The sequence below is a fragment of the Mycobacterium sp. URHB0021 genome (assembly GCF_054057895.1).
In genome coordinates this window covers 5,877,044-5,992,386 of the sequence record NZ_JBSRZT010000002.1, presented here as the reverse complement: position 1 = coordinate 5,992,386, position 115,343 = coordinate 5,877,044, and the positions used below count along the sequence as shown (strand labels likewise).

General features: G+C 64.9%; 99 protein-coding genes and 3 pseudogenes (1 of these 102 cut by a window edge). 58 read left to right on the top strand and 44 right to left on the bottom strand.

Features of this window, described 5'->3' with window-relative positions; genetic code table 11:
- On the bottom strand, nucleotides 1-759 hold the 5' portion of the coding sequence (locus ACVWWN_RS31940; protein ID WP_457147431.1) for an IclR family transcriptional regulator. It extends 48 nt beyond the left edge of the window; only the first 759 of its 807 coding nucleotides appear in the window; its start codon is at nucleotides 757-759; the stop codon falls past the left edge of the window.
- Between the two features lie 693 nt (nucleotides 760-1,452).
- On the opposite strand from ACVWWN_RS31940, the gene ACVWWN_RS31935 reads away from it, so the two are divergent.
- The 8 genes from ACVWWN_RS31935 (at nucleotide 1,453) to ACVWWN_RS31900 (ending at nucleotide 9,973) form a co-directional block, all read left to right on the top strand.
- A complete protein-coding gene (locus ACVWWN_RS31935) occupies nucleotides 1,453-1,941 on the top strand; it encodes a MaoC family dehydratase (protein WP_457147430.1) in 489 nt (162 codons plus the stop codon).
- Nucleotides 1,942-2,002: 61 nt separating this feature from the next.
- A complete protein-coding gene (locus ACVWWN_RS31930) occupies nucleotides 2,003-2,833 on the top strand; it encodes an alpha/beta fold hydrolase (RefSeq protein WP_457147429.1) in 831 nt (276 codons plus the stop codon).
- Between the two features lie 15 nt (nucleotides 2,834-2,848).
- Entirely contained in the window at nucleotides 2,849-3,859 is a 1,011-nt protein-coding gene (locus ACVWWN_RS31925) for a thiamine pyrophosphate-dependent dehydrogenase E1 component subunit alpha (protein ID WP_457147428.1), read from the top strand.
- Nucleotides 3,849-4,841: an alpha-ketoacid dehydrogenase subunit beta gene (locus ACVWWN_RS31920; protein WP_457147427.1), complete on the top strand. Its 993-nt coding sequence runs from the start codon at nucleotides 3,849-3,851 to the stop codon at nucleotides 4,839-4,841. Before ACVWWN_RS31925 ends, ACVWWN_RS31920 begins: the two co-directional genes overlap by 11 nt.
- Nucleotides 4,838-6,238: a dihydrolipoyl dehydrogenase gene (lpdA, locus tag ACVWWN_RS31915; RefSeq protein WP_457147426.1), complete on the top strand. Its 1,401-nt coding sequence runs from the start codon at nucleotides 4,838-4,840 to the stop codon at nucleotides 6,236-6,238. The genes ACVWWN_RS31920 and lpdA overlap by 4 nt, the downstream gene beginning before the upstream one ends.
- 22 nt (nucleotides 6,239-6,260) lie before the next feature.
- Nucleotides 6,261-7,922, top strand: a complete 1,662-nt coding sequence (sucB, locus tag ACVWWN_RS31910; RefSeq protein ID WP_457147425.1) for a 2-oxoglutarate dehydrogenase, E2 component, dihydrolipoamide succinyltransferase — start codon at nucleotides 6,261-6,263, stop codon at nucleotides 7,920-7,922.
- 82 nt (nucleotides 7,923-8,004) lie between these two features.
- A complete protein-coding gene (locus ACVWWN_RS31905; protein WP_457147424.1) occupies nucleotides 8,005-8,514 on the top strand; it encodes a hypothetical protein in 510 nt (169 codons plus the stop codon).
- Between the two features lie 181 nt (nucleotides 8,515-8,695).
- A complete protein-coding gene (locus ACVWWN_RS31900) occupies nucleotides 8,696-9,973 on the top strand; it encodes an amidohydrolase family protein (protein ID WP_457147423.1) in 1,278 nt (425 codons plus the stop codon).
- Nucleotides 9,974-10,253: 280 nt separating this feature from the next.
- On the opposite strand, the gene ACVWWN_RS31895 is transcribed toward ACVWWN_RS31900, so the two are convergent.
- From ACVWWN_RS31895 to ACVWWN_RS31870, 6 genes are all read right to left on the bottom strand, one after another.
- On the bottom strand, nucleotides 10,254-10,970 hold the full coding sequence (locus ACVWWN_RS31895) for a maleylpyruvate isomerase family mycothiol-dependent enzyme (protein ID WP_457147422.1): 717 nt from the start codon (nucleotides 10,968-10,970) through the stop codon (nucleotides 10,254-10,256).
- 805 nt (nucleotides 10,971-11,775) lie between these two features.
- Nucleotides 11,776-14,448 carry a benzoate 1,2-dioxygenase electron transfer component BenC gene (benC, locus tag ACVWWN_RS31890; protein ID WP_457147421.1) on the bottom strand — a complete coding sequence of 891 codons (2,673 nt, stop codon included), beginning with the start codon at nucleotides 14,446-14,448 and terminating at the stop codon, nucleotides 11,776-11,778.
- 21 nt (nucleotides 14,449-14,469) lie between these two features.
- Nucleotides 14,470-14,988, bottom strand: a complete 519-nt coding sequence (gene benB, locus ACVWWN_RS31885) for a benzoate 1,2-dioxygenase small subunit (protein WP_457147420.1) — start codon at nucleotides 14,986-14,988, stop codon at nucleotides 14,470-14,472.
- Between the two features lie 9 nt (nucleotides 14,989-14,997).
- Nucleotides 14,998-16,353, bottom strand: a complete 1,356-nt coding sequence (gene benA / locus ACVWWN_RS31880) for a benzoate 1,2-dioxygenase large subunit (protein WP_457147419.1) — start codon at nucleotides 16,351-16,353, stop codon at nucleotides 14,998-15,000.
- Nucleotides 16,354-16,816: 463 nt separating this feature from the next.
- Nucleotides 16,817-17,242 (bottom strand): GlcG/HbpS family heme-binding protein, encoded by a 426-nt coding sequence (locus ACVWWN_RS31875; protein ID WP_457147418.1) that lies wholly within the window; start codon nucleotides 17,240-17,242, stop codon nucleotides 16,817-16,819.
- 224 nt (nucleotides 17,243-17,466) lie between these two features.
- Nucleotides 17,467-17,958, bottom strand: coding sequence for a hypothetical protein (locus tag ACVWWN_RS31870; protein WP_457147417.1), 492 nt, complete (start codon nucleotides 17,956-17,958; stop codon nucleotides 17,467-17,469).
- A gap of 631 nt (nucleotides 17,959-18,589) precedes the next feature.
- On the opposite strand from ACVWWN_RS31870, the gene ACVWWN_RS31865 reads away from it, so the two are divergent.
- The 4 genes from ACVWWN_RS31865 to ACVWWN_RS31850 all read left to right on the top strand — a co-directional run bounded on the left by ACVWWN_RS31865 (nucleotide 18,590) and on the right by ACVWWN_RS31850 (nucleotide 21,571).
- On the top strand, nucleotides 18,590-19,399 hold the full coding sequence (locus ACVWWN_RS31865; protein ID WP_457147416.1) for a 2-keto-4-pentenoate hydratase: 810 nt from the start codon (nucleotides 18,590-18,592) through the stop codon (nucleotides 19,397-19,399).
- Entirely contained in the window at nucleotides 19,396-20,166 is a 771-nt protein-coding gene (locus ACVWWN_RS31860; protein ID WP_457147415.1) for a 2-keto-4-pentenoate hydratase, read from the top strand. Before ACVWWN_RS31865 ends, ACVWWN_RS31860 begins: the two co-directional genes overlap by 4 nt.
- Nucleotides 20,167-20,270: 104 nt before the next feature.
- Nucleotides 20,271-20,660 carry a 2Fe-2S iron-sulfur cluster-binding protein gene (locus tag ACVWWN_RS31855; RefSeq protein ID WP_457147414.1) on the top strand — a complete coding sequence of 130 codons (390 nt, stop codon included), beginning with the start codon at nucleotides 20,271-20,273 and terminating at the stop codon, nucleotides 20,658-20,660.
- Nucleotides 20,657-21,571, top strand: a complete 915-nt coding sequence (locus ACVWWN_RS31850; protein WP_457147413.1) for a catechol 2,3-dioxygenase — start codon at nucleotides 20,657-20,659, stop codon at nucleotides 21,569-21,571. The genes ACVWWN_RS31855 and ACVWWN_RS31850 overlap by 4 nt, the downstream gene beginning before the upstream one ends.
- A gap of 163 nt (nucleotides 21,572-21,734) precedes the next feature.
- Here ACVWWN_RS31850 and ACVWWN_RS31845 read toward each other — a convergent pair whose 3' ends face one another.
- The 5 genes from ACVWWN_RS31845 to ACVWWN_RS31825 form a co-directional block, all read right to left on the bottom strand.
- Entirely contained in the window at nucleotides 21,735-22,556 is an 822-nt protein-coding gene (locus ACVWWN_RS31845; protein ID WP_457147412.1) for an alpha/beta fold hydrolase, read from the bottom strand.
- Between the two features lie 186 nt (nucleotides 22,557-22,742).
- Entirely contained in the window at nucleotides 22,743-24,638 is a 1,896-nt protein-coding gene (locus tag ACVWWN_RS31840; protein WP_457147411.1) for a bifunctional sugar phosphate isomerase/epimerase/4-hydroxyphenylpyruvate dioxygenase family protein, read from the bottom strand.
- Between the two features lie 366 nt (nucleotides 24,639-25,004).
- Nucleotides 25,005-25,838 (bottom strand): shikimate dehydrogenase family protein, encoded by an 834-nt coding sequence (locus ACVWWN_RS31835; RefSeq protein ID WP_457147410.1) that lies wholly within the window; start codon nucleotides 25,836-25,838, stop codon nucleotides 25,005-25,007.
- A complete protein-coding gene (locus ACVWWN_RS31830; RefSeq protein ID WP_457147409.1) occupies nucleotides 25,835-26,677 on the bottom strand; it encodes a DODA-type extradiol aromatic ring-opening family dioxygenase in 843 nt (280 codons plus the stop codon). Before ACVWWN_RS31830 ends, ACVWWN_RS31835 begins: the two co-directional genes overlap by 4 nt.
- Entirely contained in the window at nucleotides 26,662-26,952 is a 291-nt protein-coding gene (locus tag ACVWWN_RS31825) for a hypothetical protein (protein ID WP_457147408.1), read from the bottom strand. Before ACVWWN_RS31825 ends, ACVWWN_RS31830 begins: the two co-directional genes overlap by 16 nt.
- Before the next feature lie 191 nt (nucleotides 26,953-27,143).
- On the opposite strand from ACVWWN_RS31825, the gene ACVWWN_RS31820 reads away from it, so the two are divergent.
- From ACVWWN_RS31820 to aroQ, 3 genes are all read left to right on the top strand, one after another.
- Nucleotides 27,144-27,557 carry a RidA family protein gene (locus tag ACVWWN_RS31820; protein WP_457147407.1) on the top strand — a complete coding sequence of 138 codons (414 nt, stop codon included), beginning with the start codon at nucleotides 27,144-27,146 and terminating at the stop codon, nucleotides 27,555-27,557.
- A gap of 155 nt (nucleotides 27,558-27,712) precedes the next feature.
- Complete coding sequence (locus ACVWWN_RS31815) at nucleotides 27,713-29,212, top strand: MFS transporter (RefSeq protein WP_457147406.1); 1,500 nt, start codon at nucleotides 27,713-27,715, stop codon at nucleotides 29,210-29,212.
- Between the two features lie 46 nt (nucleotides 29,213-29,258).
- Nucleotides 29,259-29,717 (top strand): type II 3-dehydroquinate dehydratase, encoded by a 459-nt coding sequence (aroQ, locus tag ACVWWN_RS31810; protein WP_457147405.1) that lies wholly within the window; start codon nucleotides 29,259-29,261, stop codon nucleotides 29,715-29,717.
- A 9-nt stretch (nucleotides 29,718-29,726) separates the two neighbouring features.
- Here the strand turns inward: aroQ and ACVWWN_RS31805 are convergent, their stop codons facing one another.
- Together ACVWWN_RS31805 and ACVWWN_RS31800 are read right to left on the bottom strand one after the other, a co-directional pair.
- Nucleotides 29,727-30,503, bottom strand: a complete 777-nt coding sequence (locus ACVWWN_RS31805) for a 2-keto-4-pentenoate hydratase (RefSeq protein WP_457147404.1) — start codon at nucleotides 30,501-30,503, stop codon at nucleotides 29,727-29,729.
- On the bottom strand, nucleotides 30,500-31,306 hold the full coding sequence (locus tag ACVWWN_RS31800) for a 2-keto-4-pentenoate hydratase (RefSeq protein ID WP_457147403.1): 807 nt from the start codon (nucleotides 31,304-31,306) through the stop codon (nucleotides 30,500-30,502). The genes ACVWWN_RS31805 and ACVWWN_RS31800 overlap by 4 nt, the downstream gene beginning before the upstream one ends.
- Nucleotides 31,307-31,466: 160 nt before the next feature.
- Here ACVWWN_RS31800 and ACVWWN_RS31795 point away from each other — a divergent pair, with 160 nt between their 5' ends.
- Nucleotides 31,467-33,170 carry a PHA/PHB synthase family protein gene (locus tag ACVWWN_RS31795; protein ID WP_457147402.1) on the top strand — a complete coding sequence of 568 codons (1,704 nt, stop codon included), beginning with the start codon at nucleotides 31,467-31,469 and terminating at the stop codon, nucleotides 33,168-33,170.
- A 31-nt stretch (nucleotides 33,171-33,201) separates the two neighbouring features.
- Here the strand turns inward: ACVWWN_RS31795 and ACVWWN_RS31790 are convergent, their stop codons facing one another.
- Nucleotides 33,202-34,290, bottom strand: coding sequence for an MFS transporter (locus ACVWWN_RS31790; RefSeq protein ID WP_457147401.1), 1,089 nt, complete (start codon nucleotides 34,288-34,290; stop codon nucleotides 33,202-33,204).
- Between the two features lie 20 nt (nucleotides 34,291-34,310).
- A complete protein-coding gene (locus ACVWWN_RS31785) occupies nucleotides 34,311-34,514 on the bottom strand; it encodes a hypothetical protein (protein ID WP_457147400.1) in 204 nt (67 codons plus the stop codon).
- A gap of 141 nt (nucleotides 34,515-34,655) precedes the next feature.
- Between ACVWWN_RS31785 and ACVWWN_RS31780 the strand changes: the two genes are divergently transcribed.
- From ACVWWN_RS31780 to ACVWWN_RS31770, 3 genes are read left to right on the top strand one after another with little or no spacing between them, the layout of a single operon-like run.
- Nucleotides 34,656-35,645: a LacI family DNA-binding transcriptional regulator gene (locus tag ACVWWN_RS31780; protein WP_457147399.1), complete on the top strand. Its 990-nt coding sequence runs from the start codon at nucleotides 34,656-34,658 to the stop codon at nucleotides 35,643-35,645.
- 28 nt (nucleotides 35,646-35,673) lie between these two features.
- On the top strand, nucleotides 35,674-35,922 hold the full coding sequence (locus ACVWWN_RS31775) for a hypothetical protein (RefSeq protein WP_457147398.1): 249 nt from the start codon (nucleotides 35,674-35,676) through the stop codon (nucleotides 35,920-35,922).
- A gap of 8 nt (nucleotides 35,923-35,930) precedes the next feature.
- Nucleotides 35,931-36,095, top strand: a complete 165-nt coding sequence (locus tag ACVWWN_RS31770; protein ID WP_457147397.1) for a Gfo/Idh/MocA family protein — start codon at nucleotides 35,931-35,933, stop codon at nucleotides 36,093-36,095.
- On the opposite strand, the gene ACVWWN_RS31765 is transcribed toward ACVWWN_RS31770, so the two are convergent.
- Complete coding sequence (locus tag ACVWWN_RS31765) at nucleotides 36,083-36,931, bottom strand: amidohydrolase family protein (protein WP_457147396.1); 849 nt, start codon at nucleotides 36,929-36,931, stop codon at nucleotides 36,083-36,085. The two genes, ACVWWN_RS31770 and ACVWWN_RS31765, sit on opposite strands and share 13 nt — an antisense overlap.
- Nucleotides 36,932-37,163: 232 nt before the next feature.
- Between ACVWWN_RS31765 and ACVWWN_RS31760 the strand changes: the two genes are divergently transcribed.
- Nucleotides 37,164-37,484, top strand: coding sequence for a DUF2218 domain-containing protein (locus tag ACVWWN_RS31760; protein WP_457147395.1), 321 nt, complete (start codon nucleotides 37,164-37,166; stop codon nucleotides 37,482-37,484).
- A 29-nt stretch (nucleotides 37,485-37,513) separates the two neighbouring features.
- Here the strand turns inward: ACVWWN_RS31760 and ACVWWN_RS31755 are convergent, their stop codons facing one another.
- Together ACVWWN_RS31755 and ACVWWN_RS31750 are read right to left on the bottom strand one after the other, a co-directional pair.
- The gene (locus tag ACVWWN_RS31755) at nucleotides 37,514-38,635 is read right to left on the bottom strand and encodes an extracellular catalytic domain type 1 short-chain-length polyhydroxyalkanoate depolymerase (RefSeq protein ID WP_457147394.1); all 1,122 of its coding nucleotides are present in this window, start codon (nucleotides 38,633-38,635) and stop codon (nucleotides 37,514-37,516) included.
- Nucleotides 38,636-38,689: 54 nt separating this feature from the next.
- Nucleotides 38,690-39,088 carry a hypothetical protein gene (locus ACVWWN_RS31750; RefSeq protein ID WP_457147393.1) on the bottom strand — a complete coding sequence of 133 codons (399 nt, stop codon included), beginning with the start codon at nucleotides 39,086-39,088 and terminating at the stop codon, nucleotides 38,690-38,692.
- A 360-nt stretch (nucleotides 39,089-39,448) separates the two neighbouring features.
- On the opposite strand from ACVWWN_RS31750, the gene asnB reads away from it, so the two are divergent.
- Complete coding sequence (gene asnB, locus ACVWWN_RS31745) at nucleotides 39,449-41,281, top strand: asparagine synthase (glutamine-hydrolyzing) (protein ID WP_457147392.1); 1,833 nt, start codon at nucleotides 39,449-39,451, stop codon at nucleotides 41,279-41,281.
- A gap of 42 nt (nucleotides 41,282-41,323) precedes the next feature.
- On the opposite strand, the gene ACVWWN_RS31740 is transcribed toward asnB, so the two are convergent.
- Both ACVWWN_RS31740 and ACVWWN_RS31735 read right to left on the bottom strand, forming a co-directional pair.
- Entirely contained in the window at nucleotides 41,324-42,142 is an 819-nt protein-coding gene (locus tag ACVWWN_RS31740) for a lytic murein transglycosylase (protein ID WP_457149355.1), read from the bottom strand.
- A gap of 244 nt (nucleotides 42,143-42,386) precedes the next feature.
- A complete protein-coding gene (locus ACVWWN_RS31735; RefSeq protein ID WP_457147391.1) occupies nucleotides 42,387-43,232 on the bottom strand; it encodes a cutinase family protein in 846 nt (281 codons plus the stop codon).
- Nucleotides 43,233-43,743: 511 nt separating this feature from the next.
- On the opposite strand from ACVWWN_RS31735, the gene ACVWWN_RS31730 reads away from it, so the two are divergent.
- The 3 genes from ACVWWN_RS31730 (at nucleotide 43,744) to ACVWWN_RS31720 (ending at nucleotide 45,603) form a co-directional block, all read left to right on the top strand.
- Entirely contained in the window at nucleotides 43,744-44,067 is a 324-nt protein-coding gene (locus ACVWWN_RS31730) for an ANTAR domain-containing protein (protein WP_457147390.1), read from the top strand.
- Between the two features lie 238 nt (nucleotides 44,068-44,305).
- The gene (locus ACVWWN_RS31725; RefSeq protein WP_457147389.1) at nucleotides 44,306-45,145 is read left to right on the top strand and encodes a GntR family transcriptional regulator; all 840 of its coding nucleotides are present in this window, start codon (nucleotides 44,306-44,308) and stop codon (nucleotides 45,143-45,145) included.
- A complete protein-coding gene (locus ACVWWN_RS31720; RefSeq protein ID WP_457147388.1) occupies nucleotides 45,142-45,603 on the top strand; it encodes a RidA family protein in 462 nt (153 codons plus the stop codon). The genes ACVWWN_RS31725 and ACVWWN_RS31720 overlap by 4 nt, the downstream gene beginning before the upstream one ends.
- Nucleotide 45,604: 1 nt before the next feature.
- On the opposite strand, the gene ACVWWN_RS31715 is transcribed toward ACVWWN_RS31720, so the two are convergent.
- Nucleotides 45,605-46,204, bottom strand: a complete 600-nt coding sequence (locus ACVWWN_RS31715; protein WP_457147387.1) for an SRPBCC family protein — start codon at nucleotides 46,202-46,204, stop codon at nucleotides 45,605-45,607.
- A gap of 100 nt (nucleotides 46,205-46,304) precedes the next feature.
- Between ACVWWN_RS31715 and ACVWWN_RS31710 the strand changes: the two genes are divergently transcribed.
- The 12 genes and pseudogenes from ACVWWN_RS31710 (at nucleotide 46,305) to ACVWWN_RS31655 (ending at nucleotide 59,561) form a co-directional block, all read left to right on the top strand.
- Nucleotides 46,305-47,303 (top strand): LLM class flavin-dependent oxidoreductase, encoded by a 999-nt coding sequence (locus ACVWWN_RS31710; protein WP_457147386.1) that lies wholly within the window; start codon nucleotides 46,305-46,307, stop codon nucleotides 47,301-47,303.
- The gene (locus ACVWWN_RS31705) at nucleotides 47,300-47,614 is read left to right on the top strand and encodes a hypothetical protein (RefSeq protein ID WP_457147385.1); all 315 of its coding nucleotides are present in this window, start codon (nucleotides 47,300-47,302) and stop codon (nucleotides 47,612-47,614) included. The genes ACVWWN_RS31710 and ACVWWN_RS31705 overlap by 4 nt, the downstream gene beginning before the upstream one ends.
- 65 nt (nucleotides 47,615-47,679) lie before the next feature.
- The gene (locus ACVWWN_RS31700) at nucleotides 47,680-48,690 is read left to right on the top strand and encodes an ABC transporter substrate-binding protein (protein ID WP_457147384.1); all 1,011 of its coding nucleotides are present in this window, start codon (nucleotides 47,680-47,682) and stop codon (nucleotides 48,688-48,690) included.
- Between the two features lie 46 nt (nucleotides 48,691-48,736).
- Nucleotides 48,737-49,546 carry an ABC transporter ATP-binding protein gene (locus tag ACVWWN_RS31695; protein ID WP_457147383.1) on the top strand — a complete coding sequence of 270 codons (810 nt, stop codon included), beginning with the start codon at nucleotides 48,737-48,739 and terminating at the stop codon, nucleotides 49,544-49,546.
- Entirely contained in the window at nucleotides 49,543-50,388 is an 846-nt protein-coding gene (locus ACVWWN_RS31690) for an ABC transporter permease (RefSeq protein ID WP_457147382.1), read from the top strand. The genes ACVWWN_RS31695 and ACVWWN_RS31690 overlap by 4 nt, the downstream gene beginning before the upstream one ends.
- Nucleotides 50,385-51,167 (top strand): ABC transporter permease, encoded by a 783-nt coding sequence (locus ACVWWN_RS31685; protein WP_457147381.1) that lies wholly within the window; start codon nucleotides 50,385-50,387, stop codon nucleotides 51,165-51,167. The genes ACVWWN_RS31690 and ACVWWN_RS31685 overlap by 4 nt, the downstream gene beginning before the upstream one ends.
- Before the next feature lie 38 nt (nucleotides 51,168-51,205).
- Nucleotides 51,206-53,482 carry a xanthine dehydrogenase family protein molybdopterin-binding subunit gene (locus tag ACVWWN_RS31680; protein WP_457147380.1) on the top strand — a complete coding sequence of 759 codons (2,277 nt, stop codon included), beginning with the start codon at nucleotides 51,206-51,208 and terminating at the stop codon, nucleotides 53,480-53,482.
- Entirely contained in the window at nucleotides 53,479-54,348 is an 870-nt protein-coding gene (locus ACVWWN_RS31675; protein ID WP_457147379.1) for an FAD binding domain-containing protein, read from the top strand. The genes ACVWWN_RS31680 and ACVWWN_RS31675 overlap by 4 nt, the downstream gene beginning before the upstream one ends.
- Entirely contained in the window at nucleotides 54,345-54,842 is a 498-nt protein-coding gene (locus ACVWWN_RS31670; protein ID WP_457147378.1) for a (2Fe-2S)-binding protein, read from the top strand. Before ACVWWN_RS31675 ends, ACVWWN_RS31670 begins: the two co-directional genes overlap by 4 nt.
- A 56-nt stretch (nucleotides 54,843-54,898) precedes the next feature.
- A complete protein-coding gene (locus ACVWWN_RS31665) occupies nucleotides 54,899-56,137 on the top strand; it encodes an amidohydrolase family protein (protein WP_457147377.1) in 1,239 nt (412 codons plus the stop codon).
- 95 nt (nucleotides 56,138-56,232) lie between these two features.
- Nucleotides 56,233-57,360: an acyl-CoA dehydrogenase family protein gene (locus tag ACVWWN_RS31660; protein ID WP_457149354.1), complete on the top strand. Its 1,128-nt coding sequence runs from the start codon at nucleotides 56,233-56,235 to the stop codon at nucleotides 57,358-57,360.
- A gap of 24 nt (nucleotides 57,361-57,384) precedes the next feature.
- Nucleotides 57,385-59,561 (top strand): annotated as a pseudogene (locus ACVWWN_RS31655) (thiamine pyrophosphate-dependent enzyme).
- A gap of 284 nt (nucleotides 59,562-59,845) precedes the next feature.
- Here the strand turns inward: ACVWWN_RS31655 and ACVWWN_RS31650 are convergent.
- From ACVWWN_RS31650 to ACVWWN_RS31635, 4 genes are all read right to left on the bottom strand, one after another.
- Nucleotides 59,846-62,734, bottom strand: coding sequence for an MMPL/RND family transporter (locus tag ACVWWN_RS31650; protein ID WP_457147376.1), 2,889 nt, complete (start codon nucleotides 62,732-62,734; stop codon nucleotides 59,846-59,848).
- 105 nt (nucleotides 62,735-62,839) lie between these two features.
- Complete coding sequence (locus tag ACVWWN_RS31645; RefSeq protein WP_457147375.1) at nucleotides 62,840-64,192, bottom strand: hypothetical protein; 1,353 nt, start codon at nucleotides 64,190-64,192, stop codon at nucleotides 62,840-62,842.
- A gap of 23 nt (nucleotides 64,193-64,215) precedes the next feature.
- Nucleotides 64,216-65,670 carry a condensation domain-containing protein gene (locus ACVWWN_RS31640; RefSeq protein WP_457147374.1) on the bottom strand — a complete coding sequence of 485 codons (1,455 nt, stop codon included), beginning with the start codon at nucleotides 65,668-65,670 and terminating at the stop codon, nucleotides 64,216-64,218.
- A gap of 266 nt (nucleotides 65,671-65,936) precedes the next feature.
- On the bottom strand, nucleotides 65,937-67,205 hold the full coding sequence (locus tag ACVWWN_RS31635; RefSeq protein ID WP_457149353.1) for an MFS transporter: 1,269 nt from the start codon (nucleotides 67,203-67,205) through the stop codon (nucleotides 65,937-65,939).
- A 218-nt stretch (nucleotides 67,206-67,423) separates the two neighbouring features.
- On the opposite strand from ACVWWN_RS31635, the gene ACVWWN_RS31630 reads away from it, so the two are divergent.
- The 4 genes from ACVWWN_RS31630 (at nucleotide 67,424) to ACVWWN_RS31615 (ending at nucleotide 72,001) form a co-directional block, all read left to right on the top strand.
- Complete coding sequence (locus tag ACVWWN_RS31630) at nucleotides 67,424-69,112, top strand: ATP-binding protein (RefSeq protein WP_457147373.1); 1,689 nt, start codon at nucleotides 67,424-67,426, stop codon at nucleotides 69,110-69,112.
- Nucleotides 69,094-69,774, top strand: a complete 681-nt coding sequence (locus tag ACVWWN_RS31625; RefSeq protein ID WP_457147372.1) for a response regulator — start codon at nucleotides 69,094-69,096, stop codon at nucleotides 69,772-69,774. Before ACVWWN_RS31630 ends, ACVWWN_RS31625 begins: the two co-directional genes overlap by 19 nt.
- 1 nt (nucleotide 69,775) lies before the next feature.
- Entirely contained in the window at nucleotides 69,776-70,528 is a 753-nt protein-coding gene (locus ACVWWN_RS31620; RefSeq protein ID WP_457147371.1) for an alpha/beta hydrolase family protein, read from the top strand.
- A gap of 102 nt (nucleotides 70,529-70,630) precedes the next feature.
- The gene (locus ACVWWN_RS31615) at nucleotides 70,631-72,001 is read left to right on the top strand and encodes a sulfatase family protein (protein WP_457147370.1); all 1,371 of its coding nucleotides are present in this window, start codon (nucleotides 70,631-70,633) and stop codon (nucleotides 71,999-72,001) included.
- A gap of 42 nt (nucleotides 72,002-72,043) precedes the next feature.
- Here ACVWWN_RS31615 and ACVWWN_RS31610 read toward each other — a convergent pair whose 3' ends face one another.
- The 4 genes from ACVWWN_RS31610 to ACVWWN_RS31595 all read right to left on the bottom strand — a co-directional run bounded on the left by ACVWWN_RS31610 (nucleotide 72,044) and on the right by ACVWWN_RS31595 (nucleotide 77,477).
- Complete coding sequence (locus ACVWWN_RS31610) at nucleotides 72,044-74,386, bottom strand: FdhF/YdeP family oxidoreductase (protein ID WP_457147369.1); 2,343 nt, start codon at nucleotides 74,384-74,386, stop codon at nucleotides 72,044-72,046.
- A 212-nt stretch (nucleotides 74,387-74,598) separates the two neighbouring features.
- Nucleotides 74,599-76,023: an NAD(P)(+) transhydrogenase (Re/Si-specific) subunit beta gene (locus ACVWWN_RS31605; protein ID WP_457147368.1), complete on the bottom strand. Its 1,425-nt coding sequence runs from the start codon at nucleotides 76,021-76,023 to the stop codon at nucleotides 74,599-74,601.
- Complete coding sequence (locus ACVWWN_RS31600) at nucleotides 76,020-76,382, bottom strand: NAD(P) transhydrogenase subunit alpha (RefSeq protein ID WP_457147367.1); 363 nt, start codon at nucleotides 76,380-76,382, stop codon at nucleotides 76,020-76,022. Before ACVWWN_RS31600 ends, ACVWWN_RS31605 begins: the two co-directional genes overlap by 4 nt.
- Nucleotides 76,383-77,477 carry a Re/Si-specific NAD(P)(+) transhydrogenase subunit alpha gene (locus tag ACVWWN_RS31595; RefSeq protein ID WP_457147366.1) on the bottom strand — a complete coding sequence of 365 codons (1,095 nt, stop codon included), beginning with the start codon at nucleotides 77,475-77,477 and terminating at the stop codon, nucleotides 76,383-76,385.
- Between the two features lie 226 nt (nucleotides 77,478-77,703).
- On the opposite strand from ACVWWN_RS31595, the gene ACVWWN_RS31590 reads away from it, so the two are divergent.
- Nucleotides 77,704-78,729: a 2-dehydropantoate 2-reductase gene (locus tag ACVWWN_RS31590; protein WP_457147365.1), complete on the top strand. Its 1,026-nt coding sequence runs from the start codon at nucleotides 77,704-77,706 to the stop codon at nucleotides 78,727-78,729.
- Between the two features lie 12 nt (nucleotides 78,730-78,741).
- Complete coding sequence (gene pyk, locus ACVWWN_RS31585; RefSeq protein ID WP_457147364.1) at nucleotides 78,742-80,169, top strand: pyruvate kinase; 1,428 nt, start codon at nucleotides 78,742-78,744, stop codon at nucleotides 80,167-80,169.
- 22 nt (nucleotides 80,170-80,191) lie between these two features.
- Here the strand turns inward: pyk and ACVWWN_RS31580 are convergent, their stop codons facing one another.
- Nucleotides 80,192-80,677 carry a PAS domain-containing protein gene (locus ACVWWN_RS31580; RefSeq protein WP_457147363.1) on the bottom strand — a complete coding sequence of 162 codons (486 nt, stop codon included), beginning with the start codon at nucleotides 80,675-80,677 and terminating at the stop codon, nucleotides 80,192-80,194.
- 104 nt (nucleotides 80,678-80,781) lie between these two features.
- Between ACVWWN_RS31580 and ACVWWN_RS31575 the strand changes: the two genes are divergently transcribed.
- The 7 genes and pseudogenes from ACVWWN_RS31575 (at nucleotide 80,782) to ACVWWN_RS31545 (ending at nucleotide 90,129) form a co-directional block, all read left to right on the top strand.
- Complete coding sequence (locus ACVWWN_RS31575) at nucleotides 80,782-81,714, top strand: LysR family transcriptional regulator (protein ID WP_457147362.1); 933 nt, start codon at nucleotides 80,782-80,784, stop codon at nucleotides 81,712-81,714.
- Between the two features lie 181 nt (nucleotides 81,715-81,895).
- A pseudogene (gene oxc, locus ACVWWN_RS31570) lies at nucleotides 81,896-83,630 on the top strand (oxalyl-CoA decarboxylase).
- Nucleotides 83,631-83,675: 45 nt separating this feature from the next.
- Nucleotides 83,676-84,932, top strand: a complete 1,257-nt coding sequence (frc, locus tag ACVWWN_RS31565) for a formyl-CoA transferase (RefSeq protein WP_457147361.1) — start codon at nucleotides 83,676-83,678, stop codon at nucleotides 84,930-84,932.
- Between the two features lie 98 nt (nucleotides 84,933-85,030).
- A complete protein-coding gene (locus tag ACVWWN_RS31560) occupies nucleotides 85,031-85,489 on the top strand; it encodes a formate dehydrogenase subunit gamma (RefSeq protein WP_457147360.1) in 459 nt (152 codons plus the stop codon).
- Nucleotides 85,486-87,096, top strand: coding sequence for a formate dehydrogenase beta subunit (locus tag ACVWWN_RS31555; protein WP_457147359.1), 1,611 nt, complete (start codon nucleotides 85,486-85,488; stop codon nucleotides 87,094-87,096). The genes ACVWWN_RS31560 and ACVWWN_RS31555 overlap by 4 nt, the downstream gene beginning before the upstream one ends.
- Complete coding sequence (gene fdhF, locus ACVWWN_RS31550; RefSeq protein ID WP_457147358.1) at nucleotides 87,093-89,915, top strand: formate dehydrogenase subunit alpha; 2,823 nt, start codon at nucleotides 87,093-87,095, stop codon at nucleotides 89,913-89,915. Before ACVWWN_RS31555 ends, fdhF begins: the two co-directional genes overlap by 4 nt.
- Nucleotide 89,916: 1 nt before the next feature.
- Nucleotides 89,917-90,129, top strand: coding sequence for a formate dehydrogenase subunit delta (locus tag ACVWWN_RS31545; protein WP_457147357.1), 213 nt, complete (start codon nucleotides 89,917-89,919; stop codon nucleotides 90,127-90,129).
- A gap of 30 nt (nucleotides 90,130-90,159) precedes the next feature.
- Here ACVWWN_RS31545 and ACVWWN_RS31540 read toward each other — a convergent pair whose 3' ends face one another.
- Both ACVWWN_RS31540 and ACVWWN_RS31535 read right to left on the bottom strand, forming a co-directional pair.
- Nucleotides 90,160-91,359, bottom strand: a complete 1,200-nt coding sequence (locus ACVWWN_RS31540) for an acyl-CoA dehydrogenase family protein (protein ID WP_457147356.1) — start codon at nucleotides 91,357-91,359, stop codon at nucleotides 90,160-90,162.
- A 146-nt stretch (nucleotides 91,360-91,505) separates the two neighbouring features.
- A complete protein-coding gene (locus ACVWWN_RS31535) occupies nucleotides 91,506-92,855 on the bottom strand; it encodes an OFA family MFS transporter (RefSeq protein WP_457147355.1) in 1,350 nt (449 codons plus the stop codon).
- Nucleotides 92,856-92,959: 104 nt separating this feature from the next.
- Between ACVWWN_RS31535 and fdhD the strand changes: the two genes are divergently transcribed.
- Nucleotides 92,960-93,802: a formate dehydrogenase accessory sulfurtransferase FdhD gene (fdhD, locus tag ACVWWN_RS31530; RefSeq protein WP_457147354.1), complete on the top strand. Its 843-nt coding sequence runs from the start codon at nucleotides 92,960-92,962 to the stop codon at nucleotides 93,800-93,802.
- A gap of 23 nt (nucleotides 93,803-93,825) precedes the next feature.
- Here the strand turns inward: fdhD and ACVWWN_RS31525 are convergent, their stop codons facing one another.
- From ACVWWN_RS31525 to frc (ACVWWN_RS31515), 3 genes are all read right to left on the bottom strand, one after another.
- The gene (locus ACVWWN_RS31525; protein ID WP_457147353.1) at nucleotides 93,826-94,560 is read right to left on the bottom strand and encodes a GntR family transcriptional regulator; all 735 of its coding nucleotides are present in this window, start codon (nucleotides 94,558-94,560) and stop codon (nucleotides 93,826-93,828) included.
- A 205-nt stretch (nucleotides 94,561-94,765) separates the two neighbouring features.
- Nucleotides 94,766-96,166, bottom strand: coding sequence for an OFA family MFS transporter (locus tag ACVWWN_RS31520; protein ID WP_457147352.1), 1,401 nt, complete (start codon nucleotides 96,164-96,166; stop codon nucleotides 94,766-94,768).
- 64 nt (nucleotides 96,167-96,230) lie between these two features.
- The gene (gene frc, locus ACVWWN_RS31515) at nucleotides 96,231-97,457 is read right to left on the bottom strand and encodes a formyl-CoA transferase (protein ID WP_457147351.1); all 1,227 of its coding nucleotides are present in this window, start codon (nucleotides 97,455-97,457) and stop codon (nucleotides 96,231-96,233) included.
- A gap of 986 nt (nucleotides 97,458-98,443) precedes the next feature.
- Between frc (ACVWWN_RS31515) and frc (ACVWWN_RS31510) the strand changes: the two genes are divergently transcribed.
- Together frc (ACVWWN_RS31510) and ACVWWN_RS31505 are read left to right on the top strand one after the other, a co-directional pair.
- Nucleotides 98,444-99,637, top strand: a complete 1,194-nt coding sequence (gene frc, locus ACVWWN_RS31510) for a formyl-CoA transferase (RefSeq protein ID WP_457147350.1) — start codon at nucleotides 98,444-98,446, stop codon at nucleotides 99,635-99,637.
- A 296-nt stretch (nucleotides 99,638-99,933) separates the two neighbouring features.
- Nucleotides 99,934-101,322 carry an OFA family MFS transporter gene (locus ACVWWN_RS31505; protein ID WP_457147349.1) on the top strand — a complete coding sequence of 463 codons (1,389 nt, stop codon included), beginning with the start codon at nucleotides 99,934-99,936 and terminating at the stop codon, nucleotides 101,320-101,322.
- A 31-nt stretch (nucleotides 101,323-101,353) separates the two neighbouring features.
- On the opposite strand, the gene ACVWWN_RS31500 is transcribed toward ACVWWN_RS31505, so the two are convergent.
- A complete protein-coding gene (locus tag ACVWWN_RS31500; RefSeq protein ID WP_457147348.1) occupies nucleotides 101,354-102,085 on the bottom strand; it encodes a GntR family transcriptional regulator in 732 nt (243 codons plus the stop codon).
- Between the two features lie 220 nt (nucleotides 102,086-102,305).
- Here ACVWWN_RS31500 and ACVWWN_RS31495 point away from each other — a divergent pair, with 220 nt between their 5' ends.
- Nucleotides 102,306-103,076: an IclR family transcriptional regulator gene (locus tag ACVWWN_RS31495; RefSeq protein WP_457147347.1), complete on the top strand. Its 771-nt coding sequence runs from the start codon at nucleotides 102,306-102,308 to the stop codon at nucleotides 103,074-103,076.
- A gap of 18 nt (nucleotides 103,077-103,094) precedes the next feature.
- Here the strand turns inward: ACVWWN_RS31495 and gcl are convergent, their stop codons facing one another.
- From gcl to ACVWWN_RS31480, 3 genes are read right to left on the bottom strand one after another with little or no spacing between them, the layout of a single operon-like run.
- A complete protein-coding gene (gene gcl / locus ACVWWN_RS31490) occupies nucleotides 103,095-104,894 on the bottom strand; it encodes a glyoxylate carboligase (protein ID WP_457147346.1) in 1,800 nt (599 codons plus the stop codon).
- The gene (locus ACVWWN_RS31485; RefSeq protein ID WP_457147345.1) at nucleotides 104,891-105,784 is read right to left on the bottom strand and encodes a 2-hydroxy-3-oxopropionate reductase; all 894 of its coding nucleotides are present in this window, start codon (nucleotides 105,782-105,784) and stop codon (nucleotides 104,891-104,893) included. Before ACVWWN_RS31485 ends, gcl begins: the two co-directional genes overlap by 4 nt.
- The gene (locus tag ACVWWN_RS31480) at nucleotides 105,781-106,620 is read right to left on the bottom strand and encodes a hydroxypyruvate isomerase family protein (protein ID WP_457147344.1); all 840 of its coding nucleotides are present in this window, start codon (nucleotides 106,618-106,620) and stop codon (nucleotides 105,781-105,783) included. Before ACVWWN_RS31480 ends, ACVWWN_RS31485 begins: the two co-directional genes overlap by 4 nt.
- 345 nt (nucleotides 106,621-106,965) lie before the next feature.
- On the opposite strand from ACVWWN_RS31480, the gene ACVWWN_RS31475 reads away from it, so the two are divergent.
- A complete protein-coding gene (locus ACVWWN_RS31475) occupies nucleotides 106,966-108,108 on the top strand; it encodes a glycerate kinase (RefSeq protein WP_457147343.1) in 1,143 nt (380 codons plus the stop codon).
- 9 nt (nucleotides 108,109-108,117) lie between these two features.
- Here ACVWWN_RS31475 and ACVWWN_RS31470 read toward each other — a convergent pair whose 3' ends face one another.
- Complete coding sequence (locus ACVWWN_RS31470; protein WP_457147342.1) at nucleotides 108,118-109,089, bottom strand: NADPH:quinone oxidoreductase family protein; 972 nt, start codon at nucleotides 109,087-109,089, stop codon at nucleotides 108,118-108,120.
- Here ACVWWN_RS31470 and ACVWWN_RS31465 point away from each other — a divergent pair.
- Together ACVWWN_RS31465 and ACVWWN_RS31460 are read left to right on the top strand one after the other, a co-directional pair.
- Entirely contained in the window at nucleotides 108,988-109,464 is a 477-nt protein-coding gene (locus ACVWWN_RS31465; protein ID WP_457147341.1) for a methyltransferase, read from the top strand. The genes ACVWWN_RS31470 and ACVWWN_RS31465 overlap by 102 nt on opposite strands.
- A gap of 97 nt (nucleotides 109,465-109,561) precedes the next feature.
- On the top strand, nucleotides 109,562-110,530 hold the full coding sequence (locus ACVWWN_RS31460; RefSeq protein WP_457147340.1) for an alpha/beta fold hydrolase: 969 nt from the start codon (nucleotides 109,562-109,564) through the stop codon (nucleotides 110,528-110,530).
- A gap of 3 nt (nucleotides 110,531-110,533) precedes the next feature.
- On the opposite strand, the pseudogene ACVWWN_RS31455 reads toward ACVWWN_RS31460, so the two are convergent.
- Nucleotides 110,534-111,148, bottom strand: a pseudogene (locus ACVWWN_RS31455) (creatininase family protein); the annotation flags it as partial.
- 133 nt (nucleotides 111,149-111,281) lie between these two features.
- Between ACVWWN_RS31455 and ACVWWN_RS31450 the strand changes: the two are divergent.
- Nucleotides 111,282-111,452, top strand: coding sequence for a helix-turn-helix domain-containing protein (locus tag ACVWWN_RS31450; RefSeq protein ID WP_457147339.1), 171 nt, complete (start codon nucleotides 111,282-111,284; stop codon nucleotides 111,450-111,452).
- 73 nt (nucleotides 111,453-111,525) lie between these two features.
- Here the strand turns inward: ACVWWN_RS31450 and ACVWWN_RS31445 are convergent, their stop codons facing one another.
- Entirely contained in the window at nucleotides 111,526-112,878 is a 1,353-nt protein-coding gene (locus ACVWWN_RS31445; RefSeq protein WP_457147338.1) for a flavin monoamine oxidase family protein, read from the bottom strand.
- A gap of 177 nt (nucleotides 112,879-113,055) precedes the next feature.
- On the opposite strand from ACVWWN_RS31445, the gene ACVWWN_RS31440 reads away from it, so the two are divergent.
- A complete protein-coding gene (locus tag ACVWWN_RS31440; protein ID WP_457149352.1) occupies nucleotides 113,056-114,597 on the top strand; it encodes a flavin-containing monooxygenase in 1,542 nt (513 codons plus the stop codon).
- 341 nt (nucleotides 114,598-114,938) lie between these two features.
- Here the strand turns inward: ACVWWN_RS31440 and ACVWWN_RS31435 are convergent, their stop codons facing one another.
- Complete coding sequence (locus ACVWWN_RS31435; RefSeq protein ID WP_457147337.1) at nucleotides 114,939-115,073, bottom strand: hypothetical protein; 135 nt, start codon at nucleotides 115,071-115,073, stop codon at nucleotides 114,939-114,941.
- Nucleotides 115,074-115,343 lie beyond the last annotated feature (270 nt).

Sequence of the window (115,343 nt, the reverse complement as noted above, 5' to 3'; positions counted from 1 at the left end):
CGGGGGATGGACCGCAGCAAGCTGGTCGACCGCTGCGCGTCCCTTTGTGACTGTGCTGAGTTCACGTGACAGGCTGCCGCATGCCACCGCCAGGGCGGGGGAGACTCTGGCGAGATCGATCTGCGGATCGCCCACCTGAACTTCTATCGCTGCGAGCACTTTTCCGTCGGCGAACACCGGCATCGCGACACCGTGGTTTCCGATTTCGAGTTCACCCGACGACACCGCGATGTGCGCCTGCCGAATGGTGGCGAGGTTATGCCGGAACTTCTCGGGGGCCACGATCGTGTAACGGGTGAACTGCGTGAGCCCCTTCGCGAGCAGGCCGTCGGTGATGCGTGCCGGGGAGAATGCCAACAGCACCTTGCCGAGTGCTGTCGCGTGTGCGGGCAACGTCGCATTGACGTCGAAACTGGTGACTGGACAATTCGGTCTCTTCTCGACGTATTTGACCTCGCTGCCTGACAGCACGCCCAGACGCGCCGGACGGTGAATGGCCCGCGTCAGGTCCTCGAGGACGCACGATGCGCGTTCGACCAGGGTCGGCGCCCGCCATTCGGCCGTGCCGATTCGACGAAGCGGCGATCCGACATGGTAGTGACCGTCATCGTCCCGCTCGAGCAGGTCCCGGGTAGCCAACTCGATGGCGAGGCGGTGCGCGGTGGAGACGGGCAGCCCGGCGAGCCTGGCAATTTCGGTCAACGAACGCTCATCGCAGTCGGTGAAGGCGAGCAGAATTGCGGAGACTCTGCTGGTCACAGACTGACCGGGTTCGGTCGAGTTACCCGCCACACGCCCCCCTTGCAATCATGAAATGTGACCCATCTCACACGCCGTCGCCATTCATCATGATGTCACTTATTCCGTTCCCTCCGCCCAGAAATTAACGATCGAGTCACAACCGGCGGAGAAATGGCCTGCGGTCCGTCGGACGTCGACCGCGTGCGGCACCCAGATGTCGGGTCGCCCCGACACACCGAAGGGCGGTTGGCGGTGACCCCACCTACTGTCACGTTCGGAAAGGGGCGAGCCAGGAAGGCGCGGGCGCTGGGCGCTGTCGACGCGGGGCGGCGGTGGGACATGCAGGAGGCGGTCGCCTGTCGGCGACTCAGTTCAGCCTGGTGTTCGCGCGCAACGCCGATGGGATGATCCCCGCTTGGCTTGGTCAACGCGCGTTTCGTTCGCCGGTTCCCGGGCCACCGACTGCTGGTCCTCGGCTTGGCCGCGTGGACAATGGTCGCCGTCATCCTCGTCGTCGCCTAGTCTCGGCGCTTCGGAGTCGGGCGGCCGGAGATCGTGCCGCGAAGTCGGGCCCGAGCGCCATCCAGGCCGCCCTCTCGCTGGGTGGAAAGAGGCCCTTTGGCGCTGGCGACTCGACTACTGCGGGTGTTTGACTCGCGACAGCGCAGGCGGAGCGCGTTCACGCAGACGGGCTGACGAAGGATCAAATCAATGAGTGTTGATGCCGCACCAGGTGAGACGCGGCAGCCGCTCGTCCTCGAGGGACTTGCCGGGCTGCGTGAGCGCGTCGGCACGGTGCTCGGGGTCAGCGACTGGGTCGAGACCACACAGGAGAATGTCGACACCTTCGCCAAGCTGACGGGTGACGAGCAGTACATTCACATCGATCCCGAACGCGCCGCGAAGGGTCCATTCGGAACGACAGTTCAGCACGGTTTCCTGACCTTGGGGACCGCGACGGGGCTGCTCTGGTCGGTATGCGTCGTCAACGGATTCAACGTGATCCTGAACTACGGACTCAACAAAGTGAGATTCCCGGCGCCGCTGAAAGTGGGCTCACGGAGCCGGATGCATGTTGAGTTGACAGAGGTGAACGAGCTGGAGGGCGGGGCAGAAGCCATTTACCGCCTGAAGTATGAGATCGAAGATTCGCCGAAGCCGTGCTGTGTAGCCGAGCTCGTCTTTCGGTATTACGACTGACCCGCCTGTGCGGGCGGTCGAGAAACACTGCAGAACAACGCAACTGTAGACGGAGAGCAACATGACAGCTACGACGAAGCCGGAGATCGGCGCCACTGCAATCGCAAACGGAATCGAGACGAACTATCTCGAGGATGGTTCCGGCGATAAAACCGTGCTGCTGATCCACGGTTCAGGCCCGGGCGTGACGTCGTATGCGAACTGGCGCCTCGTAATGCCCGCCTTGGCAACCAAATTCCGCGTCATCGCACCCGACATGGTCGGGTTCGGTTACTCGGAGCGGCCCAAGGATATCGATTACTCACTGCAGACATGGGCGGATCAGGTCGTCGGTCTGATGGACACGCTCGGAATCGAGAAGGCCAGCCTGGTCGGGAACAGTTTCGGCGGGTCAATCGCGCTATGGATCGCCACCCAGCATCCCGACCGTGTCGACAAACTGGTGTTGATGGGCAGCATGGGGGTGCCCTTCCCGATCACCGAGGGCCTCGAGCGCGTGTGGGGATACGAAGCCTCCTTCGAAAACATGCGCAAGGTGCTCGACGTGTTCGCCTATTCGCGCGAGCTGGTGAACGACGAACTCGCCCAGGTGCGCTACGAAGGCAGCATCCAGCCGGGATTCCAGGAATCGTTCTCGTCGATGTTTCCGGCGCCGCGCCAGCGGTGGGTGGAGGCGATGTGCACCCCTGATGAAGACATTCGACGACTGCCGCACCGAACACTCATCGTTCATGGACGCGAGGACCAGGTCATACCGGTCCAGACGTCGCTCCGGTTGATGGAGCTCATCGACAACGCCGATCTGTCCGTCTATTCGCACTGCGGACACTGGTCGATGATCGAGCGAAACGCCGACTTCAACCGCAGCCTGCTTGAGTTCTTTTCGAGCTGAGAGCCGGACGGATCGATGGCCACCTCAACCGAATCCAAGCCGCAGTCAGCGGATGACGCGCTGGCCGCCCGCGACCCTAAGCTCCTGATCCATATCTACGAGATGATGGTTTTGACCAGGGCGGTCGAAGACCGAATGGTCGCGATGTACAAGAGCGGTGATCTGCTCGGTTCGTTGTATACGGGCCACTGGCACGAAGCGATCTCGGTCGGGTCCACGGCGGCCCTGAGCGACGGCGACTACATGGCACCCATCCATCGCGACCTCGGCGCACACCTGTGCCGTGGGATGGAACCGTGGCAGGTGATGGCCAGCTTCATGGGCAAGGCCACCTCGCCGACGGGTGGCCGGGACGGCACCTTGCATTACGGTCGTCTCGATCTGGGTATCTACAACCTGCCCAGCCACATTCCAGCCAACTTTCCGGTCGCGACCGGGATGGCATTTGCGGCCAAATACCGGGGCGACGGTCGGGTCTGCCTGGCGTTCTGCGGTGACGGCTCCACCTCCCGCGCCGACTTCCACGAGGCGCTGAACATGGCAGGGGCGCTGACGTTGCCTTGCATCTTCGTGATCGAGAACAATCAGTTCGCCTATTCCACCCCTGTCAGCATGCAGACTGCGTCGCAGGACTTCGCGGGTAAGGCCGCGGCTTACGGATTTCCCGGTGTGAAGGCGGACGGCACGGACGCGGTCGCGGTCTACGACGCGGTTGATCAAGCCGTGACGCGGGCCCGGCAGGGCGGGGGCCCCACGTTGATCGAGGCCGTGACGATGCGTATGCACGGCCACGCGGAGCACGATCCCGCAGACTACGTGCCGCGCGAGATGTTCGAGGAGTGGCGGAAGAAAGACCCCGTCGAGCTTTTCGAGCGACGGCTGCTGGACAGTGGTGTGCTCAGCGACGCCACCGCGGAGGAGACCCGGGAAAAGGCTCGCCAGCATGCGATCGACGCGCGTCGTAAGGCGCTTGCCGACCCGATGCCTGACGGAAGCACCGTCGAGGAGGGTGTCTATGCCGACTAAAACCGACGGAGGCGGAGTCACCTATCTCGAGGCCATCGGTGCGGCGATGATGTCGGAGATGGAGGCCGACCCTGACGTCTTTCTGATCGGTGAAGACGTCGGCCAGTTCGGCGGCGCGTTCAAGGTCACGAAGGGCTTCCTCGAGAAGTTCGGGCCGCGGCGGGTAGTCGACGCTCCGATCGCCGAAACCGGATTTACCGGTCTGGCGGCGGGCGCCGCGCTCGTCGGGTTGCGACCGATTGTCGAGTACCAGTTCGCCGACTTCATCTCGTGTGCGTTCGACCCCATCATCAACGTGCTGGCGAGACACCATTACCGCACGGGTGACGCGATGCCGGTGACAATGCGAGCGCCGTTCGGTGCGCGCCTGCGGGCCGGCCCCACGCACTCCCAGAGTGTTGAATCGTATTTTGCGCATGTGCCCGGACTGAAGATCGTCATGCCCGGTTCGGTCGAAGACGCGGCCGGTCTGCTGATCAGCTCGATCAGAGACAACAACCCAGTGCTGTATCTGGAGAACAAGTACCTCTACCGGCGGTTGCGCACTGACGGACCGATCAGCCTCGACCCGATCCCGTTAGGCGAGGCCAATGTGGTTCGCGAGGGCCGCGACGTCACACTGATCACGTATTCGGCCGGCGTGTCACAGGGCGTCGAGGTCGCGGACGAGTTGGACAAGGAAGGGATCTCCGTCGAGGTCATCGACATCCGGACGTTGGTACCTCTGGACATCGAAACGATCGTCGCTTCGGTCAAGAAGACCGCACGGGCGGTCGTCCTGCATGAAGCCGCCCGCAGGATGGGGTACGGCGCAGAGATCGCGGCCGAGGTGCAGGAGAGATGCTTCTGGCATTTGGATTGGCCAGTGACGCGCATCGCGGCGAAGAACACGCCCGTTCCGACCAGCCCTCCCCTGGAGGACGCCATGATCCCGCAGCCCGCGGAGATCGCGGAAACGCTGCGAGAGGTGGCGAGGGCGTGACCGATTTCGACATCGTCGTACTTGGCGGCGGCCCAGGCGGTTACGCGGCCGCGCTCTACGCCGCGTCCGCAGGCCAGAAAGTGGCGTTGGTCGAGAAGCAGACGGTCGGCGGCACCTGCCTGCATCGCGGCTGCATACCGGCCAAGGCGCTGCTGCAGGCCGCGGAGGTATTCCGAACCGTTCACCACGCGAACGACTTCGGAATCGGCCTCGGGGCGGGGGCCGACCCGGCGGCGGACTGGCGGGCGGTCAACAAGCGGAAGAGCGGCATCGTGTCCTCCCTTCACAAGGGCCTGTCGGGCCTGCTCAAACGGCGAAAGATCGCGGTTGTCAACGGGTTCGGTACGCTGACGCCGCAAGGTGCGGTCGCGGTAGACGGCCAGACGCTGAGCGGTGAAGCCGTGATCATCTGCTCCGGGTCGGAACCGCGGTCGTTGCCGGGGCTCAAGGTCGACGGCGAGCGCATCGTCACCTCCGATCAAGCGACGAACAGCGAGTCCAAAAAGCTTCCTGAACGGATTGCGGTGATCGGCGGTGGCGTCATCGGTGCCGAGTTCGCGTCGGTCTACACCGACTTCGGGGTTCAGACAACCCTGTTGGAGGCGCTTCCGCACGGCGTGCTCCCGATTGGTCCGGACCGCGAGACGGCGGACGTCCTGGCAAAAGCTCTTGCCAAGCGCGGCACAGACATTCACGCGGAAGCCCGTGTCGGTGCCGTTGAGACGACCAGTAACGGGGTCCTCGTCCCGTTCGAGACTCCGAAGGGCTCCGAGAAGATCGAGGTCGACCAGCTGCTCGTCGCCATCGGTCGCCGTCCGGTCAGCGAGGGGATGGGTTTCGAGGCGGCCGGCGTCGAAGTATCCGACAGTGGGTTCATCTCGGTCGACACCTCGACGATGCAGACCACGCGCCCCGGCGTCTACGCCATCGGCGACTGCGTACCCACACCGGGGCTCGCGCACGTCGCCTATGCCGAGGCCGTCGTCGCGGTCCAATCCGTGCTCGGTGAGGATCCCGCTCCGGTGGACTACAGCAAGGTTCCCTGGGTCGTCTACACGCATCCGGAAGTGGCCTGGGTGGGGATGACCGAGGCCGAGGCGCGAGATGCCGGGCACGACGTCGAAGTGCATAAGCACTCGTTCGCCGGGAACGGGCGCGCGATGATCGTCGGCGACACCGAAGGGCTGGTGAAGGTCGTTGCAGCGCGCGGCGGCCCGTTACTCGGCTTGCATTTGGTCGGGCCGTGGGCGAGTGAGCTGCTCCACGAAGGGTATCTGGCGGTCAACTGGGAGGCCTTGCCGTCTGACGTCGGCTCGCTCATCCACGCTCATCCAAGCCTCTCCGAGGCAATCGGCGAGACGATGATTACATTCTCCGGCCGATCGTTACACGGCTGATACAGCTCTGGAGGCGATTGAAATGTCCGACGAGACATGGGTTGTGACCCTGCCGAAGTTGGGTGAGTCGGTGACCGAGGGTGTGATCGGCACCTTCTTCAAGAACGTGGGCGACGAGGTCGAGTTCGACGACCCGCTGTTCGAAGTATCGACCGACAAGGTCGACACGGAGGTCCCGAGCTCGTACGACGGTGTTGTGCTTGAGGTTCTGGCCCAAGAGGGCGACACCGTCTCGGTCGGCGCCGCGATCATGCGGATCGGCGGGAAGGGCGCCACGGTGCCGAACCGCCTCCCATCGGCTGCACACGGGGTGGCTGCGGCCGGCGGACGATCACTCAACGATCCGTCCGCGCCGTCGGTCGGCGGATCGGAGGGTCCGACGACCGAGAACGCCGACTTTTCGCCGTCCGCCACGGGTGAAGTTTTCGAGATTACGATGCCGAAACTGGGTGAGTCGGTCACGGAGGGCACGATCGGCACCTGGTTCAAGGTCGTCGGAGACGACGTCGCATTCGACGATCCACTGTTCGACGTGTCCACTGACAAGGTGGATTCGGAGATCCCGAGCCCGTACGACGGGAAGATGCTGGACATCCTCGTCAGCGCCGGCGAGACGGTGCCCGTGGGTACCGTTCTGGCACGCATCGGGTCGGCAGGCGCACGGGTCGGCGGACCGGCCGGGAACGGCACTGGACCGGCCGCCGTCGAGAGTCCGAGTGCCGTCAATGCGCAGACCGGCGCGGCGCCGGTCAGCCGCGATGGCGCAGGCGGACGGCTGTTGTCGCCATTGGTGCGCAGGCTAGCCGCCGAGCACGGCATCGACGTCACAACGGTTGCCGGAACGGGTGTCGGTGGTCGTATCCGGCGGGAGGACATCACGAACGCGATCGCCGCCGGCCCGGCGGTAGCCGCCGCACCGGCAGCGGTCACTGCACCGACCGCGGCTGCGCCCCGTGCGTCGAGGGCCGGCACCGACGGCCGGGACGAAGTGGTGCCGCTCAGCAGAATGCGTCTGATTCTCGCGGACACGCTCAAGGCGTCGCAGACGCTCGCCGCATCGGTGTGGACATCTGTGGAGGTGGATTTCGACAATGTCGAACGGGTGCGTAACGAGTACAAGACTCGCTTCAAGAAGGAGACCGGCGCGTCTTTGAGCTACTTGCCGTTCATCTCCCGGGCGGTCTGTGACGCGCTGCGCGCGTTCCCGACGGTGAACTCCTCGATCGACCTCGAAGCCAAGACGATGACGCTGCACCCCTACGTCAACCTGGGCGTCGCCGTGGATCTGGATGAGCAAGGACTGGTGGTGCCGGTGGTGAAGGACGCCGACAGCCTCAACATCCGTGGAATCGCCAGCCAGATCGCCACGAAAGCAGCAGCGGCGCGAGCGAAGGAACTGCCCAACAAGGAGATGCAGGGCTCCACGTTCACCATCACGAACCCCGGACCCTTCGCCAGCTACGCGTCGTCGCCGATCATCAACCAACCGAACGTCGCGATCCTGTGCACCGACGGCGTGAAGCGCCGCCCCGTCGCGGTCGGTGACGCCATTGCGATTCACCCGGTCGGGATCATCGGGATGGTCTACGACCACCGTGCGTTCGATGGGAGCACTGCGTCGAAGTTCCTGTTGCACATCAGGGATTCGCTCGAAAAGCGGCACTGGTCAGCCGATCTCAGTTGATCGTCGGCGGCCGGGCATGAGCGGGGCCGGCGAGACCGATGGCGCCGGGGGGCCCGTCACTGTCCTCATTGACCGTCGCGTGGTGCCCGGCAGAGAGGTCGAGTTCGAGACGTGGGCCTCGGACTTGACCCGCGCGCATCGGGGGTTCGACGGATTTCTCGGGGCGGGACTGCTGCGGCCGGGGCACGTCGGTGAGTTGTGGCATGTTGTGTACGGGTTCGCCTCGGCCGACGAACTAGCCCGATGGGAACACTCACAGACGAGGTCCGACCTGCTGACGCGCGGCGAGCAGGTGATGTCGACCTCGCATGAGCGGCGGATGACGGGGCTCGAGACCTGGTTCGAAGTGCCCGGCCGCACGGCGCCCGCACCTCCGCGGTGGAAGATGTTCGTGGTCACCTCGGCCGTGATCCTCGTGATCCAGTTGATGCTGAACCTGGTTCTGTACCAGATGGTTTCGTCGTCCATCGCACTCGTTCCGCGGGTGGCGTTGATTACGTTCTCGGTGTCGGCGTTGATGACCTGGGTCGTCCAGCCGCAACTGGCGCGTCTGCTGGAAGGCTGGCTGTACGCGCCTCGGCGATCCCGCTGACCGACGGATTGTATTCGCGAGCTAGGAAGGCGCGCGACATGTTGTCATCCCGGGCGCAGCGGAGGACGGTAAACCCGTGGATCGAAGAGAGGAAGACGAGTCCGTGACGCAGGTAGCGAGTACGGCGGGGGACACCTCAGCGGACAATGAAGCGGGCGGTGCGGGACGAGGAGGTAGCACTGTGATCATCACGAATGCGGCTCTCAGAGGCCGAGAGGGAACTTGGGACATCCACATAGAAAACGAGAACTTCGGTTCCATCGTCGCAAGCCCGACAGACTCCGACAACCGCGATGGCGGCAGTTCGGATGCCGATCTGTTCGACGCCGGCGGCCGACTCGTCGTCGAACCCTTCGTCGATGCGCATGTGCACCTCGACTACGCGAACACGGTCGGCAGGCCCCGGCCCAATGCGTCCGGGACATTGTTCGAGGCCATCGAGATCTGGGCCGAACGAAAGCAACATGGCATCAATGAGTTTGGCGAGATCTACCAGAACGCCCTGGCTGCGGCCCGATCCGAGGCAGCCAATGGCACCGGCTTCATCCGGTCACACGTCGACGTCACCGATCCAGACCTGACGGCGCTGAAAGCTATCCTTCAGCTGCGCGAGGACGTCAAGGATTGGATCGAGATCCAGATTGTCGCCTTCCCGCAGAACACCGTCCTGTCGTTTCGCGACGGGCCTCAGCTTCTCGAGCAGGCGCTCAAGATGGGAGCCGACGTTATAGGCGGCATTCCGCACAATGAGGATACGCCCGAAAACGGTGTGGCCTCGCTGAGGTTGATCTTCGACCTCGCCCAAAAGTACGGTGTTCCTGTGGATGTGCACTGTGACGAGATCGACGACGAGCAGTCCAGGTTCGTCGAAGTGGTGGCCGCTTTCGCATCGAAACGCCAACTCGACGTTCCGGTGACGGCCAGTCATGCAGTCGCGATGGCGTACTACAACAACTCTTACATGGCGAAGCTCACCCCGAAACTCCTAGCCGGAGAACTCAAATTCGCGATTTGCCCCAACGAGAATCTTCAGCTGCAGGGCTGGGGAATGGTGCCGATGCCTCGTGGGGTCGCTCCGATCAAACGACTCATAGAATCCGGCCTCAATGTCGCATTCGGCCAGGACTCCATCGCCGATCCCTTCTATCCACTGGGTGACGGCAATATGTTGCGCATCCTCGACGTTGGTCTGCACATCGGTCACATGCTATCGGACAGGCATCTCAGTCAGGCGCTCGAATTCATCACCAGTAATGGGGCGAAGAATTTGGGCATCTCCGATCGTTACGGCATCGACGAGGGTAAACCCGCCAACTGCATCGTTCTCAATTGCTCAACTGACAAGGAAGCTGTTCAATGCCAGGCGGACGTGCTCTGCTCCGTGCATAACGGCAAGACCGTCTTCACCCGGAAACCAGCCGCCTACATGACGACGATGAACGGATTCGCCGCCAGCTGAGCGGTCATGCACGTCGATCAGGGTACGAGGACGAACCTGCAATTGGACGGCTCGGCACTACTCGGATTGGCCGGTCGTGTTGGTCTTGGCTAGGACTCCGTGAAGTCCGCAGAGGCTTGCCGGTGCCATCGACGCATCTTCCCGTAGCAAATCTGACAGTCGGTGAGTGAAATCCCCGCTGACGGCCCTCGTGTTGCACGCCGAACGGTGCGGCCGAGGTGGATTCCTGATCACCGGGTCACGGGACATTCCCCGGGGCGGACCGGGGCCGGTGTCGAGCTCAGCCGATGGAGCGGGCCGGGCGTTCGGGCAGCTCGCCGTCGTGCCGGAGACCGTCGGTCAGTCCCCGAGCCAGCCACCCGATGACCGCGTCGCGGCCACCCTTGATTGCGGTGGCGCCGTCGCCGATGACGTAGTGCTCGCCCTCGTCGGTGTCAATGGTGACGCCAGGGAAGTCATCGTTGGCCGAGACCCGCTCCACGATGATCTCCAGGGTGTCCTCCAGGGCGTCCATGTCGGCCTCGCCGAGCCCCCACACGGTGTCGAGGTCGGCGTGGTGGATGATGACCTCCGATATTCGCAAGGCGGGCACGGCGTACGGGGTGATACTGGCGCCGCCAGGGGTCTTGACGGTCTCCGCCTTGAGCCCGTCCTTCAAGGTCGCCGCCTTGTCGGCAAAGTTCTTGATGGCGGTGCGCAGAGCAGCCTTGATCTCTGGGGGCGACTTCTTGGCCAGGTTCACGATGTCAGCGTTGCGGGCATCCCGGGACACGTAGGGCGGGGTCTCGACGCCGGTCGTGCCCCACGTAATCATGTTTCCCATGGCGTCAGCGCCTAATGCCAGGTGGGCAACTACGTGGGCGCGGGACCACACTTCACACTTCGAAGGAGCGGCGAACTCCTCGTCGGTGAGGCTCTCGATAGTGGCCAGGAGCATGTCGGTCTCACGGGTCAGGCGGTTCAGGTCAGCGGGCAAAAGGGCAGCAGTCTTGATCACGCCTCCATCTTGGTAGTTGCCCGGCTGCCGCACTAGACCGAGTCTGCGTGGCCGGCCGTGTTGCTGGAGAGAAAGTACGTTCTTGCGATTTCAGCGGCTCCCGACGAGTTCGCCCATTTGTCGTAATACCGTGAGAACCAAAGACTTCGCGCACTAAGCCGGTTTGCTGTCGGCCAACCGAACCGCCTGGGCGGAGCGGAAGCGCATCCCGAAGGGAAGCCCTCCGCGGGGTGCTGGCGCATCGCGTCGGCAGTGGTCATCGGCGGCTCGTACTTGGTCGCGGCGCCCACGGTGAAGCGGCGTTACGTGATGAAGTACTGCTGGAACCCTCCGGGTCGACGCCATGTCCTCCATCGCCATGGGACTCCGTCGGGAGGGCGCTGAGCAAATGGCGAACTCGCGGTCGAAATCGATGAGTTGTTTGGCGACCTTTTGGCGTTCCGCGGACTAAGTGTGCAGGAGTTCGACCGGCGCCTGCACACCCGCTGGGTGAGTTTCGATGCGCGCCAGAGACGATCGGTGATCGCCAACGTGGCGATCGCCCGAGAACCCGATTCGGCTATGAGCAATCAGACTGTGACACAACCGATTACTCTCTACTCGAGACCCGCTGGCCAACTCCGACTCGAAGGTCCCGTCCTGCGGTAATCAACCCGCGCATTTTAGACAGACTGACGCGCGTCGACACGACACGCTCGTCCCACAGCGAAGCTCCTCTGGTCAACGAAGCGGCGGCCACGACGACGGTCGCGGCCGCCGCTGCACCCTGCTCCTTGACAAACTGACCTACATATCAGCCGACGACTTACCCGAGGTCACCCCCAGCTACAGGGAGCACAGTCCCGGTGATGTAGGAGGCCTCGTCGGAGGCGAGGAAGGTGATCGCCGCGGACTGCTCGTCCAGTGTCCCGTACCGCTTGAGCAGCGATGAGTCGATGACCTGGTCCACAATCTGCTGGTACCACTCCCGGTCTCGAGCCTGCTGCCGTTCGGGCCCGCGCGCAATCCGGCGTTCCGGAGCTTCGGTTCCGCCGGGCGCCGTCGCGACGACTCGGATGCCGTGCGGGGCTGCCTCCATCGCCAGCGCCGTCGTGATGGCGTTGACGCCGCCCTTCGCCGCCGCGTATGGCACCCGGTTGATGCCCCGAGTGGCATTGGACGAGACGTTGACGATGGTGCCCGCCCCTGCCTTGATCATGTACGGCAGCACGGCGCGGCAGCACCACAGCGTGGGGAACAACGAGCGGCGCACCTCGGCCTCGATCTCCTCGGGGCCGTACTCTTCGTAGGGGCGAAACCAGATGCTGCCGCCCACATTGTTGATCAGCACGTCGATGCCGCCCAGTTCATCTCGTGCCTGTGCGGCCGCCGTTGCGGCACCTTCCCAGCTCTCCAAATCCGCGGTGACCGCGATGGCGTAGCACCCCGCGGCTTCAAGCGCCGCGACTTCCCCAATCACCAGTTCGGACCGGTCGACGAGAGCTACATCTCCTCCCTCAGCCGCAATCCGCCTGGCCACCGCCTGCCCGATGCCCTGCGCCGCGCCGGTGACCACGACCCGCTTGCCTTCAAACCTGCCGCGGCTGAACCACTTCGGCAGCACGCGGGCGCGGCTCTCAGCCAAGGCTCGGCGCATCGTCAGCTTCGACCGATCGGCGTGCTCGGATATCAGCCGTCGTGCGGTGTCCCGGTCACCGGCCTCGAACGCCGACACAATATCGAGGTGGTCCGTCGCGACACGCGGATCGCACCACGTCGCGTGGCGCAGCACCTCCTGCATACGGCCCTTGACACCGAGGTTGTTGTAAGCCTGCAGCAGATGCACGTTGCCGGTCATGTTGAACAGGTAGTCGTGGAAAACCGCGTTGGCGTCGGTGAAGGCGGCGGCGTCGACGAACCGGTCACCCTCCACCCACGGCACCGTTGCCTCGGCCACCAGTCGGTACCCGATCAACTGGCGCGAGGTCATCCTGCCGATAGTCAGCTCCAAAGCGCCCAGCTCGAGGGCCTCCCTGGCGTCGAAGACGGCGTCCGAGCTGAGCACCGACGGATGCTCCTCGCCGATCACGTAGTGGGGCTCGACCAACGGCGCCATATCGGAGCGGCCCAGCACCTGTTGCCCCGCAACCGCTCTCGCCTCACACGATTCGATGAGCTTGCCATCGGGGTCCAGCGGCATCACCGGCACATCGCTTGCTGCGCGCGCAACCGGCTGACCCGCGATCGCGCGGGCCATTGCGGCCTCATCGCTGGGCGAAGCGGCCACGGCGACACCGACGAGGGGCGGAACTTCCTTGCTTGGCCATATCGTCTGTCCGGCCACCGACCGGCCTTCCGGACCGGTGAGGACGGCCGCGACTTCAACGGCTCCCGGTGCGCGCTCGCGGACCGGCGGGGCGGCGACGGTGGGCGCTTCGGCTTCGGCGATTACCTCCGGCTCGGGGGTCACTTCGGCGCGTGCAGCGGCGCCGGTGCCCGACAGCGCGAAGCGCTCGTAGTAGAAGCCGACCGGTTGTACACCCCCAGCGTCGATGTGCTTACGGACCGCCTCGACCATCGGCGGCGGACCGCACAGGTAGACGGATGCTTCTCCACCGCAAAGGTGTTCGGGCGTCATGAGGGCGGTGACGAAGCCCTTGTGCACCGCCGAGCTGGCCTGGTCGGCGACACAATAATCCCAAGTCAGGTTCCCAAGCTCACCAGCCAGCTGCTCAAGGGTGTCCAACTCGACCGCGTCCTCGTCGGTGTTGACGCCGTAGATGAGGTGCAGCTGCCGGCTGGTGCTGGAGCGCATCTTCCGCAGTATGGACAGGATCGGAGCCAGTCCGGTGCCGCCGGCGAGCAGCAATGCCGGCCCCTGGCCCTCTCGCAGGAAGAAACTCCCGTTGGGCCCGGTGAACGTCAGCTCGTCGCCCACAGTTGCCCGCTCATCGAGGTACGTCGACATCACCCCGCCCGGGGTCAGCTTCACCAGAAAACTCAGCGTCTTGTCGTCCGGCGCGCTGCTGAATGAATAGGACCGGGTCTCGTGGGTGCCAGGGACCGCGATGTTGACGTACTGCCCGGGCAAGAAGGTCAACTCGTCACGGTTCGGGATTTCGACGCTGAACGAGACTGTTGTGGGCGAAAGCCGGTTGAACTCGGCGATCTCACTGACATACGTCGCGGCCGTGGTCTTGGCCACCTCCGACGTACTGGCGATCTTCAACACCAGATCTGACTTCGGCTTCATCACGCAGGGCAGCGCATAGCCCTGTTCGAACTCGTTCTCCGACAGCGCGTCCTCGATATATGTGCCGGGGTTGAACTCGCCGGACTCGCAGAACGCCTTGCATGTTCCGCAGGCCCCGTCGCGGCAATCCAGCGGGATGTTGATCCTCGCCCGGTATGACGCGTCGGCGACGGTCTGGTCATCTTTGCAGCTGATGAATCGAGTGACGCCATCCTCGAAGCCGAGCGCGACTTGATACTCCGTCATGCGGGTTCCTCGCTGAGGTCTTTAGACGTGGTAAATGTCGACGACGTGATGGATGTAGTCGTTCTTCAGCACCACGGTCTTGCGGCGGATCAGCGGCGAATCCCCGGAGAAGTCGATGGTGTAGAACGACGTGCCGTAGTACGGATCGACGGTGTTGTACCGGAAATACATGGTGTGCCAGTTGAACCGGACATCGACCAGATCACCGCGCCGCTCGATGACCTCCACATTGGTGATGTTGTGGCTGGTGCGCGGCTCGGGAAGCGAGGTCGCACTGGAGCGTTCGGTTCTGATCCGGAACACCCGGTCTGTCAGGCCGCCCTTGTTGGGGTAATAGATGAGCGAGATCTCCGTCTGCGGGTCCTCCGAGAGCAGTTCGTCATCGCGCCAGCACGGCATCCAGTACTCGACGTCGTCGGCGTAACACTCCAGCCACTTCTCGAACTCGCGGTCATCGAGATATCGGGCCTCGCGGTACAGAAACTGTTCGATCGCCTGTTGGCTGATCGTGGTGCTGGTCGTGGGTAGCGTCGCAGTCATTGAATCCTCCTAGGCGGAATGGTTTCCGGCGGGCATACCGGCGCGCATGGTCTCTAGCCAGTAGTGGTGCTGGATCGGGAAGAGGCCCTCGTCTTCGTTCTTCACTCCTGACGAGATCACCCCGTCCATGCCGAGTGCCTTGGCGAGGTCGTTGGGTCCGTCGAGCCAGTGCTTAGCGCCGCGGCTCATGTCGTTCCACTTCGCCTTGGTTCCCCGGAAGGTCAGCTGACAAGACCGGAATTCCTCGAGGTCGTCAGGGGTGGCCATGCCCGAGGCGTTGAAGAAGTCCTCGTACTGGCGGATCCGGTTGGCGCGAGCTTCAGCGCTTTCGCCCTTGGGGGCAATGCAGTAGATGGTGACCTCGGTCTTGTCTGGTGCAATGGGTCGGAAATGCCGGATCTGCGTGCTGAACTGGTCCATCAGGTAGACGTTCGGATACAGGCACAGGTTGCGCGAGCCGGTCACCATGAACTCACCCTTGGCCTCACCGAACATCGCCTTGAGCTCGTCCACGCGGTCCCACAGCGGCCGGTCCTGCGGGTTGGCCGCATACGTCCACAGGCACAGATGCCCGTGGGGGAAGGACCAGTACCCTCCGCCTGACTTGCCCCACCCCCCGGCGTCCAGCACCTTCGTGACGTTGGCGGATTCGCCGATTCCGCGTCGGGAGGTGGTGGCGGCGTAGTTCCAGTGCACCGCGGAGACGTGGTAGCCGTCGGCACCGTTCTCCGCCTGCACCTTCCAGTTTCCGTCGTAGGTATAGGTCGACGACCCGCGCAGCACCTCCATACCATCCGGTGACTGGTCCACGAGCAGGTCGATCACCTTGGTGGCGTCGCCGAGGTGCTCGGTGAGCGGAAGGACATCGTCATTGATGCTGCCGAACAGGAACCCGCGGTAGCTGTCGAAACGGACCTTGGTGAGGTCGTGCGAGCCGTCGGTGTTGAAGGCGTGCGGGTAGCCGGCGTCGTCGGGATCCTTGACCTTGAGCAGGGAACCGTCGTTGCGGAATGTCCAGCCGTGGAACGGACACGTCAGCGTTGGGCGATTGTCGGTCTTACGTCGGCACAGCATGGCGCCACGGTGGGAGCAGGCGTTGATCAGGCAGTGCAACTCACCCTTGCGGTCGCGGGTGATTACCACCGGCTGCCGCCCGATGTAGGTGGTGAAGTAGTCGCCGGGGTTGGGAATCTGCGTCTCATGGGCGAGATAGACCCAGTTGCCCTCGAAGATGTGCTTCATCTCCAACTCGAAGATTTCCTCGTCGGTGAAGATCCGGCGGTTCGCGCGGTACACGCCCGCATCGCTGTTTTCGATCACGGCATCAGCTAGGACGGACGCAGCGTGGTCCAGGGTCTCGGTCATCGGTTCCTCCGCTTACGGCTGTGGGCTGTGCCACAACCTTGGCAGGCGTGCCTGCCCCCATCAATGGACCGACGCCGAAGTTCCGCTGGCCAAGAACCGGGGCGTACCGATCACCGGATTGCGGGACCGCGAGGGGGAGCCGATGGCAGCACGCAGTCCATCAATCTCATCGGCCCCCACCATCGACGCGACGGTTTACGAATGCATCGGGCCAGGTTTGAACTGTCCGAAGCACCATGAAGTTCGCGATGAGCCTCGGATGCCTACATACGTCTTGCTCAACAAGCGCACCGACAAGGGTTACGAGACTATGCATCACAACCCTGACCGGTAGGATGCGGTCGCCGCCGAAATCCGGAAGCCGGGGTGTGAGGTTGTCGGCAATATGCGCGGCCCGGTGAGTGGGATGTGTGCGGGCGGCGAGCCTATGCCGGGCCCCAGGGCGGGCGCCCCACCGTTTTGATCATCCGCCAACGGCGGCGGCGCCCACTTCGGCGATTTCGTGATCTTGCTCAGCGCTGCCTCCGGATACTCCGACCGCTCCCACCACCATCTCCCCCTCGGTGATCGCGACGCCACCGCCGAACACGGTCAGCCGGGCAGTTTTCACTATGCCGTGTACGAGCGCCGGCTCGTCTTTGATCGCATCCCACCACTCCCGGGTCGCCAGGCCGTTGAAGGCGATCACCGAGTAGCCCTTGTCCTGCGCAAGTTGCGCCGACAACAATGGCGCCCCGTCCATTCGTCCGAAGCTGACCAGATTGCTCCCGCAATCGACAACCGCGACGCAGACCGGGACATCAATCGAGGCCGCATGGTGCAGCGCCGCGGTCAGCGCGCGGGTTGCACCGGCCAGCGTGATGCAGCGTTGGTCCTGGATGTCGGCCATTGTCAAGGCACCATTCAGCCGCCGCGGCATCGCAGGTGTCGCCGTCGCTGGTCGGGGTGATCGGCGAGGCTCCCGGAAAGCGGCGGACACCTCGCTCGCGATCTATCAGACACGCCCTGCCAACTAGGCGACATGGCGCGAAGCTACCGGGAGTGCATCCAATCGGACCAGCGATCACCACTGGGCGGAACAACTCGTCGAATCCGTCGGTAGCTCGGCGACGATCAGGACGAACGGGGATCTTCTGTTCCGATGCCGCTGAAGCGGGCGAAGGCGTCGGTCCATGCCTGCATCATCTGCATGAACGGCTCGGTTGCCGTCGCGCCCGTCGGTGGCGTCAGCAGTGCCCTCGCCGCCTCCATCTGGCCCTCGCCGGCCGCCTTGAGGTCGTCGACGGCGGTCTGCACCAGCCGGGCGGTGCGCTCCTGCGTCGCCGCGTAGCTGTCGAGGAGTTGCCGATAGCCCTCCAGGCTCTGCCGCAAGGCGCGGTTCGTCTCCTCCTGGCTGGTCAGCGTCCGCTCCATCGCCTCCAGCGCAGCGCTCAGGGTAGTCAGGTTCGCCCGTGCATCCTCAGATTGCTCCTTGAGCGTCGTCAGCAGCGCGTTCGACCAGTTCCGAGCCATGGCCATGTTGCGCTCGGTGGCCGCCAACGCGAACTTGGCCAGTTCGCCGAACGGATTGACCCCCGCGGCGGGATCACGCATCGTCCCGGACATGTCTGCCTCCCTGAGCTCAGCGACGCCAGGTCGGCGTGGGAGTGGCGCCCTCTGAGTGGGCCCACCATAACTCGGTGCCTGGAAAACGACGCCCGTATGACCACGGACCGATCAGAAAGCCCAGTGCGAGGCGACAATCGCTGTCAGACCTGACACTGCGTCGAGCAACGCTGACATCCTTCCGGCGGGCCTGCGCGACCCGGTTGGGCGACGGTGAATACAGTGACTCTGATTTCCGGATCGGCGGTGACGTCGCCTATCCGCGACGTCGTCACTGAACGTGTGAACATGGTCGATCGGGTTCCGTTCAGCAGGAACGGCGGCCCTCATTCGGTGGATTCGGCGGATGCTAACGGTATGACCGGATCGAAAACGCTCGCGCCATCACCGGGGCATGCGCCGGCCGGCATTGCTGTCGCTGAGGTCCGCCTCCGCCCGTCTCGCGGCGCGAACGCAGTGCGGGCCGGCGGCGAAGATCCAGGGTCTTTCCCACTACCCACCGGTCCGCTAATCAGGTACCACGCTTGACTCGGCGGGGAAGTGGAGGTGCAGCCGTTAACGCCGCGGGAATTCCGGAACCGGTTGCGGTGCAACGTGTGCGCGCAATCGCCCGTCGACCGGATGGGCGCCGATGAGTGACCAGGACCGCGCCACCGTCGTCGAGCTTGCCGACTTACTGTGGCGGGCAGAGGTCGACCGCACGCCGATCGACCCCATTACGGCGACGCGAGCGGACCTCACCCTCGCCGACGCCTACGCGATCCAGGCATACAACGTTCGGCGGCGGGTCGAGGCTGGACGGGCGATCAGGGGCTTCAGACTCGGGCGGACCTCGCAGCCGCGGCAGGAGATTCTCGGCGTCAGCCAGCCTGACTTCGGCATGCTGATCGATGACATGTTCGTCGAGAACGGGGACGAAGTCCCCGCCGGGTCGCTCCTGCAGCCACGTGTCGTGGTCGAGATCGCCTTCGTGATGGGACACGACCTCGCGGGCCCGGGGGCCACCACCGCCGATGCGCTCACCGCAATCGCCGGAGTACTGCCCGTGATCGAGATCGTCGACAGCCGCATCGCGGACTGGCGGGTGCAACTCGCCGATACCGTCGCCGACAATGCCTCGGCGGGCAAAGTCGTCCTCGGTAGCCGCATGATGCCGGCCACCGCCGTCGACCTGCGCCTGGCCGGGATGTTGCTGCACCGCAACGGATCGCCGGTGGAGAGCGCGGCGGGTGCGGCAGCACTCGGCAATCCGGTCCGATGCCTCGCCTGGCTGGCCAACAGGCTGCTCCCGCCCCAGCGCGGGTTGCGGGGCGGCGACATCGTGCTGTCGGGACCCCTACACCGCCTGGTGCCGGTCCGCCCTAACGACGTTTACGAGGTGGAGTTCGCGCACCTCGGGACCGTGACCGTGGGGTTCGGCGCGGAAGGTGCGGCAGCGTGACCGACCCGAGGGCGATCGCCGACGCCTTGATCGCTGCGCAACGTGACCGCACGCCCATCGCCCCGTTCAGCAGCGTGAACCCTTTCATCGACGCGGACACCGCGTACAAGGCTCAGGCGCTCCTCGTCGAGCACCGACTGCAGGCCGGCGAGAACCTCATCGGCGCGAAGCTGGGCTTCACCAGCAGGGTCAAGCGCCTCGCCCTCGGCATCAACGAGCCGGTATACGGCCGGCTGACATCGAGCATGGTTGTGCCATACGGCGAACCGGTGTGCCTCGACGAGCTCATCCATCCTCGCGCGGAGCCCGAGATCGCCTTCCTGATCGGCAAGCGGATCGAGCCGTCGACGCCGCCCGCGGGCGTGCTGGCGGCTATCGATGCGGTGATCCCCGCCATCGAGGTAATGGACTCGCGGTACAAGCAGCCTTTCCGGTTACCCGACTCCGTCGCAGACAACGCGGGCGCTGCGCGGGTCGTGCTCGGTGCGCAAGGTCGACGGCCGGACGAACTCGTCGGCCTGCACGTCCTGGGCTGCCTGTTCAGATACCGCGGCGGGTTCGAGACTGCGGCCGGCGGCGCTGTGATGGGCCATCCCGCCGCCGCGGTGGCGTGGCTGGCGAACGCGCTGGCCGCCCACGGCGAGCGCCTCGAGGCCGGCTCGATCGTGCTGTCGGGGGGGTTGACCGCATCGACGGAGCTGCGTCCCGGTGCGGTCGTGTCCGCCGAGTTCGACGGTCTGGGAACGGTGCAAGTCAATTGCCGCTGAAATGGGAGACGAGTCAGAAGCGCGGTGTTCACGAACACCGGCCGGTGATGATCTCGCGCGCAATGGTGACAACTACCCGACGACCGGGGGAGGGCCGGGACCACATGCCCGAGGTAACGATCCTGCCCGACGGGCTGCAGGTCACTGCCGCAGAAGCGGAGACCGTGCTCGCCGCCCTGAGCCGGGCGGGACTCCGGTACCGGGTCGGCTGCAAGCGCGGCGGGTGCGGAGTCTGCAAGGTCCAACTCGTGCTCGGCGAGGTCCGCTACGAGCGTCCGGTCGCGGAGAGCGTGCTCAGCGATGACCAGCGCGTCGAGGGCATCTGTCTGAGCTGCCGTGCGGTGCCTATCACCGACATCGCCATCGAGCTGCAGGAGGGCGACCGGCTCCGCAAGGTACTGGGGTTCGCGCTCTCGAACTCGGCGCCGCCGCCACCCGGCGGGTCGGCGTCCAACCCGGCGACGAAAAACCACAGAAGGGAAACAATCACATGAGCGTCATGCGACTGGGGTACGTGCATATCCGGGTAACGGACCTCGAGGAAGCCCGCGACCACTACTCGAACACGCTGGGCATGTCGGTCGTGCACGAGGAGCCCGGCAGGCTGCACCTGAAGTGTTGGGACGAGTGGGACCACCACTCCCTGGTGCTCGAGGAGGGCGGGGTCGGGCTGGTCAAGCTCGGCTACAAGTGCTCGTCCGAGGACGACCTCGCCGAGTTCGAGAAGCGCTGTGCGCAGTTCGGCGCTTCGACGGGACGGTTCAGCCGTGGCGAGAACATGACCGTCGGCGACGGCGTGCGCATCACCCTGCCCTCCGACCATACCGTCGAGCTCTACTCCGACATGGAGTTCACCGGCACCGACACCGGGTCGATCAACCCCGAGGCGTGGCCGAGGGACATGCGGGGGGTTGGCGGCCACTGGATCGATCACGCCCTGATCGCCGCGGAGGATCCGGGCCTGGTCGAGCGCTTTTTCATGGAGTGCATGGACTTCCGGCCCGCGGAGCGGGTGGTCGAGAGCATGGAGCACCCGGACGTGATCGGCACGTGGATGACGTGCGGGGACTCCCCGCACGACCTGGCTGTGATCAAGGGCCCGAACGCGAAGCTGCACCACTTTGCCTTCCATTTGGAGGACTGGGGCGCGATCCTGCGTGCCGGCGACATCTTCTCCATGGACGACGTGCCCATCGACATCGGGCCGACCCGGCACGGCATTACGCGGGGTACGACGATCTATTTCTTCGATCCGTCCGGCAACCGCAACGAGGTGTTCGCCGGCCTGGGCTACCGGGTCCACAAGGACTTCCCGACGATCAACTGGACCGTGGACCAGCTCGCCAAGGGGATCTTCTACCACGCACGCGAGCTCAATGAAGGGTTCACCACGGTGTTCACATAGGGCACCGCTCGCATACCTTCGCCTCGATGTGGATCAGGTGGAACTGCATCGTTCATGCCCCTCTACATCCGCGCGGACTCGTGTTTCCGGGATAGGAGCGCCGCGGCAATATTGGAGGACCGTCGAGCGGGTGGCGCTTCGGCGAGCGTGACTGACCGTTGAGTTACGCAGAGGGCCAAGGCGAGTCGGGAGATTGCCACGGTCGGGCAGCGGTCACCGCCTGACATGCTTCCAGGATTTTCTCGGTGAACAGCCTCGGTGACGCGACGAACACGTCGTGATCGCCTTCGACGGTGACGACGGTGGCGTGCGGAATCGCCTCGGCCAGTTTCATCTGCCGACCTGGCGGCACAACGGAGTCCCTCGTCGTGACGAGGACCGACACTGGGACGTCGACATCGCCGATCCACGTGTGTGAGGTGAAGGCCGCGACTGCGACGAGTGCCGCGGTCACTGTCGACATACTGGTCAGACTCATTTCGGCGCGCACGTACCTCCGGCTCTCGTCATCGATGTCGTTGAGATAGCCGGTGCCGAAGGCATCGGCGTGGAGTAAGCGCAGAAGCGGGTTGGATTTGGCGGCGACGGCGAATGCCGGTGAGAGCGAGGAGATCAGGCGCTCAGTCGGAGATCCCATAAAGTTGCGGGACGTGGCCCCGAGAACGAGCGCGCTCACCCGGTCGGGGTGCCTCCGCCAAATCAGCTGTGCGACCAGGCTTCCCATCGAGTATCCACACGCAATGAACCTGTCGATCCCGAGCCAATCGGCCAGCACCACGATGTGGTCAGCGCACTTTTCGAGGCTGAACGTCGGCCATGGCCGGATGCCGCGACCGTGGCCCGGTAGATCTGGCGCGACGACGCGGAAGCGTTGGCACAGTTCGGCATAGGCTGGACTCCAATTGAGATCGGCCGTAATACCAACGCCGTGCAAGAGCATCAACGGCGCGCCCGCCGGGAGGCCGAGACTGTCTCGATACGCCATCGACGCACCCCGCGGCAAGGCCAGCGTTACTCGCGGCCCGAGGGTCGGCGGGACCAAACGTGCCACTCTTGCTCCAAATCATCTCGCGGGCCGCGGGCCTGGACCGCTGGGCGACATAGTCGAACTGGCGTCAACGACCGCGTAGGTGGAGGTTAGGTGGTCACCAGGCCGGCGTGCGTCTCTACGCTAGATGTCGGGCATTGGTGAGGTAAGCCGGTTCTCTCTTTCGCGACGCTGCGCCGCCATGCGCACGGCCGAATTCGCCGCTCCGTACGAGGCATACGAGCCGACCCTCTGGACCACCTCAAAGAACACGCGTGAACCGTAAACGGGCGTATAGAGGTGGTAGAACTCGCCGCCGTGCTCTCGATCGTAGAGAATGCCGTACTCCCGCATGGCCTCGATGAGCGCCGGATCGAGCGCGAAGCGGGCGTCGAGGTCTTCGTAGTAGTTGTTCGACACGGTTAGCAGTCGTGCACCACGTTCCCGCAAGGCGCGCGCGGTGGCGAAGAGGTCCGTCGTCGCGAAGGCAACGTGCTGGGGTTCCCGCACCGCCGGGGCCCACTCACCGCGACGGAGAAGCGTCCGCTGCAGCGCTATCCGGACGCGTCCCGACGGGTCACTGACCGCTCGCCCACGAACGAGCCCAAACGGGGCCGCGAACTCCGTGTCGCTTCCCGGAGCCAGGCCGAGCACAGCCCGATAGAACAGTGCTGCTTCGTCGAAGTAGTCGAACGGCTGGGTGAGGGCGACGTGATCGATGCGCGTCATCCCCGTCCCGGCGTCGATGCCCTCCCCGGTTGGGGCGTACTCGGACGTCCACGTTTGTTGGCCGCCCGGATCGCAGAACCACAAAGTGGTGCCATCCGGTGCGGTAACCGCCATCCCCGAGTCGTCGAGTGGCGATGCCGGAGCGAAAAAGGCCGTTGCGCGGGCGGCGAGTTGGTCCTTCGAATCGGAATCGAATCCCAGCGACGCGATTTCGGCGACGTCCGTTGCGATGTCGGTGGATTGGTTGAGCAGAATGCGCGCATCCCCTTGCTGCCATAGTTGGGTGTTGCTCGACCGGTCTGCGCCCGTCTTCGTGAAGCCGAAGCTGGTCAGTGCGCCCGCCAACCCGGTGACCGAACCGGCGTCTGCGGAGAGTCCGACGAAGGCGTGGCCGGACAGTTTCGGTACTGGTGGCGGGCAGGTGAGCCCGAAGGCCACGGCCTTTGGCGGCGATCGACGCGCGACAGCTTCCTCGAGCACGAGAAGGGAGCGCAACGCGTCGACGGCGGTGTGTACGGGCGCCGATTGGCGGAAGACGTCGTTGAAGACCTCGAGTGACAGCGGGCCTGCGTAGCCCGCCGTCAGAATGTGGTCGACGAAGCGGGGGAGATCGAATTCGCCCTGGCCGGGGAAGAGCCGATGGTGACGACTCCACTGCAGCACGTCCATGCTCATCAACGGTGCATCGGCCAACTGCAGGAAAAAGATCCTGTCACCGGGAATCTCCGAAATGGCCGAGATCGCTTCGGGTTCGGGAGTGCGCGACAGCACGTGGAAGCTGTCAAGGCACAACCCGAGTGCCGGGTGATCACCACGGCGCACGATGTTCCAGGACTGATTCCACCTGTTGACGTGCCTGCCCCACGCGAGTGCCTCGTACGCGATCTTCATCCCTCGCCGGCTGGCGCGCTCGGCCAGCTCGTGGAGCTGGTCGGAAATCCGCGCCGGATCGTCGACGGCGTCCCCGGATACCGAGGAGCAGACCAACATCATGTCGGTTCCGAGCTCCTCCATCACTGCGAACTTGTGGTCGGCCCTGCGCAGGTTTGCGGTGAGCCGGTCGGGCAGCACCGTGTCGAAATCCCGGAATGGTTGGTAGAGGTCGATCGAGAGCCCGAGGTCAGCACAACGCTTGCGCACTTCCGCCGGTGTCGACAACGATGCGATGAGATCGTTCTCGAAGATCTCTACTCCGTCGAAGCCGGCCCCTGCTACCGCGTCGAGTTTGGCTTCCAGCATCCCCGACAGACAAACGGTGGCAATTGCTCGTCGGATGCCGCGATCATCATCATGACCAAGTGGTGTCGACATGAACGGGTCCTCCATCGCACCTCATCGCGCCCCTGCGGTGATCACCACTATTTGCCCTCCGCAAGGGAAGGTAAAGCCGTTCGCTACTGAGTGGGAAGTGCCGCGCGTGACTTGGTGATACGTCAAGAACCCCCGCAGCGTCTTCCGACCGAGGTCTCGACCGCGGCCTCGTTCACCTCACGTAACACGACATCGCAGCCACTGCGGGCGATGACTTCCGCACCTGCCGGACCCCATGATTCCGCCATCGACGACACCGGCGGCGTTGATCATTTTCTCGCCTGCAATCGTATGAGCCCGTCCGGATCCGCGCGAGCTGCTGCAGGCGGTACCGAGTGCAACGGTGAGCCGGCCCGAGGTCAGCCGTCAGTACTGGATCTGCGCCAGGTCGCGTAGCTCGTCGGGGGTCGCGGTGCCGAATCCGAAGAATTCCAGGTACGCCGGGATCTGCTCGAAGAGCATGTCGGTGCCAACCTGAGTTTCACAGCCGCGTTCCTGCGCCGCCCGCAGAAACGGTGTGACGGCCGTTTTCATCACGACCTCGCCGACGAACGTGGTCGGGGCGACCAGGCTCACATCGATCGGTAGTGGATCGCCCTCGTTCATCCCGAGGGGCGTCGCGTTCACGACGAGGTCGTAGCCCGTGGGATCGGCTGATCCGGTCTTCACGTCAAGCTTTGGGTAGTGCGCGCACAGTCGACTGCCGAGCGATTCAGCCGCCTCAGCCATTGCATCGACCAGACCCATCCGCGTCACCCCCGCGGCGGCCAGCGACGCCGCGATCGCCGATCCCACTCCGCCGGAACCGATGACCAGTGCGCTGGCGTCGTTCAGCTTGCGTCCCTTGCGACTTACGCCCCTCACGAAACCCTCGCCGTCGAACATGTCGGCGAGCAGGCTTCCGTCCTCTCGTTTCAACAGGGCATTGGCCGCGCCCGCAATTCGCGCCGTCGAGCTCACCTCATCGGCCAGCTCGATCGTGGTCTTCTTGTGCGGCATCGTCACCAGCGCACCACGGAGGTTGGTCACCTTGAACAACTCAGGCAGGAAGTCCGGGTAGTCGCCGGCCTGCACCCCCATTGGCATGACCACCGCGTCAATGCCCGCCTTCTCGAAGAAGGGGTTGTAGATCATCGGTGCCTTGAACGCTTCGGTCGGATAACCGATGTGGGCAATGAGCGTCGTTCTGCCAGAGATCACGCGGGCGACCCGACCGGGTCCGGGTCATAGGTAACGACGCCCATACCGTTGATCCACTCGTAGATCGGTTCATATACCAGGGCTCTGGCCGCATGACCGCGCATTGCTCCCGCCAGTGCCACCCAGGACCGAACCTCGCCTGTGCCGTTGCCCGCCTGCATCAGTTCATCGTTCGGCATGTCGAGAAGGTCAGCCGGAGCGTCGCTTTCGAGCTGCTTCAGGAACCACCTGTCGAACTCCTCGTCAATGTCACCGACACGTGGCTCGCCGACGAAATGGGACAGGCCGCCGGCCGCGCACAGGGCGACCCGCTCCAAGCCGGAGTAGCTGCGAATCGCATCACCGACCGCGGCGCCGAAGTCGTATGCGTGGCGCAGTGTCATCAGGGGTGGCTGGGTGCAGTTCATCACGATCGGGACCATCGGGAGGCGCATCTGTGGATCGAGCTTGTAGTAGACCGTCATGAAGCCGTGATCGGCGATCATCTTGTGCGACAGCGCGGGCTGAAACCCCGCTGCGACCGTTTCAGCGAGCAGATGTGCGGCCAGGCCCGGCTCACCCGGCACCAGTACTTCGGGAACCTGCAGCCACTTCTCCCGCGGCCCCACGTGCGCTTCACCGAGGCCGATCACGATCTGAGGGAGGTTGTCGTAGAAGAAGTTCGAAAAGTGCTCGCCGCTCATCATCACGACTGCCTGTACGCCGGCGGCGGCCGCCTTCTCACGGACGGCGTCTAACGCGCCGAAGAAGTTCTCGGCTTGAGCACTCTGAGCCGAATCTGGGTCCGCTGTCATCATGGGGGCGTGCGACGCGCCATACGCCATCACGATGTCTGCCATCTCGTCTTCCTTTTCGGCTCGTTGTTCTGGGTCTGCAGCAGTTCCCGGTAGTCCGCCCGGCGATAGCCCATGGCACGGCAGTAACCGTTGATGATCACCGGGTGAATGCCCATCGAATACATCGCGCCCACGTCTCCCGCCTTGAGAGCGCGTTCTTCCTCGTCATTCAGGTCATAGCCACTCGTCGAGAGAGGAGGCACCGGGCTGCCCGGTTCGACAGCCTCCAGGGTGCGCAGGTAGTCGTAGACGCACTGTTGCAACTGATAAAGGCTCACTCGCGACCTCCGCGGGCATTGGACACACAATCCCCACGATCAGAGTCGCCCATCGGTCCCCGTAGAAGAAGCCGCCGGCCACTTTTTCCGCTCGGCGGAACAACAAGTCGCCGCCGGGAGGATGCATGCGAGCGTTGGACCCGTCAGCGGGCAGTCAGACGCTTTGAGATGCCGCCGGGAGGAGCCCTGACATGCGAACGATCGAGACCACCGAAGCTCCTGTGCATACGGGCCCTGTTCCACAGGCAGTCGAGGTGGATGGGTGGGTTTTCGTGTCCGCTCTTTTCGGGGTCGATCCGGCGACAGGGCAGCTCCCCGACACCGCTGAGGCGGAGGCCGAGCAGCTCTTCACCAACTTGACGGCCATCTTGCGGGCGGCCGGCGGCGAACTGGGTGACGTGGTCCGTGTCGGTATCTTCACCACGCATCTCCAGCGCGATCGCCCGGCACTGAACGAGGTGTGGAAGCGGTCCTTCGGTGCTCACCGCCCCGCTCGATCGGCAGTAGAGGCCACCGCATTCGGCAGGCCGGGCGAAAACGCGCGGTTCATGGTCGAAGTGACGGCGCGCATCCACAATGCGAGCGGCGGGACGGGCCCGGAGTAGGGTCACCGCGCTCGACGGGTCGAATCTGGACGTGGCGATGGCCGTATCCGCCCAGCGGAAATCGTCAGCTGGTCGTTGACCGCGGCGGCACGCGCGGGTCAACTACCAATACAGCCGCTGTCGGAGCGTTCCGTACCTTCACGAGGGGATCAGTAATGGCAGATCAAATCGTTGGGCCGGCGGGTTCGCACGAACCCACCGAGTACGCCAAGACGCCGAAGAAGGCCGCCGCAAGTGGCTGGATCGGCAGTGCCCTCGAGTACTACGACTTCTTCATCTACGCCCAGGCCGCAGCGCTCGTGTTTCCGACCCTCTTCTTCCCGGAGAGCAACCCGCAGATAGGTATTGTCATCGCTTTGGCCACGTTCGGCGTCGGCTATGTTGCGCGGCCACTCGGTGCGGTCATTCTCGGGCACTGGGGCGATAAGCACGGCAGAAAGAACGTCCTCGTTCTGTGCATGATGCTGATGGGGTTCTCCACGTTGTGCGTCGGGCTGCTCCCGTCGTATGCGGCGATCGGGATCTGGGCACCGATTATGCTTGTCGCTCTTCGATTGATCCAGGGCTTTGCGGTCGGTGGCGAACTCGCCGGGGCCGGTTCGATGATCATGGAGCACTCACCGTTCGGTAGGCGGGGTTATTTCAGCAGCTTCACTCTTCAAGGCGTGCAAGCGGGACAAATCCTCGCCGCCGCGGTCTTCCTGCCGTTGGCCGCGATACTGCCGGAAGACGCCTTCAATAGCTGGGGTTGGCGGATCCCCTTCCTGCTCAGCGCCTTGGTCGTCCTTGCCGGATACATCATCCGTCGACGCGTCGACGAGACGCCGGCGTTCCAGGAGGAGGAGGTCCACGGCGAGGTGCCCAAGGCGCCGATCGTGATGGCGGTCAAGGAGAATGGCGCCGACATGCTTCGGGTCGTCTGCATGGCGCTGATGAACGTCGTTCCGACCACGGTGACCGTCTTCGGGGCGACCTTTGCCACCAACGCGGCGTACGGAGTCGGGTTGAGGGCGTCCGACTACCTCTGGATCACAGTGGCCGGGAATATCGTCGCGGTGATCCTGATCCCGTTCGTGGGCAACCTCTCCGATCGGATCGGCCGACGCCCAGTCATCATCGCCGGCTGTCTTGGGGCGGGCGTTCTCGGTTACCCGTATCTGTACGCAGTGAGCCACGGGAACCTCCCGCTGGCATTCGTTCTGGCCGTCCTGATGTGGGGGATCGTTTACCAGGGGTACAACGCCGTCTTCCCGTCGTTCTATCCCGAACAATTCCCCACCAAGACGCGGGTCACGGGGTTCGCCGTGTCGCAGAACATCGGCACCTTGATCACCGCGTTCCTGCCGGCGATCTACGCGGTGCTCGCCGGCCCGACGCCGGGCGCGTGCGTGGAGGAGAAGAAGTTCATGCCGGACACGGTCCTGCCGTCGGGTGAAACCTGCCGGGCGGCCGCCGATGCTGCTGAAGGCCGGGTGATTCTGGTGGTCGGCACCTTCACGATCGCGTTGGCGGCAATCGCCGCAATCGCGGCGTTCTTCTCGCGCGAAACCTCGAGGATTCACATGAACGATCTCGGCAGGAAGAACGCGGTCCCCGTCCCCAAGGACGAGTACGAGCGCATGCGGACCGAGGCGAAGGCACTCGTGTCGAAATAGGTCCTCGCCAAGGTAGTGTCCCTCGCGAACGCGGACAGGAGTTGCGATGACGTCCGTCACTGTGATGAACGGCCCCAACCTGAATCTGCTCGGCACCCGTAAGCCGGAGGTGTACGGGTCCACCACACTCGCCGACGTCGAGGATAAGTGCCAGCAGGATGCCGAAAAGCTCGGCTTGGATCTGATCTTCTTGCAGTCGAACCATGAAGGCCAGCTGGTGGATTGGATCCACGAGACCGGCATGGTCGTCAAGGCGGGCGGCTCGATCGGCGCGGTGTACAACCCTGGTGCGCACACCCACTACTCCTATGCGATTCGCGACGCTATCGAGGCGGCCACGCTACCCGTGGTCGAACTGCACATATCGAACGTTCATGCGAGGGAGGAGTTCCGGCATCACTCGGTGATCTCACCGCTTGCGCGAGGGATCATCGTCGGGTTTGGCGTGCAGGGTTATTCGATGGCGATCAACGGCCTTTACGAGATGTCGCAGCGCGAGGGATAGCCGTACTCGCTACTCGCCGAACACCTCGATAGCGCCGAGACCGTCGAACTCGGCGCTGATCACGTTGTCCGCGGTGAGTGGTATCGGGGCGGTCAGGCCGCCAGAGAAGATGATCCATCCGGCCTTGAGGACTTCGCCGCGCTCGCCCAGCTGATTCGCAAGCCACGCTACCGACGCGGCGGGATGGCCCATCACCGCCGCTCCGGCTGCCGTCGCGGCAACCGCACCGTTCAGACGCAGAACGCATCCCAGCAGCCGAATGTCATCAATGGCGCTCGGCGCCAGTTGGTTTGGGCCCAGCAGGAATCGACCGGCACTCGTGTTGTCGGCGATCACGTCCGGCAGCGTGAAACGGTAGTCCTCGTAACGGGAGTCGAGGACGTCAACCGCCCCGCAGACCACCTCGGTCGCCGCCAGCACACTGGACACCGTCGCCGGCGCCGCGACGTCCCGGGCCAGCACGAACGCGATCTCCGGCTCTACTCGCGGATGAATCAACTCGTCCAGCGTTATCGGTTCGCCGAAGGGTGCAATCATGCGGTCGGTCACCGTGCCGAACAGCGGTGAGTCGACGCCCATGGTCTTCTGCTTGACCCGGCTTGTGAGGCCCAGTTTGGCTCCAATGATGCGCTCCCCGTTGTCCAAACGCGCTTGCACGACGATGCGCTGAGCGGCGTACGCCATCTCGGTATCCAGCTTCGGGTTCAGATGTGTGAACGGAGCAATCGCCCGACGTTCCTGCTCGGCCAGAATCAGTTGCTTGGCGATTTCTGCAGCGTCGATCATGCGACACTCCTCGATTGTTGCGAGAAACGCACCGTGACCGCGCCGAGGTGCGCGAACTCCGCGCGAAAGACGTCTGACGGCTGCACCGGCACCATCTTGTGAACCGCCCCCGGCAGGACCACGTCACCGGCGTTCAGCTTCGCGCCGAACTGCGCAAGTTTGTTCGCGAGCCACGCCACACAGCGTGCTGGATTGCCAAGAGCCGCGGCGCCCGCGCCGGTGTCGATGAGCTCACCGCCACGCGAAACGGCGACGCCGACGAGTCGCAGGTCGAGTTCGTCGACGCGGCGGAGTCGTCCACCCATCACGATGAGTCCAGATGAGGCGTTGTCGGCGACGGTGTCCACCAATTTGATCTTCCAGTCCGCCACCCGCGAGTCGACGATCTCCACTGCAGGTAGTGCTCCGGCGATCGCCCGCAACGCGGACGCCGTGTTCGCGCCGGGCCCTTCGAGGTCACGCTCCATGATGAAGGCCATCTCGGCCTCGACCCGAGGCTGGACGAGGCGACCCAAATCGATTTCGTCGCCGTCCTCGACGAACATTCCGTCCAGAAGCACACCGTAGTCAGGTTCATCGACACCCAGCAGTTCCTGCATCGGCTGCGACGTCAGTCCGATTTTGCGGCCACAGATCCGCTCGCCGTTTTGGACCCGTCGGTCGATGTTCACCGACTGGATCGCATAAGCGTCCTCGATGGACAGATCCGGGTGTTGATCGGTGAGCGGCGGTATCGGGACCGCCGTTTGATCGGCTTGCCATAGCTGATCTGCCAGCCTTCGGTGAACAACCGCTGTTTTCACAGGTTTGACGATGCTCCGGCGCCGGTGATCTGCAAATACCGTTCCCGGGCAGTGGGAAAAGCGTGGGCCCCAAGCGATGCGTGCTGTCCTCCGCGAGGTGTTCTTCCGGCCAGTGGGAGGACCCGCGCCGGGTGGCGACAATCTGACCATCATTGAGCGCGTGGCTCCACGTTCATCATTTGAAATCGGTCAGAACGCAGCGGAGATCGTCGCGCCCGAGTGGGATGTGATCGGTCCGGACACCGCAGGCATCGGGGATGCACTCAAGGCGGTCTTCGGTGGCGCCGCCAGGAATCCCGCCGACCTCATGAAGGCCTCGATCAGGTTGTCAACGGATCTTGCGCAGATACCGGCGACGGTGCTGACCTCGTGGGTCAAGAAGCCGATGGGTGGCGGCAAGCCGCCGAGCGATCGCCGGTTCACCGATCCCGCGTGGACGGACAATCCGTTTTTTCATGCGCTCCGCCTCGCGTACACGGCGCAATGCGACTTCGCGCGGTCGCTCGTCGGGTCCTCGGGCGTCGATGCCAAGCAGGCCGCGAAGGCGTCCCTCGGGCTCAGCCTGTTGCTCGACGCGGTCGCGCCCACGAACTTTCTGCTGTCGAACCCGACCGCGATGAAGCGTGCGTTCGACACCGCAGGTGTCAGTGTGCTCCGGGGCGCCCGCAACCTCGTGCTGGATGTCGTTCAGAACAAGGGGCGGCCGCGGCAGGTAGACCGCAGCGCGTTCACTGTCGGCGAGAATCTCGCGATAACGCCGGCGAAGGTGATCTTCCGCAACGAGCTGATGGAGTTGCTGCAGTACGAGCCCCAGACGGACATGGTGCATGGCACTCCACTGTTGTGCAGTCCGCCATGGATCAACAAGTACTACATCATGGACTTGGCACCGGAGCGCAGCTTCATCGAGTGGGCGATCCGGCACAACAGAACGGTCTTCGCTATCAGCTATCGAAATCCGACGAGCGAGATGGCGACCACCTCGATGGAGGACTACCTCGTTTCTGGGCCCCGGCAGGCGCTGGACGTCATCTCAGATGTGACTGGTTCACCCAAGATCGACATCGTCGGACTCTGCCTCGGCGGGGCGCTGACCGCGATCACGGCGGCCTACCTGACTCAGTCTGGCGACGATCGGGTCGGCAACTTGACCTTGCTGAACACGATGCTCGATTACTCCGAGCCGGGGATGCTGGGGGTCTTCACCGACGAAGCGGCGGTCAATCGTCTCGAGAAGGAGATGGCTAAGGCGGGCGGCACGCTCGCGGGCAAGTCGATGGCCGGAACGTTCGACGTCATGCGGGCCAACGACCTGATTTTCAACTATGTCGTGTCGAATTGGCTGCTCGGACAAGACCCGCCGGTGTTCGACATCCTCGCGTGGAATGACGACAGCACCGCAATGCCGGGTTCGATGCACGCGTTCTACCTCCGCAATTTCTACGTCCGGAATCTGCTTGCCCAAGGGCAACTAGAGATTGCGGGTCAGATCATCGACCTCTCGTCGATCAAATCGAACGCCTACGTGGTCAGCGCGAAGAACGATCACATCGTGCCGTGGCAGTCGGCGTACAAGACCACCCAACTCTTCTCAGGAACAACGCGATTCATTCTCAGCAATGGCGGGCATATCGCTGGAATCGTCAACCCGCCCGGCCCGAAGTCGTGGTATCTGGCCGCCGACAACAACCCCGCCGAGGCCGACGACTGGATGTCTTCCGCGCAGAAAACGCCTAAATCGTGGTGGGTCGACTGGGCGCAGTGGTCGACCGAACACGCGGGCGCGATGACAAACCCGCCGCCGATGGGATCCGCAACGTACCCCGTGCTCGGCCCCGGGCCGGGAACCTACGTCTTCACCTGAGAGCCTGGTGCGGTGCCGGGCCGCCGACCGGTCACCGGCCCGCCGCTTGGGCCAGCAGCTGCCGCAGCGGGCGAGGCACGATGCCGGCTTCGGCGTCGAGTCGGCGCGCCTTGCGCCGAGTGACGACGATGCCCACGATTGCCAACGCCCACACCGGATACATGACGAGCCAGGCCATCCTGAACGCTTCGGGGGTGAAGCCGCCCGCCGCTGTCATGACGGCGCCCATGGCCGCCAGCACGAATAGCGTGGCCGAGAACCCACCCAGGTTTGCGATGGACTGCGCGACACCGATATTCAGACGCGGATTCGCGGTCCGCGCGATGTCTAGACCCACCACCGAGCCAGGGCCACCCGCGGCCAAAATGACGACGAGTACCACCAGCAGCCACAGCGGAGCAGGCCCGGGGAGCGCCAGTATCAGTGTCCATATCGCGACGTCGGCCGCGACGACGCCGAGGATCAACCACGATCTGTGCAGGGTGTGGCGCGCGGTGAGCACACCGATCACGGGTCCGATGACTACCGAACTCAGCACGAACGCCATGATGAGCAAGCTGGCGGTTGATTCCGAAAGAAGCTGGGCGGAAACCAGATAGGGCAATCCCCACAACAGCGAGAACACCATCATCGGGAACTGTGTGGCCATGTGACCGAAGAAACCCAGACGTGTTCCTGGGCGTGCCCACACCTCTTTGAGTGCGACGCCGACGTCGCGGGCCGATGCGATAGGAGTCGGCACCCACGATCCGGGCGGACCGTTGCGCACGACAGCGAACGCCAATACGCCCATCAGCGCACTGGCGGCGGCGACGCTGGTGAATGCGGTCGACCATCCGCTGTGGTGGAGCAATGCGACGAACGGGACGGCCGACAGAAGCTGCCCCAGTTGACCGACGATCGTGGTCAGTTGGGTCATCAACGGCACCCGTCGTGCAGAAAACCATCGCGGGATGAGCGCCAAGGTTGCCGCGAAGACGACTGCATCGCCGGTTCCGACCAAGACTCGCGCCGCGGCGGTGACGGGCATGGTTGTCGCGTGCGCCAGAAGTATCTGCCCGCAGGCGAGCAGAGCCGCGTTGGCGACGAGCATCGCCCGTGGCCCGAAACGGTCGACCATCAATCCAGCCGGGATCTGCGCTAGCGAGAGAACACCGCCACCTGGATGAACACGAAAGCGGCCAGGGTGCCCGGGCTGAGCCCGAACCGGTCGGCGGCATCCAAGCCCGCAGCGGCGAGAGTGGTCCGCTGCATCACCGTCAGGACGTAGGCGGCCGCGCCTACCGTCCAGATCAGCCACGCGACGCGGGCCCGCTCTGGCACTGCAGCGGCGGTCGGATTCACGGCGATACTCGCTTTCTACGGACCGAGAGCATGTCCGCCCACTCGGCGGCGCGCCGGCGGCGGCAACTACGGCAAGACTTTGCCATAATTGCTGCAGTATGGCAAAATCTGGCAATTAGATCGGTGCGCTGAAGGGGGGCAATGAGCGGTCCTACTGAGGCAGGCAAAGGGCGGACGGTGACCCTTCAGGATGTGGCGAAGGAAGCCGACGTCGCCGTTTCCACGGTGTCGCGGGCGCTGTCAAATCCCGACCGCGTCAGCCGACCCATGCGGGAGCGCATCCAGGAAGTTGCCCGGCGCCTTGGATATACCGCGGCCCGGACACCGGTGCGCGACTCCTTGCTGGCCCTCATGGTCAGTGGCATCGGTAATCCGTATAACGCCGCGCTGATCCGGGGGGTGGAGTCCCAGGCCCGCGCGGCAGGTTCATCATTGGTCGTTGGCGACATCGCCGATGGACCGGAGGTTGAGCTTGCCCATTTCGAGCGGCTCAACGAACGAGTGGACGGCATCGTGCTCGCCTCCAGCCTTCTTCCGGACGATGAGCTTCGCGCGGTGGGGGACAGGGCCGATGTTGTGCTGTTCAACCGCGAGGTTTCGGGATTCTCCAGCGTGACAACGGATTCACGCGACGGTAGCCGGCAGATCGCTGAGCATCTGGCCGCTCTCGGCCATCGTTCGATCGCGTATTTGTCCGGGCCGCCGACCCTATGGACCAACACCGAACGTTGGCGCACGCTTTCCGAGAACGCCGCGCGCTTGGGTGTGGAGATCGTCCGCCTCGGCCCCTTCATGCCGACGCTCGACCAGGGTTACGCGGCGGCCGATGTTGGACTCGGCAGCGGCGCCACCGCGCTGGTGGCGTTCAACGACTTGCTTGCCATCGGGATTCTTCAGCGGTTACGGCGGCGAAAAGTGGACGTCCCGGGCACGATCAGCGTGGTTGGCCACGACGATATCTTCGGGGCCGATTTTTGCCAGCCGTCGCTGACCACCGTCCATAGCGATGTCGAGCACGCCGGCCGAACGCTGGTCGACTTGGTGCGGGGTCGGATCGTCAGCCGACCGGACTCCCCGATCGTGATCCCGACCCAACTGGTGGTTCGGGAGTCGACTGGTGCCAGCCCATGACCGGCGACGAGAGCTGGAGGGTGTCCGGATGAGCGAGGTTCCGATCTCGGTGGCCGGCGCCGGCCTGATCGGTAGGCGGCACATCGCGGAGCTCGACGCCGGTGAATCGGTTGGTCGCGTCGATCGTGGACCCTGGGCCGCCGGGACGGAACTGGCCCAGAAATACCGTGTAGCGCTGTACTCGTCGCGGGCTGAGATGTTCACCAAGGACAAGCCAGACGGCGTCTCGGCCGACGGTGACGCGAGCCCGGAGGCGGGCCCATCCTGCTCAACCTGACGCATGGGGTGAACGATCTGCTGTCGCTGATAGGCGACATCGACACCGTAACGGCGCTTACGTCCAACGCAACTCGAGGCTTTGCGGTCGAGGACGCGGCGGCGGTGAACTTCCGCTTCACCAACGGTGCGCTCGGCACATTCCTACTCTGTCGATTTGTTCAGCGATCCTGATGTGGGGGCGACCCGTCGAAGCCGAAAAGCCGCATCGGCGTGTGCCACAACACCTTCCGGCGGTCGGCGGGGGCGGGGATCAGTCGCTCGACAAGGGCGAGGACAAGTCCGTAGTCGATCCGCTCAGGGGCACGCAGGAACGGCCAGTCCGACCCCCATACGCACCGGTCGGGCGTGAACGCCTCGAGAAGTGCCTGCACGAACGGCCAAGAATCCTCCCACGGGTAGCGCTCCGCGGAGCATTTCACCAAGCCGGAGATCTTGACGAAGTACCGTCCGCTCGATGCAAGGTCGAGCAACCGGGAAAAACCCGGTTGGCGTAGTCCAGCTGCGGGAGCGGGTCGCCCGCAGTGATCGACCAGGATACGCACCCCGGACGGCGCCAGAATCGGGGCCATCTCGATCAGTTGGTCCCTGTCGACCTGCAGGTCGACGAACATGTCCAGAGCGGCGAGATTGCGCAGCAGTGATGCGGTGTCACGGAAGTGGTCGACGCCAAGCAGGGCCGCCTGCATTGTGGTGCCGACTATGCCGAGGGCGCGCAGCCGCTCCAGTTGGGAACGGCTGACGTCGTTGTCGACGACAGCGACGCCCTTGAACCGGCCGTTTCCCCGCGCGAGGAAATCCAGAAGGCAGCGGTTGTCGGTGTGGTAGCCCGAATTGGGTCCGACTACCAGTGCATGTCGGGAACCGTAGGCGTCGAACAGATCGGTCAGTTGAGGCGCCGTGCCCTGCTCGTTGGCGACTGGATGATACCAGGCGTCCGGCGCATATCCGAAATGTGCGGGGTCGAGAAGGTGGTTGTGACAATCGATCTTGGGTTCGTCGTAGATCATCAAGTCTCAGTGTCCAGCAGGGCATCGATGCAGACAAAAATCGACCGATGCCTTCCGGAGAGCGAGAAACCGTCGCAGCGTGTTGTCTTCCGGCCTGCACTTGAGCGCTTGACGTCCACGCGGTATCGGGATCCCGCTGAACGGAAGCGGAGGGTGAGTATCTTGCGCGAGCGACCACCGAGCGGACAGTCTTCGGATATGCACCCCGCGTTGGAAGGGTCCAGGAGGTTCTGTGCTCGAATCAACCGCAGTCGTCGTCACTGACGCGCCTGAACGCTACGCGAAGCAACTGCTCGCCCATCTCGGGCGAAAAAACACCGTCGAGACGCTTGGCGGTGAGCGGCAGGGGGGACGGCTGGTGTTCTCCTACGGCACCGCTACCGTCCGGCCGGAGGACAACCAGTTGGTACTCAAGGCTGCCGCCGAGGACCCCGACTCGCTGGCCCACGTCGAAGACGTACTGGCCCGCCACTTAGAGCGGTTCGGGGCAAAACGTGAGCTGGTGGTGACCTGGCAGCGCGGCGGACCCGAGGATGAAGCCACCGACGGCTGAGTTTCGGGCAACCCCCCGCTAGTGGGCCGCTAGGGTTTCAGGCGCTGTGCGAGCAGGAACCGCGCCATCTCGGCTGACGCGTCGGGGCCCATCGGGTCGGTGTAGGACCCAACCGGGTTCCCTCCCGACCACGCGTGCCCGCCGCCGTGGACGGTCCACGACTCGGCAAGGACCGTGCCGTCGACGTCGGCGTACACAGCGCGGGTGCAGGCGTGACCGGCGGCCCGCGCGTCGAGATTCGTCGTTTCAGATACCGGGGTGTCGGATGCCGCCACCCGGGCGGCAACGAGGTTCCTGGCGTTCACCGGTGCCACGATGTTGTCGCGGTCGCCGTGGAACACGATCAACGGCACGTGGCCGCCGGGGGCCGGTGAACCGCCTGACCGCATGGCGACGAACGCCGAGGCGACGTTACGCGCAGCGCAGTAGGCGATTCCGGAGTGCACTCCGACCCCCGCGTAGAGCTCCGGGTAGGTCGCGGCCATCACCGCCGCCATGGCGCCGCCGGCGGAGAGCCCGGCGACATAGACCCTGGCGGGGTCGATCGCGTGGTCGGCCATGATCTGACGGGTAATGCCGGCGATGATCGCCGGCTCACCGGCCCCCGCCTGTTGGTCGGCGGGCGAAAACCAGTTCCAGTAGCCGCCGTTGTTGGCCGCTGCGGACTGCTGCGGGTATGCGACCAGGAACATGTGCTGCTCGGCGAGGTCATTCATCCGGGTGCCTGCGGCGAAATCGGTGGCGTCCTGCTTGCCGCCGTGCAGCATGACGATCAGGGGTACCGGCGCACCGGTGTAGCCGGTCGGGATGTAGAGGTCGAAGTCTCTGGTTCCCGCCGGCTCGGTGTGGGTCAAGTGGCGGATCTCACCGCCGGCTGCCGCGGCCGCTTCGGCCGCGGCAGGGTTAGGGGCGAGCGGCAGCCGAAGTTTGTCGAGCATCAGTCCGGGCCGGCGCATGGTGCGCCATGCCGCTGGCGGCAGGTGTCGGCGCCCTGCGAGTCGCGCCGGGATTCCAGGGGCGGTGCCGACGGGACTGGTCGGACACGCGGCGTCGAGCGAACGCTGCAGAACCGCAAAGGCCTCTGTCAGCCGGCCTGCGCGGGTCAGTCTCAGCGCTTCGGCCATGCCGGTGCTGCGGAGTTCGTCGTTCATGGGAGCCCTTCGGGGTGATGTGGTCGTCGGCCGGTCGGTCGGCGTCTTTGATGCTCAGTTGGTGGTGCGGTTGGCGAGGGCGGCTTTCACAGTTTTCGGCGCCCGGAATGCGCCGAGCACCTCGACCGACGAGATCGTCGCGACCGCGAGGTCGGCACTTACGTCGTTGGCGATAGTGGCCAACCCGAGAACATGCAGGTCGACCGTTTGCCCGGCGGCGCGAAGTTCCTCGAGGTCACGGCGGCTCAGATGTTGTGTGCCGAGGGTCAGAGCTCGGCGCGCCACCGTGTTGTTCACCGCTTCCGCCCGGGTTTCGATCTGACGTCGGATCGCGGTACGGATGAAGTCGGTGCGGTTGGCGTAGAAGCCCTCACTGACGAGAAGATCGATGTGGCCGAGGTCGACCGGGCCCACGTTGATGGTGATTTTCTCGCTCTTGTCGATCTCCGCCATAGGCACTCCATCCCATCCGCTCACCATCCTAACGCCATCCTCGTGGATGGCGCGGATTGCCTTCCGGACCGCTCTGTGACCGGGCTCCCAATGCCGACATTGTGTACGGGCCGCCAACGGTTGGGCCCGAGAGTCCGCCCAATGGGGCGGCCTCTGCGGTCGCTGTGAATATGCGGTCATATCGTTTGATGGGGGCGAAACCTGGTAATTACCAGTGCAATTACCCAGTAATCGCTGTGGGTGTCGCCGAAATAGACAGTGCTGCTGGTCGTTCGATGTCTGTGACGATGCCCACAGCGCATTCGTTCGTTGTATAGACTAACAATGAAGTTACATCCTGGAAACACTGGAGGTAACGACATGTGCGGCATTACTGGGTGGGTGGATTTCGCGCGGGACCTGGCACGCGAACGCGACGTGATCGACGCGATGACGCTGACGATGGCGTGTCGAGGCCCCGACGCGTCGGGCGTGTGGGTGAAAGGGCATGCGGCGCTTGGCCATCGCCGGTTGGCGGTGATCGATCTGCCGGGTGGTGCCCAACCGATGTCGGTGTCGACGCCGCGCGGCGATGTGGTGATGGTGTACAGCGGCGAGGCCTACAACTTCACCGAATTGCGCGACGAGCTGATCGCCAAAGGGGAACGGTTCCAGACGTCCAGTGACACCGAGGTGGTGCTGCGGGGTTACCTGCAGTGGGGGGAGGCGCTCGCCGACCGCCTCAACGGGATGTTCGCGTTTGCGATCTGGGATTCACGCGAAGAGAAGCTGGTGATGATCCGCGACCGGATGGGCATCAAGCCGTTCTACTTCTATCCCACGCCGGATGGCGTGTTGTTCGGTTCGGAACCCAAGGCGATCTTGGCCAACGCGCTGGCCAAGCGAGTGGTCGATGTGGAGGGTCTGCGCGAGATCATTGTCCCGATCAAGACCCCTAGGCTCGCCGTCTGGAAGGGCATGCGCGAAGTGGAACCGGGCACGATCGTCACGGTTGACGAACGGGGCATCAGGGAACGGACGTATTGGCGGCTGGAGTCGCGGCTGCACACCGACGACCAGGACACCACCGTGGGGCGGGTGCGGGAATTGCTCGACGACATCGTGCGCCGGCAGCTGGTGTCCGATGTGCCCGAATGTGTGTTGCTGTCAGGCGGCCTGGACTCCAGCGCCATCACCGCCCTGTCCGCCCGTGAACTGAGCATTCCGGTGCGCAGCTTCTCCGTTGACTTCGCCGGCCAGGCCGACAACTTCACGCCCGACGAGCTCCGCCCGACCATGGACACCCCGTATGTCCACGACGTGGCCGAGCACGTCGGCTCCGACCACACCGATATCGTGCTCGACCACGACGAGCTGGCCGATCCGGACGTCCGGCGCAGGGTGATCACCGCGCGGGACCTCCCGCTGAGCTTCGGCGATCTGGATGTCTCGCTGTACCTGTTGTTCAAGGCAATTCGCGCGCAGTCCACCGTGGCGCTGTCGGGGGAGTCAGCCGACGAGATCTTCGGTGGGTACCGGCAGTTCCACGACCCCATAGTTCAACAGACTGACGATTTCCCGTGGATCGCCATCAGGGAAGAGTCGCTCTTCGACACCACCGCCCAGATGTACACGCAGCCGGTCCGTTCGGCGGTGGACGTGGAGACCTACAAGCGCGACAGGTACGCCGAGGCGGTCGGCGAGGTCGCCAGGGTCGACGGAGAGGACGACTTCACCCATCGGATGCGGGTGATGAGTTATCTGCACTTGACGCGGTTCGTGCGGATCCTGCTGGACCGCAAGGACCGGATGAGCATGGCGGTCGGGCTCGAGGTGCGGGTGCCGTTCTGCGATCACCGGTTGGTGGATTACGTGTACAACACACCGTGGTCACTGAAGACGTTCGACGGACGCGAGAAGAGCCTACTGCGTGGGGCCGCCCGCGATGTGCTGCCCGAGTCTGTGGTGCAACGGGTCAAGAGCCCCTACCCCTCCACCTCCGATCCGCAGTACGGAGCTGAAATCCAGCGGCAGGCCAAGGATCTGCTCGGTTCGGACAACGACGCATTGTTCGGCCTGATCGACCGGGCCGCCCTGGAGCAGCTGACGGAACTCGATTCGCACACGCTGCCTTCGGGCGCCAGGAACAAGATGGAGCGGGTCCTCGACCTGGCGATGTGGATCGACATCTACCAGCCGGAGATCGTTGTCTGACGCAGCCTTGCAGCGACGACACCATCGCGCGGCCCCGACGATTTATTGCGGGTGGGTTGCCAGGTAGTCGGCGACCGGGATCGGTGACGTCGCGTCGTAACCGATTGGGAGCAGCACGTCACCGGAGGTCGTCATGTAGTAGACCTCCCAGCGGTAGTAACCGGCGAATGCGGCGGGATCGGCGGCAATCACCGCCGCGTAGTCGTTGACCGCCTGGACGTATTCGTTTGCGTGGTTGTACCGGTAGATAGCGTGATCACGATCGTCGACAAAGCCGTTGGCTGCCAAGTAGCGACCGGCGGCCATGATGGCATCGCGGGGCGAGTGGACGTCGCCGCCTTCGCCGTAGGCGGCGAACGTCGACGGCAGGAACTGCATGGGCCCTTGCGCGCCGGCGGTGCTCAACCCGTCGATGCTGCCGAAGCCGGTCTCGATCAGGTTGATCGCGGCCAGGTAATTCCAATCGACGCCGGACGCCGACTCCGCCTCGTGGTAGTAGCCGAGCAACTTCTGCGCCGGAACGGGCGGCACGATGCGCCATGCCGGCAACATGTCCTTGGCCTGCGACATCGCGGTGAGCTGGCGTCGGGCGTCGACATTGCAGTCATAGACCTTGAGCAACGACGCCGGCACGCGGGGCCGCGTGACGGCATCCCATTCCGGGTGGTGCCCGATAGCGCGGTAGGCCGCCTGCTGCCGGCGCGCGGCCGCCACCAGCGCGTCCTCCGCCGTTGACGGGTCGCGCAAAGCCTGCTCGTCGGCGACGAGGTCGTCGACCAGCTGCACTGGGTCCGGCGCCAGTCGGGGCCGCGCGCCGGCGGGCATGTTTGCTTCGGCGGCCACCGTCGGCTTGTCCGACATGGCTGCGCCGGCCGGCCCGGTGGGCACCGTCCTCGGGGTCGAGGCCGCCACCGTCGTCGCGGTCGGCGATGGTGCCGACCCTGAACACGCGACAAGTGCGAACAAGATCGTGGTGAGCACGAGCAGGTTCCCTCGTCTCAGCCGAACGGCGACTACACGGTCAGGGCGCACTGGTTCACTTCCGTCGGCTGCTTCAGAGAATGACGCTATTCCGGAGCCGAAATCTCGCCGCATTACCCCGGGGTCAAGCCAGCGGCTCGACGGGCGATGCCGGTGCAACCGGAACTGCAGGGCCAGGAGGCGTCAGGGGTGCCGACGGCAGATGAGGTGCTGGGGCCGCACCTGGCGCAGGGAGCGCCCAGGGAGCCGGTGCCCTACCAGCCAGGAGTGGGGCCGCGGCATCCGCGTCCCAACTGGCCTGGAGTCGACTCGTGACGAAAGCCGCTCCCTGATCGACCATGCCGGTCTCGTCGTATTGGTCGTGTGCCGAAAAACTCGACCCGTGAGGATCGCAAACCAGGTCGTTGTCGACGCACAAGTCGATGGTCTTGTCCACATACTGCGGACCGACGACGACCGGCGGGTCGTTGATCGCGTTCATGAAGCGTGTCGACGGTTTCCCGAAGAGGGCGACCGCCGCAACGTGGTCGGCCACGTCGGGCGGCATCGGGGCCGGCACGTCCGACGCGGCAACCCCGTCGGGCACAACGCTGGCGGTGACGAAACCCATGACCGCCGCGCCTTGGGAGAATCCGCCGAGCACCACCTTGGTGTGAGGACAGGTTGCCGCCGTGGCAAGGATATGCGCGCGTGCGTCCGCAATGCCATCGACGGCCGTGGGGAAGTCGGTGGTGGCGGGGTAGTCGACCGCGTATACGCCGACCGTCTTCCCGCCGACTCGAGAGCGCAGGGAGTCGATGAACGCATCGCCGGTCGGGCCAGGGCCAGGTTCCTCGGTGGTGCCGCGGGCAAACACCACCTCGGCGTCGGGACACGCGTCGCCGTGCGCGGACGGCATCGGCGCACTCTGCATCGTGCACATCGCCAATGTCGCCGCGCCGATCAATCCAGCGATGCGGCGTGGACCCACCGACCAATGCTGACATACCGGGACGTCTGGTGCGCGTGGATTCGGTGGTCCGAGGACCTCAACGCCATCGCCCACATGATCGTCAATGACGGGACGGTCCTGGCGCCGCCCTCCTCGGGGTCGTCGAAGTCCAGCACCCCGACACGCGCATCTGAGTTCGCTGTGGTGCTTTGAGGCCCGCAGGTTCGCGCCCTGCAACTCGTATGGGTCGACGACCGCGGTTGCTGGCCTTGGGACGCGGCGCGGGGTCCGGCCGGTGAAGGCAACCGGTGCCTGGTATGCGAACACGACGAGGCGATTCGGATGACGATTGGATGCAAGGGCGCCGGATAGGCAGCGGATCACGCACAGTCCCACACTCATCGGCGTGCGACGAAGAACCCCGCTGCATCGGAATTGGCATCGACCGCTGTTTCTTGCGCGTGTATTTCCGGCTGCGTTGCTGGTTGCAGTAACCAATGGCGGGTATAACGGCGTCATGATCTGAAAGTGACGTGAAAGGGGCGACAATATGACCGAATCCAATGCAGGCGTTGACCTGCTGTCGCGCCGGGTCATCGATGTGGCGGTCGGGGTATTGGTCGGCTGGCGGGGCTGTTCGGAACGAGAAGCTTTCGACGAAATCGTCTGCGCTGTCAAGGACACTGGCGTGGGACTCGGCAGCATGGCGCGCGCCTTGGTGGCGTTGGCGAGCGGCGGGAAAGCGTCCGATCCGCATCAGGCCGAGGCGCTCCGGCGCTGGGGTGGCGAGATGCCGGTCGGACAGCGTGGGCGAGCTGACGGCGCGAGCATGTCCGCCGCCGTCACCGCGGAAACACGAGCAGGGCGCGGATAGGTCAACCGACATCGACAAGGGGTGGGTTGACAGCTGGCGTGTGGTAGCCGATTGTCAGCGCGCAGGCGCCAATTCCGCTGTCTGAGGTCTAATTTCGACGCCCGTGGTGGATGCCATCGATTTGTGGAAGCCGAGCTTCTCTTTTGCGAAGCTCATGACAACTAACACGCAACGAGCGCGAGGTTCTCTAACCGCCTGAATTGACGCATCCCCCGCTTTGATCGGCCGCTGCGCAATTGTGGAAGGGGACCTGAACAGCCCCTCGTCGGCTGACGGCGTCGCGGTGTCATCGGCTGCTGGTGCCGGCAAAGCAGGATCGCATAGAATATCCAATATCCTGCGAAAGCGAGAGTCGATGCCACCGCGCACCCAACGCGTCCGAGCTGCCGATCCGGCCAACGGGCAGCGGTCGGACTTCGTCCGTCCGAAGACAGCGAACCAAGCCGTTGCTGAGGCATTGCGTCGCGACATCACCAGCGGCAGATTCCCGCCGGGCAGCTGGATCGTGCAGGAGAACGTGGTTGAGCTGTACGGGGTCTCGCGGATTCCGATCCGGGAGGCGCTGAAAACACTCGAGGCCGAAGAGTACGTCACCTATGTGCCGCACAGCGGCTACCGAGTGGCGGAACTCGGTCTGGAAGAACTGCAAGAGGTCTTTCGCCTGCGGGCAATCTTGGAAGACGTGCTGATTCGCGATGCCATGCCCCATGTCACCGACGAAATCATCGAGCAGATGCGAGTGCAGATGGCGGAAATGGACACAGCCGCCGCAGCCGACGATCTTGTTGCCGTTGGGCTGGCCAACCGGCAGTTTCACTTCCTGACATTCCAGGAAAGTCGGATGGCGCGCACGAAACGCATCGTCACCCAGCTCTACAACACTGCCGACGCATACCGCCCCCTGTACGCGCACCTGATGGATTTGAGCAAGGTGAACAGCGAGCACGTCATGTTGACCGACGCGATGGCCCAGCGCGATGTGCAAAAGGTGCTGGCCTTGCACCAAGCGCATCGCTCGCACGCCATCGATCACCTGACCCAGGCTCTCACCGCGGAGCAGGCGGGGTCGGTCACGTGATCCCGAGCCGGCGGTTGGCCCGCCTCGGGCTCAGTGTGCCGGCGGCCGCCATTCCGAAAGGCGCCTACTTTCCGAGCCGTCTGTGCGGCAACCAGTTATGGGTTTCCGGCGCAACCGCGCGCCAGCCGGGCCGGCCGGGTTTGGCCGGCGTGGTCGGCACTGACATATCCGTCGAACAGGCGCAAGCCCAGGCTCACCTCGCGGCTCTCAACTTGATCGGAGCAATCGATGCATCGGTCGGCGTCGACAACGTGAGTGCGTTGGTGCACCTGCGTGGGTACGTGCGGGCGGCCGAAGAATTCGATGCGCATCCTGTGGTCATCGACGGTGCCTCGCGTCTGTTGCTCGAGGTCTTCGGCGACGAGTGTGGTGCCCACGCGCGCACCGCCGTCGGCGTGGCATCATTGCCCGGGGGAGCGTGCGTCGAGCTGGAGATGGTTGCGTCTGTTGCCAATTGACTCAGGCTAGACGCTCGGCCGTTCGTCCGAGGGCGAGCCCGAGCGCAATTCCGGCCAGCACGGTGAGTGCCAGTACCGCTCGCTCACCGATCACCGTCGGTGTCGCTGCGGGCGCCGCCGACGACAGGTGACTCACGTCGGTGTCGAGGCTGTCGTGCGGCGCGGTGATGAGCTGGTTCAGCCGGTTGGCGAACTGCGCAAGGATTCGGTTACTCACCTGAGAGATGACGCCGCTGCCGAACTGCGCGATCCGTCCGCCGAGCTCGAGATCGGTGGTCACGGTGACCGCCGAGCGGCCGCCGTTTTCCTCGGCCACCATGGTGATCGTCGCTGACGCGGAGCCGTTGCCCTTGCGGTCGCGGGCCAGGCCGCGCACCACCATCTGATGTCCGGCATCGTCGCGGCTGACGACGGTCGCTGTCCCGCTCAACGTCAAGCCGATCGGCCCCACCTTGACGGCCACGCTCGCGTGATGATCATCGCCGTCGCTGCGCTCGAGTTGAGCGCCCGGAATGCACTCGGCGACTTTGGGGATATCGGTGAGTATTTCCCAGGCGACGTTCAACGGCGCATCGACCACGAATTCGTTGACGAGCTGCACGGAACTGGATCCTTCGTCTCGACCGGTGCGGTTGTGCCACCCGGATCATCGGCTTACGATTGGATATTCTATCCAACCACGTGTATGGAGGTCCACGGGCATGCTGAGCAAGGGCGTTGGTCTGTTTCCCACCGAGCCGGTGGCCCAGATGCGCGGGTACGTCCACCTCTGTGAGGCGCTGGGTTACGACAATGTCTGGCTTGGTGACTCCCAGAACATCTGGCGCGAATCGACCACTGTGATGGGCGCGGCGGCCGTGGGGACCACGCGGATCATCTTCGGCACCGGCGTGACGAACGCCGTCACACGTCACCCGTCACTGCTCGCATCGACCTGGGCAACCTTGGCGGAGTTCACGAATGGGCGGGTCGCCCTCGGTATCGGAACCGGGGACTCGTCACTACGAACGATGGGCCTCAAGCCGCAGAAGCTCGCTGAGCTCGAGCGGTCGGTAACGGAGTTGCGCACTCTGTTCCGCGGAGAGAAGGTCGTCGAGGCCAGCAGCGGAGCCGAATACCACCTCAACTACCTGACCGATGCGCTGGACATCCCGATCTACATCGCCGCTTCTGCGCCGAAGATCCTGCGGATGTCGGGTCGCATCGCGGATGGCGTGATCGTTCTGGTCGGAACGGCGCCGAGATTCATCGAGGCGGCGCTGGAGACGATCGAAGCCGGTGCGCGCGAAAGCGGTCGGACGTTGCAAGACCTGCACATCGTGCTGTGGACGCCGACCGCCATCAGCGACAATCGCGTCGAGGCGCGTGACCTGGTCCGCGCCCACGTATCCCGTGTTGCGATCCGGCCCTTGCCGGCGAAGGTCGAGCCGGCCCTGGAGAAGGCCATCGATCGAATCCGGGACAGCTACAACTACTACGAGCACATGGACACCGAGGCCTCGCATGCCGACCTGGTGCCGGACGAGCTGGTCGACCTGTTCGCGCTCGCAGGCACCCCGGATGAATGTGCGCAGCGAGTCAAGGAAATCGAATCGCTTGGCATCGACCAGGTCTCGATCGTGCCGTTCGTCCGGCCCGGTCACAGCAGGGAAGACACCATCCGCACGTTCGCCGAGATCGTCGACGGACCACGGCAATGACCGACGGCGAGACGAGGACAGCCGAAACTCCCGGGTTCCCGGCTCCGGGCAGTGCGGTTCCTGGCGCTCCGCCAGTCCTGAAGAGGGCGCTCACGCCCGCTGACGGCGTGCCGGTCGGCCCGAAGCCACACCCGGACGCGCGGGACGGCGTCCAGCTCGCGGTCTCGCCGGGAAGTCCCGGCGCATCGGCGCCGGGACGAACCGGGTCGCCGCTGATCGCGGCGGCGGCGATGCTCGGCATCGCGGCCGGGCTCGAGCTTGCCGCGCTGATGACGGGTCGGTCGAGGCGTCGAAGCACACATTCCGGCTAAAAGTTGACGCATATCACACCACTTCGTATAGTTGGATCCAATATGCAGTTATCGTCGAGAGGTCTATGATGTCGCGTCTTGCGAAATACCTGATGACGGTGTTCACGGTTCTCGGGTTGGTAGCCGGTGCTACCGCCTGTGCCGACGAATCGGCCGCTCCGCAATCCGGCGGCGAGGGCGGTGGCAACGGCGGAACGAAAACCCTCAGCATCTCCGCGACCGGCGTCGACAGCCTGCCCTTCATGGCGATCCTGCAGGCCGGCATCAACAAGAAGTGGTTCGACGACGAGGGCATCAAGGTCGACCTGTACTCCGGTGGCGGTGGCGGTAACACGTTACGGGTGGTGACCAGCGGTGACGCTGACTTGGCGATTGCAGGCAACACCTCGGTGATTCTGGCTGCGCAGCAACCGAACTCGAACTTGAAAGTGATCGCGCCCTGGTTCCAGGTGAACGATTTCTCCTGGATCTGTCCGCCGGGGCGCAAGGTCGACGGCGCGACGTTGGGCTTCAGCTCCGCCGGCTCGTCGACCGAGTTGCTCGTCAAGGGGCTCGAAAAGAAACTGCCCGGAGTGAAAGCGCAGGCCGTCGGAGCGATGGGCGATAACTGGACAGCCGCCAAAGCCAACCAGATAACCGCGGGCTGGGCGATGCAGCCGTTCATCGCCGACAAGCAGGCGTCCGACAACGCCCAGATCCTGGTCAACTCACGCGATCTACTCGGCGATCTGCCTGCCGATCTGGTGGCGGTGAATGCCGATTACGCGAAGGCCAACCCGGACAATCTGCGGTCGTTCTTCAAGGTGGTTGGTCGGCTCAACCAGTGGGTGGTAGGGAACCCCGACCAGGCCGCGACGGAGTTGGCTCCGCTGGTCGGCGTGACCCCGGACGTGATGAAGGCGGCGTTCAAGAACAGCCCCGACCTCGCCAAGGGGTACTCCCTGAAGGTCGACCCGACCGGCCTGAAGAATCTCTCCGACCTGATGGTGGCTGCGGGCCAGATCACCGCGCCGGTCGACTGGGCGAAGGTGATGGACCAGCAGTACCTGCCAGACAACGCACGCGCGAGCTTCTGAGCCGACAGGCTGGCCGCGCCGAACCACAGATCGGAGAGGCATACCCGTGGACCCCCAAGGCATCCAGATCGAGAACGTGTCCGTCGTCTTCGATGCGCCGGCGGGGAAGGTGACCGCAGTCAAAGACATCACCCAGCGTGTTCCGCACACCAGCTTCGTCTCCATCGTCGGCCCGAGCGGCTGTGGTAAATCGACTCTGCTGGCTGTCATTTCGGGCCTGCAGAAGGCCACGAGCGGTTCGGTCAGCGTTGCAGGTGAGCCGGTCGCCGGACCGGATCCGAAGATCGGCGTGGTTTTCCAGGAGGATTCGACGCTGCCGTGGCGCACCGTCGAGGAGAACGTTGCCTTCGCGATGGAGATGCTCGGCACCGCCAAGGACACTCGGCGTAAGCGCGCCAAGGAGGCGATCGACCTGGTCGGGCTCACTGGATTCGGAAAGTCCTATCCGTCGCAGCTTTCCGGCGGTATGCGGCAGCGAGTTGCTTTGGCGCGGACGCTGGCCGTGCAGCCTGAGGTGGTCCTGATGGACGAGCCGTTTGCCGCGCTGGATCAACAGACTCGGTTGTTCCTCGGCGCAGAGGTCCGTCAGATCTGGGCCAGGACGCATCAGACCATCGTGTTCGTCACACACGACATCTCCGAGGCCATCCTGCTGTCGCAGCAGGTGTGGGTGATGTCGTACCGTCCAGGCACGATCATCGACGTCATCGATATCGATCTGCCCGGCGATCGCGATGCGAGCGTGGTGTCGACACCGCGCTTCAATGAACTACACAACCGGATCTGGAGTTCGCTGCAGGCCGAATCCATGCGTGGGTTCCAGCAACAGGAATCCCACAAGAAGGTCACGGCGTGACGACCTCCTACCTTGCGGCCGACGATCTGCCTACCGAGTTCATGCCAGGACCCGAGCAACCGCCAGAACCGCCCCGGCGACGGATGGGCAACCTCACGCTCAGCGTGGTGTCCACCGTCGGTCTCATCGTGCTGTTCATCGCGTTCTGCGAGATCGGCGTGCGGGCGGGATGGTGGAGCGAAAGCGTACTGCCCGCCCCTTCGACGATTTTCCCCACGCTCGCAATGCTTCTCACCGAGGGACAGTTCTGGGCGGACGCGGGTCGAACGGGCGTCGAGGTCGCCATGGCGATCATCCTCGGCGGTCTGCTGGGTTTCGCCGCAGGCCTCCTGTTCTGGAAAGCCCCGTTGGTGGGCAGGATCTTCGAGCCATACCTGGTGTCCTTCTACGCCGTCCCTCTGGTGCTCTTCTATCCCGTGATGATCGTGCTGGTCGGCATCAACGCGATGTCTGTCGTGATCCTGGCCACGATCATGGCGGCGATCCCGATGGCCCTCAACACCGCTGTCGGTCTCAACGCGATGCCGCCGGTCTACATGAAACTGGCCCGTTCGTTGAACGCCTCACCGCGACAGACTCTGTTCGCGATCGCGATACCCGCCGCCGGCCCGTATATCGTGGCCGGACTGCGGCTCGCGGTCGTCTACGCCCTCATCGGTGCGATCGCCATGGAGTTCACCACCGCCCAGGCCGGTCTGGGCTACCGGATCCGCTATCTCTACGAGATCTTCAACAACAACGAGATGTTCGCCTACATCGTCATGGTGCTGGTGTTGTCTCTCGTTCTGACAGTCCTGCTCGCCATCGTGGAGCGGGTGCTGTTGCGGGGGAGGAACCTGTGACCACAACGCTGACCGAAGCCACCGAGGCCCTGCCCCGGCCTCAGCGCGTTCGCTCGGTGCTCGGCAACCAGTTCGTCGGGGCCGCCCTACTGGCTGTGCTGGTCGCCGTCGGATGGCAGATCCTGTCGGGCTTGACGTTCGTCATCCCGTCCCCCGGGCAGACGCTGACGATCCTGTTCCGAAACCTTTCCGATCCGGCGTATCTGTTCGATGTGCGCGTCACCGCCCAGTCGGTGTTGTTGGCCTTCGTCATCGGCACGGCAGTCGGTGGCGGCATCGGCCTGCTGTTGGGGCTTTCGCAGCGGCTGCGGCTGATCTTCGAACCGTTGATCATCATCCTCAACGGCATCCCCAAGATCGTCCTCTACCCGGTGTTGTTGCCCATCTTCACTCTCACCGGATCCAAGGTCGTCATGGGCGTATTGTTCGCGCTTTTCCCCGTGCTGATCAACGTGTCCACCGGCGTCCAGGAGATTCCACGGGTGTATTGGAAATTGGCCAGGTCGGTACGGGCCAACCCCTGGCAGATGCTGGTGCACATCATCTTTCCCGCGATCAGGCGGCCACTTCTCACCGGTATCCGGTTGGCCGTCAGCCTCGCCGTCGTCGGTGTCGTGCTGTCGGAGTTCTTCGCGACCCGCCGTGGCCTCGGACGCGTGGTTCTGCAGTCCTACAGTCATGGTGAGTACCCCTCGATGGTCGCCACCATCATGTTGCTGATCACCATCTCGTTCGCGATCTCGGTCGCCCTGTGGCAGTGGGAGAAGCGAATCCATTGACTCCCCTGACCTCAGGACCGGCGTATATCGGTACCTCGGTGCGGCGTCGCGAAGACGACCGCATGCTCGGCGGACAGGGTCGCTTCCTGGCCGATCACGCTGCAGGTGCCTACCACGTGGCGTTCGTGCGATCTAATCAGGCGCACGCGCGAATCGTCCGTGTAGACACTTCGCTCGCCGATCAAATGCCTGGCGTGCTCGGTGTTTTCTTCGCGGAAGACCTCGGCCTGGCCAACACCCCGATTCCCGAGCTGACCAGGCCGGAGCCGGCATTCACCGCGGCGACGTCGTGCATGCTCGCTGAACAAAGACTGCCGATTCTGGCCACCGACCGGGTGTACTACGTCGGCCAACCCATCGCGGTTCTCATCGCCGAGGACCGGTACCGCGCCGAAGACGCGCTGGAAGCCATCGTGATCGACTATGAGCCGCTGTCGCCGGTAACCGATCCGCTGACTGCCCTCGATCCGTCCGCGCCGGTGCTGTTCGACCACCTCGACAGTAACGAGGCTGCCCGGATCGAGTTCTCCTTCGGTGAACCCGACGCAGTTTTCGCCACGCACCGCGTCGTCGAGGGCACCTACCGGATGAACCGGCACGGCGCGGTGCCACTCGAGTGCCGTGGTGTGGCAGTGCAATTCGACGCCCGCCGACAGCGGGTGGAACTGTCGACGTCCACCCAGGTGCCGCATATGGTCCGCAACGCCATATGCGAGGTGACAGGCTGGTCCAGGGAGGACATCAAGGTTTCGGTGCCTGATGTCGGCGGCGGGTTCGGGACCAAAGCCAATGTCTACGCCGAAGAGATCGTGATGCCGGTGCTGTCTCGGCACACCGGCTACAAGTTGATCTGGCTGGAAGACCGTCAAGAGCACCTGATCGCCAGCGCTCAGGGGCGCGACCAGGTGCACCGAACCCGACTTGCAGTCGATGACGACGGCTGCATCCTGGCGTGGGCCGACGATTTCGTCGTCGATATCGGTGCCGGAAGTCTCTGGGTCGCGGGAATCGTCGCCAACACCGCCATCCATCTGCTGGGCCCCTACCGAATACCTGCCGTGCATATCGAGGGCCGCGCGGTGCTGACCAACAAGACCCTGGTCGCCCAATACCGCGGCGCTGGCCGACCGGAGGCGACCTTTGCGCTCGAGCGCAGCCTGGACGCGGCAGCGCGCCGGCTTGGTCTCTCGAGCGTCGAGATCCGCCGCCGGAATCTACTGAGTTCCGACGATCTGCCCTATTCGCGGCCGATCCCGTATCGCGACGGGGTGCCCATCGTGTACGACGGCGGCGACTATCGGGCCTGTCTCGACTCGGTGCTGACCTCGCTACCGCCCGCCGCGGCAGACCGTTGTGCTGCAGCTTATCCCGACTATCGAATCGGCTATGGCCTGTCGTCGTATCTGGAGGCGACCGGCCGGGGTCCGCACGAGACCGCGAGACTGCGGCTGCTGTCGAACGGAGAGTTCGAGCTTACTGCCGGTGCCGCGTCGGCAGGGCAGGGCCATGAGACAACCTTCGCGCAGGTCGCCGCTGACGCGCTCGCCGTACCGATGAACCGGGTGCACTACGTGGCCGCCGATACCGAGCGGTTGCCCGACGGCGTCGGCACCTTCGCCAGCCGATCGGCGATACTGGCCGGATCAGCCGTCCATCAGGCCGCGATCGAGCTGATTGACCTCGCTTGCGTACGCGCCCACGCCTTGCTCGGTTCGACCGAGATCTGGTATGCCGACGGGGCTTTCCACACCCTTGGCCGCTCCATCGGCTGGGACGACCTGTCCGCGGCTCAAAGGACAGGCGGCGACGATGAAGGTGGCGCGCTCGAGGTGAGCACCGTGTTCCGGGTATCCACGGTGACCTGGACGATGGGTGTGCATGCGGTCGTTCTCGGCGTGCATCGCCGCACCGGATTGGTGAAGGTGTTGCGCTATGCCGTTTCTCACGAGGGTGGGCGAGAGATCAACCCGCGGGTCGTCGAAGGCCAGATCATCGGCGGGGTCGCGCAAGGCCTCGGGGGGGCTCTGTTCGAAAGGTGGAGTTACTCAGACCGCGGTGAGCCGCAGTCCACCACGTTTGCCGCCTACCATCTGCCTCTGACCACCGACGTCCCGCAGGTGACCGTCGAACACCTGTATGTCGACACCCCGTCCAACCCGCTCGGCGTCCGAGGCGCGGGCGAAAGCGGCACCATCGCGGTTTATGCTGCGGTTGCCAGCGCGGTTGATGATGCCTTGGACGGCGCAATCCACGTTGACAGCACGCCGATCTCAAGCGGTCTGCTGTGCCGGGCTCTGGATGCGGAGGCATCGTGAAACCGGCGGAATTCTCGTACTTTCGGCCGAATTCCGTCGCCGAGGCACTCGACCTGCTTGCCGAGTATCCGGACGCGAAGATTTTAGCCGGTGGGCAGTCTCTTCTGACACTTATGAACCTGCGGCTGGCGCGGCCGTCGACACTGGTCGACATCGGGGAGTTGGCGGAATTGCGCCGAATCTTCGACGACACGGATGATCTCGTTCTCGGTGCCTTGATCACACACCGGACGGTGGAGGTCGACCCGTTGATCGCTGCGCGAGCGCCGCTGATGGCCGATGCGGCGCGCTATATCGGCCATGTCGGCATCCGCAACCGGGGTACCGTCGGCGGCTCAGTGGCACATGCCGATCCCGCCGCCGAGATGCCGCTGGCGACGCTCGTACTCGGTGCCACCGTGCACGTCGATTCGGCAAAGACCGGTCGCAGGCAGGTCCCCGCAGAAGACATGTTCGTCTCGTTCTACACCAGTGCGCTCGAACACCACGAAATGATCACCTGGATCTCGATTCCGGCGCATCGGGCCGATCAAGGCTGGGGATTCGTCGAATATGCACATCAGCACGGGGACTATGGACTGGCCGGCGCCGGATGCACGCTGACGCTGCACCCCGACGGCACAGTGGCATCTATTCGGGCAGCGGTGCTCTCGGCCGCGGATCGACCCCTGCTGTTCGTCGGAGACGATGCGACCGGTGCAGAACCATCGCCTGGCCTGTGGGCCGACCTCGCTCACGATTGGGCGGCTCGTACCGATCCGGCGGCCGAGGACGCCGACTACGCGCGGCGGCTCTGCGCAATTGCGCTCGCTGAGGCGTTGACCGCGGCCGAACGCCGCCTCACCTACGATCAGGAGGACGCGTGACGGCTGCTGATACTCCGCAGGCGGTGGCGGTGGCCGTCACCGTCAATGGCCGCGAATTTCGACGATCTGTACCGCCACGGCTGACACTGGCTGATTTCCTGCGCGACGAACTCGGCCTCACGGGAACGCATCTGGGGTGTGAGCACGGAGTCTGTGGTGCCTGCACGGTGTTCATCGAGGGGCGAAGTGCGCGCGCCTGCCTGACGCTCGCCGTCCAAGCCCACGGGTTGCGGGTCGACACCGTAGAAGGACTGGATCAGTTCGAGGAGACAGCCCGGCTGCGCCGCGCACTCTCCGAGAGACACGGCTTGCAATGCGGATTCTGCACGCCGGGATTCCTTGTCACCGCGGTCGAGTTGTTGCGCGACACCGATGCCGAGAAGCCACTCACCGAGGACGTAGTGCGAGAAGCGCTGTCGGGCAACATCTGCCGCTGTACGGGATACCAGGGCATTGTGCGGGCCGTGCTGGACGCCGCTGAGGCGCCCAACTAGTTCCATCACCCGATCCGGACCGGATCGGGTTTCCAAGCTGAATCGAGGAGACGCGAGTGACCACGCTGCTGGTGGAAGACATCGGTATGCTCGTGCACGGCGACAGCGCGATCGCTCCGCTGCGAGACACATGTCTCGTCATCGAGGACGGTGTCGTCGCCGGCATTGGAACAAGCCACGCCGCACCGGACCTCGTGCTGTCGGCCGGCGGCTTGACAGTGATGCCCGGACTAGTCGACGGGCACGTGCACCCCACCTTCGGGGAGTGGACGCCCGCTCAAGATTCCATCGGTTGGATCCACAATTACTTGCATGGCGGCACCACGTCGATGGTGTCCGCAGGAGAACTGCACATTCCGGGCCTGGCATTCGACGCGCTGAGCCCGGAACTGGTGTTGAGCATCGCCATCACGTCCAAGCACACAACCGGCCGGATGCGGCCTTCCGGGGTGAAGGTCAACGCTGGAACGGTGCTTCTGGTCCCAGGCATGACCGAAGAGCATTTCGATCGGGCTCAACGCGAGGGCATTGATCAGGTGAAGTTCATCTTCTACGACTGGAACCGGTTGGGCGACGGCGAGGCTCAGCGTTATGTCCGTTGGGCGCACGAACGCGGAATGACGGTCAAGATGCATTCCGGCGGCGTGTCGCGATCGGGCTCCAGCCGAGTGGCCGGGCGGGAAGTGGTTACCAGCGTGAAGCCCGACATCGTGGGGCACATCTCCGGTGGCCCCATCCCCGCGCCGGATGAGGAGATCGTCGCGATCGTGGCCGAACTTCCGTCGGCGAAGCTCGAGGTGTGCAGCTCGAACAACTACCGGGCGACCAAACTCGTCGTCGAAGAATTGACAGCCCGTGCCCAGCTGGATCGCCTGACCCTCGGCACCGACACTCCGGGGGGAACCGGCGTCATCCCCCGCGGGATGCTGCGCAACATCTGCTTCCTGTCATCGGTGTGCGGCGTCGACCCGCTGGTTGCCGTCGCCGCGGCAACTGGACAGACGGCCAAAGCGCACGGAATGTGCACCGGCGTACTGGTTGAGGGCATGCCGGCCGATCTGCTGGTGCTGGGTCCGATCACTGGATCGATGGCGCGTGACGGGCTGGAATGCTTTGCACTGGGCGATCTTCCGGGAATCGCCACCGTGCTCGTCGACGGTGTTCCGCTGGTACACACCCGCAGTGAACAGACCCCGCCGCCGAGCCGCTCGGTGAACTGGCGTGGCCCGGTCGGCGTCCAGGAAGCCGAGCGGCCCGCCGTCGTCGTCGGTGCACACGCCCAGGGCTGCTGCTGAGCCGGCGCCGCAGTCACCACTCAGGAGACGCCGTGACACATTCCCAGGTCCTCAACCCGCCTGTCAGCCCCGATGCGCTGATCGCCGTCGACGACATGCTTGACGACGAAGAACGCCAGGTCCGCGAGTCCGTGCGCGCGCTTGTCAAGGGGCGCATCGCCCCCGACATCGCCACCTGGTATGAGAACGGCGAGTTGCCGGTGCGCGAACTGGCGGTCGAATTCGGCGAGTTGGGCCTGCTCGGGATGCACTTGAAAGGATATGGCTGCGCGGGGACCTCCGCCGTGGCCTACGGTCTGGCGTGCCTCGAGCTAGAGGCAGGCGATTCCGGTATCCGCTCGCTGGTCAGCGTGCAGGGATCGCTGGCGATGTTCGCCCTCCATGCGTTCGGTAGCGAAGAACACAAGAGGCAGTGGCTGCCCGAAATGGCCGCCGGTCGAAAGATCGGCTGCTTCGGGCTCACGGAGCCCGACTTCGGCTCCGATCCGGCCGGGATGCGCACCCGTGCTGTACAAGTCGGCACCGACTGGATCATCAATGGCACCAAGATGTGGATCACCAACGGATCCGTCGCGGATATCGCCATTGTGTGGGCCCGTACCGATGAAGGTATACGGGGATTTGCTGTCCCCACGGACACGCCGGGCTTCACCGCGCACACAATCAAGGCGAAGATGTCGCTGCGCGCTTCCGTCACGAGCGAGCTGGTGCTGGGCGACGTTCGGGTGCCCTCCAGCGCGCGACTGCCGGGAGCGAGTAGCCTCCGCGCACCGCTCAGCTGTCTCAACGAGGCCCGGTTCGGCATCGTGTTCGGCGCCATCGGCGCCGCGCGCGACTGCCTCGACACCGCGCTGGAATACGCCTCCGTCCGCAGGCAGTTCGATCGCCCCATCGGGGAATTTCAGCTCACTCAGCAGAAACTCGCCGACATGACTCTTGAGTACGTCAAGGGCTACCTACTGGCGCTATACCTCGGCCGACGCAAGGACACCGCGGGGCTGGCCGGTCCGCAGGTCAGCCTCGGCAAGCTCAACAACGTACGGGAAGCATTGACCATTGCGCGCACTGCCCGCACCATCCTGGGCGCCAGCGGCATCACCTCGGAGTATCCGGTCATGCGGCACGCCAACAATCTGGAATCCGTGCTGACCTATGAAGGCACCAGCGAGATGCATACCTTGATGATCGGCCAGGCCCTCACGGGCGCCCCCGCATTCCGCTGACCGCCGATAGTTGAAAGAGACGCGATGGCGGAGTTGATTGACGACCATTTCACGGCAACCATCTCGGCGTTGCCCGACGTTGATGCACAGCCGGTTTCGAACAGCACGCTGACTTCGCAGGCTTGGTCGGACCTGTTCGATGCGCAACTCGGCAGCCGCCATCTCGATCTCGCAGCGCGCCGGCTGCGCTCGCAGGGCAAGGGCTACTACACCATCGGCTCGTCGGGTCATGAGGGCAACGCAGCGGTCGCCGCGGCACTGCGGCCGACCGATCCAGCATTGCTGCACTACCGGTCCGGCGGTTTTTTCCTCGCCCGCGCAGCGCAAGTGGGCGGCAGCGATCCCTTGCGCGATGTGCTGCTCGGTTTGGTCGCCGCGACTGCCGAACCAATTTCGGGTGGTCGGCACAAGGTGTTCGGCAGGCACGACCTCGGCATCATCCCGCAGACCTCGACCATCGCGTCGCACCTGCCGCGCGCGGTCGGGGTGGCTTTTCGATCGCGCGCGCCAAGAAGATGCACATCAAATGTCTTTGGCCCAGCGACGCTCTGGCGGTCTGCAGCTTTGGTGATGCGTCGGTGAATCACTCCACCGCGGTGGGTGCCATCAACACCGCGATGCATTGTGCTTATCAGGGCCTGCCGATGCCGCTGTTGTTCGTCTGCGAGGACAACGGCATCGGGATCAGTGTGAAGACTCCTTGTGGATGGGTTGTGCGGACCTATGCGAACCGCGACGGTCTCGAGTACTTCCGGGCCGACGGTTCCGACCTTGCCGATGTCTTCGCCACTACCGCCGCCGCTGCCGAATGGGTGCGAACGCAGCGCCGACCCGCATTTCTCCATCTGAGCACGGTGCGACTCATGGGGCATGCGGGCTCGGACTATGAGCAGGCCTACCGCCAGCCGGACGAGATCGCCGCCGACTATGAGCGTGATCCTGTGTTGTGCACCGCCAAAGCGCTGATCGGGAGTGGCGTCTTGACGTCGACGGAGGTGCTCGAGCGCTACGAAGCCAAGCGGTCGGAGGTTCTCGAAATAGCCGCGGAGGTTGCTGAGATGCCGCAACTCGGCAGTGCCTGGGAGGTGATGGAACCACTGCGCGTCGGCTTGGAAGAGGCGGTAGCAGCCTCTACCCGGCCGGTGATTTCACCGGGGACCGGCGTTCGCGGCGACGATCCGGCACTCACCGTGGCACTGGCCATCAACCGCGCATTGCAGGAGGTGCTGGCCAGCCACCCGGAGGCGCTGCTGTTCGGGGAGGACGTCGCTCGAAAAGGGGGCGTATACGGGGTCACCCGCGGTCTGCAGGCGAAGGCCGGCCCGGCGCGGGTATTCGACACGCTGCTGGACGAGCAAGCGATTTTGGGTCTTGCGCTGGGCGCGGGCGTGTCTGGTCTATTGCCGATACCCGAGATCCAGTATCTGGCGTACGTGCACAACGCTGCTGACCAAATCCGGGGCGAGGGGGCGACGTTGCAGTTCTTCGCCGATCGGCAGTACCGCAATCCGATGGTGGTGCGCATCGCCGGCTACGCCTATCAGAAGGGCTTCGGCGGGCATTTTCACAACGACAACTCGGTAGCGGCGCTTCGCGACATCCCTGGCGTCGTGATCGCCTCACCGGCGCGCCCCGACGACGCTGCAGCCATGATGCGAAGCTGCGTCGAAGCTGCCTCAGCGGGCGGCGCCGTCTGCTTGTTTCTCGAACCCATCGCGCTGTACCACACACGAGACCTGTACGCCGACGGCGACGAAGGATGGTTGGCGCACTACCCACACATCGAGGCCGGACCGCAGGCGCCGATTGGCCGGGCCCGCACCTATGACGACGGTACCGATCTGACGCTGCTGACATTCGGCAACGGCTTGAGGATGAGTCTGCGGGTGGCACAGCGACTCGACCGCCTGGGCATCAGCACCCGAACCGTCGACCTGCGGTGGCTGGCGCCGCTGCCGGTCGACGACATCATCCGAGAAGCCACCGCTACCGGCAAGGCACTCATCGTCGACGAGACCCGAGAAACCGGAGGGGTCGGGGAGGGCGTCCTCGCAGCCCTGCTCGGGCACGGATTCACCGGCACGGTCGGCCGCGTAGCCAGCCTCGACAGCTTCATCCCGCTCGGTGACGCCGCTCTGGAGGTGCTGCTCTCAGAGGACGCCATCGAGGCCGCCGCCATCAAACTGGTCCGCGCCAACTGACTGCCGCAGCAGCCGTTGTGGGCCCGCGCCGGCCGTTCGGTCTAGACCCGCGGCAGGGGAGCGGTCCGCCATTCGTATCCACCCATTCCAAGCCGCTGCACACAAGTCGGGTCAGCAGGCAGTGCACCAATCCGGCGACCACGAATGCAGGTACCGATGCCGTCGTGTAGCGGAACGGCCCACTCGGTTCGTACGAGACCGGGTTCAGCAGGAGCGAATACGTCAGGGCGCCAGCCGCCAACGCGACGAAGGCGGTGATGTTCACTTCTCGCCAAATTCCCGCTCTAAGAGTGCTTGCGGGGCTTGGCCGGCCACCAGTTCGCCTTCCCGACGAGCGTGGCCAGCGCAGGCACGGTGATGGTGCGCACCACGAACGTGTCGATCAGCAGTCCGGCGCCGATGATGAATCCGGTCTGCACCATCGTGGAGAGGCTGCCGAACAGCAGACCGAACATCGAGGCGGCGAAGATGATTCCGGCCGAGGTGATCACGCCGCCCGTCGAATGCACGGCGCGGATGATCCCGGAGCGGATGCCGTTGCGGGACTCCTCGCGGATGCGGGTGATCAACAGCAGGTTGTAGTCGGCCCCGACGGCGACCAAGACGATGAATGCCGTCGCCGGCACGTTCCAGTAGATCTGCTGATGGCAGATGAATTGGAAGAACGCGACGCCGAGCCCAAGGGCCGACAGGTACGAGATCACCACCGACGCAATGAGGTACAAGGGCGCCACGATCGCGCGGAGAAGGGCTACCAGGATGAGAAAGACCACAACCAGCGTCACGATGACGATCAGTCGCAGGTCGTCGTTGTAATAGCTGCGCATGGCACTGTACATCGGAGTGGTACCGACCATCGAGATCGTCGCATCGGCCAGCGCCGTGTTGGGCTGTGCGCCGCGCGCGGTATTCAGGATCGTCTGAACCTGGTCCATGGCGGCCGTGCTGAACGGATCGAACTTCGTCTCGACCATGTAGCGCGTCGAATGTCCGTCCGGCGAGATGAACAGCTTCGCGGCGTTCTTGAAGTCGTTGGTCGTCAGGAGTTGGGGCGGGACGTACATCCCGGACATCGACGGTTGCGTGGCGTCACGTTTGATGGACATCAGCACGCCCGCCGCCTGGTTCATCCCGGCGCCCATCTGCTTGGTCTGATCGACCAGGACCGAAACGCCGTCCGCCAGCTGCTTGCTGCCGTCGGCGAGGGCGTTGGCGCCCTGTTCCATCTGGGTGACCTTGTGTTGTGCGACGGCTGGATCGGTGACGCCGGCCGACTGCAGCATTGCGCTGACCCGTTGCACGGTATCCGCCAGACTCCGGTCGGATGCGCCGGTCTGGCCGTTGCCGGGCGTGGCCAGTTGCTGCAGCTCGGCGCGTCCGGCGCTGCATGTAGGATCGGCGCTGCACTCGGCGCTGTCGTTCAACGCGGTCAGCATCGGGGCGGCAGCAGTGACCACACCGTCGACCGCGGACTGGCCGTTGTTCGCATAGGAGGCGGCAACGGTGCTCAGCTGCTGACGTGCCTGGTTCAGCGTTCCCGACATCGCCGTCATCGACCGGCCGGCCTGATCGACCTGGTCACGCACACCCGCCAGGCTGTTCGCCAACTGCCGTGCGCCACCGCTGAGCGCATCGAGATCGCCTTTCTTCCCGCTGATCGTCGACGATGCGTTCTGCAGCTTCGAACCGACCTCGCCGGCCTGATAGCTGACCTTGGTCTGGTCCAGCGGCTGGCCGGTCGGCCGGGTGACACCGCGCACCGTGGCGACGTCGGGCAGCTGAGCCACGCGCTGCGCCATCTGCTCCATGTCGGCCAGTGCCTGCGACGTCCTCAGGTCGTGTGGTGAGTGGATGTAGATGTACTCCGGCAGCAGCGTGCTCGTCGAGAAGTGGTCTGCCATGGCGTTGAACCCGAGGCTGCTCTCCGATGATGCGGGCAACTGCATGCGGTCGTTGTACGTCGGGTGCAACAACAATGCGCAGCTCGCGAGCGCGATCAGCAGCGTCAAGCTGACCAGTAGATGCGCCTTTGGGCGCCGGACGATGTGAATCGCCGAGCGCTGCCAGAAGCGGCCGGGCTGCGACCCACGGGGAGCGACCCATCCGCGCCGGCCGGCCAGCACGAGAATCGCGGGCAGCAGCGTGATCGCGGCCAGGAACGCGACGGCGATCGAAACCGCCAGCGCAGGGCCGACACTCGTGAAGGCGGGCAGCCGCGTGAAGACCATGCCCAGGAACGTGACGGCCACGGTGGCCGCCGATGCGGCGATCACCTTGCCGATCGATGTCAATGCCTTCTGCACGGCCACATCGGAGTCGATGCCGGAGCGGATGTACTCGTGATATCGGCTGATGAGAAAGACCGCATAGTCCGTCCCGGCACCGACGATCATCGCGGTCATCAACACGATCGTCATGGCCGACACTTCGAGACCGATCTGGGTCAGCGCGGACACAACCCCTTGAGCCGATGCGACCGTGAAGCCGATGGTGATCAACGGAAGCAATACGGTGACTGGTCGTCGGTAGATCAGGAGCAGGATGACCAGCACCAGTACGGCAGTGGCGATTTCGATCATATGCATGTCGCGGGCGGTGACGATGGACATGTCCCCGACTACCGCCGCCTGTCCGGTCACGTGTGCGGTGACCGCGGAGCCGGCGGTGGATTGCTTGACGGTCTGGGTAATCCGCTGGTACGCCTGCGAAGAGTCGGGGGAACCAGCCGGCGCCTTGAGCGTGACCGCCATATAGGACGCCTTGTTGTCGGCGCTGACCATCAGCTGGCGCAGCGCCGGGTTGCTGGCGACGTCCTGCACCGCGGACACGTCGTTGGTGTCGCTGCGCAGCTTGCTCGCAAGCGCGCGGTAGGCGTCGTTATCGGCGGGGCTGAGACCGTGCTCGTCTGTGAGCACCACGACGAGGATGTTCTGGGCAGACTCGTTGAAATCCTTGGCCATCTGCTCCGTGGCGGCCATCGCCTGTGCCGGCAGCGGCTGTACCGTCTGGCCTTCCACGACCTTCGTCAGCGCGGGGAAGGCCACGGCCAGCACCGCCACCACGGCGATCCAGGTGGCGATGACGAGCCACGGGGCGCGCACGACGATGCGTCCCAGTAGCGAGAAGCCGTCTAAGCGTCGTGAGCTCTTGGGTGGAGTGGCCTGCTTCAACACGGCGAAATCCTTTGTTGCTGTCGAGGTATGGTTGCTTCCCATTCGAAGTTACGGCTCGGCGGCGAGCATGGCGCGCTTGTGTGCACTAGTCGCGAACAAAGCGATTCACGCGCTTTTGCGCATTGTGGTCACGCGAACATTCGGCATCGGGGCGAGTGCGAATTGGTCGAATGTGTCCGACAGCGTCTCGCGCAGAAGCTCGACCGAGTTCGGCTGGTCGGGCTGATACGACAGGGCCGAGACGAACACGCGGCCGTTGATTCTGCCCGAGAGGAGTGCCAGTACGCCGCCCACACGGTGCATAGTGGCCTTGGTGACGCCCGGGTAGAGCGACCGCACGGTGAAGTAGTCGGCGTCGGCGCCGTCCGGCCGGTTCACCGTGGGGTCGATGTCACCGACGTTGGACGAGATGACGCTTGTGTTATTGCCGGTGGCCACGTTGACCATCCTTCGGACCACCCATTTGGGCAGCAGCGGGACGATCGGCAGCAGCGCCCACCGCTCGTCGGGAACATCACGGTGACGGATCAGAGCCTGCTTGATGGCGGCACGGACATCCCCGAGTTCCGTGCTGGCCCGTGTCGGATCCACGATGACGTCCACATTCGTCACTGCGTTCGCACGGGTATCGCCGTCGGTGCGCTCACTGACGGGGATCGACAGGGCAACTGTGCCGTCGCCCGCGGCGATCCGCCCCATGCGGTGGGCCACGTCGGCGGCCAGTCCCGCGAGCAGCCCGTTGCTGGTCCCACCGAGCGAATTCGCGCGCGAGTCCCACTCCTTCATGTCGAAGAACAACGTCGCTGTCGGCAGCACGATCTGTTCGTCCGTGGCTGCGGCCGCCTTCGATGCCCGCGCCGATGGGCTGCCATTACCGCGTCCCTTGCGGGCCATCCGCGCCGCGGCGCGGGCCGCGCGGCCGACCGCGGGCAGATCGCTTGCGGTCTGACGAGCGTCCTCACGCAGTGCGCGCCACCGCCGGCGTGATGCCGCGGGCGGCCAGGTAATCGGATCGTCCTGCCCGGCAGCCGCGTCGGCCAGCGCCAGGCACAGGCCGACACCATCGGTGAGGCAATGCGTGATGACCAAACTGAGGCCAGACCCGCCGTCCGTGAACGGTAGGACCGCCAGGTGCCACCCGGGGCCGCGTTCGGGATCCAGGGGCGTGTTGGCCTGCTCCTCGAGCCAGGCGTCGAACTCACCACGCGGGCGCGGCGACGCGACCTCGATGTCGTGGCGGCCGCCCGGTGCGACCCAGCGATGGCGGCCGAAAGGCAACGGCGACTTCTCGATGCGACGGGAGAGTCGCCCCTGCGCCAGATGGCGGTGGAAGCGCCGCAAACCGTCCATGTCGATCGCCCGGTCGTAGATCCACATGCACTGAATCGCGCTCGTGGCTCCGGTGGCCTGCTCACCGAGAAAAACTGTCTGGTCGACCAGATCCAATACATTTGTCATTTCCGCATTTCCCTTCATTGTGATTACCGCTTCCCAACGCACACGGCGCACTGGTCGCTCGAATTGGCATGGTGGGCAAGCTCTTCGATCCAGTCAGCGGTGATCTTGGCAACGGCTGCGAACGCGTGACTCAAGGCTGCGATGTAGCGGTGAACGGAATGACGCGCCTCCTCGGTATCCGGAAAAGAGACGGTGACAGTGGTCCGCGACGCGTGGCGGTTGATCCACATGTTGATCCCGCCGTGCGACAGGTTGTCCCCGTAAATGCCGTAATTTGTCTGCTCCCACAATGCCGCGATGGGCACCTTGCGGAAATCCATGTACGACACCATCATTCCGGGCTTGCTGGGCAGCTTGATGCCGAGCTGATCGACCGGGGCCAGTTCCAGCACCCGTTCGAACGGTACGTTCGCCAGATACCTGCCGGCGTCGAACGACTGCTGTGCGGCATGGGCGATCTCGGAGAACGTGCCGTCGCCGATCGGCACGGTGACCGGGAAGAGACTGGCGAACCAGCCCAGGCTCATGGTGTCGGCAACATCAGTGCGGGTATCCGACGGTGTGAATGCGTGGTAAGTGTCCCCGCCGGTGATTCGATGCTCGGCCAGCGCTGCGCAGGCCAGGACTCCTCCGGAAAACCGTGCACCGGCATCGCGGCAGGCAGTGTCGAAGGCCTCGGTGTCGTCCTCGTTCAGAAGTTCCACCGTCACGAAGTCGCCCTTGCTGCTGGCCCAGGTGTCACCCAGCGGCAGTGGAAAGCTCGGCCAGTCACCGTCGGTGTCCTGGGCGAATTCGACCCAGTCCTCGATCTCCGGCGACGACAGGGTCATGGCGGCGACGTTCTCGCGCTGCCGGGCGGTGTAACCGCGGTAACCGCCGACTTCCGGAAGCATGGTGGGCCGTCCATGTGAGAGGTCCTGGTACATCATGTGGATGTCGAGGAAGATCAGGCCGGCGGACATCCCATCGATGTGCAGATGGTCGACGCTGGCGTAGAACGTGAAATGGTCGGCCTTTTGAATGACGCCGTATGTGAAGCAGTCCCATTCGAGGGTGCCCGGTGTCGTCGTCAGTGTATGCGTCTGAATCTGTTCCTGATCCATTTCGCCGTACGAAACCGGGACGAATTCGATTTCTGCGGGGTTGGTAATTGTGCGCCGAGAAATATTGCCGTTCTCGAACTCGAACGCGCTGTGGTAGGTGTCATGACGACGCACGTGCGCATTGATCGCTTCGGTCATCGCCACGATGTCACACACGCCCGGGATGTCCCACGACACCACCATGAGCCGAGGTAGTCGACGGCCGAGCGCCGCACCGTAGAAAGCGGCGCGCAGATGCTGGGCCTGCTGGAAGCTGGGTGACAGGTCGTCTCGATCCGCCTGCCGCATGAGGGCGCGACTCGCGGTCGAAGCCGTCCAGGTGGTAACCGGGCCATTTGCCGGCTTCCACGAGTGAATGGGTCCGAGTGCGACCATTTTCCTGAACTCCTTAGATGGTCGGCGATTTTTCCTGTTTCGAATTTCCGCCCGTTTCGTTTATCTGATATGGCCGAATTTACGGTTCGCGGATCGGCATGGCTCGCTTGTGCGCACTAGTTGGCGAAGTGAGCGATATGAGGCTTTTGCGCATTGTGCTCGGGGGGTGCTGGCGCGGTTGCGGTGTCAGACGCGCAGCGAGACTGCAGCCAAATCGTCAACCGGCGGAAAACCGGACGCTGGCCGCAGTCTCGATGCGCGGGCGCTCAGCCGCGTCGACGCAATGTGGTGCCCTTGGTTTCCGGCAGCCGCCACGTGCACACCAGGCTGGTGAGCACCATCAGCGCCATCAAGACGCCGAGAGCCAGGGTGCCCCGGGCCGCCATCAGCGGCGCGGCGACCAATGGTGGGACGGCGCCGCCGAGCAAACCCGCCAGATTGAGGGCGAGACCGGCGCCGCTGTAGCGGTACTGGGTGGCGAAGATCTCCGGGATGAACGACGCCATCGGGCCGTACGACATCCCCGCAACCGCATAGGTGCCGGCGATCGCCACCGCGAACAGCGCCGGCCGGCCCGTATCGAGCAACGGGATCACGGCGAAGGACCATGGCACGCCGGCGGCGAACCCCGTCATGATGATCCGCCGGCGTCCGAAGATGTCGGACAGGACGGCCGACAATGCCGTGAACAGTAGCGCCACCACACCGCCCATGACGCCGACGGACAAGATCGTCTGCGGCGAATATCCCAGATGGGTATGGGCGTAACTGGTCAGGTAGGTGTTGGCCATGAAGCCCAAAGTGAAGAAGCCGACCATACCGCCTGCGGCGAGAAGCACCTCGCGCCGCTGAGAGCCCAGCAGCGCGGAAACCGGCGAAGCGGGGGTGGTGGCACGCGCTTTCTGCTCGGCGAACACGGGCGTCTCGGCGACGCTGCGCCGCACGTACAGGGCGATGATGATCAACACCGCACTGAACAGGAACGGCAACCGCCAGCCCCAATCCATGAAGACCGGGCTGGCTTCCCCGATCGTCGAGTTGACGACGAGGAAGAGCAGGCTGCTCATCACCAGCCCGCTACCCACACCCATTTGGGTGAACATGCCGTAGCGGCCGCGGGCCTCCGCCGGTGCATATTCGGCGGCCAGGAGCGCGGATCCGGCCCATTCGCCGCCGACGGCGAAGCCCTGCACCAGACGCAATGCGAGCAGAATCAACGGCGCGGCGAGCCCGATGGTGACCGCACCGGGTACCAGGCCCACCGCCAGGGTCGACAGGCCCATGATCGACAGGGTCGCAATGAGGGTTGTCTTGCGGCCCAGACGGTCACCGAAGTGCCCGAAGAAGGCGGCGCCCACCGGACGCGAGAAGAAGGCGGCCGCGAAGGTGGCCATGGATGCGACGGTGGCCATGCTGGTGCCCAGATGCGGAAAGAACACCTTCGGAAACACCAGCGCGGCGGCGGTGCCGTAGATGTAGAAGTCGTAGTACTCGATGGCCGACCCGACATAGCTGGCCAGGGCCACCCGCTTCATCGACGTGGGTGGCGCGTCTTGGATATCGGACCGCACATGCGCGTCCGAGTTGCGATGCGTCTTGCTCAGTGGCCTGGTCATCTTCGCTCCTCATGGCGGGTTGCCGACCAAAGCTATGCGTGTGGGGCAGTGGTTCCTCGCTTGTGCGCACTAGGGGTGGAAGTCTGCGATTTCGACGTTTTGCGCATTCTGCTCAGCAACCCTCGTACGCTTGGCGCATGGCATGGAAGGCCCGCGTCGATGTGCGGCTCGCCACCCAGGTGCTGCTGCTGCAAATCGCGGTGGTGGCGCTCACGCTCGGGCTCGCAGGGGGGTTGCTTGCCTTCCTCAGTCATCAGCGGATCGCCGCCGAAGTCGGTACCCGCGCATTGGACATCGCCCAGGTGGTGGCCGCGGCACCCGCGGTCCGTGCCGATGTCGCGCGCTATGACGCTGCCCCCTTGACGCCAAGTGCCGCGCTGACGAATGAATTGGCTGCCGGCCAGTTGCAGTACATCGCCTCGGAGGTCCAGAAGAGCACCGACGTGTTGTTCGTGGTGATCACCAACAACCAGGGCATCAGGCTGGCTCACCCAGACCGGTCGGCACTGGGCCGGCACGTCAGCACCGATCCCGCCGAGGCGTTGGCGGGACACGCGGTGGTGCTGCGCCAGTCCGGCACCCTCGGACCGTCGGTGCGCGCGAAGGTGCCTGTGTTCCAGCTCGATTCGAACCGCGTGATCGGCGAGATCAGCGTCGGTGTCTCGACGTCGGCCGTGCACCGGCAACTCTGGACGGATGTGCGAACGGCGGCCGTGCTCGTGGGGTTGGCGCTGCTGATCGGCATCGTCGGCTCAATGCTGCTGGCTCGGCGGTGGCGGGCGCTCACCCTCGGACTGCAGCCGGCCGAACTGGCCGAAATGGTGCGCGGCCAGGCCGCCGTATTGCACGGCATCGGTGAAGGCGTGCTGGCCGCCGACACATCCTGGCGGACAACGTTTGTCAACGACGAGGCGTGCCGTCTTCTGGAGATCGGCACCGAGCCGGGTCGGCCGGTCGGGGAGGTCGGATTGACGCCGCGGGTGCTCGAGGTTTTCAAGTCCGCGGAATCGTCACCCACCATCGCCACCGTCGGCGACCGGATCGTGGTGGTATCGGCACGGCGGGTGTCCCGCGACGGACGCGACCTGGGGACGGTGCTCGTGGTGCGCGACCGCACCGATGTCGAGTCACTGACGCGCCAACTCGACGCCGTCCAGTTGATGAGCACAGCACTGCGCGCTCAGCGCCACGAGTTCGCCAATCGGTTGCACCTGCTGAATGGACTGCTGCACAGCGGTCACGTCGAGGAGGCCGCCAAGTACCTGGAGGAGCTGCTCGGTTCGGGTCCGCTGGGGTCGGCGCTTCCGGGGATCGAGACCGTTCAGGATGCCTTCTTGCAGGCCTTCCTGGCAGCGAAGGCCGCTTCTGCCCGCGAAGCGGGAGTGACGCTGATCATCGGCGAGAACACCTGGGTGTCGGGCCGGCTGGCGCTGCCCGTCGACGTCACCACGGTATTGGGCAACCTGCTCGACAACGCAATCGATGCGGCGCGTACCGGCCACCACGACACCAAGGTCGTGGAAGTCGAACTGCTGGAGGACGGCTCGACGTTGCACATCACGGTGGCCGACAGCGGAGACGGGGTCAAGCCCGACTTCGTCGAGCACGTGTTCACCGAAGGCAAGTCGACGAAGCCGCAATCCGCGATTCCCGGTGGCCGGGGAATCGGAATGGCATTGTCGCGACAGATCAGCCGCGCGCTCGATGGGGACGTCTGGTTGTCCAGTCCGGGTGACCCGACCGCCGAGCTGTGCGGCGCAGAGTTCATCGCCCGGTTGCCGGGCGTGATGGTCGAGGAGGAAGCGCAATGGGCGGCACAGAACTGACGGTGCTGGTGGTCGACGACGACTTCCGGGTCGCGAACATGCACGCCGGCATCGTCAACGCGCTGCCGGGCTTCTCGGTGACGGCCACGGTGAACACCCTCGCCGGCGCGCGCAAGGCTGACGTCGTCGACCTTGCGCTGGTCGACGTCTATCTGCCCGACGGGTCGGGTGTCGACTTCATCCGTGAGCTGCGTTGTGACGCAATGGCTCTGAGCGCGGCCACGGAGGCCGACACCATCCGCGCCGCCATGGCGGCGGGGGCGTTGAGCTACCTGGTCAAACCCTTCGCGCCCGCCGAGCTCGCGGCCAGGCTGGCGGGCTACGGCCGCTACCGCCGCATTCTGGCGGGTCCCAATCTCGGCCCGAACGACGTGGACACCGCCCTGGATGCGCTCCGTCCCCGCGTGGCGGTCCAGCAGCCGTCGACGGCCGCCACGTCGCCCACCAAACAGCTTGTGCTGGAGGCTCTTCAGATGTCCGGAGAGCCGATGTCGGCCGCCGAGGTCTCTGCCGCGATCGGCGTTTCCAGGGCGACGGCTCAGCGCTACCTGGCCACCTTGGCCACCACCGGCAAGGTCAAGATCCAGCTCCGCTACGGCAGCACCGGGCGCCCCGAACAGGAGTTCGTGGCCACCGCCAATCGGTCACCCACAGCGAGATAGCGTGGCCGAGCGCGTCAGCTTCCGCAGCAGCACGGGCCCGAGCCTGGCGGGCCTGATCGATCCCCCGGAGCACGAGGTCCGTGGCTGGGGCGTCTTCGCGCACGGATTCACGCTCGGCAAGGACAGCCCGGCCGCGAGCCGGATCTGCAAGCAGCTCGCCGCCGACGGCATCGGCATGCTGCGCTTCGACAATCTCGGCCTCGGTGACTCCGAGGGGGACTGGGGTGACGGATCGTTCTCCCACAAGGTCGACGACACCGTGCGCGCGGTGCAGTTCATGAACGACTCGGGCCACGAGGTGCGGTTGCTCGTAGGGCATTCCTTCGGCGGCGCCGCCGTCATCGCCGCCGCCCACGACTGCCCGACCGTGGCTGCCGTCGCCAGCATCGGCGCCCCGTTCCAGCCCGCTCACGTCGAGCACAACTACGACGCCCTCGTCCATCGCATCGAGGCCGAAGGAGAGGCTCCATTCCTGATCGGCGGAAAGGGGCTGACCCTCAAGCGGCACTTCATCGACGACGTCCGCGCCGCCGATCTCCGTGAGCGGATTCGCACCCTGCGTCGAGCGCTGCTCGTCATGCATTCGCCGACCGACAACACCGTCGGCATCGCCAACGCCAGCGACATCTTCCGTGCCGCCCGGCACCCGCGTAGCTTCGTCTCGCTCGAAGGCGCCGACCATCTCCTCACCGGTAAGAACCAGGCGGCGCGGGCGGCCCGGATCATCGCTGCCTGGACGGACCCGTATCTGTGACGGACTTTCGGGCGGTAAACAGATCGGTCTGAACGCTGGACAGCGGTGCCTGCATCCGTCAGACTGAGTGCATACAGTATGCAATCAGCATGAGGAGGGGCCATGCCCAATCTGCGACGCGACAACGTGCTGATTGTTCAGTGCCACGACCTGGGGCGGTTCCTGGGCGCATACGGGCGTGATGGCGTGCGTAGTCCGCGGCTCGACGCGATGGCCGCCGAAGGAATCCTCCTCACCCGGGCGCATGCCACGGCGCCGCTCTGCTCACCGGCGCTGGGGTCGATGTTCAGCGGGCGCTACCCGCACAGCCACGGATTGATCCGGCCGGTTCACCAAGGCTGGGAGTACCGGTCGGGGGTCCGCACCTTGCCCAAGATCATGTCCGGCGCGGGTTGGTACTCGGCGCTTTTCGGTATGCAGCACGAAACGGCCCTTCCGTCCCGGCTGGGCTATCACGAGTACGACGTGACCAACGCGTATTGCGAATACGTCGTCGAGCACGCCGGGGACTGGCTGCGTCAGCGGGCGGCCGACGTCGAGCCATTCCTACTGACGGCGGGATTCTTCGAAACGCATCGACCCTATCCCCGGGAACGGTACAAGCCCGCCGAGTTCGACGACGTGACGTTGCCCGTCTGCTGGTCCGACAGCGACGAACTTCGCCGCGAGTTCGCGGAGTTCTACGGTGCGATCACGATCGCCGACGCGGCCGTGGGTCAGCTGCTCGACGTTCTCGCCGACACCGGACTGGACGCCAACACGTGGGTGGTGTTCCTGACCGATCACGGGCCGGCGTTTCCCGGTGCGATGTCCACCCTCTATGACGCTGGTACCGGGATCGCCCTCATCGTGCGGCCACCGCGAGGCTCCGGTGTGACTCCGAGGGTCTACGACGAGCTGTTCAGCGGGGTGGATCTGCTACCGACACTGCTCGGCCTGGTCGGTATCGACGAGCCCGGTAACATCGACGGAAAGTCCCACGCGCACAACCTGTTGACGTCGAGCCTCGAAATATCGCCGGTCAGAGGCGAGATCTTCAGTTCCAAGTCCTATCTCGATTCGTTCGACAGAGCCCGCGCGATCCGAACCAAGGACTACAGCTACCTCGAGACCTACCACCATCGGCCCTCGCCGGCGGTGTCGTTGGAGTTCCAGACCGGATCGTCGGTGCGCGTGATGGCGCCGCAAGTCGGCGTACCACAGCCCGACCGCGAACTCTACGATCTCGTCCGTGACCCGGGTGAAACCCGCAATCTTCTCGCCACGCCGACCGACGGTGCTGGGGCAGTGGCGAATCAGTTGGAAGCCGCACTGTGCGGCTGGCGACAGAACGCCGGTGACGTCGTCCCGTCAGAGCAGGCCGAATCACCGATTGCCGAACACTACGCCGGCATGTATTGGCAGATGCACAACTCGGGACAGGGCAGCGGCCGGACAACTGCGCTGCGCAGCAGACGACTCGCGCGTCGATAGTCGCCGACGGTCTCAGGTCGACGACACGCGCCGCTGACCCCCTCAGCGGCTGTCGACCAGCGAGACGCGTTCGTCGTCGGCATCCGACATCGACGGCCGTTCGACTGCCGGCTCGAACCGGACGAACACGCCCTTGGACGTGGGCGTGTTACTGATCTCGGCAACGCTGTCCAGCGGCACCAGCACATTGGTCTCCGGGTAGTACGACGCGGCCGAACCCCGTGCGGCGGGATACGCGATCACCCGGAAGTCCGCTGCGCGGCGCTCGATGCCGTCCTCCCAGGTGCTGACCAGGTCGACGAGTTGCTGATTGACCAGGCCCAGCTCCTCCATGTCGGCGGGATTGACCAACACGATCCGCCGTGCGTTCTTGATCCCGCGATAGCGGTCGTTGGGCGCGTAGGGGATGGTGTTCCACTGGTCATGCGACCGCATGGTCTGGAGCACGAGATGCCCGGCGGGTACTTGGATCCGGTTGAAGGTGTTGCAGGTGAACACCGCCTTGCCCGACGGCGTGTTGAAGCGGTACTCGTTGACCGCGTTGGGCAGCCGGAAGCCGCCCGGCTTGCGGATCCGTTCGTTGAGGTCCTCGAAATCAGGCACCACCCGCGAAATCGCCTCGCGGATCACGTCGTAGTCGGACTCGAACTCGTCCCAGGCGATGGCCGCAGTGTCGCGGAGGACCCGGCGCGCGAGCCCACAGATGATCGCGACCTCGCTGCGCAGATGTTCAGAAGCAGGGGTGAGCCGGCCGTGGGACTGGTGCACGATGCTCATCGAGTCTTCGACCGTGACGAACTGCTCACCACCGGCCTGAACGTCACGGTCGGTGCGGCCCAGTGTGGGCAGAATGAGGGCGATCTCACCGCACACCGTATGTGAGCGGTTGAGCTTCGTGGAGATATGTGCCGTCAGGCGGCAGTTGCGCATGGCGCGCTCGGTGAGATCGCTGTCGGGTGTCGCGCGCACGAAATTGCCTGCAAAACCGATGAACAACTTCGCCCGCCCGTCACGCATGGCGCGAATCGAGTCAACCGCGTCCAGCCCATGTGCCCGCGGGGGAGTGAAGCCGAATTCCCGCTCCAGCGCGTCGAGGAACGATTGCGGCATCTTCTCCCAGATGCCCATCGTCCGATCGCCCTGGACGTTGCTGTGCCCACGGACCGGGCACACGCCGGTGCCCGGACGGCCCAAATTACCCTGCAGCATCAGGAAGTTCACGATCTCGCGGACGGTGGCCACGCCGTACTTCTGCTGGGTGACGCCCATCGCCCAGCAGACGACGATCTTCTTGCTTGCCAGCACGCGGTCGACGACATTCTCGATGTCGCCCCGCGAAAGTCCGGTGGCCTCGAGGACATCCGGCCACGAGACGCCCCGCGTGTGGTCGACGAACTCCGCGAAGCCGGTGGTGTGGGTGTCGATGAACTCGAGGTCCAGCACGCTGCCGGGGTTGGCGTCCTCGGCTTCGAGCAGCCGGGCATTGATCGCTTGAAACAGCGCCAGGTCCCCACACGGCTTGATGTGCAGGAACTGGTCGGCGATTGTTGTTCCCCTGCCCAGAATTCCACTGACCTTCTGTGGATTCTTGAACCGGATCAGTCCCGACTCGGGCAGCGGGTTGACGGCGATGACGTACCCGCCGTTGCGTTTGGTCTCCTCCAGAGCCGACAGCATGCGGGGCATGTTGCTTCCGGGATTGATCCCGACGGCAAACACGAGATCCGCCTCGTGCAAGTCGTCGAGACTGACACTGCCCTTGCCGACGCCGAGGGTCTCGTTCAACCCGGAACCGCTGGATTCGTGACACATATTGCTGCAGTCGGGAAGGTTGTTGGTGCCGAAGGCCCGGACGAGCAGCTGCAGCAGGAACGCCGCTTCGTTGCTGAGGCGTCCCGAGGTGTAGAACAGTGCCTCGTCCGGCGAATCGAGACCGTGCATTTCGGAAGCGAGCAGGTCGAGCGCATCGTCCCAGGTGATCGGTTCGTAGTGGTCGGAGGCGGGCCGTTTGACCATCGGTTCGGTCAACCGGCCCTGCTCGTTGAGCCACATGTCCGACTTGCCCGCCAGCTCGGAGACAGAGTGCTCGCGGAAGAATTCGCGCGTGACCCGACGGGTGGTCGCCTCGTCGTTGATGTGCTTGGCGCCGTTCTCGCAATACTCGTTGGCGTGACGCTTGCCTGCCTCAGGCTCGGGCCAGGCGCAGCCCGGGCAGTCGATCCCGTTCGCCTGGTTGATGTTCAGCAGATTGATCGCGGTTCGCCGAAGCGAGGTCTGCTCGAGTGAGTACTCCAGCGCGTGCACCACCGCCGGGATCCCGGCTGCCGACTTTCTCGGCGGCTTGACTTTGGGATTCTCAACGCCGGTGGTGTCACTTGCAGTCATTGGTCGCGGACTGTCCTATTCGAATGAGCGGGGCCGAATGTTGGCTAACACCCGAATATTTCGGTGCTAGTGCGTTCGCCCATCATAGTCACTCGTCCGTGTACAGGCGTCAAAGACCCCTCGCTTACCGGTCGATAGCCGAGACCTATCAGCCCTCTGCTCGAGCTCAGTTGCTCGGCAGAGGGCTGATAGGGTACGTCGGCGCCGGCCGGTCAGAGCACCTTGAGTTCCTCGGCAACCTGTGAGACGGACTTCTTGGCGTCGCCGAACAGCATTGTGGTGCCGGCGGCGTAGAACAAGGGGTTCTCGATGCCGGCAAAGCCGGAGTTCATCGAGCGCTTGAGCACGATCACCGACTTGGACTGGTCCACGTTGAGGATCGGCATGCCGTGGATCGGTGAGCTGGGGTCGTTGCGCGCCGCGGGGTTGGTGACATCGTTGGCGCCGATGACGATCGTGACGTCGGTGCGGGAGAAGTCGTCGTTGATGTCGTCCATCTCTTTCATGGCGTCGTACTCGACGTCGGCCTCGGCCAGCAGCACGTTCATGTGCCCGGGCATCCGGCCGGCCACCGGGTGAATCGCGTACTTCACCGGCACCCCACGCTGTTCGAGCATGCTCGCCAAGTCCTTCACGGCGTGCTGAGCCTGCGCCACCGCCAGCCCGTAGCCGGGCACCACGATGACCTGGTTGGCGTAGGCCATCTGAATCGCGGCGTCGGCCGCCGAGGTCGCCCTGACCACCTTGTCGCCATCGTCATCGCTCGATGCGGCCGTACCGCCGCCGCCGAAGCCGCCGGCCACGATCGCGGGAATGGAGCGGTTCATCGCCTTGGCCATCAGGTTGGTCAGGATCGAACCTGAGGCGCCGACGATCATGCCTGCCACGATCATCGCGGTGTTGTTGAGCGCCAATCCGGCTGCTGCCGCCGACAATCCGGTCAGCGCGTTGAGCAGGGAGATCACCACCGGCATGTCGGCGCCACCGATGGGCAGCACCACCATCAAGCCCAGGATCGCCGCGGCGGCCAGCAGGCCGATCATCCACCACAGCGACGCACCGCCGCTGCCGGGATGGGCGGCCAGGCCGATCACGATGGCGCTGGCGACGGCGAGCACCAGCAGCAGCAGGTTCAGCGGCTGCTGGGCCTTGCCGACTCCGATGGGCTTGCCGGGCAGGATCTCCTGCAGCTTGCCGAAGGCGATGATCGAGCCCCAGAACGAGATCGATCCGATGACCGCGGCGAACAGCGAGGCGACCACGATGTGCACCGTGGGTGTCTCGCCGTGCTGGAACGCCGAGAATCCCTTGGTGTCAATGAATTCCGACAGCGCGATGAGCGCGACCGTGCCGCCGCCGACGCCGTTGAACAGCGCCACCAGCTGCGGCATCGCCGTCATCTTCGTCATCCGCGCAGGCGGGACACCCAGCACCACGCCGAGCAGCAGGCCGGCGATGATCAGGCCCCAGTTCTCGGTGTGCCGGATATAGACCAGCGTGGCGATCACCGCCAGGGCCATACCTGCGGCGGCGATCCAGTTGCCACGCACCGCGGTTCGCGGGCCGGTCAAACCCATCAGACCGTAGATGAACATCGCAAAAGCGATGATGTACAACACCGTAACGAGATAGTTCATCGCGCGTGCCCATTCGTCACCGCGGCAGCGGCCGCGAGCTCAGCCGAGGCCTTGTCGGCGTTCGGCACCTTCTTCTTGCCCTTGAACATGCCCAGCATCCGGTCGGTGACCACGAAGCCGCCGACGACGTTGAGCGTGCCGAAGACCAACGCCACGAACAGGATGATCTGGATCGCCAGCGATGGATGCTCGACCTTGCCCAGCACGAGCAGCGCACCGAGCACGACGACGCCGTGAATGGCGTTGGTGCCCGACATCAGCGGTGTGTGCAAGGTGTTGGGCACCTTCGAGATGACAGCGAACCCGACGAACCCGGACAACACCAGGATCGCCAAGTTGGCCAACAGCTGGTCATACATCTACGCGTCTCCCTCGAGATTGCGCGTCACGCAGGACGCGGCGATCACTTCGTCGGCGAAATCCGGTGCGACCACGCCGTCTTTGACGATCAGATCGAGCAGGGCGGTGATGTTCTTGGAGTACAGCTCGCTGGCGTGCTCGGGCATGGTGGCCGGCAGGTTCAGCGGCGACGCGATCGTCACCCCGTGCTTGATCACGGTCTGACCAGGCTCGGTCAGCTCGCAGTTGCCGCCGGTCTCACCGGCCAAGTCCACCACGACGCTGCCTGCCGTCATCCCCTCGACCGCTGCGGCGGTCACCAACCGGGGCGCCGGACGTCCCGGCACCAATGCGGTGGTGATCACCACGTCGAACTTGGTGATCGCATCCTCCAGCGCCTGCTGCTGCTGGGCGCGCTCCTCGTCGGTGAGTTCGCGGGCGTAACCGCCGCCACCAGCGGCGGCAATGGCACTGCCGCCGAGGTTCAGCCACTGTGCACCGACCGAGCGGACCTGGTCGGCCACCTCCGGACGTACGTCATAACCGGTGGTCTTGGCGCCGAGCCGTTTGGCGGTGGCCAGTGCCTGCAGGCCGGCCACGCCGACACCGAGGACCAGCACACTGGCCGGCTTGACCGTGCCCGCCGCGGTCGTCAGCATCGGGAAGAACCGCGTGGCCACCGACGCCGCAAGTAGCACCGCCTTGTAGCCGGAGACATTGGCCTGCGAGGACAACGCGTCCATGGTCTGCGCGCGCGAGATCCGCGGCACGGCCTCCAGTGCGAAACCGGTGACCCCGGCCAAGCGCAATCCATCGGCGACCTCGGGATGGGTTCGAGGCGCCAGGAATCCGATGATCATCGATTCCGGTTTCAACAGGCCGATCTCATCGGCGGTCGGCGGGTTCACCTTCACCACGACGTCGGCCGGCCAGGGATCGCCGATGGTGGCGCCCGCCTGAACGTATTGTTCGTCGGGCATCAACGCCCCGGCCCCGGCCCCGGTCTCGACCACGACCGTGAAGCCTGAGGCGTGTAGTCGCTCGACAACCTTGGGGACCAGTGCGACACGGCGTTCGCCTGTCGCCGACTCTCGCGGCACTCCGATCAGCGTCATAGTCCTCTTCCTGGCTGTGGCCGGGCAGAACGCCTTAGGCGGTTGGGATTGGGATGGGGATTGGTATCCGGTCAGTCACGCCTCCACGGCAGCATTGGCCGTGAGACCATTGCCACACTAAGGCAGATCGCATACTGTATGCAACAGTCTCATCCCGGCCGACCGCGTTGAACCAGGCCACGCTGCAACGCCAGTACATACAGTATTCAGACCTCGAGGAGCGCTCGTGAAAATCGCAGTCGTCGGTGCCGGAGCCATCGGCGCCTACTGGGGTGCCGCACTGCACCGCGGTGGTGCCGAAGTCCATTTGATCGCTCGCAACGACCACCTGCGGGCGATGCGCGAGAACGGTGTGCGGGTGCTCAGTCCGCGCGGCGACTTCGTGGCCTATCCCAATGCCACCGACAATCCCGCCGAGATCGGGCCTGTCGATTACGTTTTCATCGGCCTGAAGGCGCACAGCTATCCGTCCAGCGCGGCCTTGATTGAACCGCTGCTGGGCGAGCACACGGCGGTGCTGCCCGCGCAGAACGGGATCCCGTGGTGGTACTTCCACGAACTGCCCGGTCCCTACCGCGGGCGCCGGATCGAGGCGGTGGATCCCGGAGGTGCCACGAGCGCCGTGCTGTCACCGCAGCGGGCCATCGGTTGCGTGGTCTATCCCGCCACCACAATCGAGGCACCGGGAGTGATCCGGCATCTCGAGGGCACCCGCTTCTCCATCGGCGAGCCGTCGGGGGAGATCTCCGAACGTTGTAAAGCTTTGAGCGAAGCCATGATTGCGGGCGGTTTGAAGGCTCCGGTCGAGGCCGACCTGCGTCGCGACATCTGGATCAAGCTGATGGGCAACGTGGCGTTCAACCCGATCAGCGCCCTCACCAGGGCCACGATGGTCGAGATCTGCCAGAACCCACACACGCGCCAGATCGTCATCCAGCTGATGGAGGAGACGCTCGATATCGCCACGCGCGTGGGCAGCGCTCCCGACATCTCGATCGAAAAGCGGTTGCGGGGGGCCGAGAACGTTGGACACCACAAGACGTCCATGCTCCAAGACCTGGAAGCAGGCAAGCAGCTCGAACTCGATGCCATCGTCACCGCGGTGGTGGAGCTTGCCGATCTGACCGGCGCAGCGGCTCCCACGCTACGCACCGTCCATGCCGCCACCGACCTCCTCGCACGCACGTCGGTGCCCGGGGCACGGAACGGCGCCACCCCCTCGGAGAGGGAAACTCAGCCCGCTCTGGGCTGAGAGAGGAACATCGTGAATCGACGCGCAAAGATTGTCTGCACGCTTGGACCCGCCACCGCGACTGCACCGCAGCTGGCCGAACTCATCGACGCCGGAATGGACGTGGCCCGGCTCAACTTCAGTCACGGTACACACGACCAGCATTCGGCCGTGTACGACGCGGTGCGTCAGATCGCCGCCGAACGCGGCCGAGCGGTCGGTGTGCTCGCCGACCTGCAGGGCCCGAAGATCAGGCTGGGCCGGTTCGCCTCCGGACCGGTGGTGTGGGCGGAGGGCGAGCACATCACGATCACCACGGCGGCGTACCCGGGCGATCATGACAAGGTCTCGACGACATACGGCGGACTGGCATCCGACGTGCGAGCGGACGATCGGCTGCTGGTCAACGACGGCAAGATCGAACTACGGGTGCTCGACGTGGATGGCGACGATGTGCGCTGCGTGGTCGTGCACGGGGGACCGGTCAGCGACAACAAGGGCATCTCGCTGCCTGGTGTTGCGGTCAGCGTTCCGCCGTTGTCCGAGAAGGACATCGAAGATCTGAAGTTCGCCCTCGAACTTGGTGTCGACATGGTCGCGATGTCCTTCGTCCGGGCTCCCGAGGAAGTGAAGCTGGCCCACGCCGTCATGGACGAGGTCGGCAATCGAGTGCCGGTAATGGCGAAATTGGAGAAGCCTGAGGCGGTTTCGGATCTTCCTGCGATCGTCGACGCGTTCGACGGGCTGATGGTGGCCCGTGGTGACCTTGGTGTCGAGATGCCGCTGGAACAGGTTCCGCTGGTGCAGAAGCGGGCGATCAACCTGTGCCTGCAGGCCGCCAAGCCGGTCATCGTGGCGACCCACATGCTCGACTCGATGGTCAGCGACCTGCGGCCGACCAGGGCCGAGGTCTCGGATGTGGCCAACGCGGTTTTCGATGGGTCGGACGCGGTGATGCTGTCCGCCGAGACGAGCGTGGGCGCCTACCCGGCGCACACCGTGGCGACGATGGGACGCATAGTCGCCACGGCAGAAAGCTCACTGCACCAACGGGAAGCGGGCCCGGGGCGGATCGCCCTGGAAGACGAGGACGCGGGGACCAGCGAAGCGGTCGCGGCGGCCGCGTGCGAGCTGGGCAGGCTGATCGGGGCGGTCGCGCTGTGCTGCTTCACCCGCACCGGCAATACGGCGCAGCGTCTGGCGCGCCAGCGTTCTCCGCTTCCGCTGATTGCCTTCGCGCATGACGAATCGGTCCGCGCGCGGCTGGCATTCACCTGGGGTATCGAATCCGCCGTGCTCGCGCCGGCGACCACGGCGGAGACCATGCCGGCCGAAGTCAGCCGGGCGCTGATCGCCATGGGAATCTGCCATCCGGGCAACCTGGTCGTCGTGGTGTCCGGAAGCCGCAGCGGCGTCCCCGGTTACACCGACTCAGTGCGGGTCTTTCGCGTCGAACGGTGAGGGAGCGTGGGGCGAGAACCGGTCAGTCGGATCCTGACCGGTTCTCGAACTCGGCCAGCTTGGCGCGCAATGCGCGCTCGGCGTTACGGCGCTCGGTGACCTCACGCATGATCGCCGAGATCCCGACGATCTGGCCGACGCCGTCGCGCAGTAACGCCACACTGAACTCGATCGAAAGCCGGTGCCCGTCGCGGTGGGTGGCCGGGACGCTCAACAGTGATTCGCCGTAGCGGGTGTGCCCGGTGGCCATCGTCTGGAAGTAGCCCTTCCAGTGCCGGTCCCGCAACTTTTCCGGGATGATCAAATCCAGGTTCTGTCCCATCGCCTCTTCGGCCGGAAAGCCGAAGATGCGGGTGGCGCCGTCGTTCCACAGCCGGATGATGCCGGCCGGATCGGTCACCACGATCGCCTCGCCGGATTCCCTGACGACCGCCGCGGCCAGCCACTCGTCGGTCACCCCGACCATCCGGGAGGCGGTATCGGTCATCGTGCTGGTCCCATCACCCACATCAGACTCCTTCGTCATTCGATCGTTCGCTGGACATCTTCCCAGCCTGCCTCTAGCATATGCAATACCGAATACTGCATACAATTTAGCCGGGAGGACGTTCTGTGCTACTGCGCCAGCTGGAGTACTTCGTGGCAGTGGCTAGGGAACGCCACTTCGCACGCGCTGCGGAGACCTGCTACGTGTCCCAGCCGGCGCTTTCGACGTCCATTGCCAAGCTCGAGCGCGAGCTGAACATCACGCTCATCAACCGGGGCCAGAACTTCGAGGGCCTGACACCGGAGGGCGAGCGCCTCGTCGTCTGGGCCAAACGGGTGCTGGCCGAGCATGACGGGCTCAAGGCCGAGGCGGCCGCGATGCGGTCCGGCATATCCGCGACACTCCGGCTGGGAACGGGTCCCACCGTCTCGACGATGACGGCACTTCCGGTCGCCGCATTCTGCGCGCTGCACCCACTGGCGGGGGTCAAGGTCAGCTCCCGGCTCTCGTCCACGGAGCTCCTCCGTCAATTGCGGGACTTCGAGCTGGACGCCGCGATTGCGCACTTCGGGCCGGACGACCAGTCCGGGCTCGAGGTGATGCCACTTTACAAAGAGCAGTATGTACTGCTGGTGTCGGGCGAGCAGCTCGTCCCGCTGGTCCGCGCGATCACGTGGGCCGAGGCGGCTCAGCTGCCGCTGGCGTTGCTGACGCCGGACATGAGGTTTCGCCAGTTCATCGACAAGGCGTTCGCGAGCAGTGGCTCTGTTGCCACACCGCAAATCGAAACTGACTCGGTCGCCTCGCTTTACGCGCATGTGGCGACGGGCGCATGGGCGAGCGTGGTACCCCACACGTGGTTGCGTGCGATGCCGGTGACCGGTGCGGCGCGGGCGATCCGCCTTGTCGAACCGGACACCACCGCCCAGATCTCGATGGCGATCCATGCCGGGGCACCCGGCTCGGTCGCGGCCAGGGCGTTCCTGAACGTCGCGGCCGCGACACCGTTCAACGACTTCTTCGAACTACCAGGAAAGGACCTCGTCCAAGTCGCGTAACGCGGCCAAGGCATTCGAGGCCACCGGTCGACAAGTCAGTTTTCTCGCCTCGAAGGCCCCGGCAGCCCGTGATAACCGGTGATTATCAGGCGATCGCAGACAGGACTTGGACGCCCGCAGCACCACGCGGGAAGCTCACTGCAACAAGGGAAAAGCGCGAACAGCCAGGAGGACCCACATCATGACCATTGCTTCCCTGCCGGATACGGAGGAAGAGCGTACCGAGGAGCAGGGCGCACTCACCGATGGGATCCATCTGGTTGTGGACGCGCTCAAGCTGAACGACGTGCACACCATCTACGGGGTCGTGGGGATTCCGATCACCGACCTGGCCCGCCTGGCGCAGGCGTCCGGCATCCGCTACATCGGTTTCCGGCACGAAAGCGACGCCGGCCACGCCGCGGCCGCGGCCGGGTTCCTCACCAAGAAGCCCGGCATCTGTCTGACGGTGTCGGCGCCCGGCTTCCTCAACGGGCTTGTGGCGCTGGCGAATGCCACCACGAACTGCTTTCCGATGGTGCAGATCTCCGGTTCCAGCGAGCGGCATCTCGTCGACCTCCAGCGCGGTGACTACGAGGAGATGGATCAGCTGGCAGCCGCCAGGATGTTCGCCAAGGCCGCCTACCGAGTATCAAGGGCCGAGGACGTCGGCCGAGGAATCGCCCGTGCGATCCGAACCGCGGTCTCCGGCCGTCCCGGCGGGGTGTACCTCGACATTCCGGCCGCGGTGCTCGGTGAGGTGCTCGACGCCCAGAAGGGCGCCGCCACGTTATGGCGGGTCGTCAATCCCGCGCCACGTCAGCTACCCGAAACCGAGGCTGTCGATTCGGCGATCGACCTGCTGGCCAACGCGAAACGACCGCTGATCGTGCTCGGCAAGGGCGCCGCCTACGCGCAGGCCGACGAGCAGATCGCCGAGTTTGTCGAGACCACGGGGGCGCCGTACGTGCCGATGTCGATGGCCAAGGGCCTGCTGCCCGACGATCATCCACAGTCGGCGGCCACCGCCCGGTCGCTTGCCCTGAAGAAGGCCGATGTGGTGATGCTCATCGGTGCGCGCCTGAACTGGTTGCTCGGACATGGCGATGCGCCGCAATGGAATCCGGGACGCCAAGTTCATTCAGGTCGACATCGCCGCTGCCGAGATGGACAGCAATCAGCCGATCGCGGCGCCGCTCGTGGGCGACATCCAGTCGGTGATGGAGGCTCTACTGGAGCGCGCCAAGCCCGGTCAGATCACAGTTCAGGCGGAGTGGCGCGAGGAGCTCGCAGCCAAGTCGGAGCAGAACGTCACGAAGATGGCGGGACGCCTGGAGGCGGCATTGACGGCCCACCCGATGAAATTCCTCGGCGCGCTGCAGGCCGTCCGCGATGTGCTGAAGGACAATCCGCAGGTGTACGTCGTCAACGAGGGCGCGAACGCACTCGACCTGGCTCGCAACACCATTGGCATGCAGGTGCCCCGGCACCGGCTGGACAGCGGGACGTGGGGGGTGATGGGCATCGGCATGGGCTACGCGATCGCCGCGGCCGTCGAGACCGGCGACCCGGTCGTCGCGATCGAGGGTGACAGCGCATTCGGTTTCAGTGGCATGGAACTGGAGGCGATCTGCCGGTACAACCTGCCCATCGTCACCGTCATCCTCAACAACAGCGGTGTGTACCGCGGTGATGACGCCTCCACGACGTCCGATCCGGCGCCGACGGCGCTGCGGGCGCGCCACGAGTACATGATCAAGGCGTTCGGCGGCAAGGGATATCAGGCAACGACACCCGACGAGGTCGGCGCGGCGCTGCGGGAGGCCCTGGCCTCGGGTCGGCCTGCGCTCATCGACTGCGTGATCGATCCCTCCGACGGCACGGAGAGCGGCAACATCGCGCACCTCAACCCCAAGGGCATCACTGCCAAGCACTGACCATCCATATCGACACGATCGACAAACTCAGAAAGGAAACGTGTCATGACTGATCTGCCGCTCTCCGGGATCAAGGTGATTGACTTCACCGGCGTCCAGGCGGGCCCGGCGTGCACCCAGATGCTCGCCTGGTTCGGAGCCGACGTCCTCAAGGTCGAGCGCACGAGCGGGGGTGACGTGACGCGTAATCAGCTGCGGGACATCCCCGATGTGGACGCTCTGTACTTCACCATGCTGAACAGCAACAAGCGTTCGCTGGCAATCAACACGAAGTCCCCCGAGGGGCTCGAGGTGATGGAGAAGCTGGTCCGCGGGGCCGACGTGCTCGTCGAGAACTTCGCGCCCGGCGCCATGGACCGCATGGGACTGTCATGGGACAAGCTGCAGGAGTGGAACCCGCGCCTGATCTTCGGCTCTGTCAAGGGATTCAACGACGACTCGTCGTGGAACGACCTCAAGGTCTACGAGAACGTCGCGCAGTGCGCGGGCGGTGGCGCCTCGACCACCGGGTTCTGGGATGGCCCGCCGACCGTCTCCGGCGCCGCCCTCGGTGACAGCAACACCGGCATGCACCTGCTGATCGGAATCTTGACGGCCCTGATTCAGCGTGACAAGACCGGTAAGGGCCAGAAGGTGTCGGCAGCGATGCAGGACGCCGTGCTCAACTTGTGCCGGGTCAAGCTGCGCGACCAGCAGCGCCTGGAAGCGGTCGGCTACCTCGAGGAGTACCCGCAGTGGCCCAATGGTGAGTTCGGCGAGGCCGTTCCGCGTGGCGGCAACGCCGGCGGCGGTGGTCAGCCCGGCTGGGTGGTCAAGTGCAAGGGCTGGGAGACGGACCCGAACGCGTACATCTACTTCACCATCCAGGAGCAGAACTGGAAGCGCACGGCCGAGGCCATCGGCCGGCCGGAGTGGGTCGAGGACCCGGCCTACAGCACTGCGCGCGCCCGCCAGGACAAGATCTTCGACATCTTTGGCGAGATCGAGAAGTGGCTGGCGGACAAGACGAAGTGGGAGGCGGTCGACATCCTGCGCGAGTGGGAGGTGCCGTGCGCGCCGGTCATGTCGATGAAAGACCTCGCTCAAGACCCGTCTCTGCGCAAGAGCGGAAGCATCGTCGAGGTCGACCAGAAGGGACGCGGAACCTTCCTGACCGTCGGCAGCCCGATCAAGTTCTCGTCGTTTCAGCCCGACATCAAGGGCGCGCCACTGCTCGGCGAGCACACCGACGAGGTCCTCAACGAACTGGGCTACGACGCGGACACGATCGCTGAATGGCACGCGAAGAAGATCGTCGTCTAGACCGGCCCGCCACGGTGGGAGCCGCTCCAGGTCGATCACGACCTGGAGCGGCTCCGCCCGTTTTCCCGGCGGTTCATCAAGTGTCAGGAAGGAAGCTCATGAGCGAAACCCGAGTCCGAGAGATCGCCGTCGCCCATCGGGGACAGCGCGGCGCCCTGCTTCCCATCCTGCACGCGGTTCAGGAGGCCCTGGGATATGTTCCGCCGGAGGCGGTTCCAGTCCTGGCGGAGGAACTCAACCTGTCGCGCGCCGACGTCCACGGCGTGGTGACCTTCTATCACGATTTCCGGGCCGCCCCCGCCGGCCGCACCACCGTTCGAATCTGTCGCGGTGAGGCCTGCCAGTCGGTCGGCGCCGAACGGCTGGTGGGTCATGTGCGGGACAGATGCGGTATGTCGCTGGGGGAGACCAGCCCCGACGGTTCACTGACGGTGGAGCAGGTCTTCTGCCTCGGCAACTGCGCGCTGGGCCCGGCAGCGCAGGTGAACGGACGGCTTGCGGGCCGGCTGGACGAGGCGCGGTTGGCCGCCATCCTCGACGAGGCGGTGGCGCGATGAGCGCGGCCATGGCGGCACCGGTCACCGTGTATGTACCGCGGGACTCGGCAGCCCGATCAGTCGGCGCAGATGACGTGGCCGATGCCCTCGAGCGCGCCGCGCTGCGACGTGGGCATCTGATCAAATTGGTGCGCAACGGTTCTCGCGGGATGCTGTGGCTGGAGCCGCTGATCGAAGTAGAGACACCGGACGGTCGGATCGGCTACGGTCCGGTCGCCCCCTCGGACGTCGAGGGTCTCATCGACGCCGGTCTGCTCGACGGTGCCGCCCACCCGGCGCGGATAGGCGTCGTCGACGAGATGCCATGGCTGGCGAGCCAGAATCGTGTCACCTTCGCCAGAATGGGTGTCACCGATCCGACGTCGCCCGACGATTATCTGCGGCACGGTGGCCTCGTCGGATTGGTTCGAGCGCTGGAGATCTCGCCCGAAGAGGTGGTCGCCGAGGTCACCTCATCAGGCCTGCGGGGACGCGGCGGTGCAGGGTTCCCGGCAGGAATCAAGTGGAAGACGGTGCACGACTGCGTCGACGAGCTGAAGTTCGTCTGCTGCAACGCCGACGAAGGCGACAGCGGGACCTTCGCCGACCGCATGGTCATGGAGGGTGACCCGTTCATGCTCATCGAGGGCATGACGATCGCGGCGTATGCGGTCGGTGCCACCGAGGGTTACATCTACATCAGATCCGAGTACCCGGACGCCGTGGCCACCATGCGCACCGCCATCGAGATCGCTTACCAGAGGGGATGGCTCGGAGACGGCGTACTGGGCTCGTCGCTGAACTTCGATCTGCACGTCCGGGTTGGCGGCGGCGCCTACATCTGCGGCGAGGAGACCTCGATGCTGGAAAGCCTCGAGGGCAAACGCGGCATGGTCCGCGCCAAGCCGCCGATTCCCGCGATCCATGGTCTGTTCGGCCGCCCGACCGTGGTGAACAACGTGCTGACGCTGGCGACCGTGCCGACCGTGCTCGCCGAGGGCGCGCAGGCCTATCAAGAACTCGGTGTCGAGCGGTCCCGCGGCACCCAGGTGTTCCAGCTGGGCGGCAATATCCGACACGGCGGGATCGTCGAGACGGCCTTCGGGGTGACACTGGGCGAACTCGTCGACGGGTACGGCGGCGGAACCCGCTCGGGTCGTCCGGTGCGTGCCGTCCAGGTGGGTGGTCCGCTGGGGGCGTATCTGCCGAGGGCCCAATTCGAGCTGCCGATGGACTACGAGGCGTTCGTGGCGGCGAACGCCATGGTCGGCCACGGCGGCATCGTGGTGTTCGACGAAACGGTGGACATGGCCGCCCAGGCGAGATTCGCGATGGAGTTCTGTGCCGCGGAGTCGTGCGGCAAGTGCACGCCCTGTCGTGTCGGTGCGGTGCGCGGCGTCGAGGTGATCGACCGGATCACCGCCGGCGAACACCGGGACGAGAATCTGGCTCTGCTCGAGGACCTGTGCGACGTGATGACCGAGGGGTCGCTGTGCGCGATGGGCGGTCTCACCCCGATGCCGGTGCGCAGCGCGATCACCCATTTCGCCGACGATTTCCTTGGCGGAGAACCGAAGTACCCGAGCATCCCCCTGCACGTCAGCACGAGGACGGAAGGCAAGCCATGACGCTTCTCAAGGAACCTGACTTCGGCACCCCGGCCAAGGACGGCCCGGCCACCGTCACCCTCGAGGTCGACGGCCTCGGGGTATCGGTGCCGGAGGGCACGTCGGTGCTGCGGGCGGCCGCTGAGGCCGGCGTACACATCCCCAAGCTGTGTGCCACCGATCGTCTCGATGCGTTCGGGTCCTGCCGGCTGTGTCTGGTGGAGATCGACGGCCGCCGCGGAACACCGGCCTCGTGCACGACGCCGGTGGCCGACGGCATGGTCGTCCGGACCCAGACACCCAAAGTCGCCAAGCTCCGCGAGAATGTCATGGAGCTATACATCTCCGACCATCCGCTCGACTGCCTCACCTGCTCGGCCAACGGCGACTGCGAATTGCAGGACATGGCAGGAGCGGTGGGCCTGCGTCAGGTGAGGTACGGCTACGACGGGGAGAACCACCTCGACGCGGTCACCGACCAGAGCAACCCGTATTTCGACTTCGACCCGTCGAAATGCATTGTCTGCTCCAGGTGTGTGCGTGCCTGCGACGAGGTCCAGGGCACGTTCGCGCTGACCATCGAGGGCCGGGGCTTCGATTCGAAGGTGTCACCGGGCGCCGGCGAGACGTTCATGGATTCGGAGTGTGTCTCCTGCGGCGCATGTGTGCAGGCATGTCCGACGGCCACGCTGCAGGAACGCTCGGTGATCGAACTCGGTATGCCGTCCCGATCGGTGATCACCACGTGCGCCTACTGTGGCGTGGGGTGCTCCTTCAAGGCCGAACTTCGTGGTGACGAGCTTGTCCGCATGGTGCCGTACAAGGACGGCGGCGCGAACGAAGGCCACTCGTGCGTCAAGGGCCGATTCGCCTTCGGCTACGCGACCCATCCCGACCGCGTACTGCGCCCGATGGTTCGTGAGAGCATCACCGACCCCTGGCGCGAGGTCGAGTGGGACGAGGCCATCGGTACCGTGGCGCGCCGGATGCTCGAGATCCGGCAACGACACGGCTCGGGTGCCATCGGCGCGATCACCTCGTCGCGGTGCACGAACGAAGAGGTCTACGTCGTGCAGAAGATGGTCCGCGCCGCGTTCGGCAACAACAACGTGGACACCTGCGCGCGAGTCTGCCACTCGCCCACGGGATATGGCTTGAAGCAGACGTTCGGAGAGTCGGCAGGCACCCAGGATTTTCAGTCGGTGGCTCAGGCCGACGTCATCATGGTGATCGGGGCCAATCCCACTGACGGACACCCGGTTTTCGCATCCAGGATGAAGCAGCGGCTTCGCCAGGGCGCGAACCTCATCGTGGTCGACCCGCGTCGCATCGACCTGGTGCGCTCACCACACATCGAGGCCGATCACCACCTGCAGCTGAAGCCCGGCACGAACGTCGCGGTCGTCAACGCGATGGCGCATGTGGTGGTGACCGAGGACCTCGTGGATCGCGGGTTCGTGGCCGACAGGTGCGAGGGATTCGATGAGTGGGCAGCGTTCATCGCACGCCCCGAGAACAGCCCCGAAGCGGTCGAGACCATCACCGGCGTGCCGGCCGCGGATGTGCGCGCCGCCGCCCGCCTCTATGCGCAGGCACCGAATGGGGCCATCTACTACGGCCTGGGCGTGACCGAGCACAGCCAGGGTTCGACGATGGTGATGGGTATGGCCAACCTGGCCATGGCGTGCGGCAACATCGGCCGGGACGGGGTCGGCGTGAACCCGCTGCGGGGCCAGAACAACGTGCAGGGCTCCTGCGACATGGGATCGTTCCCGCACGAGCTCCCCGGCTACCGGCACGTGTCGGACGACACGGTGCGTCAGACATTCGAGAACCTTTGGGGGACCGCACTTCTGCCCGAACCCGGCTTACGCATCCCGAACATGTTCGACGCCGCGATCGACGGCACCTTCCGGGCCCTGTTCGTCCACGGTGAGGACATCGCGCAGTCCGATCCGAATGTCGGGCATGTCACGGCCGCGCTGGCCGCGATGGAGTTGGTGGTGGTCCAGGACCTGTTCATCAACGAGACCGCCAAGTTCGCGCACGTCTTCCTGCCGGGCGCATCGTTCCTGGAGAAGGACGGCACGTTCACCAATGCGGAACGCCGGATCAACCGGGTGCGAGCGGTGATGAAGCCGAAGAGCGGCAGGCACGAGTGGGACATCGTCTGTCAGATCGCCACGGCCATGGGTTATCCGATGCACTACGACGATCCCAGCCAGATCATGGACGAAATCGCCATGTTGACACCGACATTCGCCGGAGTGTCGTTTGACAGGCTGGACCAGTTGGGCAGTATTCAATGGCCCTGTGACGCGGATTCTCCCGACGGCACGCCGATCATGCACGTGGACTCGTTCACGCGGGGCATGGGCCGCTTCATGGCGACGCCTTTCGTGCCCACCGAAGAGCGCAGTACGCGACGTTTCCCGTTGATCCTGACCACCGGCCGGATCCTGAGCCAGTACAACGTCGGTGCCCAGACCCGCCGTACCGCCAACATTGCCTGGCATCAGGAGGATCTGCTGGAGATCCATCCCCACGACGCCGAGGATCGGGGTATCAACGACGGGGACGAGGTGACACTCGCCAGCCGCGTCGGCGCGACGAAACTGCGCGCGAAGATCTCCGACCGGATGCCGACCGGCGTCGTGTACACCACGTTCCACTACCCGGTGACGGGCGCGAACGTGGTGACGACGGAGAACTCCGACTGGGCGACGAACTGCCCCGAGTACAAGGTGACGGCCGTTCAGGTCGCCTTGGCTCATCCCGTGGTCCGTGAGGACGATCAGCGGGCGATAGCCGGTGTGCTGGCCGCCGGACTGGCGGACTGATATGACGCAGGAGACGCCGGCCGAGATCAGGATGGCCAACGACATCGCGGCCCATTTCGGTCATCTGAACACCGACCGGGCGGCGGCCGCTGTCGCCGATCACATCGGTAAGTTCTGGGATCCGCGGATGAAGCAGCGGTTGTTCGAGCTCATTGCCACTGGCGCAACGAATCTCGATCCGGTGGCGGCCGACGCCGCGGCTCTTCTGCGCTGACGGCGCGGGCCGGCGCCACGCCGAGGTCCGTCATACCATTTCGGAGATTCGCTCCTCGACGCTCAGCAACGACTTGCCGTACACCTCGTTGCCGACCAGCGCGTCGATAGCCGCGTGGCGCGCTGCGGTGTTCGCGTCCCGCCAGAGCTGTTGCAAGCGACTGGATTCGGCGAGGCCGCCCGCGCCGTGAATGTTCACCAGCTCATGGATCGCCATAAGCACTTGCTGGGCCGCGTAGCCTGCCTGACCCCGCATTCGGGCACGGTCGCCATAGCTCAGATCTGCGCCGGACGCCAGGGCGTCGAGCCTGTCGACGATGTCGAAGGTGTGCAGGCGTGCTGTCTCGAGCTTCAATGCTGCCTCGGCGAGCTTGATCTGAACGCCCACTGAATCGCTCTGTCTGCTGAAGACCGTGTGCTGCTTTGCTTTCTGGGGAGCCTTCTCGATGACGAGGTCCAGTGCCGCGCGTCCACACCCGAGCAGAGAAGGCAGCAGCATCGCCACTGCAACCGGTACGAACGGGATGTCGAAAATAGCTTCGTCCGTTGGTGCGGGCCAGGTGTCATCGGTCATCGCGGCCAGTGACAGGAGCCGGTGGTCGGGGATGAAGATGTCGTCGGCGACCCAGGTGTTGCTGCCGGTCCCGCGCATTCCGACGGTGTGCCAGGTGTCCTCGATGCTGAGCTCGGGAGCGTGTGCGAAACCCATCAGCGCTTCGGTCACCTCACCACCCTCGTTGATCACGACAGCAGCGATGGAGGCCCACGTCGCATGGAGCGAGCCCGAGGCGTACGACCAGCGCCCGGTGATTCGCACGCCGCCCTCGACGCGTACGGCCGTCCCTGGAACACTGCCGCCCGCGATTCGCGCATCGGGGTCGGAACCGAAGATCTCGTCCTGCGCCCGCGCCGACACCCGCCCCGCAAGCGACGTGGCGACGGCGCCGAGACAGACAACCCATGCCGCCGATGCGTCACCGGCGCCGAGAATTTCGGCCACCTCGGTGACGGTGTGCAAATCGGCTTCGTAACCGCCGAGCCGCTTCGGGACGACCATCCGGAACATCCCGGCGTCGATAAGTGCGGTGACGACTGCGTCGGGCAGGTCGCGCTGCGAGTCGGCTTTTGCGGAGTAGTCACGCAGTAGTGGCTGTAACTCGTGCGCGCGCCTGACGAGTTCGTCGCGGGTCACAATTCCGTTGCCGGCCGGTGCTCGGGATGTTGACGTCATTGCGCTCCTCGGTCTCGATGAACAGGCCCCGCTATGTAGCAACGGTGCTCCGACACCGCGCGGTCGATTCGCCCGGTGTGGCGTCGGTCACACGAGCGGACGCGGCTCTAGTGGTCGATATTCTGCCGGACGTGGCGCTGACGCGGCTACCGCGCCAACCGGGTTACCAGGTGTCCGGGCCGGTGCAGCAGGCGTGTGGTGACGGCGGCGCAGAGGCTGATCAGCCCGGCGGCGACGAACACGTCCATCAATGCGGGCGAGGACACCAGGAATGCGGGCAACCCGATCCCGATGAGGCCGCCGAACGCCTTCGCGCTGTAGACGAGACCGAAGTTCCGCACCGCGTTGCGCTCGCCGAAATAGTCGGCGACCAGGCTGGCCAGCAGAGGGTAGAAAGCGCCGCCGGCCAATCCGCTCAGCGCGGAGAACGCGACGAAAGGCGCGGCCTGCTGGATCGACGCGGAGTACACCAGTCCGAGGTGTGCGCAGCCGGCGAGCAGCAGTGCCGCACTGAATGTTTCACGGCGGCCGAATCGATCGGAGACGTGACTGGCGACGGCGCGGCCGGCGCCGCTGACGACGGCGAGCAGGCCGAGCGCCGTTGCGGCGACCACTGTGCTCAGTCCGTTGGCGATCGCCACGATGGGCACGTAGGCGACGGCCAGCAGGAAGCCGGCGGCGGCGAAGACCATGATGCAGTACATCACCACGAATGCGGCCGTCCGGACGGCCTGCCCCGGCGCATACTGCCGTACCGCCGGAGCGTTACGCTGCAGGCTGCGGTTCAGGCGCTTGTCGACGGCCCAGAGTTTGGGATTGACATCGTGGGGCCACCAGCCCTGCGGGGGATCCTTGAAGAAGAAGCCGGCGAAGGCCACGACAGCCACGATGCAAAGGCCCACCACAGTGAAGATGTCGGCGTGATTCGCGGGACTCAGACCGGCAGCGAAGAACACGATGAACGGCACCGCCCCATAGCCGAATGCCCCGCTGACGTAGCCGATCCGGGAGCCACGTGCCTCGGGAAACCATCTCGCCACCGTGGAAGTACAGGTGGCGTAGACGATCCCGGCACCGCTGCCGCACATCACCGAATAGCCGAGCACTGCCGGCCAGAATCCGTCGGTGAAAGCAAGCGTCAGCGGGCCGGCGCAGCACAGGAAGGCGCCCAGCAGCATGGCGCGCGACGGTGCGACAACCGAACGGTGGCGCAATGTCGCGGTGAGCGCGGCCGCGCCGGCTTGAAACATCACCCACAGCGCGAGCACCCAGAAGGCCCCCGTCGCACTCCATCCGGCCGTGGCGTGCAGTGCGATGGCGGCGATGCTGTAGCCGTACTGCAGCACGCTGATCCCCGCCATCGCGACCCAGGGCAGCCAGACCATCCATCCCCGGGCGCGGCCCATGATGTCTTGCGGTTGTTCGCCGACCCGGTAGGTACGCCCGTGCAGATCCCGGATTTCGGCGACCATGGCGCCGTTGGTGGAAGTGGGCATGAGCGCCTCCAGACCGATTGCATACAGTATGCTGAAACTATAACTATGACGTGGATCACTTGTCCAGGCATCGGACGCGCTGATTCGCCAGAACGGAGAAGCCGATGGGGCGGGTGACCAACCGTTATCGAGTCGTGCGCATGGTCGACGGCATCGCGACCGCGCGTCCCGACACTCTTGCGGCAGAGGAACCTTTGGAGATCCGGGTGGGCGGGCGCCCACTGACGGTGACGATGCGGACACCGGGCAACGACTTCGACCTTGCCCGAGGCTTTCTCATCAGTGAAGGCGTGGTGGCGGCCGACTCCGATATCACCGCGATTCGGTACTGCGCAGGCGCGACCGCCGACGGCGGCAACACGTACAACGTGCTCGACGTGCTTCTGGCTGACGGCGTGGCGCTGCCGGACGTGTCGCTGGAGCGCAATTTCTACACGACGTCGTCATGCGGTTTGTGCGGAAAGGCCAGCCTCGATGCGGTGCGCACCATCAGCAGGTGGCGTGTGGATCGCGATCCGTTGCGGCTGAGCGCGGAGACGATCGCGACCTTGCCGGAGAAACTCCGGGCGGCACAGCGGGTTTTCGACCGCACGGGCGGACTGCACGGCGCCGCGTTGTTCGACGACAGAGGAAACTTGTGGTGCGTACGCGAAGATGTCGGCCGGCACAACGCAGTGGACAAGGTGATCGGCTGGGCGTTGGACGAGGGTCGTCTACCGCTGACCGGAGCGACGCTGATGGTCAGCGGCCGGGCTTCCTTCGAGTTGGTACAGAAGGCGGTGATGGCCGGAATCCCCGCGCTGGCCGCGGTGTCCGCGCCATCTTCACTTGCAGTCGACCTGGCCAGGGAGATGGGACTGACGTTGATCGGCTTTCTGCGCGGAACATCGATGAACGTCTACTCGGGAATCGACCGGATCCTGTCCGGCGAGGTGCTGTCGTGTTGACCGTCGGGGCGAAACGGGTTTCGCTACTCGGCGGCTGACTTCGCCGTGCGCTGTTGGTGGTAGACCTCGCGGGTCCGGTCGGCATGCCGGTACATGATCTTGCCCGCTTCGTCGGCATCCCCGGCGGCGATCGCCTTGATGAGTTCCGCGTGCTCGGTCCACGCGTCGTGGCCCCGCGGCTGTGCAATCGGGAGGTAGTACCACCGCCAACGGCGTTCCACCAGCCCGATGTGCCTGGCCAGCACGGTGTTTCCGGCCAGCAGGTTGATCCGCGCGTGCAGGGCGGCGTTCGCCGCCACCAACGCTTCGGAGTCGTTGGTGGCCAGCGCGTTGAGGCCGTCCTGCTGTAGTTCCCACAGGCCGTTGACGTCCTCCGGAGTGGCGTGTTGCGCGGCTAGCTGAGCCGAATAGGTCTCGAGAACCGTTCGGACACCGAGCAATTGGTCGACTTCGTCCTCGGACGGCATGTGTACGAACGCGCCCTGCGCGGGACGCAGGTCGACCCAGCCGTCGGTCTGCAGGCGCTGCAACGCTTCGCGCACCGGTTGCCTGCTGACTCCCAGGTACTCGGCTAGTTCGTTCTCGACCAGATGTTGGCCTCGCTGCAGCGTCCCGTGCACGATCAGCTCGACGATCGCGTCGTAGACGGCTTGGCGCAGAGGGGCCGGACGCTGGACGCGCCGCGCGGCTCCGTCGGCCAGGGCACGATGTTGCGCAGCCTGACCGCGCTTGGGCGGGCTTGGGGTGGGGAGTGACATGACCGTCCTTCGACCGGTGGCGTGCTGCGGGGTTCAGGGTACAGGCTTTCGTATGCAATAAACCGGCGATTGGTCGGTATGTTGCAGCCGAAGCTGAAAACAACCGGGCGCGGCATTTGCATGGCATACCCCGACATGGGAAAAGCAGACACCCCGGGCGAGAAGGGTAGATAGGGTCTCCTCGCCCGGGGTGTCCGGTGAACCGCTAGTCGAGCGCCAGCTCCCTGTCCTCGACCGGCGTCTGCTTGGCCGGTTTGGTCTGCTCCACCGGCGCGGGCTGCTTCAGCTTGGGCTGCTTCAGCAGGATCGACAGGAAGGCACAGACGATGCCGACCGAACCGGCGATCATGAACGCGGCGCCGTAGCCCCACGTGTCGACCACGACCGCCCCCAGCCCGGCGCCGACCAGGCCGGACACCAGCTTGGAGCTGTACACCAGGCCGTAGTTGGTGGCGTTGTTGTTCTCTCCGAAGTAGTCGGCGGTCATCGCCGCGAACAGCGGGAAGATCGCACCGCCGCCGAATCCGGAGACCATCGATGCCAATAGGAACAACGGCATGCTGCCGAGCGACCCGGAGAAGTACACCGCGAACTGGGCCAGGCCGAGCACCACACAGACGATGATGAGCGTGTCCCGTCGGCCGAACCGGTCGGAGATCCAGCCGATCACGCCGCGGCCGGTGCCGTTGATGATGGCCTTGAGGCTCATCGCCAACGCCACGATTCCGCCGGCGAAGCCCATCTCCTTGCCGAACGGTACCTGCATCGCGATGCCGAAGATGTTGATGCCGGCAGTGCAGAGCAGAACGAACCACATCAACGGCAGGATGCCGGTCTTGATGGCTTCCATCGGGGTGTACTGCTTGACCGCCGGCGGGTTCTTCTTCAACGCACGACGAATCTTCGGGTCGTCGTTGACGCGAAGCGGGTCGACGTGCGGGGGCCACCAGTTCTTGGGCGGATCCTTGAAGAAGAAGCCACTGATCGCGACCAGTGCGGCCAGGAAGATGCCGACCGCGAACAGGAGGCCCTGATAGTTCTCCAGATCCATGTAGCTGGTGAACAGGAAAATGAAGGGAACCGACCCGTACGCGAAGCCACCGTTGACGAAACCGGTCTTGCCGCCCTTGCGCTCGGGGTACCACTTACCCACCATGTTGATGCAGGTCGCGTAGACGAAGCCGGCTGCACCGCCGCCGAAGAAGCCGAAGCCCAGGTACGCGAGAAGCACGTGCGGGGCGTACGCCAGCGAGATGTAGCCGAGCAATGCGCCCACGGCGCCGATCATCATCGCCGACCGCGCCGACAGCCTGCCGCTCTCCCGCAGTCGACCCGCGGGGAAGGCCACCGCGGCCTGAAAGAGCACCCATACGCCGAGCAGCCAGAAGATGTGGGCGCCGTGCCACCCGTGTGCCTCCGACAACGTGTCCTCGGCCGAGGTGAACGCGTATTCGGACGAGCTGATGGCCATCATCGCGATCCATGGGAGCCATACCATCCAGACGCGTGACCGTCCCAGGATGTCTCGGTCGGTCTCGCCGATCCGATACACCCGGCCGTTATCGTCGACTACCTCGCGGTATGCCGACTGAGCTGGTGCATTCATGCTGGTCGAATCTCCTTTTGTGTTTGTATACTGCCGACTGTCTTCTTTTTTCGGGGCGGAATCGTCAGATGACTCCCTTCGCCTTCAGTGCCGGCAGGTTCTCACCGAGGCCGAGTTCGTGGCCATAGACGTCCTCGTTGTGTTCGCCCAGCAGAGGGGAGCGGTGGACTTCGACGGGGGAGTCGGACAGCTTGATGGGGCAGCCGACGGTGGTGAACTCGCCGCGCTCCGGGTGGTCCACCCGGACCACCATCTCGTTGGCGGCCAGCGATTCGTCGTCGATGATCTCCTTGGTCGAAAGGATGGGGCCGCAGGGGATGTTGTGGGCTGTGAGCGTGTCTAGCGCCTGCCATTTTCCGAGGCCCATGGTCCATTCCTCGATCAGCTGGAACATCTTGTACAATTTGTCCAGCCGCGCTTGCGGGGTGCTCCACTCGGGGTCGATCGCCAACTCGGGACGGCCGATCAGACTGGCGATCGGCTCCCAGCCCACCGGCTGCACAACCACGTAGATGTAGTCGTTCGGTCCCCCCGGCGCGCATTTGACGGCCCACCCCGGCTGCCCGCCGCCGGAGGCGTTGCCCGACCGTGGCACGCTGTCGCCGAACTCGTCGTTCGGGTATTCGCCCAGCGGACCGCGCTGCAGTCGTTGGTGGTCGCGCAGCTTGACCCGGCACAGGTTGAGCACCGCATGTTGCATGGCGACGGTCACGCGTTGCCCGCGGCCGGTGTGTTCACGCTGGTAGAGGGCGGCGAGGATGCCTGCCACGGTGTGAATGCCGGTGCCCGAGTCGCCGATCTGTGCACCGGTGGCCATGGGCGGCCCCTCTTCGAAACCGGTTGTGCTCATCGACCCGCCCATCGCCTGCGCGATCACTTCGTAGGCCTTGTAGTAGGTATAGGGGCCGTCGCCAAAGCCCTTGATCGAGGCGAAGATCAGCCGGGGATTGATGCGCTGCAGCTCGTCCCATCCGAAGCCCATGCGCTCGATCGCGCCGGGGCCGAAGTTCTCGGCGAGGATGTCGAATCGCGGCACCAGATCCGCAAAGATCCGCTTGCCTTCGGCCGACTTCATGTTCAGCGTGATGCTCCGCTTGTTGCAGTTGAGCATCGTGAAGTAGAGGCTGTCTGCGCCGGGTACATCGCGCAGCTGCTTGCGTGTGACGTCGCCCGCGGGAGCCTCCAACTTCACCACGTCTGCGCCCAGCCAGGCCAAAATCTGGGTGCACGACGGGCCCGACTGAACGTGTGTCATGTCTAGGACGCGCACGCCTTCGAGTGCCTTTTTCAAGACAGGTCCCCTTATATGTGATCGCTTGATGTCGCGGATTTCGACGCCTTCACGTCGGGGTCGAACCACCCGGTGATCAGTGACCGCTTGCCGGACCCGGCACAGCACGTCGCTGCTATCGAATACTGCATACGATCTGGCGCTTGTGAAGTCGGCCACTCATCTCGTCAGGAAGTAACCGACATCACAGTGAAACGTATACTCCATACAATCTGAGCGCAAGCCCCCAGTTTCCTGCCAATATCCTGAAGACTCTTGACAAGCCTTTGGTCGTGGCGATTTCCGGCCGGGCGATGGGCATCTGCTCGGCCGGCGGAACCAGTCGTCGAGGAGTGGTCCATCGCCGAGTCCAGCAATCACGCGACGGATAACATCACCACAAGGGACGCTGCAGCGCGTCTGGGAATCGGCGGGAAGCACGGACGAAACCGTCTGTAGCACAGCGATTTCGTCTACAGTTGAAACGAGCGGGGACGGGATCGTAGCGCCCCGGAAACTGCGACACCGGGTTCGTTCGCAAAGCAAATCTGCGTCATCTCACGTGTCGATCGAGGGTCCGATTTGCGCCGCGCAGAAGGCCGTGGCGGTCAGTCCGCCGACCGCCGCCGAGGCGCCCGGTGCCCGTGACGCGGAGGAGATTTTGGGGGCTTCCTGGACACCCTGAGAGAGAAGTCTGTGAGTACTTGTCGAATGCTGGACAACCCCTGTTGCGTGGACCACACTGTTGTCTATCTCATACGGTATGCAATGTTGTGACAAGCTTCTCCGGCCCACAGTCCAGGGCGCGTTAACGGGAGCCTCCACCACGGAGCGACCGCCTGCGAGTTAAGGAAATTGAATCATGGTTCAGATCCCCACGGTCGTGGATTCGGATCCCTCAGAGCCGAGTCGCTGTTGCGATCGTCCGCGTCCCTGTTCGCTTCTGACGACCGTCATCCCGGCGGACCGCCGTGGGTAAGGCATTGGAGGGCGTTCGAGTCCTCGACATGACGCACGTCCAGTCGGGTCCCTCGGCCACGCAGCTGCTCGCGTGGCTCGGCGCGGACGTCATCAAGCTGGAGGCGCCGGGCACCGGAGACGTCACCCGGAATCAACTTCGCGACATCCCGGGTGCCGACAGCCTGTACTTCACGATGCTCAACTGCAACAAGCGCAGCATCACCGTGAACATGAAGAGTCAAGCGGGAAAGCAGATCTTCACCGATCTGGTCGCCGGCGTCGACATACTCGTCGAGAATTTCGGACCCGGCGTCGTGGATCGGTTCGGCTTCAACTGGGACCGGTTGCGCGACATCAATCCCCGGCTGATCTATGCCTCCATCAAGGGTTTCGGTCCCGGCAAGTACTTCGACTACAAGGCCTATGAAGTCATCGCCCAGGCGATGGGCGGATCCATGGCGACCACGGGTTTCGAGGACGGCCCTCCGACGGCTACGGGGGCCCAGATCGGCGACTCGGGTACCGGAATCCACCTCGTCTCAGGGATTCTGGCCGCGCTCTACCAGCGGACCAATACGGGTCGCGGGCAGCGGGTGGAGGTCGCCATGCAAGAGGCGGTCTTGAACCTGTGTCGGGTCAAGCTCCGGGACCAGCAACGGCTCGCCAGCGGTCCGCTCCACGAATACCCGAATGAGCACTTCAGCGATGAGGTGCCCCGGTCCGGGAACGCGTCGGGTGGCGGCCAACCCGGATGGGCGGTCCGGACCAAGGGCGGCGGGCCCAACGACTACATCTATGTGATCGTGCAGCCGCAGGGCTGGGGTGCGCTGGCGCGCCTGATCGGCAGGCCGGACCTGTCCGAGCATCCCGACTGGATCCGGCCCGAGGACCGACTTCCGAAGCTGGACAAGGTGTTCGCGCTCATCGAGGACTGGTCCGAGAAGCACACCAAGTGGGAGGCGCTGGAGGCCCTCAATGCCGTCAGCATCCCATGCGGTCCGGTGCTCAGCACCAAGGAACTGATCGAGGACGAGACGCTCACCGAACTGGGCGCGATCGTCACCGTCGACCATCCCGTGCGCGGTCCGTTCAAGACGGTCGGCTCTCCGCTGCGGCTGTCAGACTCCCCTGTGGACATCGTCGCCGCGCCACTGCTCGGGGAACACACCGACGAGATCTGCGCAGAACTCGGCTATACCCCTGAGCAACTCGAGCTGTTCAGGAATACCGGCGTCGTCTGAGTGACAGAACCCGACATGGTCGGGCTACCAAACCGTTTCGGGCCGCTGGCCCGCCGGCGAAAGGATCACACGTTTATGCGATAGACCTCGGAGCACCGGTGAAGCTGATACTGATCGCTATCGCCATGCACCCACTTCACGCGACGCGCGCTACGGCTATGCGCCCGTCACACAAACCTTCACACGGGCTGGCACCCATGTGAAGCCAGGTAAGCGCTCCGAGGTCTGTCGCGATACCCGCGCGCCAGGACATCGACGCGTGAGCCTTCCTCATTCGTAGAAAGAGAATACTAAGGATGTCGTCAACTATCGCAACTTATCGCGAGGTCACCGACGCGAATGGCCGAGTATATCGCGTCGGTGAGACCGACCACCAGCTTCTGGGCAGGTCCCGGGCGTGGATGGTCTGGCTGCCATGGGGTGCCATGATGGCCGTCAGTGTTTACGAGTACGGCTACGGCGCCGCCGAAGAGGCAATCCGAGACGCGCATCACTGGAGCATGTCCCAGACGTTCTGGCTGCTGTCCATCTGGGCCTTCTTCCAGGCGGGCATCGCCTTCCCCGCGGGAAAACTCCGTGAAAAGGGCATTCTGTCGGCCAAGTCCGCGATGCTGGCGGGTGCAGTCCTATCGGCGCTCGGATTCGCCAGCATCACCCAGGGCAACCTGATCCTTGCCTATCTCGGCTTCGCCGTGTGTGGCGGTATCGGCGCGGGACTCGTCTACGCCACCTGTATCAACCTCGTCGGTAAGTGGTATCCCGAGCGGCGGGGCGGCAAGACCGGCTTCGTCAACGGCGGCTTCGCCTACGGTGCCGTGCCGTTCATCTTCATCTTCAGCTACGCGCTGCATCCCTCGACCTACGCATGGGTCCTGGATCTGGTGGCAGTGTTCATGCTGGTGGTCGTCGCCGGGTGTGGTTGGTTCTTCCGGGACCCGCCGAAGAACTGGTGGCCCGCGGACATCGACCCGGTGCAGTGGGCGAGCAGCAAATCCGGTGCGGAAAGCCTGAAGAAGAACCCACCCGCCGTCAAGCAGTTCACGACGAAGGAGGCCATCAAGACCGGCATGCTGCCGCTCATGTGGCTGTCGCTGGGCATCAGCGCCGGCGTCTCGCTGTTCGGCATCAGCTACATGGTGCCGTTCGCCAAGGACCTCGGCTTCGGTCCGCTGATCGCGGCGTCGTCCGCCGGTGTGCTCTCCATCATCAACGGCACGGGTCGGACGGTGACGGGTTACATATCGGACCGGCTCGGGCGCAAGCTGACCCTGCTGATCGTCCTGCTGGTATCGGCGGTGTCCTTGGTGGGGCTCCTCTACACCGGCAAGGCGCACAACGAGTTCGGGTTCCTCTGCTTCGCATTCCTCGTCGGCTTCGGCGGCGGGGCGTTCTACCCGATGTTCGCCTCCCTCACCCCGGATTACTTCGGGGAGAACAACAACGCCAGCACCTACGGCCTCATCTACAGCTCCAAGCTGTTGGGTTCGGTGGTGGGAATCGGCGTAGGCGCCAGCGTCATCGACGCCTGGGGTTACACCGGTGCGTACTGGCTCGCTGCGGCGAGTGCTCTGGTGTCGGCCGGGATCGCAGCCTTGTTCCGGCAGCCTGGCCGCGGGGAGCCGGCGACCAGGACGAGCGCCGTCACCACCGACAAGTCGCTGTCGCCGACCCTGGCGGCCGACTAACGGCAGTCGCGAGCGGCCGGGAGGATCGGTTTCAGCCGATCCTCCCGGCCGCTTCCTGCCGTCTCTGCTCCTGATAGATGCCCCTGGTGCGCTCGGTGTGTATGCGCATCAGCGCACCGGCGCGGCCGCCGTCACGGCTCGCTATCGCCTCGATCAACTCGGCGTGCTCCTCCCAGGCGTTCTTCGAACGGACCTGGGCGATCGGCAGGTAATACCACCGCACCCGGTGCTCGACCGAGCCCCTGAGATCGGCAAGGACCTTGTTGCCTGACATCGCGACGATGTAGCTGTGCAACGAGGCGTTGGCGGAAACGAGGACCTCCTGGTCGTCCACCGCCAGCGCCTCCTCACCGATGCGCTGGAGCTCCCATAGATGAGCGATCTGCTCCGGGGTCGCCTGCTCGGCGGCCAGCTTGGCGGACTCCGTCTCGAGGATGCTGCGCGCGGCGAGAAGCTGATCTGCCTCTGACTCGGTGGGAATGTGGACGAACGCGCCGAGCGCTGGACGCAGGTCCACCCAGCCCTGGGTGTGCATACGCTGCAGCGCCTCGCGAACGGGCTGACGGCTCACACCCAGCGCAGCCGCCAGATCCTTCTCGATGAGATGCTGACCCGGTTGCAGTTCACGGGTGATGATCATCTCGACGAGGGCCTCGAAGACTGCTTGACGCAGCGGCGCCGGACGCTCCACGGGTGACCCCGTCGTCCGCGCGGCGGTCGCACGCACACCGTCAGCGTCGGCGGGAGTTGATGCGTGCATCATGACTCGCCTCCTGGTCACGTTCGGAGCGGGGCCGTTTCCCGCGCTAATAGCATACAGTCGCCAGGATCCAATCACCGTTCCCGGACCCATGCCGGCCCACCGCTGGACGGTGTTGCCCGGGGCGCCCTCGAAACATTTCGCCATACGGAATAGGCTTGTCGTTCAGCGGGAGCCAACGGCCGAATCGTTCTGGCTCGATCGAGATTTGGGAGGTCCAGCGGTGGCGGAAGACTCGCCGCTCAAGTCCGGTGTTCAATCCGTTGAGCGGGCTTTCGAGTTGCTGGAGATCATGGCGAGTTCGGGCGGCAGCATGGCCCTGGGAGAACTGGCCGCTCGGGCCGAGCTGCCGCAGCCGACCATTCATCGCCTGGTCAGGACACTGTTGGCGATGGGGTATGTGCGGCAGCTGCAGAATCGGCAATATGCATTGGGGCCCAAGCTGATTCGGTTGGGCGAGAATGCGGCGCGGCTGATCGGCGCGTGGTCGCGTCCGCACCTGACCGAACTCGTCGAGCGGACGGGTGAGAGTGCCAATATGGCCGTCCTCGACAGTGACATGGCGGTGTACGTCGCCCAGGTGCCGTCGCCGCACGCCATGCGGATGTTCACGGAGGTCGGCCGCCGGGTCCACCTGCATTCCACCGGGGTCGGCAAGGCGCTGCTGATGCAGCTTCCCAACGACACCGTGCTCGCGCTTCTGAAGCGCGCGGGAATGCCCGCCGCCAGTGAGAACACCTACACGACTGCGGAGGCCCTGCTGCGGGATATCGAGTTGAGCAGGTCACGCGGCTATGCCGTGGACGAAGGCGAGCAGGAGATCGGCGTGCGTTGCTTTGCCGTGCCAGTGCCCGACGCACCCACCTTGACCGCAATCTCTATCTCGGGTCCGGCGTCGCGACTCACCTTGAAGTCGGCGACCAAGGCGACGCCGCTGCTCAAACGAGTAGCCCGCGATATCGCGTCGGAGTTCGACAGCGATACCGCGGGCTAGCCAGCTGGGATCGACCCGTTAATCGAGTAGAAGCAACGCCTCGGCCGTCGGTGCATCGGCGAGCGTCTCGGCGAGATCGTTGAATTCGACGACGTTGTCGATCTCGGTACCCATCGCGATGTTGGTGACCCGCTCCAAGAAGATCTCGACCACCACGGGAACCTTGTGCTCGTGGGCCAGTTCGCGGGCCCGCTCCAGAGCGGGACCGATCCCCTGCGGCTCCGTGACCTGAATCGCCTTGCAGCCCAACCCCTCGACAACGCGGAGGTGGTCGACGCCGTAGCCCTTCGGCATGGTGTCGTCCCCGGACTCCTGGGCGTTGATGTTGTCGAAGGCCAGCGACACGAAGTAATCCATGTCGAACGCTCTTTGCGCCTGGCGGATCAACCCGAGATAGGAATTGTTCACCACCACATGCACATAGGGGAGGTTGAACTGGGCGCCGACCGCAAGCTCCTCGATGAGGAACTGGAAGTCATAGTCGCCCGAGAGGCCGACCACGGTGGCGTCGGGATCGGCGGAGACCACGCCGAGCGCGGCGGGCACCGTCCACCCCAGGGGCCCGGCCTGGCCGCAGTTGATCCAGTTGCGCGGCTGGTACACCTGAAGGAACTGGCCGCCGGCGATCTGTGACAACCCGATCGCGGTCACGTAGCGAACATCGCGGCCGAAGACCCGGTTCATCTCTTCATAGACGCGTTGAGGCTTGATGGGAACGTCCTCGAAGTGGGTCTTGCGATGCATCGTGCGCTTGCGTTCCTGGCAGTCCTGGACCCAGCTGTTCCAGTCCGGCAGCGTGCCTGCGGCGCGCCGCTCCTTGGCGACAGCGATGAACTGCTCGAGCGCCGCCTTCGCGTCGGACACGATGCCGAATTCGGGAGCGAACACCCGGCCGATCTGAGTGGGCTCGATGTCGACGTGAACGAAACGCCGCCCCCTGCGGTAGGTGTCGAGCCCGCCGGTGTGACGGTTGGCCCATCGGTTTCCGATTCCGAAAACGAAGTCGGACTCGAGCATCGTCGCGTTGCCGTAGCGGTGTGCGGTCTGCAGGCCGACCATTCCTGCTGCCAGGCGATGATCGTCGGGGATGGTGCCCCACCCCATCAGCGTCGGCACCACCGGCACATTGAGAATCTCGGCCAGTTCGACCAGTAGCTCCGAGGCATCGGCGTTGATGATGCCGCCTCCGGCGACCAGCAGTGGCCGCTCGGCGGAGACCAGCATGTCGATCGCCTTCTCGGCCTGCGCTCGTGACGCGGCCGGCTTGTACACAGGCAGCGGCTGATACGACTCGGGATCGAAATCGATCTCGGCCAGTTGGACGTCGATGGGCAGATCGATCAGCACGGGACCGGGCCGCCCGGACCGCATCAGGTGAAACGCCTGCGCGAACGCGCCCGGGACCTGGCCCGGCTCGAGCACCGTCATCGCCATCTTGGTGACCGGTGCTGCGATGGCGGCGATGTCAACCGCCTGAAAGTCCTCTTTGTGGAGCCTGGCGACGGGCGCCTGGCCGGTGATGGCGAGGATCGGGATGGAATCCGCCGACGCCGAGTACAACCCGGTGATCATGTCGGTACCTGCCGGACCGGACGTGCCGATGCACACGCCGATGTTGCCCGGCGCAGCCCTGGTGAAGCCCTCGGCCATATGGCTGGCGGCTTCGACATGCCGGGCGAGGACATGCTTGATGCCGCCGTGGGCCCGCATCGCCGAATAGAACGGGTTGATGGCAGCCCCGGGCAGTCCGAAGGCGGTTGTCGCCCCTTCGATCTCGAGAATCTTGACGGCCGCGTCGACCGTGCGCATCCGGGTCATTTCGTTCCTTCGCTTCCCTTGCCGGAGAGCCGCTCGACACCCAAGAGGAGAGCCGAGTGATCGAGTCCGCCCTCGCCATTGGCCAGTGCGGAGGCCATCAGTTGTGCCACAACCGCGCCCAACGGTGTCGCGACACCGGCCTCGCGCGCGGCGGCGGTGACGATTCCCAGATCCTTGTGGTGAAGTGCGATTCGGAAGCCGGGCTCGAAGTTGCGCTGCAACATCTTCTCGGCCTTCTGGTTGAGAACAGCCGAACCGGCCAATCCGCCGCCGAGCACCTCGACTGCGGCGTTGATGTCGACGTCGTAGGCCTTCAGGAAGATCAACGCCTCGGCGAGTAGCTCGATATTGCCCGCCACGATCAGCTGGTTGGCAGCCTTGACGGTCTGGCCGGCGCCGTTGGAGCCGACGTGAACGATGGTCTTGCCCACCGTATCGAGGATCGGCTTGGCCGCAGCGAAGTCCTCCGCGGAGCCGCCGACCATGATCGACAACGTGGCGTTCTTGGCGCCGGGCTCACCGCCGGACACCGGCGCATCGAGGATCCGCAGCCCGCGTTCCGCACCGATCCGGGCGAACTCCACGGTGACGTCGGGCCGGATCGAAGAGAAGTCGATCACCAGGGTGCCCGGCTGCGCGTAGGCGAAAACGCCGTTGTCGCCCAGGAGAACACTCTGCACCTGGGGTGAGTCCGGGACCATGATCGCCACCACGTCGGCGTCCTTGACGGCCTGCTCGATCGATTCTGCGGCCTTACCGCCGGCCTCGACCAACGGCGCTGTCCGTTCCGCGGAGGTGTCTAGGCCGATGACCGTGTGACCGGCCTTGACCAGATGGGCTGCCATGGGGCTGCCCATTATTCCCAGCCCGATGAAAGCGATTGTGCTCATGAGATCCTCGTTTCTGCTTGTGGTTGGGACTGCGCGCCCCGGTCGGCCCGGGGAAGCCATTCGAAGGTGTCCGGTCTGGTGGGCTTGTATTCCAGTCCGACGTAGCCCCGGTAGCCCTGTTCGTTGAGCTGCTCGAGGTAGGCCCGCATCGGAATCTCGCCAGTGCCAGGCTCACCCCGGCCGGGCGCATCGGCGATCTGGACGTGGCCGATCCGGCTGCCGTGGTCGCGGATCACCGCACCGACGTCGTCGCCGTTGACGTGCAGGTGGTACAGGTCGGCGAGGAGCCGCAGGTTCGTCGGGCCGTGTTCTTTGTGCACACGGTCGATCACGCGGATGCAGTCGGCGGCCGTGATGAGCGGGTACCGCGGTGCGCCGCTCACCGGTTCGATGAGCACCGTGGCGTCGATGCGGTCTGCCGCCCTGGCGGCATACGCCAGGTTCTCCGCCCCGACGTTGTCCTGGGCCGCGGGAGAGTGGCCGTCGGAGCGATTGCCGTAGAGCGCATTGAAGGCTCGCGTTCCCAGCGCTTCGGCGATACCGACGGCGATATCGACGTTGTCCTGAAACGTCTTGGTCATCGTGGGGTCGGACAGAATTCCGCGATCGCCGGCAGGCATGTCACCGGCGGCGAAGTTGAGGCCGGTCAGCTGGACGCCCGCGTCCTGGATCGCGCTGATGAAGGCGGTGATCTCGGCGTCGGGCGGCGTCGGGGACTGGAAGGGCCACCAGTACTCGACGGCCTCGAATCCGGCGTTTCGCGCCGCACGCGGTCGGTCGAGCAGCGGTAGCTCGGTGAGCAGGATCGAACAGTTGACGGTGTAGGCGGCGTTCATCGCCGGTGTCCTTTCTGTGCTGGTGCAAGAGGCACGCTTGTATTCCGCAGTGTGGAATTAAAATATCGATATACAGAATATTCAACGCAGCGCACCGGCCGTTGTCAAGGGTGCGCGGCGGCATCGGAGTAGCCGTCCGGACCGGCCGAATTACGAACTCGGCGCCGAATCAAGACACAGCAAAGGACTATTCCCAACCCGGGTCCGAGCACAGCCATGCCCTCACGTGGTGGCTCCCGAACGGTCCTTGACGGTATCCGGGCAACTGTGACACGGTGACAATCGACGAAATTCATATTCCGTAGTACGGAATACCCCTGGTCGAACCGGTGGCGGGAGGATCTGATGGGCGGTCGCGTGGTCGTCGCACCCGACAAATTCAAAGGATCGCTGACGGCCGCACAGGCCGCTGAGGCGATGTCGGTGGGTGTGCGGCGGGGTGACCCGACGCTCACGACCGTGCAGTGCCCGGTAGCCGACGGCGGCGAGGGGACGCTGGAAACGGTTTTGGCCGCGGGCTTCACCAGGGTTCCCGTCTATGCCACGGGGCCCATGGGACAGGTGGTTGCGACCGCATATGCCCGCAGCGGCAAGACCGCAGTTGTCGAGATGGCTGAAATCTGTGGCCTGCAGCGGCTACCCGGCGGTGAGCCGGCGCCGATGACGGCTTCCAGTCACGGCCTCGGTGCCGTGGTCGCGCAGGCGCTCGACCACGGATGCCGCGACATCATCATCGGTGTGGGGGGCAGTGCGAGCACGGATGGGGGTGCCGGTTTTCTGACGGCACTGGGTGCGACGGTGCGCGACCGGGACGGCGCCCGACTGAGCCCGTCGGGACAGAACATCGGCGCCGCCGCCGAACTCGACCTCACCGGGCTACATGCCGAACTCGCCTCTGCCACACTGACAATCGCCGTCGACGTGGACAACCCGCTGTACGGTCCTGCTGGCGCGGCGTATGTGTATGCGCCGCAGAAGGGTGCGAGCTCCGGTCAGGTGATGGAGCTGGATCGGGCACTTCGTGTCTGGGCCGACGTCGTCGGGAGACAGACGAAAATCGACTGTCGGAACGCCCCGGGCGCCGGAGCCGCTGGGGGTGTCGGCTTCGCCGCGCTCGCCGTGCTCGGCGCGCAGATGCGGCCCGGTATCGATGTGATACTCGACCGCACCCAACTCGACGGTCATCTGCATGGTGCATATGCGGTCATCACCGGCGAGGGCTCACTCGATCATCAGTCGCTACGCGGCAAGGCAGCGGTCGGAATCAGCCGGCGGGCGGGCGAGTACGGCGTGCCGGTGTTCGCCGTCACCGGTGTGTCGACGTTGGATCCCGCCGAGGTGCGTGCCGCCGGACTCTCAGGCGTCTACTCGCTCAGTGAGCTGGAGCCGGATCGGGAGCGCTCGATCAGCCAGGCCGCCGAGCTGGTCGCTGTGGCGACCGAGCGGCTGGTTCGTGAAATGCGCTCCGCCGCAGTAGATGCGGTCTGATACACGCCCCTAACGCAGCGTGACGACGACCTTACCCTTGGCGCTGCGGTCCTCCAGCGAAGCTATCGCGTCCCCCGCACGCTCGAGCGGGTAGACGATCGGCTCAGGAGCCGACACCTTGCCCGATGCCAATAGCGGCTCCAACTCCGCCCATTGCGCGAGCAGATATCCGGGATGGGTGAGCGACCAGGCGCCCCAGCCGACGCCGACGACATCGACGTTGTTCAACAGCAACCGGTTCACCTTGACAGTCGGGATCTCTCCTCCGGTGAAGCCGATGACGAGCAGACGGCCGCCGGGCGCCAGCGAGCGCAGTGAGTCGGTGAACCGATCCCCGCCGACAGGGTCGACGACGATGTCCACTCCGCGACCACCTGTGAGCTCCTTGACCGCGTCCTTGAATCCTTCGGCCAACACCACATCGGTGGCACCTGCGGCGCCGGCGACGGCGATCTTGTCCTCGCTGCTGACGACCGCGATGGTCCGTGCGGCGCCCCACGCCGGAGCCAACCGCAGGGTTGACGTGCCGATGCCTCCTGCCGCGCCGTGTACCAGTACGGTCTCACCCTCGGTCAAACGGCCACGCGTCCGCAACGCGTGATGCATGGTGAGATCGTTGAACATCAGTCCCGCACCGGCCTCGAAGGACACCGAATCCGGCAGCTTGAACGCCCGTTCCGGTTGCAGTGCAACGACTTCAGCCATGGCCCCGCACAACATCGTCAAACCGCAGACGCGATCGCCCGCCGCGAGGTGCGACCCGGCCGGCGCGCTGCGCACCACACCCGCGAGCTCCGCACCGGGCGTGTAGGGCATCTCCGGCTTGTACTGATAGAGCCCCCGGGACTGCAGTGCGTCGGGGAACGCCACGCCGGCGGCGTGCACGTCGATCATGACCGCGCCGTCACCGGCAGGCTCGTCGATCTCGACGACTTCGGCGGCTTGGGGGCCATCGAGCCGGGCTATCTGTATTGCGCGCATCACGGCCTTCCTCTCGTCGTCCCGCACCATTTAACATGCTCCGGTGCCGCCCCGCGGCGTGCGGTGCTGATCGACGTGGGGGTCGCGTTGGGCCCTCACCGTGGGTGCTGTGGCACGAGTTGTGGGGCTGCGTGTCGGCGCATCCTGTCCAACGTCCGGTGTGCCATGAATCCCGGCGCCCGGCTGACCATCGTCGAAATGATGGCCGACACAGTGACTTTGGAAGCCTCGCTGATGGACATCGCGATGATGTTCGCCTTCACCGGCCAGGAACGTGACGAACGCCATTTCGAGTCGCTACTGTCCGCCGCCGGACTGCGGACGTCGCGCACGGTGGCATTGCATCATCCCTACCGCCTGATCGAGGCTGCCTGATCGGGCTGCGTGCCACGGCGGGTGGTGGCGGGTCTGCGGATGATCCGGCATTACCCTGTTGTCAACGGCGGCGTTGCCGTAGTCGATTGGAGCACGCATGGGACGTGGCCAGGCGGGTGGCCGGCAGGCGAGAAGATTCGCCGCGGCCGAGGCGCTGCCCTCCGGTCGCGTGATTCCCGTTCGCTCCAGGGATGGTGTGCGTCTGCACACCGAGGTCTTCGGGCCCCCGAACGGCTACCCGGTCGTGCTGGCACACGGCATCACCTGTGCCCTCCGGGTGTGGGCGTACCAGATCGCGGCTCTGGCCAGGGACCACCGGGTCATCGCCTTCGATCACCGGGGGCACGGCCGAAGCGGTGTGCCGCCGCGACGTGGCGGCTATGGCATCGACAACCTGGCCGCCGACCTGGACGCGGTGCTCGAGGCCACACTCGCCCCCGGTGAACGGGCGGTGATCGCGGGGCACTCGATGGGCGGCATCGCCATCACCTCGTGGTCCGAACGTCACCCCGAAAGCGTGGGGCAGCGGGCCGATGCCGTGGCACTGATCAACACCACCACCGGTGACCTACTGCGGAACGTGAAGCTCGTGCCGGTGCCACCGCCATTGGCCGACGCCAGGGTGCTCGCGGCCGGAACACTTCTCAAGGCGTTCGGCGCGGCACCGCTGCTGCGTGCCGCGGACCGCCCCAGCCGGCGATTGTTATCGACGATGGCCGTGGGTCGCGACGCCGATCCCGCTGTCGCGGAGTTCGTCTACGAATTGTTCACCGCGACACCCGCTGCCGGCCGGGGCGGCTGGGCGCGCTCGCTGGTCGATTCCCTCGGGCCGCGTCACATCGGGCTGAAGAACCTCACGGTGCCGACGCTGGTCATCGGCAGCGAGAAGGATCGATTGTTGCCGATGGTCTCCTCACGCCGAATCGCCGCCGCGGCACCCAATCTCGCGGCATTCGTGGAACTGTCCGGCGGGCATTGCGCCATCCTCGAGCGGCCCGAGGAAGTCAACCAGCAGCTGCGGTGGCTGATCGACTCGGTGCGCCGAGAGCAGCGCGTCAGCTCCTGACGGTCACGCCCCTGCGTTTTCCCGTTGGCCATCGCTGTTGCTCTTCACGACCCCGAAGGCGGGAAATTCCTCCTCGAGAATGCCGATCAGCCGTTCGACCAGCCAATCAGTGATCAGGCGCCCCTTCTCGGCGGTGGCGCTCACCGGTGACGACAATGAGCCGCTCGACGTCGACATGCGGGTGTCGATGGGAACGACATCGTGGTTGACCACCCGTTCGGCAGCGTCGGTCGCCATTCGGTCGCCGCGCACCGCCGACGGGTCGAAGTGCATCCACAGCGACGTCTCGATCACGGCGGCATGTTCGAGTGCCAGCCCCGGGAACTCCTCGGGCCCGATCGCCTGCTGTCGCTCCGGGGTGAACTCGGGGAAGACGTCTTCGATCACGACGATCTTCAGTTCCGGCTTCTGCTCGGAGACCAGATACGCCGGCTCGTAGACGAAGCCGGCGTTTTCGATGTGCCAGTTGTACAGGGCGATGTTGCGGAACCCCGTGCGCTTGAGCTTCAGGACGTCCTCGAGCACATTCATGAAGGTGGTCGCCCGAAGCGAGACGGTCCCTGGGAAGTGCTGCCCGCCATCGCTTCCCGGCCGACTGCGGTATCCGAAGGGGATGAAGGGCCCGACGACCTCGGGGTGGAGACCACTTCTTGGATCGTGCCCATGCCGCGAGGGCCATACAGATCAACACCACTTCGGCGAGAAGGTATTGCCGTTCCTGGATCGTGGATGACCAGATCGGCTTCCTGGAGTGGGCCGATTCTTCGAAGAGCGGCCAACTTTCGCACACGCTGGAGGCGCTTGTCTCCTGTGGGGGCAACAAGGCCGAGGCGGCCAAGCTCTCCATATGCGGCGTCGGTCTCTGTGCTACCGACTCGAGCGGATCGCGAAACTATTCGATGTCGACCTCAACAATCCGTAGCAGATGGTGACCTCTCGGTGGCGGTCACCGCACGGCGAATGCCGTCCGCCGGGCGTGATTGCTCAGCAGGCCCCTAGCCCGACAGCATTCCGTGTGCTTCCTCTGCCGCCCGCTGACCGGACCGGACGGCGCCGTCGAGGAAACCCGTCCATTTGTCCGCGGTTTCGGTGCCCGCCCAGAAGATGCTGTCGACCGGTTTGCGCAGCCAAGGACCGTATGTGGTCCACGAGCCCGGCGGAACCGCGGCAGTCGGGCCTCCGGGTGCGAATTCCTCACATCCCCAGCAGTGGTCGACGTAGTCGATCGGGCTCGAAGCCGCGTCGCCGAACAACGCCTGGAAGCCGGACAGCGCTCGTTCGCGCCGCTGTTCGGGCTGCAGCGGATCGAACATTCGCGAATCGGTGAAGCCGAGCAGGATGCCAGGGCCGTCGTCACCGGGGCTGACGTCGAAGGTGATGAATACCGGACCTTCGTCCGAAAGGGCTTCGCCCGAGCAGCCGTTGGCCCGCCAGAACGGGGTCTCGTAGGCGGCATAGGCCTTACTGAGCGAACCCTGTGGCCAATGCCGGCACAGCTTGCCGTATTCCGGTGGCAGCGCCGGATCGAACTCGATGTCGCCGCGGTGTGCGGGCGGGATCGCCACGATGACGGCGTTGGCGCTCACGTCGCCACGATCGGTGCCGATGTTCACGCCGGCCCCGTCGCGCCGTTCGATGCGGCGCACGATGGCCTGCAAGATGACGCGGGGCGACAGCTCCTCGGCCATCCGCAACGCAATCTGCTGCGTGCCACCGGGAAAGCGGTCCTGCTGCGCGCCTCCCTCGACGTCGAGCATGCGGCCAAGCCCGCCCGCGGCCTTGACGTAACGCACGGCGTGCAACATCGACACCGCCTCGGGCTCGCATCCCCATGTCACCCGGGCCATGATCGCCATCAGATCACGGGTCGACGCGCCCGCGTGCACGTAGCGCAACCATTGGTCGAGGGTCTTGGAGTCGAGGATGTCGGCGATCGGTGACGTCCACGGCTGTTCGACCGGCACCCGTCGGCTGACCCGGTCGAATCGCCACTGAATGCGCGAGACATCGACCAATTCGAGCATGGACAGCCGCGGAATCGTGCTGCGATAGGCGCGCACCCGGCCCCGCCACCGGATCAGGTTCTTGCCCCGCCCGTAGGTGGGTACGGTTTCGCAACCCAGTTCGGCGGCCAGCGCGATCACCGCGTCCTGCGTCGGGCCGATGAAGGTTGCGCCCAGGTCCACGGGATAGCCCGCAATCGTCGTGGTGGACGACCGGCCGCCGACGCGGTCGCGGCCTTCGAGGACGAGGACATCGTGCCCGAGCCGCACCAGGTCACGGGCGGCCGACAGGCCCGCGAACCCCGCACCCACGACGACGACGTCGGCTTTGGCTGGGATGGTCACCCACCTAGGTTCTCACGACCCGTTGCCACAGATTGCCGACGCGCGCAATCGGTGCGCCCTATGGTGGTACTCGGCGGGACCAACGGAGGTATGCGGGTGACCGATGAGCGCTTGCGCGAAGAGCAGACAAGTACCGATGAGCGCTTGCGCGAAGAGCAGACAAGTACCGATGAGCGCTTGCGCGAAGAGCAGACAAGTACCGATGAGGCCGAATTCGCCGACGTCCTGATCATCGGTGCGGGAATTTCCGGCATCGGCGCGGCGTACCGTATCCGTGAGAAGAATCCGAACTTGTCCTACACGGTGCTCGAGCGCCGCCAACGGGTCGGCGGGACCTGGGACCTTTTCCGCTATCCGGGTATCCGCTCCGACAGTGACATCTTCACCCTCAGCTATCCGTACGAGCCGTGGACTCGGCCGGAGAACGTTGCCGACGGCCGCGACATCCGCGACTATCTCACCCAGACGGCCCGCAAGCACGGCATCGAGGAGCACATCCGGTTCAACACGCGCGTCCTCTCCGCCGACTGGGAGTCGGCAACCGACACCTGGACGGTGCAAACCGAACACGACGGGCGGCCCAAGACCTACCGCGGGCGGTTCGTGTTCTTCGGGACCGGCTATTACAACTACGACGAGCCGTACACGCCGGACTTTCCGGGAATCGAGCAGTTCACCGGGACCGTCGTTCATCCGCAGCACTGGCCGGAGTCGCTGGACTACACCGGCAAGCGCGTGGTGGTCATCGGTAGCGGGGCGACCGCGGTCAGCATGATTCCGTCGCTGACCGAGAAAGCCTGGCACGTCACTATGCTGCAGCGCTCGCCGACGTACATGTTGTCCATGCCGCGGATCCATCCGGTGGTACAGGCCATCCGGAAGGTGCTGCCGCTCAAGACAGCCAACCGAGTCGTGCGGTGGTACAACACGGCATTCACGGTGTTGACGTACGTCGTGGCGCGCAAGGCGCCGCGGTTCAGCAGGCGGCTCATCCGCCGCCTCGCGAAACAGGAGTTGCCGCAGGGCTATCCCGTTGACGTGCATTTCAATCCGAAATACGACCCGTGGGATCAGCGGCTGTGCCTGATCCTCGACAATGACCTCTACGCGACTGTCGGTGATGGCCGCGCCGACGTCGTCACCGATCGAATCGACCATGTCGACGGCACCGGCATCGTGCTGAAGTCCGGGCAGCGCATCGACGCCGACATGATCGTCACGGCGACCGGCCTTCAGTTGCAGGCGCTGGGTGGCGTCATGGTCAGTATCGGCGGCGCGGAGATCAAACCTCAGGACCGTTTCGTCTACAAGGAGCACATGCTGGAGGACGTGCCGAACATGGCCTGGTGTGTCGGCTACATCAATGCATCATGGACGTTACGCGCGGACCTGACGGCGCGGGCGGTGGCGAAGTTGCTGGCGTATATGAGTTCTCGCGGGTACACGCACGCCTACCCGCATCTGGGCGACAAGCCGATGCCGGAGAAGCCGGCCTGGAACATCAATGCGGGCTACGTGCAGCGCGCCGGGCATGTGCTGCCGAAGTCGGGTACCCACAGGCCGTGGAACGTGCGGCACAACTACGTGCTGGACGCCATCGACCATCGGTTCGATCGAATCGATGAATCGATGGTATTCGGTCGGGCGTCAGGCAGGGCGTCACCGTCTGCCCAGGAAGTGTTGTGCCCGCCGATGAACCCGAGGATTGCGATGTCCTGATTGTCGGTGCCGGGTTCTCCGGCATCGGAGCGGCCTACCGCATCCGCGAGAAGCCTCCCCACCTCAGTTACACGATTTGGAGCGAGGGAACGCATGGGTCGGACCGGGGACTTGTTCCGCTACCCGGGAATCCGATCGGACAGCGATATCGTCACGCTGTCCTTTCCTGGCAGCCCTGGACACGGCCGGAGACCATCGCGGCATCGACCGGCACATCCAGTTCGACACCTACGCCGTAGCGCCGATTGGGCTTCGGCGACCGACACATGGACCGTGCAGGCCGAGCAGGACGGCACGGCCAAGGCCTTCCGCAGCCGCTTCGCATTCTTCGGCACCGGCTACTACAGCCACGACGAGCCACATGCCCCGGAGTTTCCCGGCATCGAGCAGTTCACGCGACTGGTGGTGATCGGCAGCGGAGCGACGGTCGCCAGCATGATTCCATCGCTGGCCGACAAGGCCGCCCACGTGGTCATGCTGCAACGCACCCCGTCATACATGTTTCCCATTGCCAAAGTCGAACCGATTGCCATTTCGCTCCGAAAAGCGCTGCCGCCGACCTGCTCACTGAATCAGGTCCATCCGCACGAGCGGTTCATCTTCCGGCGCCATCTCCTCGCGGACGTCCCTAATGCGGCGTGGTGCCTGGGTGATGGGAACGGCTCCTGGACGGCGGGACGGACATGGCCGCGCGGGGAGTTGCGAAGGTGCTGGCCTACATGGGTTCTCGCGGTGCGCTCGCCGGA

Bases quoted from the DNA above. Each gene is read 5' to 3' on its own strand.
- ACVWWN_RS31935 (WP_457147430.1), top strand. From the start codon at position 1,453: ATGAGTGTTGATGCCGCACCAGGTGAGACGCGGCAGCCGCTCGTCCTC.
- ACVWWN_RS31930 (WP_457147429.1), top strand. From the start codon at position 2,003: ATGACAGCTACGACGAAGCCGGAGATCGGCGCCACTGCAATCGCAAAC.
- ACVWWN_RS31925 (WP_457147428.1), top strand. From the start codon at position 2,849: ATGGCCACCTCAACCGAATCCAAGCCGCAGTCAGCGGATGACGCGCTG.
- ACVWWN_RS31920 (WP_457147427.1), top strand. From the start codon at position 3,849: ATGCCGACTAAAACCGACGGAGGCGGAGTCACCTATCTCGAGGCCATC.
- sucB (WP_457147425.1), top strand. From the start codon at position 6,261: ATGTCCGACGAGACATGGGTTGTGACCCTGCCGAAGTTGGGTGAGTCG.
- benC (WP_457147421.1), bottom strand. From the start codon at position 14,448: ATGACGGAGTATCAAGTCGCGCTCGGCTTCGAGGATGGCGTCACTCGA.
- benB (WP_457147420.1), bottom strand. From the start codon at position 14,988: ATGACTGCGACGCTACCCACGACCAGCACCACGATCAGCCAACAGGCG.
- benA (WP_457147419.1), bottom strand. From the start codon at position 16,353: ATGACCGAGACCCTGGACCACGCTGCGTCCGTCCTAGCTGATGCCGTG.
- ACVWWN_RS31875 (WP_457147418.1), bottom strand. From the start codon at position 17,242: ATGGCCGACATCCAGGACCAACGCTGCATCACGCTGGCCGGTGCAACC.
- ACVWWN_RS31870 (WP_457147417.1), bottom strand. From the start codon at position 17,958: ATGTCCGGGACGATGCGTGATCCCGCCGCGGGGGTCAATCCGTTCGGC.
- ACVWWN_RS31865 (WP_457147416.1), top strand. From the start codon at position 18,590: ATGAGTGACCAGGACCGCGCCACCGTCGTCGAGCTTGCCGACTTACTG.
- ACVWWN_RS31855 (WP_457147414.1), top strand. From the start codon at position 20,271: ATGCCCGAGGTAACGATCCTGCCCGACGGGCTGCAGGTCACTGCCGCA.
- ACVWWN_RS31850 (WP_457147413.1), top strand. From the start codon at position 20,657: ATGAGCGTCATGCGACTGGGGTACGTGCATATCCGGGTAACGGACCTC.
- ACVWWN_RS31845 (WP_457147412.1), bottom strand. From the start codon at position 22,556: ATGGCGTATCGAGACAGTCTCGGCCTCCCGGCGGGCGCGCCGTTGATG.
- ACVWWN_RS31840 (WP_457147411.1), bottom strand. From the start codon at position 24,638: ATGTCGACACCACTTGGTCATGATGATGATCGCGGCATCCGACGAGCA.
- ACVWWN_RS31830 (WP_457147409.1), bottom strand. From the start codon at position 26,677: ATGGCAGACATCGTGATGGCGTATGGCGCGTCGCACGCCCCCATGATG.
- ACVWWN_RS31820 (WP_457147407.1), top strand. From the start codon at position 27,144: ATGCGAACGATCGAGACCACCGAAGCTCCTGTGCATACGGGCCCTGTT.
- ACVWWN_RS31815 (WP_457147406.1), top strand. From the start codon at position 27,713: ATGGCAGATCAAATCGTTGGGCCGGCGGGTTCGCACGAACCCACCGAG.
- aroQ (WP_457147405.1), top strand. From the start codon at position 29,259: ATGACGTCCGTCACTGTGATGAACGGCCCCAACCTGAATCTGCTCGGC.
- ACVWWN_RS31805 (WP_457147404.1), bottom strand. From the start codon at position 30,503: ATGATCGACGCTGCAGAAATCGCCAAGCAACTGATTCTGGCCGAGCAG.
- ACVWWN_RS31790 (WP_457147401.1), bottom strand. From the start codon at position 34,290: ATGGTCGACCGTTTCGGGCCACGGGCGATGCTCGTCGCCAACGCGGCT.
- ACVWWN_RS31780 (WP_457147399.1), top strand. From the start codon at position 34,656: ATGAGCGGTCCTACTGAGGCAGGCAAAGGGCGGACGGTGACCCTTCAG.
- ACVWWN_RS31775 (WP_457147398.1), top strand. From the start codon at position 35,674: ATGAGCGAGGTTCCGATCTCGGTGGCCGGCGCCGGCCTGATCGGTAGG.
- ACVWWN_RS31765 (WP_457147396.1), bottom strand. From the start codon at position 36,931: ATGATCTACGACGAACCCAAGATCGATTGTCACAACCACCTTCTCGAC.
- ACVWWN_RS31755 (WP_457147394.1), bottom strand. From the start codon at position 38,635: ATGAACGACGAACTCCGCAGCACCGGCATGGCCGAAGCGCTGAGACTG.
- ACVWWN_RS31750 (WP_457147393.1), bottom strand. From the start codon at position 39,088: ATGGCGGAGATCGACAAGAGCGAGAAAATCACCATCAACGTGGGCCCG.
- asnB (WP_457147392.1), top strand. From the start codon at position 39,449: ATGTGCGGCATTACTGGGTGGGTGGATTTCGCGCGGGACCTGGCACGC.
- ACVWWN_RS31740 (WP_457149355.1), bottom strand. From the start codon at position 42,142: ATGTCGGACAAGCCGACGGTGGCCGCCGAAGCAAACATGCCCGCCGGC.
- ACVWWN_RS31730 (WP_457147390.1), top strand. From the start codon at position 43,744: ATGACCGAATCCAATGCAGGCGTTGACCTGCTGTCGCGCCGGGTCATC.
- ACVWWN_RS31710 (WP_457147386.1), top strand. From the start codon at position 46,305: ATGCTGAGCAAGGGCGTTGGTCTGTTTCCCACCGAGCCGGTGGCCCAG.
- ACVWWN_RS31705 (WP_457147385.1), top strand. From the start codon at position 47,300: ATGACCGACGGCGAGACGAGGACAGCCGAAACTCCCGGGTTCCCGGCT.
- ACVWWN_RS31700 (WP_457147384.1), top strand. From the start codon at position 47,680: ATGATGTCGCGTCTTGCGAAATACCTGATGACGGTGTTCACGGTTCTC.
- ACVWWN_RS31660 (WP_457149354.1), top strand. From the start codon at position 56,233: ATGCTTGACGACGAAGAACGCCAGGTCCGCGAGTCCGTGCGCGCGCTT.
- ACVWWN_RS31645 (WP_457147375.1), bottom strand. From the start codon at position 64,192: ATGACAAATGTATTGGATCTGGTCGACCAGACAGTTTTTCTCGGTGAG.
- ACVWWN_RS31640 (WP_457147374.1), bottom strand. From the start codon at position 65,670: ATGGTCGCACTCGGACCCATTCACTCGTGGAAGCCGGCAAATGGCCCG.
- ACVWWN_RS31635 (WP_457149353.1), bottom strand. From the start codon at position 67,205: ATGAAGCGGGTGGCCCTGGCCAGCTATGTCGGGTCGGCCATCGAGTAC.
- ACVWWN_RS31630 (WP_457147373.1), top strand. From the start codon at position 67,424: ATGGCATGGAAGGCCCGCGTCGATGTGCGGCTCGCCACCCAGGTGCTG.
- ACVWWN_RS31625 (WP_457147372.1), top strand. From the start codon at position 69,094: ATGGGCGGCACAGAACTGACGGTGCTGGTGGTCGACGACGACTTCCGG.
- ACVWWN_RS31615 (WP_457147370.1), top strand. From the start codon at position 70,631: ATGCCCAATCTGCGACGCGACAACGTGCTGATTGTTCAGTGCCACGAC.
- ACVWWN_RS31610 (WP_457147369.1), bottom strand. From the start codon at position 74,386: ATGACTGCAAGTGACACCACCGGCGTTGAGAATCCCAAAGTCAAGCCG.
- ACVWWN_RS31605 (WP_457147368.1), bottom strand. From the start codon at position 76,023: ATGAACTATCTCGTTACGGTGTTGTACATCATCGCTTTTGCGATGTTC.
- ACVWWN_RS31600 (WP_457147367.1), bottom strand. From the start codon at position 76,382: ATGTATGACCAGCTGTTGGCCAACTTGGCGATCCTGGTGTTGTCCGGG.
- ACVWWN_RS31595 (WP_457147366.1), bottom strand. From the start codon at position 77,477: ATGACGCTGATCGGAGTGCCGCGAGAGTCGGCGACAGGCGAACGCCGT.
- frc (WP_457147361.1), top strand. From the start codon at position 83,676: ATGACTGATCTGCCGCTCTCCGGGATCAAGGTGATTGACTTCACCGGC.
- ACVWWN_RS31560 (WP_457147360.1), top strand. From the start codon at position 85,031: ATGAGCGAAACCCGAGTCCGAGAGATCGCCGTCGCCCATCGGGGACAG.
- ACVWWN_RS31555 (WP_457147359.1), top strand. From the start codon at position 85,486: ATGAGCGCGGCCATGGCGGCACCGGTCACCGTGTATGTACCGCGGGAC.
- fdhF (WP_457147358.1), top strand. From the start codon at position 87,093: ATGACGCTTCTCAAGGAACCTGACTTCGGCACCCCGGCCAAGGACGGC.
- ACVWWN_RS31545 (WP_457147357.1), top strand. From the start codon at position 89,917: ATGACGCAGGAGACGCCGGCCGAGATCAGGATGGCCAACGACATCGCG.
- ACVWWN_RS31540 (WP_457147356.1), bottom strand. From the start codon at position 91,359: ATGACGTCAACATCCCGAGCACCGGCCGGCAACGGAATTGTGACCCGC.
- ACVWWN_RS31535 (WP_457147355.1), bottom strand. From the start codon at position 92,855: ATGCCCACTTCCACCAACGGCGCCATGGTCGCCGAAATCCGGGATCTG.
- fdhD (WP_457147354.1), top strand. From the start codon at position 92,960: ATGGGGCGGGTGACCAACCGTTATCGAGTCGTGCGCATGGTCGACGGC.
- ACVWWN_RS31525 (WP_457147353.1), bottom strand. From the start codon at position 94,560: ATGTCACTCCCCACCCCAAGCCCGCCCAAGCGCGGTCAGGCTGCGCAA.
- ACVWWN_RS31520 (WP_457147352.1), bottom strand. From the start codon at position 96,166: ATGAATGCACCAGCTCAGTCGGCATACCGCGAGGTAGTCGACGATAAC.
- frc (WP_457147350.1), top strand. From the start codon at position 98,444: ATGACGCACGTCCAGTCGGGTCCCTCGGCCACGCAGCTGCTCGCGTGG.
- ACVWWN_RS31505 (WP_457147349.1), top strand. From the start codon at position 99,934: ATGTCGTCAACTATCGCAACTTATCGCGAGGTCACCGACGCGAATGGC.
- ACVWWN_RS31500 (WP_457147348.1), bottom strand. From the start codon at position 102,085: ATGATGCACGCATCAACTCCCGCCGACGCTGACGGTGTGCGTGCGACC.
- gcl (WP_457147346.1), bottom strand. From the start codon at position 104,894: ATGACCCGGATGCGCACGGTCGACGCGGCCGTCAAGATTCTCGAGATC.
- ACVWWN_RS31485 (WP_457147345.1), bottom strand. From the start codon at position 105,784: ATGAGCACAATCGCTTTCATCGGGCTGGGAATAATGGGCAGCCCCATG.
- ACVWWN_RS31480 (WP_457147344.1), bottom strand. From the start codon at position 106,620: ATGAACGCCGCCTACACCGTCAACTGTTCGATCCTGCTCACCGAGCTA.
- ACVWWN_RS31475 (WP_457147343.1), top strand. From the start codon at position 106,966: ATGGGCGGTCGCGTGGTCGTCGCACCCGACAAATTCAAAGGATCGCTG.
- ACVWWN_RS31470 (WP_457147342.1), bottom strand. From the start codon at position 109,089: ATGCGCGCAATACAGATAGCCCGGCTCGATGGCCCCCAAGCCGCCGAA.
- ACVWWN_RS31460 (WP_457147340.1), top strand. From the start codon at position 109,562: ATGGGACGTGGCCAGGCGGGTGGCCGGCAGGCGAGAAGATTCGCCGCG.
- ACVWWN_RS31435 (WP_457147337.1), bottom strand. From the start codon at position 115,073: ATGACCACGTGGGCGGCCTTGTCGGCCAGCGATGGAATCATGCTGGCG.